The organism is Streptomyces sp. NPDC034085, from assembly GCF_055575555.1.
Genome location: NZ_JBVISL010000001.1, coordinates 903,884 through 1,013,512, shown reverse-complemented (window position 1 = coordinate 1,013,512; position 109,629 = coordinate 903,884). Strand labels below are relative to the sequence as shown.

110 protein-coding genes, 5 tRNA genes, 1 pseudogene and 1 riboswitch (2 of these 117 only partly in view) are annotated in these 109,629 nt (G+C 72.9%); of the genes and pseudogenes, 66 read left to right on the top strand and 50 right to left on the bottom strand.

The genetic code is table 11. The features are described from left to right. Nucleotides 1-150: the 3' portion of an FAD-binding oxidoreductase gene (locus ACZ501_RS04755; RefSeq protein WP_468792513.1), read on the top strand. The gene continues 1,221 nt to the left of window position 1, outside the view; only the last 150 of its 1,371 coding nucleotides appear in the window; the start codon falls outside the window, past its left edge; the stop codon is at nt 148-150. 73 nt (nt 151-223) lie between these two features. Here ACZ501_RS04755 and ACZ501_RS04750 read toward each other — a convergent pair whose 3' ends face one another. Beyond that, a complete protein-coding gene (locus ACZ501_RS04750; RefSeq protein WP_361603568.1) occupies nt 224-703 on the bottom strand; it encodes an SsgA family sporulation/cell division regulator in 480 nt (159 codons plus the stop codon). Between the two features lie 304 nt (nt 704-1,007). On the opposite strand from ACZ501_RS04750, the gene ACZ501_RS04745 reads away from it, so the two are divergent. Together ACZ501_RS04745 and ACZ501_RS04740 are read left to right on the top strand one after the other, a co-directional pair. Next, nucleotides 1,008-2,654, top strand: coding sequence for an RDD family protein (locus tag ACZ501_RS04745; RefSeq protein WP_468792510.1), 1,647 nt, complete (start codon nt 1,008-1,010; stop codon nt 2,652-2,654). A gap of 87 nt (nt 2,655-2,741) precedes the next feature. Continuing rightward, the gene (locus ACZ501_RS04740; RefSeq protein ID WP_468792508.1) at nt 2,742-3,479 is read left to right on the top strand and encodes an RDD family protein; all 738 of its coding nucleotides are present in this window, start codon (nt 2,742-2,744) and stop codon (nt 3,477-3,479) included. Between the two features lie 66 nt (nt 3,480-3,545). Here ACZ501_RS04740 and ACZ501_RS04735 read toward each other — a convergent pair whose 3' ends face one another. Then, entirely contained in the window at nt 3,546-3,860 is a 315-nt protein-coding gene (locus ACZ501_RS04735) for a hypothetical protein (protein WP_468792505.1), read from the bottom strand. 485 nt (nt 3,861-4,345) lie between these two features. Between ACZ501_RS04735 and ACZ501_RS04730 the strand changes: the two genes are divergently transcribed. After that, nucleotides 4,346-6,700 (top strand): immune inhibitor A domain-containing protein, encoded by a 2,355-nt coding sequence (locus ACZ501_RS04730; protein WP_361597690.1) that lies wholly within the window; start codon nt 4,346-4,348, stop codon nt 6,698-6,700. Between the two features lie 112 nt (nt 6,701-6,812). Continuing rightward, entirely contained in the window at nt 6,813-7,127 is a 315-nt protein-coding gene (locus ACZ501_RS04725) for a hypothetical protein (RefSeq protein ID WP_361597687.1), read from the top strand. Between the two features lie 4 nt (nt 7,128-7,131). Here the strand turns inward: ACZ501_RS04725 and ACZ501_RS04720 are convergent, their stop codons facing one another. Beyond that, a complete protein-coding gene (locus ACZ501_RS04720) occupies nt 7,132-7,716 on the bottom strand; it encodes an isochorismatase family protein (protein ID WP_361597666.1) in 585 nt (194 codons plus the stop codon). Between the two features lie 369 nt (nt 7,717-8,085). Further along, complete coding sequence (locus ACZ501_RS04715; protein WP_361597663.1) at nt 8,086-9,417, bottom strand: nicotinate phosphoribosyltransferase; 1,332 nt, start codon at nt 9,415-9,417, stop codon at nt 8,086-8,088. Nucleotides 9,418-9,498: 81 nt separating this feature from the next. Here ACZ501_RS04715 and clpS point away from each other — a divergent pair, with 81 nt between their 5' ends. The 8 genes from clpS to ACZ501_RS04675 all read left to right on the top strand — a co-directional run bounded on the left by clpS (nt 9,499) and on the right by ACZ501_RS04675 (nt 14,857). Continuing rightward, nucleotides 9,499-9,813, top strand: coding sequence for an ATP-dependent Clp protease adapter ClpS (gene clpS / locus ACZ501_RS04710; protein WP_361597660.1), 315 nt, complete (start codon nt 9,499-9,501; stop codon nt 9,811-9,813). Beyond that, on the top strand, nt 9,813-10,424 hold the full coding sequence (locus ACZ501_RS04705) for a DUF2017 domain-containing protein (protein WP_468792503.1): 612 nt from the start codon (nt 9,813-9,815) through the stop codon (nt 10,422-10,424). The genes clpS and ACZ501_RS04705 overlap by 1 nt, the downstream gene beginning before the upstream one ends. A gap of 341 nt (nt 10,425-10,765) precedes the next feature. Next, nucleotides 10,766-12,214: an amino acid permease gene (locus ACZ501_RS04700; RefSeq protein ID WP_361597654.1), complete on the top strand. Its 1,449-nt coding sequence runs from the start codon at nt 10,766-10,768 to the stop codon at nt 12,212-12,214. Between the two features lie 81 nt (nt 12,215-12,295). Continuing rightward, nucleotides 12,296-12,718 (top strand): M67 family metallopeptidase, encoded by a 423-nt coding sequence (locus tag ACZ501_RS04695; protein ID WP_361597651.1) that lies wholly within the window; start codon nt 12,296-12,298, stop codon nt 12,716-12,718. Between the two features lie 77 nt (nt 12,719-12,795). Beyond that, nucleotides 12,796-12,903, top strand: a complete 108-nt coding sequence (locus ACZ501_RS04690; protein ID WP_311736929.1) for a putative leader peptide — start codon at nt 12,796-12,798, stop codon at nt 12,901-12,903. Between the two features lie 84 nt (nt 12,904-12,987). Then, nucleotides 12,988-13,266, top strand: coding sequence for a MoaD/ThiS family protein (locus ACZ501_RS04685; RefSeq protein WP_361597648.1), 279 nt, complete (start codon nt 12,988-12,990; stop codon nt 13,264-13,266). Beyond that, nucleotides 13,266-14,216, top strand: coding sequence for a PLP-dependent cysteine synthase family protein (locus ACZ501_RS04680; protein WP_468792500.1), 951 nt, complete (start codon nt 13,266-13,268; stop codon nt 14,214-14,216). The genes ACZ501_RS04685 and ACZ501_RS04680 overlap by 1 nt, the downstream gene beginning before the upstream one ends. Nucleotides 14,217-14,416: 200 nt before the next feature. Next, complete coding sequence (locus tag ACZ501_RS04675) at nt 14,417-14,857, top strand: DUF7144 family membrane protein (protein ID WP_361597642.1); 441 nt, start codon at nt 14,417-14,419, stop codon at nt 14,855-14,857. 70 nt (nt 14,858-14,927) lie between these two features. Here the strand turns inward: ACZ501_RS04675 and ACZ501_RS04670 are convergent, their stop codons facing one another. Further along, a complete protein-coding gene (locus ACZ501_RS04670; protein WP_468792497.1) occupies nt 14,928-15,293 on the bottom strand; it encodes a DUF488 domain-containing protein in 366 nt (121 codons plus the stop codon). Continuing rightward, complete coding sequence (locus ACZ501_RS04665) at nt 15,290-15,706, bottom strand: hypothetical protein (RefSeq protein ID WP_468792495.1); 417 nt, start codon at nt 15,704-15,706, stop codon at nt 15,290-15,292. Before ACZ501_RS04665 ends, ACZ501_RS04670 begins: the two co-directional genes overlap by 4 nt. A gap of 219 nt (nt 15,707-15,925) precedes the next feature. Here ACZ501_RS04665 and ACZ501_RS04660 point away from each other — a divergent pair, with 219 nt between their 5' ends. Then, on the top strand, nt 15,926-16,678 hold the full coding sequence (locus ACZ501_RS04660; protein ID WP_361597633.1) for an MBL fold metallo-hydrolase: 753 nt from the start codon (nt 15,926-15,928) through the stop codon (nt 16,676-16,678). A 99-nt stretch (nt 16,679-16,777) separates the two neighbouring features. Here the strand turns inward: ACZ501_RS04660 and ACZ501_RS04655 are convergent, their stop codons facing one another. Further along, nucleotides 16,778-18,034, bottom strand: coding sequence for a PTS transporter subunit EIIC (locus ACZ501_RS04655; protein WP_361597630.1), 1,257 nt, complete (start codon nt 18,032-18,034; stop codon nt 16,778-16,780). A 252-nt stretch (nt 18,035-18,286) separates the two neighbouring features. Continuing rightward, nucleotides 18,287-19,588 (bottom strand): PTS transporter subunit EIIC, encoded by a 1,302-nt coding sequence (locus ACZ501_RS04650; protein WP_362462089.1) that lies wholly within the window; start codon nt 19,586-19,588, stop codon nt 18,287-18,289. Between the two features lie 238 nt (nt 19,589-19,826). Between ACZ501_RS04650 and ACZ501_RS04645 the strand changes: the two are divergent. The 4 genes and pseudogenes from ACZ501_RS04645 to rdgB all read left to right on the top strand — a co-directional run. Further along, nucleotides 19,827-20,069 (top strand): annotated as a pseudogene (locus tag ACZ501_RS04645) (PTS sugar transporter subunit IIB); the annotation flags it as partial. Between the two features lie 113 nt (nt 20,070-20,182). After that, nucleotides 20,183-20,917, top strand: coding sequence for a ribonuclease PH (rph, locus tag ACZ501_RS04640; RefSeq protein ID WP_361597624.1), 735 nt, complete (start codon nt 20,183-20,185; stop codon nt 20,915-20,917). Nucleotides 20,918-21,029: 112 nt separating this feature from the next. Further along, nucleotides 21,030-21,443, top strand: a complete 414-nt coding sequence (locus ACZ501_RS04635; protein ID WP_468792492.1) for a hypothetical protein — start codon at nt 21,030-21,032, stop codon at nt 21,441-21,443. 7 nt (nt 21,444-21,450) lie between these two features. Next, complete coding sequence (gene rdgB, locus ACZ501_RS04630; RefSeq protein ID WP_468792490.1) at nt 21,451-22,053, top strand: RdgB/HAM1 family non-canonical purine NTP pyrophosphatase; 603 nt, start codon at nt 21,451-21,453, stop codon at nt 22,051-22,053. 56 nt (nt 22,054-22,109) lie between these two features. Here the strand turns inward: rdgB and ACZ501_RS04625 are convergent. Next, a tRNA-Leu gene (locus ACZ501_RS04625) sits at nt 22,110-22,193 on the bottom strand. Nucleotides 22,194-22,387: 194 nt separating this feature from the next. Further along, the gene (gene bcp / locus ACZ501_RS04620) at nt 22,388-22,855 is read right to left on the bottom strand and encodes a thioredoxin-dependent thiol peroxidase (RefSeq protein WP_361597615.1); all 468 of its coding nucleotides are present in this window, start codon (nt 22,853-22,855) and stop codon (nt 22,388-22,390) included. Between the two features lie 108 nt (nt 22,856-22,963). Here bcp and ACZ501_RS04615 point away from each other — a divergent pair, with 108 nt between their 5' ends. The 3 genes from ACZ501_RS04615 (at nt 22,964) to ACZ501_RS04605 (ending at nt 24,145) form a co-directional block, all read left to right on the top strand. Beyond that, nucleotides 22,964-23,281: a DUF3618 domain-containing protein gene (locus ACZ501_RS04615; RefSeq protein WP_361597612.1), complete on the top strand. Its 318-nt coding sequence runs from the start codon at nt 22,964-22,966 to the stop codon at nt 23,279-23,281. Between the two features lie 46 nt (nt 23,282-23,327). Beyond that, a complete protein-coding gene (locus ACZ501_RS04610; RefSeq protein ID WP_361597609.1) occupies nt 23,328-23,669 on the top strand; it encodes a GroES family chaperonin in 342 nt (113 codons plus the stop codon). 46 nt (nt 23,670-23,715) lie between these two features. Beyond that, nucleotides 23,716-23,794, top strand: a riboswitch (guanidine-III (ykkC-III) riboswitch). Between the two features lie 30 nt (nt 23,795-23,824). After that, nucleotides 23,825-24,145 carry a DMT family transporter gene (locus ACZ501_RS04605; RefSeq protein ID WP_361597606.1) on the top strand — a complete coding sequence of 107 codons (321 nt, stop codon included), beginning with the start codon at nt 23,825-23,827 and terminating at the stop codon, nt 24,143-24,145. A gap of 19 nt (nt 24,146-24,164) precedes the next feature. On the opposite strand, the gene ACZ501_RS04600 is transcribed toward ACZ501_RS04605, so the two are convergent. Then, nucleotides 24,165-26,606, bottom strand: coding sequence for a transglycosylase domain-containing protein (locus ACZ501_RS04600; RefSeq protein ID WP_468792487.1), 2,442 nt, complete (start codon nt 26,604-26,606; stop codon nt 24,165-24,167). A 306-nt stretch (nt 26,607-26,912) separates the two neighbouring features. Between ACZ501_RS04600 and ACZ501_RS04595 the strand changes: the two genes are divergently transcribed. From ACZ501_RS04595 to ACZ501_RS04575, 5 genes are all read left to right on the top strand, one after another. Further along, nucleotides 26,913-27,704: an ABC transporter permease gene (locus ACZ501_RS04595; protein WP_361597684.1), complete on the top strand. Its 792-nt coding sequence runs from the start codon at nt 26,913-26,915 to the stop codon at nt 27,702-27,704. Further along, nucleotides 27,697-28,611, top strand: a complete 915-nt coding sequence (locus tag ACZ501_RS04590) for an ABC transporter permease (protein ID WP_468792485.1) — start codon at nt 27,697-27,699, stop codon at nt 28,609-28,611. The genes ACZ501_RS04595 and ACZ501_RS04590 overlap by 8 nt, the downstream gene beginning before the upstream one ends. A gap of 2 nt (nt 28,612-28,613) precedes the next feature. Next, nucleotides 28,614-29,573, top strand: coding sequence for an ABC transporter ATP-binding protein (locus ACZ501_RS04585; protein WP_361597600.1), 960 nt, complete (start codon nt 28,614-28,616; stop codon nt 29,571-29,573). 73 nt (nt 29,574-29,646) lie between these two features. Further along, entirely contained in the window at nt 29,647-30,471 is an 825-nt protein-coding gene (locus ACZ501_RS04580; RefSeq protein ID WP_468792482.1) for a DUF1707 SHOCT-like domain-containing protein, read from the top strand. Between the two features lie 205 nt (nt 30,472-30,676). Beyond that, nucleotides 30,677-31,891, top strand: coding sequence for a DUF445 domain-containing protein (locus ACZ501_RS04575; protein WP_361597678.1), 1,215 nt, complete (start codon nt 30,677-30,679; stop codon nt 31,889-31,891). A gap of 1,300 nt (nt 31,892-33,191) precedes the next feature. On the opposite strand, the gene ACZ501_RS04570 is transcribed toward ACZ501_RS04575, so the two are convergent. After that, nucleotides 33,192-33,491, bottom strand: coding sequence for a hypothetical protein (locus ACZ501_RS04570; RefSeq protein ID WP_361597594.1), 300 nt, complete (start codon nt 33,489-33,491; stop codon nt 33,192-33,194). 50 nt (nt 33,492-33,541) lie between these two features. Then, nucleotides 33,542-33,724, bottom strand: coding sequence for a hypothetical protein (locus tag ACZ501_RS04565; protein WP_362462072.1), 183 nt, complete (start codon nt 33,722-33,724; stop codon nt 33,542-33,544). A 164-nt stretch (nt 33,725-33,888) separates the two neighbouring features. Between ACZ501_RS04565 and ACZ501_RS04560 the strand changes: the two genes are divergently transcribed. Together ACZ501_RS04560 and ACZ501_RS04555 are read left to right on the top strand one after the other, a co-directional pair. Then, complete coding sequence (locus ACZ501_RS04560; protein ID WP_468792479.1) at nt 33,889-34,431, top strand: GNAT family N-acetyltransferase; 543 nt, start codon at nt 33,889-33,891, stop codon at nt 34,429-34,431. Between the two features lie 29 nt (nt 34,432-34,460). Next, entirely contained in the window at nt 34,461-35,468 is a 1,008-nt protein-coding gene (locus tag ACZ501_RS04555) for a hypothetical protein (protein ID WP_468792477.1), read from the top strand. A 32-nt stretch (nt 35,469-35,500) separates the two neighbouring features. On the opposite strand, the gene ACZ501_RS04550 is transcribed toward ACZ501_RS04555, so the two are convergent. Further along, the gene (locus ACZ501_RS04550; RefSeq protein WP_468792474.1) at nt 35,501-37,222 is read right to left on the bottom strand and encodes a GmrSD restriction endonuclease domain-containing protein; all 1,722 of its coding nucleotides are present in this window, start codon (nt 37,220-37,222) and stop codon (nt 35,501-35,503) included. A gap of 48 nt (nt 37,223-37,270) precedes the next feature. Continuing rightward, nucleotides 37,271-38,272 carry a hypothetical protein gene (locus ACZ501_RS04545; RefSeq protein WP_468792472.1) on the bottom strand — a complete coding sequence of 334 codons (1,002 nt, stop codon included), beginning with the start codon at nt 38,270-38,272 and terminating at the stop codon, nt 37,271-37,273. Nucleotides 38,273-38,328: 56 nt separating this feature from the next. Here ACZ501_RS04545 and ACZ501_RS04540 point away from each other — a divergent pair, with 56 nt between their 5' ends. The 4 genes from ACZ501_RS04540 to ACZ501_RS04525 all read left to right on the top strand — a co-directional run bounded on the left by ACZ501_RS04540 (nt 38,329) and on the right by ACZ501_RS04525 (nt 41,401). Then, entirely contained in the window at nt 38,329-39,201 is an 873-nt protein-coding gene (locus ACZ501_RS04540; protein ID WP_468792469.1) for a class E sortase, read from the top strand. Between the two features lie 45 nt (nt 39,202-39,246). Next, nucleotides 39,247-39,597, top strand: a complete 351-nt coding sequence (locus ACZ501_RS04535) for a DUF6412 domain-containing protein (RefSeq protein ID WP_468792466.1) — start codon at nt 39,247-39,249, stop codon at nt 39,595-39,597. Nucleotides 39,598-39,711: 114 nt separating this feature from the next. Beyond that, a complete protein-coding gene (locus ACZ501_RS04530; protein ID WP_468792464.1) occupies nt 39,712-40,401 on the top strand; it encodes a YidC/Oxa1 family membrane protein insertase in 690 nt (229 codons plus the stop codon). A 142-nt stretch (nt 40,402-40,543) separates the two neighbouring features. Next, on the top strand, nt 40,544-41,401 hold the full coding sequence (locus tag ACZ501_RS04525; RefSeq protein ID WP_468792461.1) for a fumarylacetoacetate hydrolase family protein: 858 nt from the start codon (nt 40,544-40,546) through the stop codon (nt 41,399-41,401). Between the two features lie 70 nt (nt 41,402-41,471). Here ACZ501_RS04525 and ACZ501_RS04520 read toward each other — a convergent pair whose 3' ends face one another. Further along, complete coding sequence (locus ACZ501_RS04520) at nt 41,472-42,704, bottom strand: ALF repeat-containing protein (protein ID WP_468792459.1); 1,233 nt, start codon at nt 42,702-42,704, stop codon at nt 41,472-41,474. Between the two features lie 179 nt (nt 42,705-42,883). Beyond that, nucleotides 42,884-43,966: a Gfo/Idh/MocA family oxidoreductase gene (locus ACZ501_RS04515; protein ID WP_468792456.1), complete on the bottom strand. Its 1,083-nt coding sequence runs from the start codon at nt 43,964-43,966 to the stop codon at nt 42,884-42,886. 55 nt (nt 43,967-44,021) lie between these two features. On the opposite strand from ACZ501_RS04515, the gene ACZ501_RS04510 reads away from it, so the two are divergent. The 6 genes from ACZ501_RS04510 (at nt 44,022) to ACZ501_RS04485 (ending at nt 49,082) form a co-directional block, all read left to right on the top strand. Further along, nucleotides 44,022-45,143 carry an ROK family transcriptional regulator gene (locus ACZ501_RS04510; RefSeq protein ID WP_468792453.1) on the top strand — a complete coding sequence of 374 codons (1,122 nt, stop codon included), beginning with the start codon at nt 44,022-44,024 and terminating at the stop codon, nt 45,141-45,143. A 244-nt stretch (nt 45,144-45,387) separates the two neighbouring features. Next, nucleotides 45,388-46,122 carry a hypothetical protein gene (locus tag ACZ501_RS04505; RefSeq protein WP_361597531.1) on the top strand — a complete coding sequence of 245 codons (735 nt, stop codon included), beginning with the start codon at nt 45,388-45,390 and terminating at the stop codon, nt 46,120-46,122. A 31-nt stretch (nt 46,123-46,153) separates the two neighbouring features. Continuing rightward, nucleotides 46,154-46,849: an alkaline phosphatase family protein gene (locus ACZ501_RS04500; RefSeq protein ID WP_468792686.1), complete on the top strand. Its 696-nt coding sequence runs from the start codon at nt 46,154-46,156 to the stop codon at nt 46,847-46,849. A 61-nt stretch (nt 46,850-46,910) separates the two neighbouring features. Continuing rightward, nucleotides 46,911-47,690 (top strand): HAD-IIA family hydrolase, encoded by a 780-nt coding sequence (locus ACZ501_RS04495; protein ID WP_361597528.1) that lies wholly within the window; start codon nt 46,911-46,913, stop codon nt 47,688-47,690. Between the two features lie 124 nt (nt 47,691-47,814). Beyond that, complete coding sequence (locus tag ACZ501_RS04490; protein ID WP_362460987.1) at nt 47,815-48,420, top strand: hypothetical protein; 606 nt, start codon at nt 47,815-47,817, stop codon at nt 48,418-48,420. Further along, complete coding sequence (locus ACZ501_RS04485; protein WP_361597522.1) at nt 48,417-49,082, top strand: class F sortase; 666 nt, start codon at nt 48,417-48,419, stop codon at nt 49,080-49,082. The genes ACZ501_RS04490 and ACZ501_RS04485 overlap by 4 nt, the downstream gene beginning before the upstream one ends. A gap of 94 nt (nt 49,083-49,176) precedes the next feature. Here ACZ501_RS04485 and ACZ501_RS04480 read toward each other — a convergent pair. Next, nucleotides 49,177-49,250 (bottom strand) — tRNA-Lys (locus ACZ501_RS04480). Between the two features lie 230 nt (nt 49,251-49,480). Here ACZ501_RS04480 and ACZ501_RS04475 point away from each other — a divergent pair. From ACZ501_RS04475 to ACZ501_RS04455, 5 genes are all read left to right on the top strand, one after another. Continuing rightward, the gene (locus ACZ501_RS04475) at nt 49,481-50,992 is read left to right on the top strand and encodes a peptidoglycan-binding protein (RefSeq protein WP_468792684.1); all 1,512 of its coding nucleotides are present in this window, start codon (nt 49,481-49,483) and stop codon (nt 50,990-50,992) included. Nucleotides 50,993-51,003: 11 nt separating this feature from the next. After that, a complete protein-coding gene (locus tag ACZ501_RS04470; protein ID WP_468792450.1) occupies nt 51,004-53,136 on the top strand; it encodes an SPFH domain-containing protein in 2,133 nt (710 codons plus the stop codon). 222 nt (nt 53,137-53,358) lie between these two features. Beyond that, entirely contained in the window at nt 53,359-53,991 is a 633-nt protein-coding gene (locus ACZ501_RS04465; RefSeq protein WP_361602602.1) for a lytic polysaccharide monooxygenase auxiliary activity family 9 protein, read from the top strand. A 26-nt stretch (nt 53,992-54,017) separates the two neighbouring features. Next, nucleotides 54,018-55,751 carry an AMP-binding protein gene (locus ACZ501_RS04460; protein ID WP_468792447.1) on the top strand — a complete coding sequence of 578 codons (1,734 nt, stop codon included), beginning with the start codon at nt 54,018-54,020 and terminating at the stop codon, nt 55,749-55,751. A gap of 89 nt (nt 55,752-55,840) precedes the next feature. Continuing rightward, a tRNA-Lys gene (locus tag ACZ501_RS04455) sits at nt 55,841-55,914 on the top strand. 102 nt (nt 55,915-56,016) lie between these two features. Here ACZ501_RS04455 and ACZ501_RS04450 read toward each other — a convergent pair. Beyond that, complete coding sequence (locus ACZ501_RS04450; protein ID WP_361602590.1) at nt 56,017-56,775, bottom strand: IclR family transcriptional regulator; 759 nt, start codon at nt 56,773-56,775, stop codon at nt 56,017-56,019. 273 nt (nt 56,776-57,048) lie between these two features. Here ACZ501_RS04450 and ACZ501_RS04445 point away from each other — a divergent pair, with 273 nt between their 5' ends. Both ACZ501_RS04445 and ACZ501_RS04440 read left to right on the top strand, forming a co-directional pair. Further along, nucleotides 57,049-58,206: an LLM class flavin-dependent oxidoreductase gene (locus ACZ501_RS04445; RefSeq protein WP_468792444.1), complete on the top strand. Its 1,158-nt coding sequence runs from the start codon at nt 57,049-57,051 to the stop codon at nt 58,204-58,206. A 266-nt stretch (nt 58,207-58,472) separates the two neighbouring features. Further along, nucleotides 58,473-60,170 carry a glycosyl hydrolase family 18 protein gene (locus tag ACZ501_RS04440; protein ID WP_362460971.1) on the top strand — a complete coding sequence of 566 codons (1,698 nt, stop codon included), beginning with the start codon at nt 58,473-58,475 and terminating at the stop codon, nt 60,168-60,170. An 88-nt stretch (nt 60,171-60,258) separates the two neighbouring features. Here ACZ501_RS04440 and ACZ501_RS04435 read toward each other — a convergent pair whose 3' ends face one another. Then, nucleotides 60,259-62,091, bottom strand: a complete 1,833-nt coding sequence (locus ACZ501_RS04435; RefSeq protein ID WP_468792441.1) for a putative bifunctional diguanylate cyclase/phosphodiesterase — start codon at nt 62,089-62,091, stop codon at nt 60,259-60,261. 422 nt (nt 62,092-62,513) lie between these two features. Between ACZ501_RS04435 and ACZ501_RS04430 the strand changes: the two genes are divergently transcribed. Continuing rightward, nucleotides 62,514-63,710, top strand: coding sequence for a M6 family metalloprotease domain-containing protein (locus ACZ501_RS04430; RefSeq protein ID WP_468792437.1), 1,197 nt, complete (start codon nt 62,514-62,516; stop codon nt 63,708-63,710). 63 nt (nt 63,711-63,773) lie between these two features. Here ACZ501_RS04430 and ACZ501_RS04425 read toward each other — a convergent pair. From ACZ501_RS04425 to ACZ501_RS04415, 3 genes are all read right to left on the bottom strand, one after another. Continuing rightward, a tRNA-Lys gene (locus ACZ501_RS04425) sits at nt 63,774-63,847 on the bottom strand. Then, nucleotides 63,838-64,431, bottom strand: coding sequence for a bifunctional DNA primase/polymerase (locus ACZ501_RS04420; RefSeq protein ID WP_362460965.1), 594 nt, complete (start codon nt 64,429-64,431; stop codon nt 63,838-63,840). Before ACZ501_RS04420 ends, ACZ501_RS04425 begins: the two co-directional genes overlap by 10 nt. 157 nt (nt 64,432-64,588) lie before the next feature. After that, on the bottom strand, nt 64,589-64,936 hold the full coding sequence (locus ACZ501_RS04415; protein ID WP_361602572.1) for a hypothetical protein: 348 nt from the start codon (nt 64,934-64,936) through the stop codon (nt 64,589-64,591). A gap of 283 nt (nt 64,937-65,219) precedes the next feature. Here ACZ501_RS04415 and ACZ501_RS04410 point away from each other — a divergent pair, with 283 nt between their 5' ends. Next, nucleotides 65,220-65,825, top strand: a complete 606-nt coding sequence (locus ACZ501_RS04410) for an SMI1/KNR4 family protein (protein ID WP_468792434.1) — start codon at nt 65,220-65,222, stop codon at nt 65,823-65,825. Between the two features lie 76 nt (nt 65,826-65,901). Next, on the top strand, nt 65,902-66,318 hold the full coding sequence (locus ACZ501_RS04405; protein WP_468792431.1) for a GNAT family N-acetyltransferase: 417 nt from the start codon (nt 65,902-65,904) through the stop codon (nt 66,316-66,318). Between the two features lie 155 nt (nt 66,319-66,473). Here the strand turns inward: ACZ501_RS04405 and ACZ501_RS04400 are convergent, their stop codons facing one another. From ACZ501_RS04400 to ACZ501_RS04390, 3 genes are read right to left on the bottom strand one after another with little or no spacing between them, the layout of a single operon-like run. Next, the gene (locus ACZ501_RS04400) at nt 66,474-67,808 is read right to left on the bottom strand and encodes an AAA domain-containing protein (protein WP_468792428.1); all 1,335 of its coding nucleotides are present in this window, start codon (nt 67,806-67,808) and stop codon (nt 66,474-66,476) included. Beyond that, nucleotides 67,805-69,379, bottom strand: coding sequence for a hypothetical protein (locus tag ACZ501_RS04395; RefSeq protein ID WP_362460950.1), 1,575 nt, complete (start codon nt 69,377-69,379; stop codon nt 67,805-67,807). Before ACZ501_RS04395 ends, ACZ501_RS04400 begins: the two co-directional genes overlap by 4 nt. After that, nucleotides 69,367-70,545, bottom strand: a complete 1,179-nt coding sequence (locus tag ACZ501_RS04390) for a hypothetical protein (RefSeq protein ID WP_468792425.1) — start codon at nt 70,543-70,545, stop codon at nt 69,367-69,369. Before ACZ501_RS04390 ends, ACZ501_RS04395 begins: the two co-directional genes overlap by 13 nt. Nucleotides 70,546-70,756: 211 nt before the next feature. Between ACZ501_RS04390 and ACZ501_RS04385 the strand changes: the two genes are divergently transcribed. Next, on the top strand, nt 70,757-71,353 hold the full coding sequence (locus ACZ501_RS04385) for a histidine phosphatase family protein (RefSeq protein WP_468792422.1): 597 nt from the start codon (nt 70,757-70,759) through the stop codon (nt 71,351-71,353). A gap of 69 nt (nt 71,354-71,422) precedes the next feature. On the opposite strand, the gene ACZ501_RS04380 is transcribed toward ACZ501_RS04385, so the two are convergent. Further along, nucleotides 71,423-72,745: a tetratricopeptide repeat protein gene (locus tag ACZ501_RS04380; RefSeq protein ID WP_468792419.1), complete on the bottom strand. Its 1,323-nt coding sequence runs from the start codon at nt 72,743-72,745 to the stop codon at nt 71,423-71,425. A 273-nt stretch (nt 72,746-73,018) separates the two neighbouring features. Here ACZ501_RS04380 and ACZ501_RS04375 point away from each other — a divergent pair, with 273 nt between their 5' ends. Both ACZ501_RS04375 and ACZ501_RS04370 read left to right on the top strand, forming a co-directional pair. Then, complete coding sequence (locus ACZ501_RS04375) at nt 73,019-73,579, top strand: hypothetical protein (RefSeq protein WP_468792415.1); 561 nt, start codon at nt 73,019-73,021, stop codon at nt 73,577-73,579. 25 nt (nt 73,580-73,604) lie between these two features. Further along, entirely contained in the window at nt 73,605-74,477 is an 873-nt protein-coding gene (locus tag ACZ501_RS04370) for a spermidine synthase (RefSeq protein ID WP_361602545.1), read from the top strand. Nucleotides 74,478-74,516: 39 nt separating this feature from the next. Here the strand turns inward: ACZ501_RS04370 and ACZ501_RS04365 are convergent, their stop codons facing one another. Further along, entirely contained in the window at nt 74,517-75,086 is a 570-nt protein-coding gene (locus ACZ501_RS04365; protein WP_468792413.1) for a hypothetical protein, read from the bottom strand. A 78-nt stretch (nt 75,087-75,164) separates the two neighbouring features. Here ACZ501_RS04365 and ACZ501_RS04360 point away from each other — a divergent pair, with 78 nt between their 5' ends. The 5 genes from ACZ501_RS04360 to ACZ501_RS04340 all read left to right on the top strand — a co-directional run bounded on the left by ACZ501_RS04360 (nt 75,165) and on the right by ACZ501_RS04340 (nt 78,571). Then, the gene (locus ACZ501_RS04360) at nt 75,165-75,854 is read left to right on the top strand and encodes a response regulator transcription factor (protein WP_361602536.1); all 690 of its coding nucleotides are present in this window, start codon (nt 75,165-75,167) and stop codon (nt 75,852-75,854) included. Nucleotides 75,855-75,864: 10 nt separating this feature from the next. Beyond that, a complete protein-coding gene (locus tag ACZ501_RS04355; protein ID WP_468792410.1) occupies nt 75,865-77,241 on the top strand; it encodes a sensor histidine kinase in 1,377 nt (458 codons plus the stop codon). A gap of 78 nt (nt 77,242-77,319) precedes the next feature. Further along, nucleotides 77,320-77,484: a DUF5993 family protein gene (locus ACZ501_RS04350; RefSeq protein WP_361602530.1), complete on the top strand. Its 165-nt coding sequence runs from the start codon at nt 77,320-77,322 to the stop codon at nt 77,482-77,484. Between the two features lie 12 nt (nt 77,485-77,496). Next, complete coding sequence (locus tag ACZ501_RS04345) at nt 77,497-78,138, top strand: disulfide bond formation protein B (protein ID WP_468792681.1); 642 nt, start codon at nt 77,497-77,499, stop codon at nt 78,136-78,138. 136 nt (nt 78,139-78,274) lie between these two features. After that, the gene (locus ACZ501_RS04340) at nt 78,275-78,571 is read left to right on the top strand and encodes a hypothetical protein (RefSeq protein WP_361602527.1); all 297 of its coding nucleotides are present in this window, start codon (nt 78,275-78,277) and stop codon (nt 78,569-78,571) included. A 126-nt stretch (nt 78,572-78,697) separates the two neighbouring features. Here the strand turns inward: ACZ501_RS04340 and ACZ501_RS04335 are convergent. The 4 genes from ACZ501_RS04335 to ACZ501_RS04320 all read right to left on the bottom strand — a co-directional run bounded on the left by ACZ501_RS04335 (nt 78,698) and on the right by ACZ501_RS04320 (nt 81,554). After that, nucleotides 78,698-78,770: transfer RNA gene (locus ACZ501_RS04335), tRNA-His, on the bottom strand. A 94-nt stretch (nt 78,771-78,864) separates the two neighbouring features. Beyond that, nucleotides 78,865-79,467 carry an oligoribonuclease gene (gene orn, locus ACZ501_RS04330; RefSeq protein ID WP_361602524.1) on the bottom strand — a complete coding sequence of 201 codons (603 nt, stop codon included), beginning with the start codon at nt 79,465-79,467 and terminating at the stop codon, nt 78,865-78,867. A gap of 94 nt (nt 79,468-79,561) precedes the next feature. Continuing rightward, complete coding sequence (locus tag ACZ501_RS04325) at nt 79,562-80,734, bottom strand: helix-turn-helix domain-containing protein (RefSeq protein WP_361602521.1); 1,173 nt, start codon at nt 80,732-80,734, stop codon at nt 79,562-79,564. 376 nt (nt 80,735-81,110) lie between these two features. Continuing rightward, nucleotides 81,111-81,554, bottom strand: a complete 444-nt coding sequence (locus tag ACZ501_RS04320; RefSeq protein ID WP_468792406.1) for a hypothetical protein — start codon at nt 81,552-81,554, stop codon at nt 81,111-81,113. 368 nt (nt 81,555-81,922) lie between these two features. Between ACZ501_RS04320 and ACZ501_RS04315 the strand changes: the two genes are divergently transcribed. Continuing rightward, nucleotides 81,923-82,453: a universal stress protein gene (locus ACZ501_RS04315; protein ID WP_361602515.1), complete on the top strand. Its 531-nt coding sequence runs from the start codon at nt 81,923-81,925 to the stop codon at nt 82,451-82,453. A 99-nt stretch (nt 82,454-82,552) separates the two neighbouring features. Continuing rightward, the gene (locus ACZ501_RS04310) at nt 82,553-83,119 is read left to right on the top strand and encodes a GPR1/FUN34/YaaH family transporter (protein ID WP_361602512.1); all 567 of its coding nucleotides are present in this window, start codon (nt 82,553-82,555) and stop codon (nt 83,117-83,119) included. A gap of 114 nt (nt 83,120-83,233) precedes the next feature. On the opposite strand, the gene glmS is transcribed toward ACZ501_RS04310, so the two are convergent. The 3 genes from glmS to ACZ501_RS04295 form a co-directional block, all read right to left on the bottom strand. Beyond that, nucleotides 83,234-85,051 carry a glutamine--fructose-6-phosphate transaminase (isomerizing) gene (gene glmS, locus ACZ501_RS04305; RefSeq protein WP_361611266.1) on the bottom strand — a complete coding sequence of 606 codons (1,818 nt, stop codon included), beginning with the start codon at nt 85,049-85,051 and terminating at the stop codon, nt 83,234-83,236. A 70-nt stretch (nt 85,052-85,121) separates the two neighbouring features. Next, nucleotides 85,122-85,397, bottom strand: coding sequence for a hypothetical protein (locus tag ACZ501_RS04300; RefSeq protein WP_007264192.1), 276 nt, complete (start codon nt 85,395-85,397; stop codon nt 85,122-85,124). A 106-nt stretch (nt 85,398-85,503) separates the two neighbouring features. After that, nucleotides 85,504-86,388, bottom strand: coding sequence for a DUF4429 domain-containing protein (locus ACZ501_RS04295; protein ID WP_361611264.1), 885 nt, complete (start codon nt 86,386-86,388; stop codon nt 85,504-85,506). A 63-nt stretch (nt 86,389-86,451) separates the two neighbouring features. On the opposite strand from ACZ501_RS04295, the gene ACZ501_RS04290 reads away from it, so the two are divergent. The 6 genes from ACZ501_RS04290 (at nt 86,452) to ACZ501_RS04265 (ending at nt 91,106) form a co-directional block, all read left to right on the top strand. Beyond that, nucleotides 86,452-88,041: a beta-N-acetylhexosaminidase gene (locus ACZ501_RS04290; protein ID WP_468792403.1), complete on the top strand. Its 1,590-nt coding sequence runs from the start codon at nt 86,452-86,454 to the stop codon at nt 88,039-88,041. Between the two features lie 133 nt (nt 88,042-88,174). Beyond that, nucleotides 88,175-88,651, top strand: coding sequence for an SseB family protein (locus ACZ501_RS04285; protein WP_468792400.1), 477 nt, complete (start codon nt 88,175-88,177; stop codon nt 88,649-88,651). After that, entirely contained in the window at nt 88,648-89,001 is a 354-nt protein-coding gene (locus tag ACZ501_RS04280; RefSeq protein WP_468792397.1) for a hypothetical protein, read from the top strand. The genes ACZ501_RS04285 and ACZ501_RS04280 overlap by 4 nt, the downstream gene beginning before the upstream one ends. An 84-nt stretch (nt 89,002-89,085) precedes the next feature. Then, nucleotides 89,086-89,526, top strand: a complete 441-nt coding sequence (locus ACZ501_RS04275; protein WP_468792394.1) for a toxin glutamine deamidase domain-containing protein — start codon at nt 89,086-89,088, stop codon at nt 89,524-89,526. Continuing rightward, on the top strand, nt 89,523-89,834 hold the full coding sequence (locus ACZ501_RS04270) for a YrhB domain-containing protein (protein ID WP_468792391.1): 312 nt from the start codon (nt 89,523-89,525) through the stop codon (nt 89,832-89,834). The genes ACZ501_RS04275 and ACZ501_RS04270 overlap by 4 nt, the downstream gene beginning before the upstream one ends. Nucleotides 89,835-89,843: 9 nt before the next feature. Further along, entirely contained in the window at nt 89,844-91,106 is a 1,263-nt protein-coding gene (locus ACZ501_RS04265; RefSeq protein ID WP_468792388.1) for a YrhB domain-containing protein, read from the top strand. Here the strand turns inward: ACZ501_RS04265 and ACZ501_RS04260 are convergent. From ACZ501_RS04260 to ACZ501_RS04210, 11 genes are all read right to left on the bottom strand, one after another. Beyond that, a complete protein-coding gene (locus ACZ501_RS04260) occupies nt 91,097-91,507 on the bottom strand; it encodes a hypothetical protein (protein ID WP_468792386.1) in 411 nt (136 codons plus the stop codon). The genes ACZ501_RS04265 and ACZ501_RS04260 overlap by 10 nt on opposite strands. A gap of 53 nt (nt 91,508-91,560) precedes the next feature. Beyond that, a complete protein-coding gene (locus tag ACZ501_RS04255; RefSeq protein ID WP_468792383.1) occupies nt 91,561-93,342 on the bottom strand; it encodes an IucA/IucC family protein in 1,782 nt (593 codons plus the stop codon). Continuing rightward, nucleotides 93,339-93,929: a GNAT family N-acetyltransferase gene (locus ACZ501_RS04250; RefSeq protein ID WP_361599700.1), complete on the bottom strand. Its 591-nt coding sequence runs from the start codon at nt 93,927-93,929 to the stop codon at nt 93,339-93,341. Before ACZ501_RS04250 ends, ACZ501_RS04255 begins: the two co-directional genes overlap by 4 nt. After that, nucleotides 93,926-95,227 (bottom strand): lysine N(6)-hydroxylase/L-ornithine N(5)-oxygenase family protein, encoded by a 1,302-nt coding sequence (locus ACZ501_RS04245; protein ID WP_468792380.1) that lies wholly within the window; start codon nt 95,225-95,227, stop codon nt 93,926-93,928. Before ACZ501_RS04245 ends, ACZ501_RS04250 begins: the two co-directional genes overlap by 4 nt. After that, nucleotides 95,211-96,701, bottom strand: coding sequence for a pyridoxal phosphate-dependent decarboxylase family protein (locus ACZ501_RS04240; RefSeq protein ID WP_361599694.1), 1,491 nt, complete (start codon nt 96,699-96,701; stop codon nt 95,211-95,213). The genes ACZ501_RS04245 and ACZ501_RS04240 overlap by 17 nt, the downstream gene beginning before the upstream one ends. Before the next feature lie 141 nt (nt 96,702-96,842). Further along, the gene (locus ACZ501_RS04235; protein WP_468792377.1) at nt 96,843-97,751 is read right to left on the bottom strand and encodes a siderophore-interacting protein; all 909 of its coding nucleotides are present in this window, start codon (nt 97,749-97,751) and stop codon (nt 96,843-96,845) included. A 121-nt stretch (nt 97,752-97,872) separates the two neighbouring features. Then, nucleotides 97,873-98,916 (bottom strand): ABC transporter substrate-binding protein, encoded by a 1,044-nt coding sequence (locus tag ACZ501_RS04230; protein WP_468792374.1) that lies wholly within the window; start codon nt 98,914-98,916, stop codon nt 97,873-97,875. Between the two features lie 149 nt (nt 98,917-99,065). After that, complete coding sequence (locus tag ACZ501_RS04225; protein WP_362460885.1) at nt 99,066-100,226, bottom strand: acyl-CoA dehydrogenase family protein; 1,161 nt, start codon at nt 100,224-100,226, stop codon at nt 99,066-99,068. A 7-nt stretch (nt 100,227-100,233) separates the two neighbouring features. Beyond that, complete coding sequence (locus ACZ501_RS04220; protein ID WP_468792678.1) at nt 100,234-101,154, bottom strand: hydroxymethylglutaryl-CoA lyase; 921 nt, start codon at nt 101,152-101,154, stop codon at nt 100,234-100,236. Between the two features lie 11 nt (nt 101,155-101,165). Continuing rightward, a complete protein-coding gene (locus ACZ501_RS04215) occupies nt 101,166-103,280 on the bottom strand; it encodes an acetyl/propionyl/methylcrotonyl-CoA carboxylase subunit alpha (protein WP_468792371.1) in 2,115 nt (704 codons plus the stop codon). 23 nt (nt 103,281-103,303) lie between these two features. Beyond that, nucleotides 103,304-104,920, bottom strand: a complete 1,617-nt coding sequence (locus tag ACZ501_RS04210; RefSeq protein ID WP_361599679.1) for a carboxyl transferase domain-containing protein — start codon at nt 104,918-104,920, stop codon at nt 103,304-103,306. A 100-nt stretch (nt 104,921-105,020) separates the two neighbouring features. On the opposite strand from ACZ501_RS04210, the gene ACZ501_RS04205 reads away from it, so the two are divergent. Both ACZ501_RS04205 and ACZ501_RS04200 read left to right on the top strand, forming a co-directional pair. After that, a complete protein-coding gene (locus tag ACZ501_RS04205) occupies nt 105,021-105,599 on the top strand; it encodes an SACE_7040 family transcriptional regulator (protein ID WP_361599676.1) in 579 nt (192 codons plus the stop codon). Nucleotides 105,600-105,663: 64 nt separating this feature from the next. Continuing rightward, nucleotides 105,664-106,461, top strand: a complete 798-nt coding sequence (locus ACZ501_RS04200) for a phosphatase (RefSeq protein ID WP_361599673.1) — start codon at nt 105,664-105,666, stop codon at nt 106,459-106,461. Between the two features lie 34 nt (nt 106,462-106,495). On the opposite strand, the gene ACZ501_RS04195 is transcribed toward ACZ501_RS04200, so the two are convergent. The 4 genes in view from ACZ501_RS04195 to ACZ501_RS04180 are tightly spaced (at most 19 nt apart) and all read right to left on the bottom strand, a layout consistent with a single transcriptional unit that may run on beyond the window. Next, nucleotides 106,496-106,921 carry a helix-turn-helix transcriptional regulator gene (locus ACZ501_RS04195; RefSeq protein WP_361599670.1) on the bottom strand — a complete coding sequence of 142 codons (426 nt, stop codon included), beginning with the start codon at nt 106,919-106,921 and terminating at the stop codon, nt 106,496-106,498. Between the two features lie 4 nt (nt 106,922-106,925). Next, a complete protein-coding gene (locus tag ACZ501_RS04190) occupies nt 106,926-107,900 on the bottom strand; it encodes a cation diffusion facilitator family transporter (protein WP_468792368.1) in 975 nt (324 codons plus the stop codon). Nucleotides 107,901-107,919: 19 nt separating this feature from the next. Continuing rightward, nucleotides 107,920-108,795: an acyl-CoA thioesterase II gene (gene tesB, locus ACZ501_RS04185; RefSeq protein ID WP_361599664.1), complete on the bottom strand. Its 876-nt coding sequence runs from the start codon at nt 108,793-108,795 to the stop codon at nt 107,920-107,922. A gap of 5 nt (nt 108,796-108,800) precedes the next feature. Continuing rightward, on the bottom strand, nt 108,801-109,629 hold the 3' portion of the coding sequence (locus ACZ501_RS04180; RefSeq protein ID WP_361599661.1) for an acyl-CoA dehydrogenase family protein. 329 nt of this gene lie beyond the right edge of the window; only the last 829 of its 1,158 coding nucleotides appear in the window; its start codon lies off the right edge, out of view — the gene reads right to left on this strand; its stop codon occupies nt 108,801-108,803.

Genomic DNA, 109,629 nt, shown 5'->3' with positions numbered 1-109,629 from the left:
GGCGGGACGATCACCGGGGAACACGGGGTCGGGGTGCTGAAGAAGGAGTGGCTGGCCCGGGAACTCGGGCCGGTCGGGCTGGAGATGCAGCGCAGCGTCAAGCAGGCCTTCGACCCGCTCGGGCTGCTGAACCCCGGCAAGCTCTTCTGAGGCCCGGCCGGGCGGGGCCTCCCGCGCTCAGGCGGGGCCTCGCGCGGGCGGGTGCGCTCGCGCGGGGTGCGCGTCACAGATCGCCGTCCGCGGACTCGTCCGAGGGCCACGGGTCGCGCAGCCACAGCTCGTCGGCCGGGGTGGGGGTGAGCAGCGCGGCCAGGGCGTCGTCCAGGCCGAGCCGCTCCGCCTCCGTCCCGGGCGGGACCACGTGCAGGGTGTGCTCCAGCCAGGCCGACACCGCTCCGGCCGGGGCCTCCAGGAGGGCGTCGCCGTCGGGGGAGTTCAGCGCCATGCACAGGACGGACTCGTCGCCGATCTTCGTGGGCCAGATCCGGACGTCCCCGTGTCCGGACGGGCGGAACACCCCCTCGACGAGCAGTTCCCGGGCGAAGGTCCAGTGGACGGGGGCGCTGGAGCCGATGTGGAAGGTGACGTGCACGGCGTAGGGGTCGTCGGTGAGGTAGAGCAGCTTGGCGGGCACGGGGATGCTGCGCTCGGGGGACAGGACCAGCTTCAGTTCCAGTTCGCGCTCGATGAGGGGGTGGTGCACGGCGGCCTCGCTTCGGTGCGTTCGCTTGCGGACGCGGGGGCGGTGCGCGCCCCGCACGGGGAGAGAGCTCCCTCGTGCCCGGGTATGACGCGACTTTCGGCGCCGGAGGGCAGGTTGGCCGAAACCTGTCGGCTGACCGGAATCGGTTGGTGGGGGCCGGGGCGGGGCCCGGGTGGGGCCCGGGCGGGGCGAGGTTCGCCCGAAGGCTTGGAATCTCCCGTTACCGGACCTGCCGGACGGGTGTTCTTGGCTATGGTCCTCCTTTTGGGTCCTCCCCTGCACACGCCTCAAGCCACGATCGGAGTTGGGGACATTGACGGCCTCCCCCGGTGACGGAGAGCACGCGGCCCGCGAGGGCTACTACCCCGACCCGTCCATCCCCGGATACGTCAGGTATTGGAACGGCGCGTCCTGGGTTCCCGGTACGAGCCGTCCTGCCGCATCCGCTCCCGCACGGGTGGAGGAGACGGGGCCGGTGTTCCTGGACGAGACCTCGATGACGGAGGCCCTGCCGGACCCCGCCGCACCCGCCTGGCGGGCCGCGGAAGAGCCGGACCGCGCCGCGGCCGGGGGCTGGGGCCGGGAGGCCGGTGGCGGGGGCGGGGGCGACGATCCCGCGCGGGGGCACGACCGGGGTTGGCCGGGCGGCGGCTGGGCCGCCGAGCGGGGGGACGTCCGGGAAGCCGGTCCCGTACGGGGCCGCGAGCGGGCCGCAGAGCCGGGCTCCGGGGGCGCGGGCCGGCCGGGCGGCGAGGGGGCCGGGGCGGGCGCGGGCCCGGCCGGGCAGGCCGGCTGGCAGGTCGATCCGGTGCACCAGGCCGGCTTCGGCGGCCCCCGTGACGTACGGGTCTCCTGGGGCGACCCGGTCGAGTCCGAGCCCGCCCGGCCCGCCGGGATCTCCCTGGCCCGGCCCGCGGCCGCCGCCACCGCCCAGCGGCTCCCGGCACAAGCCGCCGCCGAGAGCGTGGGCATCCTCTCGGCCCGCGCCCCGGCCTGGCCCGACGCCCCCGGCGCCGGTTCCTCGGGCCTCACCTCCAGCTGGCCGGAGGCCGCGCCGCACCGGCAGGCGCCGGCCCCCGCCGCGGAACCCTCCCGCCCGTACGAGGCCCCCGCGCCCGCCCCCCGGGCCCCGGCGGCTCCCACGCCCGAGGCCGCCCGGGCGTACGAAGCAGAGGCCCCGGCCGCCCGGGCGTACGAAGCAGAGGCCCCGGCCCCCCGGGCGTACGAAGCAGAGGCCCCGGCCCCCCGGGCGTACGAAGCAGAGGCCCCCGCCGCCCGGGCCTACGAGGCCCCCGCCCCCGAGCGCCGCGCCCCCGCGGCCGCCCCCGTGCCGCCGGAGGCGCCCGCCCCGGCGCGCCCGCGCCCCGAGGCGGCCGCGCCCGTCCGTCCGGCCCGCACCGCCGCCCCCGTACCGCCCGCCGAGGAGGCCGGCCCCGCCGTCCGGGAGGACAGCCGGGCCGTCTTCGAGCGGATGGCGGAGCGGGCCGTGCGGCCCGCCGGGCTGGTGCGGCGGTGGCTGGCCCGGGTGCTGGATTCCGTCGCCTACGCCGCGGTCGCCGCGGCCGTCGCGCGGCCCCTCCTCCCGCGCATGACGGCCCATCTGGAGGCGAAGGTGGACGCGGCCCGGGCGAGCGGGCGCACCACCACCGTGTGGCTGCTCGACGCCACCACCGCCGGCCACCTGGGCCTCGTCCTCGGTGCCGTCCTGCTCTTCGGGGTGTTCTACGAGGTGCTGCCCACCGTCCGCTGGGGCCGCACCCCGGGCAAGAAGCTGCTGGGCGTCCGCGTCCTGGCCGCCGCCACGCTCCGCCCGCCCTCCTTCGGCGCGGCCCTGCGCCGCTGGCTGGTGTACGCCTTCGTCGGGCTGCCGGGCAGCCTCGGGTGCCTGGTGGACCGCCCGCGCCGGCGGGCCTGGCACGACCGGGCGGCCGGGACGTACGTGGCGCGCTGAGCGGCGCCGGGCGGCGGCCCGGGGGCCCGTGCCCCGGACGGACGCGGCCGCGTTGCGGGGCGGGCGGACCCGGGTTCGACTCGGGCCATGAGTACCGATCAGCCGCCGCCGGGCCCGCCGCCCGAGGACGACCCGTTCCTCAAGAAGCCCCAGGATCCGACGCCTCCGTCGGGCGGTTCGCCGTACGGATCACCGCCTCCCGGGGGCGGCGGCTACCCCCCGCCCCCGGGCGGAGGCACCGGGGGCCAGCCCCCGCCGCCGCCCCCGCCTCCGTACGGCGGCGGCGGCCCGGGGGACCCGTACGGCGGCGGAGGCGGCGGCTACGGCATGCCCGACCCGCTCGCCGGGATGCCCCCGCTCGCGGACTTCGGCAAGCGGCTCGCCGCCCGCGTCATCGACGTGCTGATCGTCGGCATCCCGCTGTTCCTCATCCAACTGCCGTTCGGCACCAAGCGGTACGTGGTGGACACGAGCAAGGGGGAGGACGTCACCGAGGTCATCACGAAGTCGTACGGCGGTACGGGCCTGCTGTGGACGCTGATCACGATCGTCGCGTACATCGGCTACGACTGGTGGTTCACGCACAAGAGCGGCCGGACGCCGGGCAAGAAGGCCATGGGCCTGCGCGTGGCGATGCTCAACGACGGCAGCGTGCCCCCCTCCGGCGCGGCCCTCGGCCGTGCCGTCGTGCTCTGGCTGCCCACGCTGGTGTGCTGCTTCTGCCTGTGGCCGCTCGCGCTGATCGTGTCGATGCTCGTCGACAAGCCGTACCGGCAGGCGCTCCACGACAAGGCCGCCAAGACGGTGGTGGTCAGCTCCGCCTGACGCCCGTACGAGGACCCGCGCGGGCGGCCGCCCCGGCCAGGGGCGGCCGCCCGCGCCCGTGTCCGGTCAGTGGTGGACGGGATGGTCCGCGGAGGCCGTGCGGTGCCCCGGTACGCGGGAGGCGTCCCCACCTGCCGCCGGCTCGCCCTGCGCGGCGCCCCGCACCGCGCCCCGCACCGCCCCGCGCGCCGCCGCGTGGCGCCCGCGGCGGCGCGGGATCGGCACGGTGAGGGCGACCAGCAGCCCGAGGGCGAGCGCGGCGGCGGCGATGACCGCGACCCCGATGCCCGTGCTCGTCTGCGAGAGCAGCAGCATGGCTATCGTCGACACGACGACGGTGGCGGAACCGTAGGCGAGCTGTGCGGCAGTCGGACGCGGCATGGCGGTTTCCGTCCTCGAGGCGTGGAGGGGGGAGTCGCCTCAACCCATCGCTCGCGTCAAGTGACTCCCGTAGGGCTTGCCCGGACGGAGCGACAGGTAAGCGTGACCTTACCCACGGTGCCGGTGCACGGAGGGGCGCACGGCGTCGCACGGCCGGTCGCAACGGCTGGGGGACGGGCCGACGAAGACCCCGAAATCGGGGCGCCGCCGGAGGGCTTCGCCCCGGATGAGCCCGTATGGCGAGGGAACGTCCGAATAGCGGAACTCGCTGACCGCATAGTGCAGTTGTAAGGAAGAAGTCAAGGTCTGTCTTTTCTTTAGACTCTCCGGTCAAATGTCGTCACTTGAGACGCGCGCCGCGCGGAACCCCCCGCTCCTATGGAGACGTTCCGACCTACGTTGCGGCCGCGGGAGGGGAACGACATCAAGTGACCGCACACTCCACCAGGCGTCGCGCGCTGCGCGCCGCCGCCGTCGGCGTGACCATGGCCGCGACCGCGGCCTCGGGCGCCTTCTTCACCACGGCCCAGGCCACCACCGCCTGGGGCAACGCCCCGGCCGCGGACAAGCAGGACCCCAGCTCCCCCGCGAAGGAGCAGGTCCAGCACAACCTCGAGACGCCGTTCAGCAAGCAGCAGGCGCAGGCCCGCGAGGCGGCCCTCGACCAGGTGCTGGCGGGCAAGAAGAACGTCGAGCAGCGCGGCGCCTCGAAGGTCGTCAAGCTCGACGACAAGAAGTACGTCGAGCTGGGCCGCGAGAAGACCGACAAGATCTTCACGATCCTCGTCGAGTTCGGCGACCAGGTCGACAGCTCGACCATGTTCGATCCGGACGGCCCCGACGGCCCGAAGCCCGCCGAGCCGAAGTACGGCGGCACCCCCGGTCCGCTGCACAACACGATCGAGCAGCCCGACCGCGCGGTGAACAACAGCACCGCCTGGCGCAAGGACTTCAGCCGCGACTACTTCCAGGACCTGTACTTCGGTACGGGCCAGGGCAAGGACTCGCTGAAGACCTACTACGAGAAGACCTCCTCGGGTCGCTACTCGGTCGACGGCGAGGTCGCCGACTGGGTCAAGGTTCCGTACAACGAGGCCCGTTACGGCTCGAACTACTGCGGCCAGACCAACTGCTCCAACGTGTGGGACACCGTCCGCGACGGCGTCACCGCGTGGACGGAGGCCCAGAAGAAGGCCGGCAAGACCGACGCCCAGATCAAGGCCCAGCTGGCGCAGTACGACCAGTGGGACCGCAACGACTTCGACGGCGACGGCAACTTCAACGAGCCCGACGGCTACATCGACCACTTCCAGATCGTCCACGCGGGCGAGGACGAGTCGGCCGGCGGCGGCGTGCAGGGCAAGACCGCCCTGTGGGCGCACCGTTGGTACGCCTACGGCACCGACGTCGGCAAGACCGGCCCGGCGAACAACAAGGCCGGCGGCACCCAGATCGGCGACACGGGCATCTGGGTCGGCGACTACACGATGCAGCCGGAGAACGGCGGCCTCGGCGTCTTCGCGCACGAGTACGGCCACGACCTCGGCCTGCCGGACCTCTACGACACCTCCGGTGGCGGCGAGAACTCGGTCGGCTTCTGGTCCCTGATGTCGGCGGGTTCCTGGCTCGGCCAGGGCAAGGACTCCATAGGCGACATGCCGGGCGACATGACCGCCTGGGACAAGCTCCAGCTGGGCTGGCTGAACTACGACCAGGCCAAGGCCGCGACGAAGTCCACCCACAAGCTGGGCGTGTCGGAGTACAACACCAAGGACAAGCAGGCGCTGGTCGTCGAGCTGCCGAAGAAGCAGGTCAAGACCGACATCGTCGCTCCCGCCGAGGGTTCCTCGCAGTGGTGGAGCCAGATGGGTGACGACCTCAAGAACACCCTGACCCGCTCCGTCGACCTGACGGGCAAGAAGTCCGCCGCCCTCTCGCTCAAGGGCTGGTGGGACATCGAGGCCGACTACGACTTCCTCTACACCGAGGTGTCCACGGACGGCGGCGCCACCTGGACCGCCCTGGCCGGCACCGCCGACGGTGCGGCGATCCCCGCCGACGCCTCCGGCAGCCCGTCGCTGACCGGTACCTCCGGCGCCTGGAAGTCCCTGAACTTCCCGCTGGACGCCTACGCGGGCAAGAAGGTCGACCTCCGCTTCCGCTACCAGACGGACGGCGGCGCGGGCGGCAAGGGCTTCACGGCCGACGCCGTCACCCTCACCGCAGACGGCGCCGCGCTGTTCACCGACGGCGCCGAGAACGGCGACAACGGCTGGACCGGCAAGGGCTTCGAGCGGATCGGCGCGGGCTTCACCAAGGAGTACGCGCAGTACTACATCGCGGAGAACCGCCGCTACGTCTCGTACGACTCCACCCTCAAGGTGGGTCCGTACAACTTCGGCTGGTCCACCACCAAGCCGGGCTGGGTGGAGCACTACCCGTACCAGGACGGCCTGCTGATCTGGCTGTGGGACAAGTCCCAGAAGGACAACAACACCAGCCAGCACCCCGGCCAGGGCCTGATCCTGCCGATCGACGCCAACGCCAAGCCGATGAAGTGGTCGGACGGCAGCCTGCTGCGGAACAAGATCCAGCCGTACGACGCCACCTTCAGCGCGTACTCGACGGACGCGTTCACCCTGCACAACAAGGGCGAGTCGCTCTTCGTCAAGCCGAAGCCCGCGAACCTGGTCTTCGACGACCACAAGGGCAAGTACTACTACGACGAGAACCCGACCGGTTCGGTGAAGGTCGCTGACACCAACACCAAGATCAAGATCGCGAAGGAGACCTACGACGGCCTCCAGATGACGATCGAGGTCGGCCCCGCCGTCAAGTAGTCCGGTAAAACCGCAGGTCAAAGCATGATCGGCCGTCGCCCTCTAGCGGGCGGCGGCCGATCGCGTTTAGATGCACGGGCGACTGTTCTTATTGACGGGGGAGCTGAAGATCATGCCAGGTGGAGGTTTCGTCAGACTGCCGGGCGGCAGCGTGGTGGTCGCGCTGACGCTGCCGCGGCCGCCGTCCGGCGAGGGCGGCACCGACGGAAACGTCCGCGTGCTGGTACACGCCGCGAACCGGGCCCGCGCCCTGACCAGGCTGCGGAACCTCGGCATGCGGGCCGTGTACCTGCGCGGCAACGCGCAGCCCCCCACCCCGGACGAGGTCACCGCCGTCCTCCACCACCCGGACGGCCTGCTGTGGCGCTGCGCCCCGGACCGCGCGGAGGAACTCTGGCACCCGATCCGCGCCCTCCTGGGGCGCTGAAGATCTAACCGCCGACGAGGGTGACGCCGGCCGTCCGGAGCTCCTCCAGCGCCTTCTCGGTGGTGTGGGGGGCCACGGCGGCCGTCAGGTCGAGCAGGACGCGGGTGGTGAAGCCGGCGTGGGCGGCGTCGAGGGCGGTGGCCCGCACGCAGTGGTCGGTGGCGATGCCGACCACGTCCACCTCGCTCACGTGCCGCTCGCGCAGCCACTCGGCCAGGCCCCGGCCGTTCTCGTCGGCGCCCTCGAAGCCGCTGTACGCGGCCTCGTAGGCGCCCTTGTCGAAGACGGCGGCGACGGCCCCGGAGGCGACGGCGGGGGCGAAGTTCGGGTGGAACCCGACGCCCTCGGTCCCGGCGACGCAGTGCACGGGCCAGGACGTCTCGTAGTCCGGCTCGGCCGGGGGCCGGGCGAAGTGGGGCCCGGGGTCGACGTGGTGGTCGCGGGTCGCCACGACGTGCCGGTAGCCGGCCGTGGTCTGCCCGATCAGCTCGGTGATCGCGGCGGCGACGTCGGCCCCGCCGGCGACCGCGAGGCTGCCGCCTTCGCAGAAGTCGTTCTGTACGTCGACGACGATCAGTGCGCGGTGCATGTCGCGTGTCCTTCGGCTTGGTGTGGATGGTCGTGCGCTTCGGCGGGCCCTGCGGGGGCTCTTCCCCCACCCCGCCCCTTCCCGAAACGGCTCCCCGCACCCCCACCCGCACGCGGCCGGCGCGGGCAGCGCGGGCAGCGCGGGTCCGGGCGGAGTCCGGGGAACGGTGGAAGGGCGGGGAGGGGACAGCCGCGCGCAACGGCACCCCACCCGCGGACGACCACCGGCCCCGGCCCCGGCCCGGCGGACGGAGTCCGGCGCAGCGGCGCGAAGCCCGGGAGGCCCCCGGGGCCGAGCGGTGTGAGCGGCGCGTCGGGAAGGCGGCCGCGCGTCAGGAAGGCTCCGGCGCGCCGGGAAGGCGGCCGCGCGTCAGGAAGGGGTCTCCGTCGGGATCACGGCCTCGCCCCGCGACAGCTGCGTCGCCGACAGGGGGAGCCCGGCGCGCGCCGAGCGGTGGCGGTCGCGGGCCGCCTCCAGCGGCTCGCGGGCCACCACCTCGCCCGCCTTCACCAGCTGCACCAGCAGCTGCGCGTCCGCCAGCGCCGCCGGCACCGGCCCGGTCCCGACGACCTCCGCCTCCGCGACGCCCTCGGCGTCCACCCGCCGCGCCGCCCACTTGCGCCCGCCGACGGACGTCTTGCCGCCCGAGGACTTCTTCGCCACCGGCACCAGGGGAGCCTTCGGGTCGTCCGACGCCGCCCGCGCGACCAGCTTGTAGACCATCGAGCACGTCGGGTGCCCGCTGCCGGTCACCAGCTGGGTGCCCACCCCGTACGCGTCCACCGGCGCCGCCGCCAGCGAGGCGATGGCGTACTCGTCCAGGTCGGAGGTGACCACGATCCGCGTGCCCGTCGCGCCCAGCTCGTCCAGCTGCTGCCGCACCCGGTGCGCCACCAGCAGCAGGTCACCGGAGTCGATGCGCACCGCGCCCAGCCCGGTCCCGGCGACCTCCACCGCCGTGCGCACCGCCTCCGCGACGTCGTACGTGTCCACCAGCAGGGTGGTCCCGCTGCCCAGCGAGGCCACCTGCGCGGTGAAGGCGTCCCGTTCGCTGTCGTGGACGAGGGTGAAGGCGTGGGCGCTCGTGCCGACGGTGGGGATCCCGTACCGGAAGCCGGCCGCGAGGTCCGAGGTGGAGGTGAAGCCGCCCACGTACGCGGCCCGCGCGGCCGCGACCGCCGCCAGCTCGTGCGTGCGGCGCGCCCCCATCTCGATCAGCGGCCGGTCGCCCGCGGCCGAGGCCATGCGGGAGGCGGCCGCGGCGATGGCGGAGTCGTGGTTGAGGATCGACAGGATCACCGTCTCCAGCAGCACGCACTCGGCGAAGCTGCCCTCGACCCGCAGGATCGGCGAGCCGGGGAAGTAGACCTCCCCCTCGGGGTATCCCCAGATGTCACCCGAGAAGCGGTACGACGCCAGCCAGTCCAGCGTCCGCATGTCGATGACGGCCCGCTCGCGCAGGAACTCCAGGACGGCGCCGTCGAACCGGAAGTTCTCCACGGCGTCCAGGACGCGGCCGGTGCCGGCGACCACGCCGTAGCGCCGTCCTTCGGGCAGCCGCCGGGTGAAGACCTCGAAGACCGAGCGGCGGTCGGCGGTGCCGTTCGCCAGGGCGGCCTGCAGCATCGTGAGCTCGTAGTGATCCGTGAAGAGCGCTGTCGACGGCACGTCCACCGGCAGGCCCAGGTCCGCAGGGTTCATGACACGGATGCTAGCGCACATTTCGTCAAAGTGACGAGATGTAGGGGCCCGTTTGTGCGACCGGCCCGTCACAGTGGCAGCATGGGACAAGTGAGTGTTGCTCCCATTGAGATCGAACGCACCGAATCCGCCGAGGAGACCTACGCGGTCCCCGAACCCGACGTCCCGTGGGTGACCCTGGTGCACAACGACCCGGTCAACCTCATGAGCTACGTGACGTACGTGTTCCAGGCGTACTTCGGCTACCCCAAGGACAAGGCGACCAGGCTGATGCTCGACGTCCACCACAAGGGCAGGGCGGTCGTCTCCAGCGGCACCCGCGAGGAGATGGAGCGCGACGTGCAGGCGATGCACGGCTACGGGCTGTGGGCGACCCTCTCCCAGGACCGCGGCTGATGGGCGGCGTGTTCGAGCCCGTGAAGGGCGGCGGGGCCGCCGTGGCCCTGGACGAAATCGAGATCTCGATCCTGCGCTCGCTGGCCGTGCAGCTGCTGGAGCTGATCGGCCCGGGCGAGCCGGAACCCGCCGCCGACGCCGACCCGCTGGCCGTGCTCTTCGCCCCTGACGGCCCCACCGAGCCGCCGTCCGACCCTGCGCTGGCCCGGCTCTTCCCCGACGCCTACGGCGACCCCGGCGCGGACCCCGCCCAGGGCTCGGGCAAGGACGTCGAGGAGCTGCGGGCGCGCTCGGCGGAGTTCCGCCGCTTCACCGAGAACGACTTGCGCACCCGCAAGCGGGAGGACGCGCTGGCCGTCGTGCGCAGCCTGGACTCCCTCACCCCGGCCGGGGACGGGGCGGCGGTGCTGGAGCTGACCGGGGAGCTGCCGCTGCGCTGGCTCGGCGCGCTCAACGACCTGCGGCTGACCATCGCGGCCCGGCTCGACATCACCGAGGACGACGAGAGCGCCGTGCTCTTCCGGCTTCCGGACGACGACCCGCGCAAGCCGATGGTGATGGCGTACCTGTGGCTGGGCGGTCTCCAGGAGACGCTCATCGAGACCCTCTGAACGGCCGCCGGCCGCCGGTGGCGAACGTCAAGCGAAGGTGTTGTTCGCTCAGCGGACGCTCAAATCCGGATAACGATCAGATCACCGCCATGCGGTGATCTGATCCATTTCTCTCGCCTATGTCCTGATATTGGCGCGCGGTGCGCCACATGTGCGCTCTTCTCCCACCCGTAAGCACGTGATAAATCTTCACGACCGCCGACGGGACGCCACCCATGTCCCCCGGCCTGCTTGAACCGGCTGACCGCCGGCGTGCAACTCCATCCGTATCCGGGGGGATCGAGGACCCGATCCGCAGCCGTTCCAGGCGCGGGTCGGCGTGGAGAAAGGCGCACCAAGACATGACCTCTGTGCAGGTCGATCAGCACGGCAGGACGCCCGGCGAGGGCACCCAGGGCGAGGGCGACGGGGAGGGCTACCACCGGGCGCTCGGCGCCCGCCAGATCCAGATGATCGCCATCGGCGGGGCCATCGGCACCGGCCTGTTCCTGGGCGCGGGCAAGGCCATCTCGAAGGCCGGACCGAGTCTTATCCTGGCCTACGCCATCGCCGGACTGGTCATCTTCTTCATCATGCGGGCCCTGGGCGAGCTGCTCATGTACCGCCCCGTCTCCGGTTCCTTCTCGGACTACGCCCGCGAGTTCCTGGGCCCGTTCTGGGGGTACGCGACCGGCTGGACGTACTGGCTGTTCTGGGTGGTCACCGGCATCACCGAGGTCACCGCCGCCGCGAAGTACATGTCGTACTGGACGAACGACAGCTTCCCGCAGTGGGCCTACGCGCTGATCTTCACCGTGATCCTCTACGCCGCCAACCTGATCTCCGTGAAGCTCTTCGGCGAGCTGGAGTTCTGGTTCTCCATGGTCAAGGTCACCGCCATCGTCGGCATGATCCTGATCTGCGCCGGCATCCTCACCATCGGCTTCTCCGACGCGGCCGCCACCGCCTCCGTCTCCAACCTGTGGAGCGACCGCGGCTTCTTCCCCAACGGCATCGGCGAGACGCTGATGACCCTGCAGATCGTGATGTTCGCCTTCCTCGCGGTCGAGCTGGTCGGCGTCACCGCCGGCGAGTCCAAGGACCCCGCGAAGACCCTGCCCAAGGCCATCAACACCGTGCCGTGGCGCATCGCCGTCTTCTACGTCGGCGCGCTCATCATGATCATGTCGGTCATCCCGTGGTCGAACTTCAAGGCCGGCGAGAGCCCCTTCGTGCTCGCCTTCGAGAAGATGGGCCTCGGCATCGGCGCCGCGATCGTCAACTTCGTCGTCCTGACCGCGGCCCTGTCCTCCTGCAACTCGGGCATGTACTCCACCGGCCGCATGCTGCGCGACCTCGCGCTCAACGGCCAGGGCCCCAGGTTCTTCACCAAGCTGACGAAGAACGGCACCCCGCTGGTCGGCACCACGTTCTCCGCCGCGCTGATGCTGGTGGGCGTCTGGATCAACTACGTCGCCCCGGGCAAGGCCTTCGACTACGTCGTCTCCTTCGCCACCATCTCCGGCATGTGGGCCTGGGTCATGATCCTGGTCTGCCAGATCCGCTACCGCGCCAAGGCCGACCGCGGCGAGCTGCCCCAGTCCTCCTTCCGCGCCCCCGGCGCCCCCTGGAGCAGCTGGTTCGCCCTGCTGTTCATCGGCATGGTCATCGTGATGATGGGCGTCGACAAGGACTCCCGCGTCTCGCTGTACTGCGCCCCGCTGTGGGGTCTGATCCTCGGCGTGTCCTACCTGGTCCTCAAGGCCCGCAACCCGAGCGGCGCCGCCTTCAACAAGGTCACCAGCGGCTGACACCCTGGGCCGTGTCCACCATTCGGGCCCTCCCGTACCACTCCTCGGTACGAGAGGGCCCGTCTGCTTATCCTGTCGCTCATGCTGACCCTCACCCAGGCCCTGTACGACCAGATCGTCGAGCACGCCCGCAAGGACCACCCGGACGAGGCGTGCGGCGTCGTGGCCGGCCCGGCGGGCACCGGCCGACCCGAGCGGTTCATCCCGATGCTCAACGCGGCCCGCTCGCCCACGTTCTACGAGTTCGACTCGAAGGATCTGCTCAAGCTCTACCGCGAGCTCGACGACCGGGACGAGGAGCCCGTGATCGTCTACCACTCGCACACCGCCACCGAGGCCTACCCCTCGCGCACGGACGTCACGTACGCGAACGAGCCCGGCGCGCACTACGTGCTGGTCTCCACGGCCGACGAGGACGGACTGGGCGAGTTCCAGTTCCGCTCGTACCGGATCGTCGACGGTGTGATCACGGAGGAAGAAGTGCAGGTCGTGGCAGCCTACTGACCACCATGTGAGCCGAGAGCGTCCACGATGCGGGATCACACTCCAAACGGGGGACCGGGAATCGTTAACATGACCGCATGGTTTCCCACGACGTGAGCATCGAGACGCCCGGCAGGCTGCTGCTCGTGGCGCGGCTGCACGTCGACCTGTGCCGCCTCGCCAGCGCCATCTGTCCTGCCGCCTGAGCACCACAGACCCCCCGGCGCGGGGGCGCCCGACCGCGCGCCCTCCCTCCTCTTCACCCCTTCACGACACTGGAGCCTGCTGCCATGGCCATCGAGGTCCGCATCCCGACCATCCTCCGCACCTACACCGACGGCGAGAAGGCCGTGAACGGCGAGGGGGCGACCCTCTCCGAGCTGTTCGCGGACCTGGAGACCCGCCACAAGGGCATTGAGGAGCGCATCGTCGACGGCGGCCAGCTGCGCCGCTTCGTGAACGTCTACCTCAACGACGAGGACGTCCGCTTCCTCGACGGCATCTCCACCGCCCTCAAGGACGGCGACAGCGTCACCATCCTCCCGGCCGTGGCCGGCGGCTCGAAGTAATGCGCTACGACTCCCCCCTCGCGGCGGTCGGCAACACCCCGCTGGTGCGCCTGCCGCGGCTGTCCCCCTCGGCGGACGTCCGGATCTGGGCCAAGCTGGAGGACCGCAACCCGACCGGCTCGATCAAGGACCGCCCCGCGCTCCACATGGTCGAGCAGGCGGAGAAGGACGGCCGCCTGTACCCCGGCTGCACCATCCTGGAACCGACTTCCGGCAACACGGGCATCTCGCTCGCCATGGCCGCGAAGCTCAAGGGCTACCGGATCGTGTGCGTGATGCCGGAGAACACCTCGCAGGAGCGCCGCGACCTTCTCGCGATGTGGGGAGCCGAGATCATCTCGTCGCCGGCCGCGGGCGGTTCGAACACCGCGGTGCGGGTGGCGAAGGAGCTGGCGGAGCAGAACCCCTCCTGGGTGATGCTCTACCAGTACGGCAACCCGGACAACGCGGGCGCCCACTACGCCACCACGGGCCCCGAGATCCTGGCCGACCTCCCCTCGATCACCCACTTCGTGGCGGGCCTCGGCACGACCGGCACCCTGATGGGCGTCGGCCGCTACCTGCGCGAGCACGTGCCCGGCGTGAAGATCGTGGCCGCGGAGCCCCGGTACGACGACCTCGTCTACGGCCTGCGCAACCTCGACGAGGGCTTCGTCCCGGAGCTGTACGACGCCTCCGTGCTCACCACCCGCTTCTCGGTGGGCTCCGCCGACGCGGTCACCCGCACCCGCGAACTCCTCCAGCAGGAGGGCATCTTCGCGGGCGTCTCCACCGGAGCCGCACTGCACGCGGCGATCGGCGTGGGCCGCAAGGCGGCCGCCGCGAGCGAGAGCGCCGACATCGTCTTCGTCGTCGCCGACGGCGGCTGGAAGTACCTGTCGACCGGCGTCTACACGGCCGCGACGACGGAAGAGGCCATCGAGGTCCTCCAGGGCCAGCTCTGGGCCTGAGGCCCGGCCCACGGCCCGAACGCACACCCGGAACGGCTCCACGGACGCCGCCGGCACCCGCGGCCACGCGGGGCCGGCGGCGTCCGCCGTACCGGCCGCTCAACGCCCCGGTCACCCGTTCGGCCCTTCGGGGTCGCCCGCCCCGCCCTGCGCGCGCAGGCTCGGAACCGACCGGTTCCCCGCAGCAGGAAGGTGGCGACATGACCACCACCCCGGGCAGTACCTCCCCCAGGCCGCCCGCCCACGGGCCTGGCCACTCCAGCGCATGGGCCACCGGAGGTGCGACCTTCGCCGGCGTGCTGATGGCCGTCAACGGCGTCTTCAGCGTCTTCGAGGGCATCGCCGCCCTCGCCAAGGACGACGTCTACCTGCCCGTCGGCGACTACACCTTCAGGTTCGACCTCACGGCATGGGGCTGGATCCACCTGATCCTCGGCGTCATCGTCTTCGTCGTCGGCGTCGGGATCCTCAAGGGCGCCCAGTGGGGCCGCGTCGCCGGCATCGCCCTGGCCGCCCTGTCGGTGCTCTTCCACTTCCTGTGGCTGCCCTACCAGCCCCTGTGGGCGCTCATCGCGATCGCCATCGGGGTGTTCGTCATCTGGGCGCTGTGCACCGAAAGGCCCCTCGACCACACCACCTGAGCCGCACCGAGCTGGTCCCCGGCTCCCCGCCGCCCTGGCCGCACCCCGCGGCCGGGGCGGCGCCGCCCGCTCACGGCCCGTCACCGGCCAGCAGCCCGGCCAGCACCGAGGCGTGGCTGCGCTCCGGGTCCTTCACCGCCGTCAGCAGCGTCAGCGGCCCCCGGGCCGCGAGGCCCCGCAGCCGCTCCAGCTCCGCCTGCGCCTGCTCCCCGCCGGCCGCCAGCTCCGCCTCGTACCGCTCCCGGAACTCCTCCCACGACCCGGCCCCGGAGTGGTACCACGAGCGCAGCTCCCCGGACGGGGTCACCGCCTTCGGCCACTCGTCCACGCGCGCCGCCTCCTTCGACAGCCCCCGCGGCCACAGCCGGTCCACGAGGACCCGCACGCCGTCCGCCCCCGGCTCGGGGGGATCGTAGACCCGCCGCAGCCTGATCACCGCGCACCGCCTCCCAGCCCCTTGGCCTCGTCCCACCACACCGGGTCCAGTGTCCCCAGCAGCGTGCGGAACTCCCACAGCGACACCTCCTCCGGCCGGTCCGCCTCCAGAAAGGCGCCCCGTCCGTGCGCGGCGACCACCCCCGGCGGCAGCGGGATCACCCCCGCCCGCCGGTCGTCGTACTTCCCGGTGATCCACGCGACCCGCGCCCGCTCCCGGTGCGCCCGTACCGCCAGCACCAGGCAGGTCCGGCCGTCCGCCAGGCACCACAGCTCGCCGGGCCGCACCCGCGGGGGCGGCCCCAGCCCGTGCGGCGGGGGCGCCGCGGCCACCGCCGTGCCCCGCCGGGGGAGCAGCACCACCACCGCCACGGCGACCGCCGCCAGCACGGCGGGCCACCACGACGTGTCCATGTATCCGACCGTAGCGGCGGCCGGGCCCCCCGGCGCGGCAGCGGCGCGGCCACGGCGGCGGCAACGCCTGTGCCCCTCGTCGCTCCCCTGGGTGACACCACAGGTGATTCCCCCCACAACGGCCTGCCGCGGAGGAGCGACCGGAGGTTTCGCGCCTTACGCTCGACCCACGCACGGCCCGCATTCCGTCCACGGACCGTCCCCGGAGGTTCACGCCCCATGAAGCTCACCGTCGTCGGCTGTTCGGGGTCCTTCCCGGCCGCGGATTCGGCATGTTCGAGCTATCTCGTCGAGGCCGACGGCTTCCGGCTGCTCCTCGACATGGGCAACGGCTCCCTCGGCGCGCTCCAGCGGCACTGCGGTCTCTACGACCTCGACGCGATCTTCCTGAGCCATCTGCACGCCGACCACTGCATCGACATGTGCGCGTACTTCGTGGCCCGCTACTACCGCCACGAGGGCGGCCGCTGCGGGACCATCCCCGTCTACGGCCCCGAGGGCACCGAGCAGCGTCTGACGACGGCGTACGAGGACGTCCCCGACGAGCGCTCGATGAGCGAGGTCTTCGACTTCCGCACCCTGAAGTCGGGCAGCTTCGAGATCGGCCCGTTCACCGTCCGCACGGAGAAGGTCTGCCACCCCGTCGAGTCGTACGGCATCCGCGTCGAGCACGGCGGTCGGGTGCTGGCGTACTCCGGGGACACCGGGGTCTGCCCCGAGCTGGGCCTCCTGGCGGAGGACGCCGACCTGTTCCTGTGCGAGGCCTCCTTCACGCACGGCAAGGAGGACATCCCGGGCCTGCACCTCAACGGCCGCGAGGCCGGCGAGTACGCGCGCGGCGGCCGGGTCGGGCGGCTCGTGCTGACGCACGTCCCGCCGTGGACGGACGCCGCGCAGAACCTGGCGGACGCCCGCGCGGTGTTCGACGGGCGGGTCGACCTCGCGTACGCGGGCGCGGTGTACGAGGTCTGACGCGGCGCGGCCACGCAGAAGCCCCCGCCCTCCCGGAACGCGCCGGGAGGGCGGGGGCTTTCGTACCGCAGCGGGCCGGTCAGGCCCGGTCGGCCGGGGCTACTTGGCCTCGGCCTTGGCCAGCTCGGCGAGCTCCTCGTCGGACTCGCGGCCCGGCGTCGGGAGGTTCCACTTGGTGATCGCGAAGCGGAAGATCACGTAGTAGAGCACCGCGAAGCAGAGGCCGACCAGCGCCAGGCCGGCCGGGTTGGTGGCCTTGCCGAGGTTCAGCAGGTAGTCGATGGCGCCGGCGGAGAAGCCGAAGCCGTCCTTCATGCCGAGCGCCCACGTCAGGGCCATCGAGACACCGGTCAGGACCGCGTGGACGGCGTAGAGCACCGGCGCGATGAACATGAAGGTGAACTCGATCGGCTCGGTCACACCGGTGACGAACGACGTGAGCGCGAGGGACAGCATCATGCCGCCGACGACCTTGCGGCGCTCGGGGCGGGCGCAGTGGACGATCGCGAGGCAAGCGGCCGGCAGGGCGAACATCATGATCGGGAAGAAGCCGGTCATGAACTGGCCGGCGCTCGGGTCGCCGGCGAGGAAGCGGGCGATGTCGCCGCTCTTGCCGTCGTACTCGCCCGCCTGGAACCAGGGGAAGGAGTTCAGCAGGTGGTGCATGCCGACGGCGATCAGACCGCGGTTGGCGACGCCGAAGATGCCCGCGCCGACGGCGCCGGAGCCGACCAGCCACTCACCGAGGTTGTGCAGACCGGTGCCGAGGACCGGCCAGATCAGACCGAAGACGATGCCGATCAGCAGGCCGGCGAAGGCCGAGAGGATCGGGACCAGGCGGCGGCCGCCGAAGAAGCCCGCCCACTCGGGCAGCTTGGTGCGGAAGAACTTCTGGTAGATCAGGGCGACCACGAGGCCCATCACGACACCGCCGAGCACCTTGGCGTCCACGGGCGCCTCGAGCATGGCGACCTTGCCGTCGACCACCTTGGCGACCTTCGGCAGGTTCGGGTCGGTGAACGTGGCGAGCACGTTCTTGAAGACCAGGTAGCCGGTGACCGCGGCCAGGGCCGTGGAGCCGTCCGACTTCTTCGCGTAGCCGATCGCGATGCCCACGGCGAACAGCAGCGCCATGTTGTCCAGGATCGCGCCGCCGCCCGCGGCCATGTAACCGGCGATCTTGTTGATGAACTCCGGCAGCGAGGCGGAGCCCAGCATGTCCTTGTCGCCGAGACGGACCAGCAGTGCGGCGGCCGGCAGCACGGCGACCGGGAGCATCAGGCTCCGGCCGATGCGCTGCATGACGGCCATCACGCCAGCGCCCTTCTTCTTCTCCGCAGCGGTCGCTGTGGACATGGGTTCCTCCAGAGGACAAGGCGCTGCCTGGGGACATGGAAAAATGGGGGTGGCGGCGTCTCGGAAAAGGGGGACCACGAGCTGCTCGGCAGGCGCATGGTCTACACCATTCGGTGGTGTAGACCAGTTGTAGCACGGTCGGGGTTAGATAAGGAACCTTCGTTTTCCTGTGGCCTGGACCACATGACGACGGGCCCCCGGATCGAAGGATCCGAAGGCCCGCCGACCCCGGGGCGCAAGGCCCCGGGCCCCCTACGCCTTGGTGTTCTCCGCCTGCATCGCAGCGATCTCCTCGTCCGATTCCCGCCCGGGCGTCGGGATGTCGAACGCCGTGATCGCGAACCGGAAGACCGCGTAGTAGACGACGGCGAAACACAGCCCGATCGGGATGATCAGCCACGGTTTGGTCGCCAGGCCCCAGTTGATGACGTAGTCGATCAGGCCCGCGGAGAAACTGAACCCGTCGTGGACCCCCAGCCCCCAGGTCACCGCCATCGACACCCCCGTCAGCACGGCGTGGACCGCGTACAGCGCCGGCGCCACGAACAGGAAGGAGTACTCCAACGGCTCGGTGATCCCCGTGACGAAGGACGTCAGGCCCACCGACAGCATCAGCCCGCCGACCTCCTTGCGCCGCAGCGGCTTCGCGCAGTGCGTGATCGCCAGCGCCGCCGCCGGCAGGGCGAACATCATGATCGGGAAGAACCCGCTCAGGAACAGCCCCGCCTCCGGGTCACCCGCCAGGAACATGTTGATGTCGCCGTGCTTGACCTCCCCCGCGGGCGTGGTGAACGTACCGAACTGGAACCACAGCGGCACGTTCAGGAACTGGTGCAGGCCGATCACCAGCAGCGCGCGGTTCGCCACGCCGAACACACCCGCACCCCACGCGCCCAGCCCCTTCAGCCAGTCGGAGAAGCTCTCCAGCGCGTCACCGACCGGCGGCCACACCCACAGGCACAGCGCGGCGAAGGCGATCGCCACGAACGACATGATGATCGGGACCAGCCGCCGGCCGTTGAAGAAGCCGAGCCAGTCCACCAGTCTCACCCGGTGGTAGCGCTGCCAGAACCAGGCCGTGAGCAGCCCCATGACGATCCCGCCGAAGACCCCCGGGTTCTGGTACGTGTACCCCGCGAAGGTGTCCGCCGGGGTCAGGCAACCGCCCCCGACGTCCTTCGTCCCCGGCGGACAGGCCTTCGGGAAGGCGTGCATCACCCCCCGGTAGACGAGGAACCCCGCCACCGCCGCCAGCGCGGTCGAACCGTCCGCCTTCTTCGCCATGCCGATCGCGACGCCCACGCAGAAGAGGAGCGGCAGACCGAGGTCGGGATCCAGCAGGGCCCTGCCCGCGCCGTCCATCACCCGGGCGACCACCGTCCAGTCCAGGCCGTCCTTGCCGAACACGTCCGGCTGCCCGAGCCGGTTCAGGATCCCCGCGGCCGGCAGTACGGCGATCGGGAGCTGGAGGCTGCGCCCCATCTTCTGCAGCGCCTGGAACAGGCCGTTCCACCCCTGCTTGCGCGGTGCTGCCGCAGCACTGCTCGCGCTCATGCGCGTCCTCCCTCGGCCGGCCCGTTTTTGGCAGTCGCAGTACGTGCGGCACACTGGTGTAGACCAGTCGTGGGCAGGGTGCTGCTGATCGTCATCCTTCGGCAGGAGCCCGGCGTGCGCTCGCACAGATAGGCCAACCGTGCGCTACGCCAAGCTCCGTGAGCTACCGTGACAAAGCGGACGCAGTCCGCAGCCGGCCGCACACGGCCGCCGAGACCCCTTCTTCGAAACACTCAGGGAGAAACACATGGCCACCAAGGCTGAGAAGATCGTCGCCGGGCTCGGCGGCATCGACAACATCGAAGAGGTCGAAGGCTGCATCACCCGCCTGCGCACCGAGGTCGCCGACCCCGAGCTCGTCGACGAAGCCGCCCTCAAGGCCGCCGGCGCCCACGGCGTCGTCAAGATGGGCACCGCCATCCAGGTCGTCATCGGCACCGACGCCGACCCCATCGCCGGCGAGATCGAAGACATGATGTGAGCTGAGCCCACCGGCCCACCCCACCACGCCCCCCGCCGGGGCAGTACGCGGCCCCGTCCCGGGCACACCGGACGGGGCCCACGCGTACCCGCACACCGACTAGGCTCACAGCCATGTCTCGCATCGACGGCCGCACGCCCGAACAGCTCCGCCCGGTCACCATCGAACGCGGATGGAGCAAGCACGCCGAGGGCTCCGTCCTCATCTCCTTCGGAGACACCAAGGTCTTCTGCACCGCCTCCTTCACCGAAGGCGTCCCGCGCTGGCGCAAGGGCAGCGGCGAAGGCTGGGTCACCTCCGAGTACTCGATGCTGCCCCGCTCCACCAACACCCGCGGCGACCGCGAATCCGTCCGCGGCAAGATCGGCGGCCGCACCCACGAGATCTCCCGCCTCATCGGCCGCTCGCTGCGCGCCGTCATCGACTACAAGGCCCTCGGCGAGAACACCATCGTCCTGGACTGCGACGTCCTCCAGGCCGACGGAGGCACCCGCACCGCCGCCATCACCGGCGCCTACGTCGCCCTCGCCGACGCCGTCGCCTGGGGCCAGAAGAAGAAGCTGATCAAGGCCGGCCGCAAGCCGCTCACCGGCACCGTCGCCGCCGTCAGCGTCGGCATCGTCGACGGCGTCCCGCTCCTCGACCTCTGCTACGAGGAGGACGTGCGCGCCGAGACCGACATGAACGTCGTCTGCACCGGCGACGGCCGCTTCGTCGAAGTCCAGGGCACCGCCGAGGGCGAACCCTTCGACCGCAAGGAACTCAACGCCCTCCTCGACCTCGCGGCCGGCGGCTGCGCCGACCTGGAAGCCCTCCAGCTCGGCGCCCTGGACCTCCAGGTCCCGTAGGTCGTGCCGTAGCCGCGGCAACCGCAGGACGCGGGCCCGCGTCCCACCAGGTACGGGCGCACGGTGTCACCACCGCGCGCCCGTCCACGCATCCGAGCCCTCGGGGGGACCCATGAAGCCGAACACGCCGAACACGCCGCGGAAGCCGAAACTGCGCATCGCCGCCGTCGCCCTGGCCGCAGCCCTCGCCGTCCCGGCCCTCACCTCCTGCGACACGATCGCCACCGCCATGGACTGCGCCAACACGGCCGTCGCGATAGCGGACAGCGTGGGCGACCTCCAGCAGGCCGTCTCCAACGCCGGCAACAGCATCCAGGACACCCAGAACGCGCTCGACCAGATCGACGCCAACATGAAGAAGATCAAGGACACGACGGGCAACGCCGACCTCGGCAAGGCCGTCGACTCCCTGAGCACGGCGGTCAAGAACGTCCGCACCGCTGTCGACAACGGCGACGCCACCCCCGACGTCAAGCCCGTCGCGGACGCCGCCGCCGAGATCTCCAAGGTCTGCACCCCGGGATAATGGACGCATGACCCGCCTGATCCTCGCGACCCGCAACGCGGGCAAAGTCACCGAGCTCCGCGCCATCCTGTCCGACGCCGGCCTGCCCCACGAGCTGGTCGGTGCGGACGCGTACCCCGAGATCCCCGACGTCCGGGAAACCGGCGTCACCTTCGCCGAGAACGCCCTCCTCAAGGCCCACGCCCTGGCCCGGGCCACCGGCCTGCCGGCGGTCGCGGACGACTCGGGCCTCTGCGTCGACGTCCTGAACGGCGCCCCCGGCATCTTCTCCGCCCGCTGGGCCGGCGCCCACGGCGACGACAAGGCCAACCTCGACCTCCTGCTGGCCCAGCTGGGCGACATCCCCTCCGAACACCGCGGCGCCCACTTCTTCTGCGCGGCCGCCCTGGCCCTGCCGGACGGCACCGAACGCGTCGTCGAGGGCCGCCTCCCCGGCAGCCTGCGCCACGCCCCGGCGGGCGGCGGCGGCTTCGGCTACGACCCGATCCTCCAGCCCCTCGGCGAAACCCGCACCTGCGCGGAACTGACGGCGGACGAGAAGAACGCGATCTCCCACCGCGGCCAGGCCTTCCGCGCCCTGGTCCCGGTAATCCGCGACCTGCTGGGCTGAGACCCGGATACGCCGAAGGCCCCGTACGCGATGCGCGTACGGGGCCTTCGTACCAGTGCGGTTGGGGGGACTCGAACCCCCACGGGTTTTACCCCACTGGGACCTAAACCCAGCGTGACTGCCAATTCCACCACAACCGCGACAGTTCGACCAATTCGGACGTTGGGTCCTGGTGGCCTCGCTCAGTCTACGACCGGGGAGGCCCCGAGGGCCACGAAGCCGTGTCGCCGCCTGCCGCATTAGGTGTCGGTGAGGGCGTGGCAATTGGGGCGCAGGTAACCGAGGTTGTCGAGCCAGTCAGCGTTCACCCGGCGACGGTTGACCTCGGGCCGGGTCAGATACCCAGGTCCTTGATGATCTTGGCGACGTGGCCGGTGGCCTTGACGTTGTAGAAGGCGTGTTCGACCTTGCCCTCCTCGTCCACGACCACCGTGGAGCGGATGACCCCGGTGACCGTCTTGCCGTACAGCTTCTTCTCGCCGAACGCGCCGTACGCCGTCAGGGTCTCCTTCTCCGGGTCCCCGACCAGGGTGACCTTCAGGTGCTCCTGCTCGCGGAACTTCGCGAGCTTCTCCGGCTTGTCCGGGGACACGCCGATGACGTCGTAGCCGGCCGTGGCCAGCGCGTCCAGGTTGTCCGTGAAGTCGCAGGCCTGCTTGGTGCAGCCCGGCGTCAGGGCCGCCGGGTAGAAGTACACGATCACCTTGCGCCCCTTGTGGTCGGCCAGCGAGACCTCGTTGCCGTCCGCGTCGGGCAGGGTGAAGGCGGGGGCGATGTCGCCCGGCTGGAGTCGCTCGCTCATGTCAGTGCTCTCCTCGGGAGGGGATCCGTACGGCATGAGCCTAAGCTGACTGAGCTGACAGACTGTCCATGACGGATCAAGCCCACACACGACGACGGAGGCAGCGCGGTGCCGGAAGCCAGGACCCCCGCACAGATCGAGGCGGACATCGTCCGCCGCCGTGAGCAGCTCGCCGAGACGCTCGACGAGATCGGCGTGCGCATGCACCCCAAGACGATCGTCGGGGACGCGAAGGCCAAGGTCGCCTCGACGGTGGACCACACGGCCGGACGGGCCGTCGTCGCGGTGAACCGGCTCGTCACCGACGTGAAGGACGGCCTGCGCCACGAGGACGGGGCGCCGCGCTTCGAGCGGATCGTGCCGGTCGCGCTGCTCGCGGCCGGGCTGGTCGGGCTGCTCGTGGTCTCCGCCCGCCGCAAGCGGTGAGCACCCTCCGGCTCACGGGGCGGGCCGGGGCAGGTAGGTTCGGGGCGTGAGCGAGAACACCACCCACGACAAGCTGCCCATCCGCATGCTCCACGACCGCGTGCTCGTGAAGTCCGACACGCCCGAGGGCGAGCGGCGCTCGGGCGGCGGCATCCTGATCCCGGCGACGGCCGCGGTGGGCAAGCGGCTCGCCTGGGCCGAGGTCGTCGCGGTCGGGCAGAACGTACGGAGCGTGGAGCCGGGCGACCGCGTGCTGTACGACCCCGAGGACCGTGCGGAGGTCGAGGTGGGCGGGGCGATGTACGTGCTGATGCGCGAGCGGGACCTGCACGCCGTGGCCGCGGAGCGGCTGGAGGGGTCGAAGGACTCCACCGGGCTGTACCTCTGAGACGTCCTGCGGAGACGGGCCGGTGACCGGGGTCACCGGCCCTTTTGCATGCCCCTTGCTACGGTGGAGGGGAACCCCCGACGAGACGCGCCGTACCGGGTAGCAGGACGCAAAGACGACGCACCCCGTTCCGCTCTCGTCCCGGAGGTGCCGTCATGGCCTGGGTTCTGCTCGTCTTCGCCGGTCTGCTGGAGGTCGGCTGGTCCGTCGGCATGAAGTTCACCGAGGGCTTCACCCGGCTGTGGCCGTCCCTGTTCACCGGCGCCGGAATCGTCGCCAGCATGGTGCTGCTGTCGTACGCGGCCAAGTCGCTGCCCATCGGTACGGCGTACGGCGTCTGGGTGGGCATCGGCGCCGCCGGGGCGGCCGTGCTCGGGATGGCGGTGCTGGGGGAGCCCGTCACCGCCGCCCGGATCTTCTTCATCTGCCTGCTGCTGGTCGCGGTGGTGGGGCTGAAGGCCACGTCCGGGCACTGACCCCGCTGCTTGACCCCGCTCATTCGAGGAAGCGGGCGGGCGGGCGGCGCCCCTGGGTGGTGCCGCCCTGGGTCTGGTCGCCGGTGGTCTGGCCGCCCGTGGGCCGGCCGCCGGTGGTTTCGCCGCCGGTGGTCTGGCCCCCGTTCGTCTGACCCCCGGTGGTCTGGCCGCCCTGGGTCTGGCCCCCGTCGGTCTGGCCTGCGTTCGTGTCGCCGCCGTTGGTCCGGCCGCCGTTGTCCTGGCCGCCCTGCGTCTGGCCGCCGTTGTCCTGCCCGCCCTGGGTCTGGCCGCCGTTCGGCGGGGCCGGCGGGGTGGGCGGGCCCGGCGGGGTCGGCCGGTCGGGGCGCTGCCAGGGCGGGCGGCTGCCCTCGGGCTGCTCGGGGGTGCTGGGCTGGACGGGCGGTGGCGGTGGCGGCGGGGGCTGGGCCGCGCCCGGCTGGAGTTCCAGGTCGAAGTCCTCGGGGTCGGTGGCCTCCAGGGCGGTCTTCGTGTAGGCGGCCCAGATCCGGGCCGGGTAGCCGCCGCCGCCGATGCGGGCCTCGCCCAGCGCTCCGTACAGGGACTGGAGCGTGCCGGTGTCGGGGTCCTGGCCCATGACCGAGACGACCGTGACCAGGTCCGGGGTGTACGCCGCGAACCAGGCCGCGCGGTCCAGCTCGGCGGTGCCCGTCTTGCCGGCCGCGGGGTGGCCGGCCGCGAGGGCCTGCGTGCCGGTGCCGTTGTCCACGACGCTGACCAGCATGGACGTGGTGGTGTCGGCGGCCTCCCGGCTGATGGCCTGGCGCGGGTCGCGGTTCGGGAGGGGGATGGTTTCGTCGTCCTTGGAGATCTTCTCCAGGAAGGTGTAGGGGGTGTACCGGCCGTGGTCGGCCAGTGTGGCGTAGGCCTGGGTCATGTCGAGGACGCTGGCCTGCAGGGTGCCGAGGGCCATGGCGGGGCCGACGACGAAGTTCGGGGTGTTCTCGGGGATGCCGAGGTCGATGGCGGTCCGCTTGACCTTCTCGGTGCCGACGTCGACGACCATCTGGGCGAAGACGGCGTTGACGGAGAGGTCGGTGGCGGTGGTGACGGTGATGTCCCCGTACGACTGCTGCCCCTCGTTCTCGGGGGCGTAGGGGATCCGGGTGCCGGTGACGCGGCGCCTGTTGTCGCCGTTGTAGACCGTGTTCGGGGTGATCCGGCGGCCGTCCTGGGTGCGGGAGTCGTTCTGGACGGCCGAGGCGAAGACGAACGGCTTGAAGGTGGAGGCGACCTGGTAGTCGTGCCGGGTCGCGTTGTTGACGTACTGCTTGGTGTAATCGATGCCGCCGTAGAGGGCGACGACCTTGCCGGTGGCCGGGTCGATGGAGGCGCCGCCGGCGCGCACCAGGCGGTCCGCGGGGCGTGCGGCCGGGTCGAGTTCGTCGACCAGCTGCTTCTGGACGGCGTCGGTGAAGGCGTTCTGGCGGCGCTTGTCGATGGTGGTGGTGATCCGGTAGCCGCCTTCGGCGAGGGTCTTGTCGTCGAGGATCTTGTATTCGCCGATGTAGTCCTTGACGGCTTCGACGAGGTAGCCGCGCTGCCCGGAGAGGCCGGCGGCCGGGCGGACCTTGCCCGGTTCGGGGAAGCGCACGGCGGTGCGTTCGCCGGCCGTCATCCACTTCTTCTTGACCATGCCGTCGAGCACGTAGTTCCAGCGGGCGAGGGCGCGGTCGCGGCTGCGGGGGTGGGAGACGACGTCGAAGGCGCTGGGGGAGTTGAGGAGGGTGGCGAGGTAGGCGCCTTCGGCGGTGGTGAGGTTGCTGACGTCCTTGCCGTAGTAGGCCTGGGCGGCGGCCTGGATGCCGTAGGCGTTGCGGCCGAAGTAGCTGGTGTTCAGGTATCCCTCGAGGATGTAGTCCTTCGACTTCTCGCGGCCGAGTTTGATCGCGATGAAGAACTCCTTGACCTTCCGGTTGATCGTCTGTTCCTGGCCCAGGTAGTAGTTCTTGACGTACTGCTGGGTGATGGTCGACCCGGACTGGGTGCCCTTGCCGGTCGCCGTGTTCCAGGCGGCGCGGACCATCGCCTTGGGGTCGACCGCCCGTTCGGAGTAGAAGTCCCGGTCCTCCGCGGCCAGTACGGCTTCCTGGACGCTCCGGGGGATCTGCGACAGGGGGACGTTGACGCGGTTGACCTCGCCGTCGCGGGCGAGCGGGGAGCCGTCGGCGTAGAGGTAGACGTTGGACTGGGCGGTGGCGGCCGCGTTGGCCGGGGGGATGTCGACCAGCAGGTAGCCGGCGACGAGCGCGCCGCCGACCAGCAGTGCGAGCAGCAGCAGGGTGCCCAGGACCGTGCGCCAGGGGGGCAGGAAGCGGCGCCATCCGGTGCGGCGGGGCCTGGCGGGCGATCCGGGGCGGGGCGCGTGCGCGCCCGGGGGGTGGTGGCGCGGGGTGTCCGGGTCGCGAGGGGGCCAGCCCGGTGGTGGTGACTGGTCGCTCATCGCCGGGGCTCCTCGTGGGCGTGCGAAATATCCACATCCGTACCTCATGGTGTCTACCCGACGGCCGGTGATTCCGCTCCGGACGGGCATAAAACGGTCGCGTGGCTCGCCCCTCCGCACTAAGCTCGCGCGCTTTGGCCGACGTAGGAACGACGTGGGGTTCGGAGGGATACGGTGCGTCAGAGAGGTGACCCGGGGGCGGTATCGGGGGAGGGGCCGGGCGGGGTCCCGGGGGAGGCGTCGCGCGGGGGGCCGGCGTCCGGCAGGTGCCCGCACCGGCACGGCGGCGGCGGACCGCGGCTCTACCTGGCGGTCGCGGCCGGCGGGTTCCGCCGCTACGCCACCTACGGGACGGCGACCGCGGCCGGGGTGTTCACCAACACCGTCTTCGGCTTCATCGTCGCGTACACCTACATCGCGCTGTGGGACGAGCGGCCGGGCCTCGGTGGCTACGACCAGGCCCAGGCGGTCACCTTCGTGTGGGTCAGCCAGTCCCTCCTCGCGGCCGGCGCCCTCCTCGGCGGCGGCTTCCAGGACGAGCTCCAGGAACGCGTCCGTACGGGTGACATCGCGGTCGACCTGTACCGCCCGGCGGACCTCCAGCTGTGGTGGCTCGCGGCCGACCTGGGCCGGTCGGGATTCCAGCTCCTCGGGCGCGGAGTGGTGCCGCTGGCCGCCGGGGCGCTGGCGTTCCGGCTGGCGCTGCCGGCGGATCCGCTGCGCTGGCTGCTGTTCCTGGCGTCGGTGGTGCTCGGGCTGGTGGTCAGCTTCGCGATGCGCTACCTGCTGGGGCTCGCGGCCTTCTGGCTGATGGACGGGGCCGGGATCAACATGGTGGCCCACGTCGTCACCATCTTCTTCTCGGGGATGCTGCTGCCGCTGACGGTGTTCCCCGGCGGCTTCGGCGACGCGGTGCGGGTGCTGCCGTGGGCGGCGATGCTCCAGGTGCCGATGGACGTCCTGCTCGGCACGCACGCGGGGGCCGGGAACGCCGCCCGGGCGCTGGGGTTCCAGATCTGCTGGGCGCTGGTCCTGCTGGGGGCCGGGCGGCTGGTGCAGTCGGCGGCGACGCGGAAGGTGGTGGTCCAGGGTGGCTGAGGCGGCTGTCACGCGGCCGGAGGCGGGGAACCCGGGGGCGGGGAGTGCCGCTGCCCGGCGGGCGGACGCGGCGGACGCGGCGGACGCGGCGGAGGTGCGGCGGGGCGGCCGGGTCCGGGAGGGGCTGCGCGGGTACGGGCTGATCGTGATGATGTGGGTCCGGTCGACGATGACCTACCGGACCTCGTTCCTGCTGGCCACCGTCGCGAACGCAGCCATCGCGCTGCTCGACTTCGTCGCCGTCGCCATCATGTTCTCGCACGTGGACGCCCTGGGCGGGTTCACCCTGCCCGAGATCGCCCTGCTGTACGGATCCTGCTCGGCGTCCCTGGCCCTGGCCGACCTGTTCCTCGGCAACACCGACCGGATCGGCGCGCGGATCCGCGACGGCTCGCTCGACACCATGCTGGTGCGCCCCGTCCCGGTGCTCGCCCAGGTCGCGGCGGACCGGTTCGCGCTGCGCCGGCTGGGCCGGATCGTGCAGGCGCTGGGGGTGCTGTGCTGGGCGCTCTCGGTGCTGGACGTGGACTGGACGGCCGGGAAGGTGCTGCTGGTGCCGGTGATGGTCCTGGCTGGGGCGGGGATCTTCGGGGCGGTGCTGGTGGCCGGCGCGGCCTTCCAGTTCGTGGCCGGGGACGCGGCGGAGGTGCAGAACTCCTTCACGTACGGGGGCTGCGCCATGCTCCAGTACCCGCCGACGGTGTTCGCGCGGGACCTGCTGCGCGGGGTGACCTTCGTCGTCCCGCTGGCCTTCGTCAACTGGCTGCCCGCGCTGTACGTGCTGGGGCGGCCCGATCCGCTGGGGCTGCCGGGGTGGGCCGCGTTCCTGGTGGCCTTCGCTGTGTTCCTGCCCGCGTCGCTGGCGTGGCGCGCGGGAGTCCGTTCGTACCGAAGCACGGGGAGCTAGTCGTGGCCGATGCACTCATCTCTTTGGACGGGGTCGAGAAGGTCTTCGCCGTACGCCGCCGGGTGGGGCTGATGCGCAGGGAGAAACGCGAGGTCAGGGCGGTGGACGGGATCAGCTTCGAGGTCGCACGGGGTGAGGTGGTCGGCTACATCGGGCCCAACGGGGCGGGCAAGTCCACCACCATCAAGATGCTGACCGGGATCCTCACCCCGAGCGGCGGCCGGCTGCGCGTCGCGGGCATCGACCCGTCGCGGGAGCGGATGCGGCTCGCGCACCGGATCGGCGTGGTGTTCGGGCAGCGCACGACGCTGTGGTGGGACCTGCCGCTGAAGGACTCGTACGGGCTGATGCGCCGGATGTACCGGATCCCGGCGGCGCGCTTCGCGGAGAACCTGGAGCGCTGCGTGGACCGCCTCGACCTGGCCGAGCTGCTCGACGTACCGGTACGGCAGTTGTCGTTGGGGCAGCGGATGCGCGGGGACATCGCGGCGGCGCTGCTGCACGATCCGGAGGTGCTGTACCTGGACGAGCCGACGATCGGGCTGGACGTGGTCAGCAAGGCGAAGGTACGGGGTTTCCTGCGGCAGTTGAACGAGGAGCTCGGCACCACGGTGCTGCTGACCACCCACGACCTCCAGGACATCGAGCAGTTGTGCGAGCGGGTGATGGTGATCGACCACGGGCGGCTGGTGTACGACGGGGCGCTGGGCGGGCTGCACTCCCTGGGCGAGGGGGAGCGGACGCTGGTGGTGGACTTGGAACGCGAGCTCGCGCCGCTCGAGGTGGAGGGGGCGCGGGTGGTGAAGGTGGAGGGGCCGCGGCAGTGGCTGGCGTTCCCGGCGGGGGAGTCGGCGGCGCCGCTGGTGGCGGCGGTGGCGGCCCGGTACCCGCTGCTGGACCTGTCGGTGCGGGATCCGGACATCGAGGACGTGATCGCCCGGATGTACGCGGGGCGGGGGTGAGGGCCGGGAGGGTAGGGGGAAATCAGGGTCGGGGCCGGGGTGGCGGATGCCGTCTCTGCATAGGGTGGTCCGCATGAGTGACGAGCGGCCGGAGATGCCGTTGCCGGGGAAGTCGTTGCCGGAGGATTCGTTGCCGGAGGAGAAGGCGCTGTCGGGGGAGGTGGCGTCGCAGGAGGTGGCGTCGCAGGAGCCCCCGCGGGCGCCCGCGTTGAGGGCGTCGGACGCCGACCGCGAGGCGGTGGTGGACCGGTTGCGGGACGCCGTGGCCGAGGGCCGGCTCGACATGGAGGAGTTCGAGGAGCGGCTGGAGGCGGTGTACGCGTCCCGTACGTACGCGGAGCTGGAACCGCTGACCCGCGACCTGCCGGCGCCGCCCCCTTCCGCCGCCCCGGTTCCTTCTTCGTCCGCTTCTTCCGGTCCTTCGGCTGCGGCCGCCGCCTCGGCCTGGCGCGGCAGGATCGGCGGTACGGGGACCTCGGCGACGGGCGTCGCCGTCATGTCGCGCTTCCAGCGCAAGGGCCGTTGGACGGTGCCCGCCCGCTTCAACGCGGTGGCCGTCTGGGGAGGGGGTGAGCTGGACCTGCGGGAGGCGGACTTCGCGGAGGGTGAGGTCGTCATCACCTGCGTGGCCGTCATGGGCGGCATCGAGATCACGGTCCCGCCGGGCGTGGAGGTCGACGTACGGGGCATCGGCGTCATGGGCGCCTTCGACCCGGGCGACTCCCCGGGGAGCCGGCCGGAGCCGGGGGCCCCGCGGGTCGTCGTGAACGGCCTCGCGCTGTGGGGCGGGGTCGCGGTGAAGGTGAAGCCGCCGAAGGGGTCGAAGGAGCTGAAGGGGCTGAAGGCCCCGGAGGGGCCGGAGCGGCTGGACGGAGGGACGGCCCGCAAGGAGCTGTAAGAGAGCTGTGGCGGGACCGGCGGCGCGCCGGGAACTCCTCGGACCTCCCGGGAGTCGGATGCTATGCAGACAAAACCGGCCATCGGGGGAAGGGCAGGAGCAGCACGTGAACAGCCAAGACGGGGTGCGGGTCGCCCCACCACCCGCCCGGGGCGCGTTCGTCTTCAGCGCGGCGGACGAGGAGCGCCGCCGCGGGGTCCGCCGGATGAAGACCACTGCGACGGGGTTGCTGATCCTGGTCGCGCTGGTCTACGTACTGGCCACGATCGCGCAGAAGGCATGGGGGGCCGGTGCATGGGCCGGCTACGTCGCCGCCGCGGCCGAGGCCGGCATGGTCGGCGCGCTCGCGGACTGGTTCGCCGTCACCGCCCTCTTCAAGCGGCCGCTGGGCCTGCCCATTCCGCACACGGCGATCATCCCGACCAAGAAGGACCAGCTCGGCGTCTCCCTCGGGGAGTTCGTCGGGGAGAACTTCCTCTCCGCGGACGTGGTGCGCGCCCGGCTGCACGCGCTCGGCATCGGCGGGCGGCTCGGCGCCTGGCTGGCCGAGCCCGCACACGCCGACCGGGTCACGGCGGAGCTGGCCACGGCGCTGCGCGGGGCCCTGACCGTGCTGCGCGACGCCGATGTGCAGGCCGTGGTGGGCGAGGCGATCACGCGGCGGGCGGAGGCGGTGGAGATCGCCCCGGGCATCGGCAAGACCCTGGAACGGGTCGTCGCCGACGGGGGCCACCACCGTGCCGTCGACCTCGTCTGTGCGAAGGCCCACGACTGGCTGGTCACCCACGGGGACTCGGTGATGGACGCGGTCCAGGGCGGCGCGCCCGGCTGGACGCCGCGCTTCGTGGACCGCAAGGTCGGCGAGCGGGTGTACAAGGAGCTGCTGCGCTTCGTCACGGAGATGCGGGACATGCCCGGTCACCCGGCGCGCTCGGCGGTGGACCGCTTCCTGCGCGACTTCGCGGCCGACCTCCAGTCGGACACGGAGACGCGGGCGCGGGTGGAGCGGCTGAAGTCGGAGATACTGGCGCGCGACGAGATCCAGGACGTGATCGCCTCGGCGTGGTCCGCGATCCGTACGATGATCATCGCGACGGCGGAGGACGAGCAGAGCGAGCTGCGGCTGCGCGTACGCGCTTCTCTGATCTCCCTGGGCTCGCGGCTGGCGACGGACGGCCGGCTCCAGGCGAAGGTGGAGGGCTGGATCGAGGGGGCGGTGGTGTACGTGGTCACCACCTACCGGACGGAGATCACCTCGCTGATCACGGACACGGTGGCGGCCTGGGACGCGGAGCACACCTCGCGCAAGATCGAGGCCCACATCGGCCGCGACCTCCAGTTCATCCGCATCAACGGCACGGTGGTGGGCGCGCTGGCGGGCCTGCTGATCTACTCGGTCTCGCGGGTGCTGGGGGGGTAGGGGGCGCCATGCGCTCCACTGCGCGGGGGCGCTGCCTCCCCGCGAGGTGCGGGGCCGGGGCGGTGGTTGACCGGCTGCCTTGCCTGGTGTGGGTGGGTGGGTGGGGGCTGGGTGCGTGGCGTGGTGGTTGCCGGCCCGCGCCTGGGCCCGGATGGTGCCCGGGGCAACGGGAGGCCCTGGGAGCTGCCCGCGCTGTGGGGCGGGATGCCGGGTGGGCGGAGTACCGGCGGGCCTGCCTCACAGCTGGTTTGGGGGTTTCCCGGCAGTCCCATCGTCATTCCGTGTCGGGCCGGCCCGTCAAGGGCGCTCCCTTCGGTCGCGTCGCTTCGCGATGGCCTTCGGCCACCCTTGACCGGCCGTCCCGCCCCGGAAAGCCGAAAGACTGCCGGGAAGCCCCCGAAAGAACGGTCACGGGGGAGGAGAGGCAGGAGCGGGTGTCTCAGGGACGAGGCGAGGGGCCAGGGGTCATGACCCCCTCCCGGTTCCCGGGGCGATGTCCGGCGCCCAGGACCGGGGGCCGGGCCCAACCCGCACCGAACAGCGACCACAGCAGCCCAGCAAGCACCCAAGCGCGACAGATCGCCACGCGCTCCTCGCATCTCAGCGACTGACGGCCGCCTGGGGCCGCGACCTGCACCAAATGACGACATGGAGCCCGTCCGGCAGCAACGGACGCGGCAGATCGCTACGCGCTTCTCCCCGAGGGCGTCCGGCGGCAGGCTGGGGCTGGTACCTGCACCAAACGGTGATCAGGGGCCCATCCGGGATCGACAGGCGCATGAGATCGCTACCCGCTCCTCATGTCGCGGCGTGCGACGCCAGTCTGGGGCCGGTCTGGGGGTTCAGGCCGCTGGCGAAGACGCATTCCGGGCTGCGCCCGAGGGACCTCCGGCCCCGCGGCCTGCCGCGCGGTTCCGGCTGAGGGCCGGGTCTGCGCGCAGCCGGCTTCAGCGGAACCGGCGTCTGACGGGGGGATCCGGGGGCGGGCCTCCGGGTACGGCCCGCAGGCGCACGACCGCGCCGCCACTTCCAGCCTCGCCGGCGTTTGAGGCGTGGGGTCTGGGGCGGAGCCCCAGGGCTCTTCAGCCCCGCTGGCGTTTGAGGCGCGGGTCCGGGGCGTCGGGTCGTGTTTTGAGCCTCGCCGGCGTTTGAGGCGCGGGTCCGGGCAGCGCCCGGGGAACGGTGGAAGGGCGGGTAGGGGACCGCTCCGCGCAGCGGCACATCCGCAACCCCCGAACCGCACCCGGCAGCGGTCGGCGCACCCGCAGCGGCCGGTGCGCCACCCCCCCCGGAGGACCGGTCAGGTCCGGTCCGACACCGCCCATGCCGCGGCCGCCACGACCCCCGCGGCCCCGACCACGGCCGGCCAGGCGCCGACCTTCTTCGCCAGCGGGTGCGCCCCCGCGAAGCCGGCGAGGTACAGCGCGCCCAGCCCGGCCGCCGCGGGCACACCGCCCCGCTTGTGCCACTCCCGCCCGGCCACCAGCCCGGCGGCGCCGAGCACGACACCGCCCAGCGGCCGCTTCTTGGTCCAGCGGGCGACGGCGTAACCGCCGACCAGCCCTGCCGCCGCCACCGCGGAACTCGGTACCCGAGCCATCTCGAACTCCCTCGTACGTCGTGTTTTCCGATGATCCGACCCCCACAAACCTAACGCGGGCCCCTCGACGCCCGCCGGACCCCCACCGCCCCGAGCACGAGCACCGCGCCGCCGACCACGGCGTCCGGCACCGCCTCCCGCACCGCCCGCGGCAACAGGGCGACGACCCCGAGGACGAGGAGGAAGGCGAGCACGCACCGTCCCGTGGCCCGCAGCAATATGTCCGTGTTCACGGGTTGCTCAACGCCCCACTCCGGCCCACGACACGGACGATGCGGAGGCGATTTGTCGCACACTCTCCGTTTCTGTGCACCGCCGCTCCGTGGAACCCCTTGGGCGTAGATTCGGTCTTCCAGGGGGAAACCCGCCCAACTCACCGCCACCGGGAGCCGACGCCGTGATCTCCTACGGACGAACCGTCCTGGACCTTGCGCACGAACTGGTCGACGCCTACGCCGACGTCTTCTCCGCCCCGCCGTGGAGCGAAGGTGAAGAAACCATTCGCCAGTTCTCGACGCGGCTGCAGACGGACGTCCGGCGCCCGGGGTTCCGTATGGCCTTCGCCCAGTCCGCGACCGGCGTCGACGGCTTCGCCACCGCCTGGCTGACCCCGTCCCCCTTCCCGCAGCACCGCGCGTACCCCCAGGTCGCCGCCCAGCTCGGCTCCGACCGGGTACGGGAGCTGCTCGTCGGGGCGCTGGAGATCGACGAGCTCGCCGTACGGGCCTACGCGCGCGGCCGCGGCACCGGCCGGGCCCTGCTCGCGGAGATCACCGAGGACGCTCCACAGGGGCGGGCCTGGCTGCTGACCTCGCGGCTGGCCCGGGACACGGTGGCCACGTACCGGCGCCTGGGCTGGCACGAGGTACCGGCGCTCCCCGGCACCCAGACGGGCGTGGTCGTCTTCCTGTCCCCGGACCACCCGGGCCGCCCCAACTAGACGGGACGCGGAACGGGCATACCCGGGCCATGATCACGCCCGGAACCGCCAAAGTGGCCCGCCGCCAGCTCGGCCTCGCCACCCGCCACCAGCTCATCACCGCCGCCGGTGTCCCCGACGCCACCGTCACCTCCCGCACCCGCCCCGGCGGGCCGTGGCAGCGCCTGCTGCCCCGGGTCTACCTCCTGCAGACCGGCCCGCCGGACCAGCGCCAGCGGGCCCTTGCCGCCGTCCTCTACGCCGCCGAACCCTCCGCCGACCCGCTCTCCGGCGAGACCGCCGCCCTCACCGGCGCCGCCGCCCTCTCCCTCCTCGGCATCCGCGACACCCCGCCCACCCCGGCCGACGTGCTGGTCCGCGCCCCGCGCCGGCTCACCGGCACCCCGGAGGTGCGGCCCCTGACGACCTCCCGCTGGCCGCGCACCATCACCGTCGCGGGCGTCCCCAGCGCCCGCCCGGTCCGGGCCGCCGCCGACTTCGCCGCCCGCCCGGGGGCCGACGCGCACCCCGACCGGATCCGCTCCGTGCTGGCCCAGGTGGTGCAGGCCGGCTGGTGCCACCCGCACGACCTCCACGCCGAACTCCGCGCCTCCCGCCTGCTGGCCCGCCCCGCCGTCCGCGCCGCGGCGGCGGAACTCCTTGCCGGGGTCCGCTCGGTGGCCGAGGCCCGGGCCCGCGACGCCCTCACCGGCACCGGCCTCCCGACCCCGCTGTGGAACGCCCGCCTCTACACCCCGGACGGCACCTTCCTGGCCAGCCCGGACGCCTACTGGCCCGACGAGGGCGTGGCCCTGGAGATCGACTCGGCGGAGTACCACTACACCCGGGACGCCTGGCACGCCACCCTCCGCCGCCGGCTCCGCCTGGAGGCCCACGGCATCCTGGTGGTCAGCGCGACCCCGTCGATGATCCGCGACACCCCGACCGAAGTCATCGCAGCCCTCCGCACCCTCCTGACCCTCACCACCCCCCGCCCCACCCCACCCACAGCCCAAGCCCGCGGCCACCAACAGCTCGTGCTACCTATGGAGTTGTAACGGGGAATGCCGCCAGAACCCACCCCGGAGTGCTAACGGATCGCCTCACGTTGAATGGTTTTCCCAGTCGCCTCTTCCACGAGCTGGATGACGATCTCAAGACGCTCGTCGAGGAACAGCGTGTAGTTGTCCGTCAGGAGACCGCCTGCTGCACGACTCGCGATGGCATGGGACGCCAGGACATCGGCTAGCCGCTGTTCGCCGTAAGCTGTTTTCATCTTCTCGATGTAGGCGCTTGGGGCGTGGCTCGCGATTATGCGATTCGTCTCTGCGTCGATGAGTGAGCGATTGAGCATCAACTCGGAGCTCTCCGCTGCTGCTTGCCTGGCCAGGTAGGCTTTCGGGAAGATGTGGTGAGACTCTGCCTCGAGTGCACGCGTCGCTGTCATGCTCTGCCCGGTATGGAAATCGGCGGCCCTATTCTTGACGAGCAGGCAGATGAGCCCCGAGTACAACGCCTTCCGGCGCACGGTCGCCGTGCGCAAGGTTGCTGCGGTGATGGGTAGATCATTGATGACTTCAGGCGCCTCTGCATCGGCTGCTGTGATCCATCTGGAGAGACGGGAATAGTCAGCCCCCATCTGGCTGTTGGCGCCTTGATCGTAGTTGGTGGTGAAAATGCTTGCCCAGAAGAACTGCTGAAGTCGGCGCAGTGCCTGGGACCGCTCCAGTGGCTTCAGTTCCTTCTGTTTGTCCCACACGGCCGCCATGGGGGTAAGGAGCATTCCATACGGAAGCCATTTGTGGGACACGACGCCACAGTCCGATTGGATCATGTCGATCACGCCCGCGAAGCCGGCAGTCGCGCTTTCCCAGTGCGTTTTGATGTCTTCGCCGGTCAGCTTCTTGAGTACATCCGACCGCTGCGCACTCCCTCGAACACGTAGGCAGATTGCCTGGAGTACGTTGTATGGGTCGATCCGGAACTCTTTCAGTGCCCTGTGATTTGCCTCGGCCTCGTCCCAAAGGTCTCGGAGATTGACCCCCTGGGGGAAGAAACGCGCGGTCAACAGCTCGAAGGGGCCGAGCGGCTTTCCCGTTCGGTTCAGCGTCTCGAAGATGGTGCAGACGGCGTCCATCGAGGTCGAACTGGGAAGCGTGAGAACAGGAAGGCCGTAAGTCTTCAGCGGACTGATGTACTTGTCGCGCATTTCCCTGTAGAGGCTCTTGGCCTCCCTTGCGGTGAGAGGGAGGCTCGGATCATCGCCTATGGCGTCCGCGTAGTCGTCCAGCCAGTCATCGAACTGGTGAACTTCGGCGATGGGAAGGTGAGAGCGGGTCAGTGTCTGACTGCGGCGGCCTGCCTTTACGATGGCAGGCATGGAGAAGATCGCCTTCTCGAAATCGATATCCGGTACCTCGCGCACAGTACGCGACGGAATGTCTACGAACTCGTCGACCTTGACGTAGTAGCGCTCGTCGCCTGACCCCGTCAGCGCCTGATAGAGGGAGGTGAGCCGCTGCTGCCCGTCAAGAACGAGCGTGGACGGAGGGTTGTTGGATGAGGACGGGGCGCCGTCGAAACTGCGGCTGGCGAAGGCCTGCCCTTCACCCTGCTCCCAAAAAAGAAGCGTACCTACCGGATAGCGGGACATGATGGACCCCAGAAGCTCCGCCGTGCGTGTGGAATCCCATACGAAGTCGCGCTGAAAATCAGGGAGGGCGATCTCCCGGCTTTGGATTCGGGTCACAATATTCAGAACCTGAAGTGGGTTGGTCTGAAAAATCGGGTCCGACTCGTATGTGCTGGTCATGGTTCCTTCACGACAGGGACGATGTGCTGGCTGGGCCGGAGGCCAGTGCTACTCGCTGTTTCCGTGGCATTCCGTGTACGGCTTGTCCGAGGTGCACCAGCAGGGGGAGGTGGGGGTGGGGGGCCAGGGGGTGGCTTTGCCTCGGGCCGCCAGGGTGGTGGCGTATTCCGGGAGGAGGGCCGGGGAGGCCGGGGAGGTCTTCTCCGAGGCCGCGAAGGCCTCGTACGAGGGGACGCTGCCCGTGACGATGCCGAGGTTGGTGGTGCCCGAGGCGGCCAGGGCGCGGAGGGAGGATTCCACGCGGGCGAGATGGGCCTCGTGGGAGGGGTACTCCGCCGCGAGGGTGGGGTAGCTCGTCAGGAGCTCGGCCAGTTCGCGCTGGGGCCAGTGGAGGATCGCCACCGGGAAGGGGCGGGAGAGCGCGGCTCGGCGGTCGCCCAGTTCGGCGCGCAGGCGGGCGATCTCGGCGCGGAGTTCGGCCGGGTCGTCGGAGCCCAGGGCCCAGATGCGCTTGGGGTCGTGGAGCTCGTCCAGCGGGATCGGGCCGATGTGGCGGGTGTCGGCGACCATGTCCCAGTCGTCGTGGGGGAGGGCGAGGAGCCGGCGTACCCGGTGGCGGCCCGTCAGGAGGGCGGTGGTGGCCCGGGTGAGGGGGGCGGACTCCGGGATCAGGAGGGTGGCCGCCTCCGTGAAGCACTCGTGCGCGGCCTCCAGCTCGTCGTGCGCCTCCAGGGCCTCGGCGATGACCTCCCAGGGCGCCGGGTCCTCGGGAGCGGCCGCGCGGATGCCGGAGATCAGGGCGCGGGCCTCGGCCTCGTGGCCGTACTCCCACAGGTTCGCGGCCTGGAGGGCCTTGATCAGGTGGGGGTTGGCGGGGGCGGAGGCCAGGAGCCGGTCGTACAGGGCGCTCGCGCGGTCCCGGGCGTCGGCCAGTTCGAGGTGGGCCGCGGCCTGGAGGAGCAGGGGCTCCTGGTCCTCGGGGTAGCGGGACGCCGTGCGGATGAGGCGCTCGGCTTCGGCGATGTGCTCGGCAGGCGTGTCGGGGCGCATGGTTCACACCGTACTGCTGCTGGTCAGTTGAGGGGGGAGGTCTTAGGGTGCGGCCCGTGCGGGAGCGCGTGCGGGTGGTGGTGCAGGGGGGCGGCCGGCGGGGGCGTCGGGCCGGTCTCGCGGGGCTGCTGTGGGTGGGTGCCGAGGCGATCACCACGCTGGGGGTGGTGGTGGCGTTGCTGGTGGTGCACCAGGTGTGGTGGACGAACCGGCAGGCCGTGGCAGCCGCGCAGGAGCGGGTCCGGGCGCTGGAGGAGGGGTGGGGCGGGCCGGCGGGTGGGGCTCCGGTCGTCGTCGAGGGGGATTCGAGCGGGGGTGGCCCCTCCGGTGATCCGGTGCCGGGGGAATCGCGGGCCGCTCCGCCGGGCGGGCCTTCCGCGGGCCCCTCGGGCGGGCCTTCCGCCCTGCCTCCTGCCGGGGCCCCGGCGAGGTCCGCGCCGCCGAGGTCCCCGGCACGGGCGGCTCCGGCGCGCGACGAGGCGTACGCGGTGCTGCGCATTCCGCGGCTCGGGCTCGCCGTGCCGGTCGCGGAGGGGGTCGACAAGCGGGCGGTGCTGGACAAGGGGTACGCCGGCCACTACCCCGGCACCGGGCAGCCCGGCACGCAGGGGAACTTCGCGCTGGCCGGGCACCGCAACACCCACGGGGAGCCGTTCCGGTACCTGAACCGGCTGCGGGAGGGGGACGAGCTGTACGTCGACGTGCGGGGACGGCGGTACGTGTACGCGGTGGGGAAGGTGCTGGGGGAGACGAGCGCGGGGGACGTGGGGGTCATCGCGCCGGTGCCGCGCAGTGCGGTCAAACCCGGGTACGGGTACGGCGCGGCCGGCTCGTACATCACGCTGACGACGTGCACGCCCGAGTACACCTCCCGGTACCGGCTGGTGGTGTGGGGGACCCTCAAGACCGTTGTCGGTGGCGCCCGTTAGTATCGGTCGTGAGTTCCCGTACGGGTGAGGAAGGGGGTGGGGCGGATGTCGGCTCGGCGCGTCGGTGCCGGTGTGCGGTCCTCCTCCGTGCTGTCCTTCCTCGGTTCCTCGCGGGCCGCCCGGCTGCTCGTCGCGCTGCTGCTGCTCGGCGGGTTCCTCGGGATGGTGTCGGGGGAGGCGGGGCTGGCCGCCGGTGTGGTCGTCCTGGCCGCCGCCGTCGCCATGGGGGCCGCCGCGCTGGCCGCGTGCCTCGTACGGCCCGTGCCGCCCCACCGAATACGCACCGCGATCCGTGATCGCGAGCAGCGCACGGCGTTCCTGCCGCAGCGCGATCCCGACGCCTCGGGCCGGTCGCGGCCCAGGGCGCCCGGCCGTCTCGTCCTGACGGCCGCGTAGGGGCGCGCAGTACCTGCTGCCTTCTGCTGAACGATCACTGTTGTCGCCCCTCGCGGGTCGTCACGCCGAAACGCACCTTTTTCGACGTGTGACGAGACCCCTCGGAGGGCCCGCGTGTCCGTTTTCACTGATCTTGTCGTCGAGCTGGGCCGGCTCCTGGAGCCGGTGCTGGCCGAGTCCGCGACCGCTGCCGCGATCGTGCTGTTCACCGTCCTCGTACGGCTCGCCCTGTACCCGCTGGGCCGGGCCGCGTTCCGGGCGGCGACGCCGACGGCCGGCTGCCTGCCCATGCTGTTGCAACTGCCGGTGTTCTTCCTGATGTACCGGTCCTTCTCCTCGGGCGGCGAGCTGATGGAGCACCGGCTCCTCGCCGCGCCGCTCGGTGCCCACTGGACGGGGGCGCTGGAGGAGGGCGGCCCGTTCGGGGCGCAGGGCCTGGTGTTCCTCGGCCTGTTCGCGGCGATCGCGGCGGTGGCCGCCTGGAGCGCGGTACGGGGGCGGCGCGCCGCCGCGGCCGCACCGGCCGTGCCCGTCGGCCTGCCCGCGAGCGCGCAGCGCGGGCGCGCCGCCGCGGCCGCGCCGAGCCCCGAGCAGCTGGCGGCGATGCGCAAGCTGGGCGGCGTACTGCCCCTGCTGTCGTTCGGGACGCTGATCACGGCGGCCGTGGTCCCGCTGGCCGCGGGGCTGTACCTGCTGACCACCACCGCCTGGTCGGTCGCGGAGCGCGCCTGGCTCCAGCACCGCAGGGACAGGGGCGCAGCCGGGAGCGGAGTGGGGGACGGAGCCGGGCGTTCCAGTCTGTGAACAGGGTCTTGCGGATTGGTCGGACTTCTTGGAGGATCAGCCAATCCTCCGATGGCCGCAACCCATCGGCCGGCTCGTGCCGCCATGCCCGCCCCTTCGGCATGCCCACGGGCCGACCACCCACGACCACGGGAGAATGCCCATGAAGCTGCTGCGTGTCGGACCCGTCGGGTCGGAGCGCCCCGCGCTCCTCGGCCAGGACGGGACCCTGCGGGACCTGTCCGGCGTGATCACGGATGTGGACGGCGCCCTGCTGTCCGACGAGTCCGTGCTGTCCCGGGTGCGGGAGGCCGCGGCGGGCGGCGAGCTGCCGGTCCTGGACGCGGAAGGGCTGCGGATCGGGCCCCCGGTCGGCCGCATCGGCAAGGTCGTGGGCATCGGGCTGAACTACTTCGGGCACGCGGCCGAGATCGGCGCGGAGCCGCCGGCCGAACCGATCCTCTTCCTGAAGGCCGCGGACACCGTGGTCGGCCCCGACGACACCGTGCTCATCCCGCGCGGCAGCGTGAAGACCGACTGGGAGGCCGAGCTCGGCGTCGTCATCGGCAGCACCGCCCGCTACCTGTCCTCCGCCGAGGAGGGCCTCGCGCACGTCGCCGGCTACACGCTGGTCAACGACGTCTCGGAGCGCGAGTTCCAGATCGAGCGCGGCGGCACCTGGGACAAGGGCAAGAACTGCGAGACCTTCACCCCGCTCGGCCCCTGGCTGGTCACGACCGACGAGGTCCCGGACCCGCAGGTCCTGGACGTGAAACTGTGGGTCAACGGCGAGCTGAAGCAGGACGGCAACACCTCGGACCAGATCTTCCCGGTGGGTGAGGTCGTCCGGTACCTGAGCCAGTTCATGACCCTGTATCCGGGCGATGTCATCGTCACCGGCACCCCGGCGGGCGTGGCCATGGGCCAGCCGGAGCCGAAGCCGTACCTGCGGGCGGGCGACGTCGTGGAGCTGGAGATCGAGAAGCTCGGGCGGCAGCGCCAGGAGTTCAAGAGCGCGTAGTCGTAGAGCGAGAGGAGGGGCGGGCCGCCCGTGCGGCCCGCCCCTCCTCCTGTGCGCGGTGCGGTGCCGGTCAGCCCTCGGCCGAGGCGCGGCGACGGCGGTTGGCGGCCACCAGGCCGGCGCCCGCGGCGAGCGCGGCCGCTCCCGTGCCGGCGATCCACGCGTTCTCGGGGCCGGCGCCGGTGCTGGCGAGCGGGGCGGAGCCGGAGCCGCCGGCCGGGGTCACGTTCCCGTTCCCGGTGGTGCCCTTGGCGCCGGCCGGCTGAACGGTGCCGGTGCTGCCCGAACCGCCGGTGCCCGTGCCGGTGGTGCTGCCGGTGGTGCCGGTGCCCGTGCCGCCCGATCCTTCCTTCCACCCCGCGGCCACGTCCTTGGCCCGTGCCACGTGCTGTCCGCTCTTCAAGAACGCGGCCCGGTCCTCCCGCGAGCCCTTGAGCGCGGCGAGGGCGGCCTTCTTCAGCTCCGGGCCGGCCTTGGACACCATCGACGAGATCAGGACCGCGTTGTCGTCGTCGCGCAGCACGTGCTGCTCGTTCTTCACGAACTCGCGCAGCTGCTGCGGGGTGGGGTTGCCCTCGAGGAGCTTGATGATCCCCTCCTTCAGGCCCGGCCCCGCGTCCTTGAGCATCCCGAGCAGGGCGACCCGGTCGTCCTCGGCGCGGACCTTGTGCTGGCCGGTGGCGACGAACGCGCGGATCTGCTCGCGCGTGCCGTGGTCCATCAGCTCGTTGACGGCCTTGGTGATGCCCTTGCCGGCGCCGTTGAGCATGCGCATCATCTCGACGCGGTCGTCCTCGAGGCGGGCGGCGTGCTGCCCTTCGTTCAGGAAAGCGGTGAAGGCAGCCTGGGTGTTCTTGAGCAGGGCCTCCTTGGCGGCCGCCTTCACGGCCTTGCCGCCCGCGTAGTGGATCTGCGAGATCCGGACGTAGTCGTCGTCGAGCTGCTCCAAGGCCCATTCGACCGCCAGGAACTTCTGCATGTCGGCGGCCGTGCCCTTGAGGGCCTTCTCCGCGGCGGCCCGCACGCCGGGACCCGACGCCGGGTCCTTCAGGATCTTCTCGATCCGGGCCCGGTCCTTGGCCGCCTGGTCCTCGGCGGGGGTCTTCGCGGGGGTCTGGGCCGGCTTCGCGACGCCGCCCTGCGGGTCCTGGTCGGGCGCCGTCGGCGACGACGGGGTGGCCGGCGCCGCCCCCGACGAGGCGTCAGCGGCGAAGGCGGGCGAGGCGAGCAGGACGGCCGGCGCCATCGCGGCGGTGGCCACGACGGACGCGATCCGGGGCAGCTTCACAGGCGGGGTTTCCATTCTTCACATGTGTGATGATCGGCAGCCTGTGAAGGATAGGTGCCCTTCCCGCTCCCTAAGCGTCGATTTTGCGACAAATGCGGATCGCGGTGGCCGGGGGTCGGTGAGGCGCCGGAAGGGCTCGCGGCTCGCCGCTCAGGGCTCTGGGCTCGCGCCTCAGGTCTCAGGGCTCGGGGTTCTCACAGCTCTACGGCGACCCCCTCGCGGGACGACCGGCGGGCCGCCTCCAGGACCTCAAGGCAGCGCGCCGCCTCGCCGGCCGTGACCGGAGCCGGGCCGCCCGTGCGCAGGGCCGCCGCGACCGCCGCGTAGTACGCGGGGTAGTCGCCCGCCGCCGTCGGCACCGGCAGGCCGCCGCCCGTGAGCGGGGACTCGCCGGAGCCCAGCCGGCCCCACAGGTGCTCCGGCTCCTCGCCCCACGGCTGCCCCTCGGCGCCCGGCCGCAGGCCCTCGCGCAGGGCGGCCTCCTGGGGGTCCAGGCCGTACTTGACGTAGCCGGCGCGCGAGCCGAGGACGCGGAACCGCGGGCCGAGCTGGGCGGCGGTCGCGCTGACGTAGAGGTGCGAGCGGACTCCGTTCGCGTGCGTGAGCGCGATGAAGGTGTCGTCGTCGGCCTCGGCGCCCGGGCGGCGCACGTCGGTCTCCGCGTAGACGCGTACCGCCGGGCCGAACAGCACCAGCGCCTGGTCCACGACGTGGCTGCCGAGGTCGTACAGCAGGCCGCCGATCTCCTCGGGGGCTCCGGACTCGCGCCAGCCGCCCTTGAGCTGGGGGCGCCAGCGCTCGTAGCGGGACTCGAAGCGCAGGACGTCGCCGAGTTCGCCCTGAGCGAGGAGCCGGCGCAGGGTGAGGAAGTCGTTGTCCCAGCGGCGGTTCTGGAAGACGGACAGGAAGGTGCCGGTGCGCTCCGCCAGGGCGGCCAGCTCGCGGGCCTCGGCGGCGGTGGCGGCGAGCGGCTTGTCCACGACCACCGGGATGCCGGCGGTGAGGGCGGCCGTGGCGAGCGGGACGTGGGTCTTGTTGGGGGAGGCGACGACGACCAGGTCCGGAGTGTCGGGGCCGTCCCACAGCTCGTCGGCGGAAGCACGGACGCGGACGTCCGGGTGGGCCTCGCGGGCCTGGGCCTGCCGGCCGGGGTCGGAGGTGACGACCGTGTCGAGGAGGAGGCCCTCGGTCGCGGACACGAGCGGCGCGTGGAAGACGGATCCGGCGAGTCCGTAGCCGATGAGCGCGACGCGCAGGGGGGTGGGGGAGGTGGTCATGGCACCACTTTGGCAACACTGTTGCGTAAGTGCAAGGAGGGTGGACAATGGGCGGGTGAACAGGGGCAAGGGGGACGAGGTCGGCGAGGCCGGAGAGCGCATCGGGGGCGGGGGCCGCGGCGGGGCGAACCTGCCGGCGCTGCGCGGGCACAACGAGGCGCTGCTGCTGGACCTGCTGCGCGCCGCCGGAGCGCCGGGGCTGGGCCGTGCCGAGCTCGCCGGCCGGACGGGACTCACCCCGCAGGCCGTCAGCAAGATCACCGCCCGGCTGGCCGCGGAGGGCCTGGTGGCCGAGGCCGGGCGCGGCGCCTCCACGGGCGGCAAGCCGCGCACCCTGCTGCGGCTGGTGCCCGGGGCCCGGCACGCGGTCGGGGTGCACCTGGACCGCGACGAGCTGAGTGCCGTCCGGGTCGACCTGGCGGGCGGCGTCGTCGCGCGGTGGAGCGGACCGCTCGACTTCGGGGCCGGTCCCGAACTGGTGGTGGACGCGGTTGTACGCGCGCTCGCGCGGGTTTCCGCGGAGCCGGGAGCGGGGCCGCCGCTGCTCGGGGTGGGCGCCGCAGCGCCGGGCCCGCTGGACTGGCGCAGCGGGGTGCTCGGGAGGGTGACGGGACACCCGGACTGGGCGGGGTACCCGTTGCGGGAGGTACTGGCGGGGCGCCTGGGGTTGCCCGTGGTGCTGGACAAGGACACCAACGCCGGGGTCGTGGCGGGGGCCCCGGGCGGGCCCGGGTCGGGCACCTCCGTGTACCTGCACGTCGGGACCGGGCTCGGGGCGGGGCTGCGGCTGGACGGGGCGGTCCACCGGGGCGGGCGCTCGGCGGCGGGGGAGTTCGGCCACCAGGTGCTGCGGCTGGACGGACCGGCGTGCCGGTGCGGGGGGCGGGGCTGCCTGGAGGTGCTGTGCCTGGGGGCGGTGGCCCGGGGCGACCTGGCGGAGGCGGCGCGGATCCTGGGGGAGGGGGCGGCGAACCTGGCCGCCCTGCTCGACGTGGACCGGGTGCTGCTGGGGGGCCGGGTGGTGGACGCGGCCCCGGAGGTCTTCGTGGCCGGGGTCCGCGGGGCGCTGGAGGCCCGCGTCCTGCTGGAGCGCCCCCCGACGGTCGCGCGGGCCCCGGCGGGGGTGGCGGAGGGCGCGGCGGCGCTGGTCCGGGGGCGGGTGTTCGGCTGGACGTGACGCCCGCCTGGCCGGCGGAAGCGGGGGGCTCCACAACGGAGCCCGCTGGCTGCGCACGGGTGGGCGGGGCCGGCCCCGGGCCCACCCCGGGCCGCCGTTCGGGGGTAAAGGGGTGGGGGTTGGGCGTGGGGGGTGGGGACGGGGTTCGGGGGCGTGGGAGGTTGGGGGAGGGCCGGGGTGATTGTCGCCTCGTCCGATCATCATTGAAGTTCCCGTTCCGTCCGGCGAGCAGCGAAGGTCTTCCATGCGACTGCGCAACGCCCTTGCCCTCACCGCCCTCCTTCTCGCCCTCACCGCACCCACCGCCTCCGCCGACATCGGCACCGGCGGCGGCGCCCGCCCCGCCCCCGCGCTGCCCTCCCGCGCGCACGCCACTTGCGGCGACGGCAAGGCCGGCGCGTTCCCCATCGGGGCCAGGATCCGGGGAGGGCCGGCGGTCTACCGGGCGGGCGGGGGCCCGCAGACCTGGCTGCTGGACCTGACGAACACCACGAGCGGCCCCTGCACCGCCATCCACCCCGTCGTCGTCTTCACCGACGCCGCCCGGGCCCTGCGCCCCGCCCACCTGCGCATGGACTTCGAGGCCCCCGGCGGCCCCTACCCCGTCACCCTCGAGCGCTCCGACCGCGACGAGATCATCGCCGTGTTCGACGGCGGGAACCAGTTCTCCGGCTTCGCCGTGCCGGCCGGCGGTTCCGCCACCGTCAAGGTGCAGCTGGCCTTCGCCCCCGACGCCCCCCTCGGCGAGGTCGTCGCCGACGCGGCACTGGTGCAGCGCCAGCCGGACGACGGCGAGTGGGTCGGCGAGGCCGGCGCGTACCGCTTCTCCGTGGAGGGGCCGCAGGAGCCGGCCGAGGCGGGCTCGCTCGCGCACACCGGCCCCCGCGAGTGGGCCTACGGCGCCGGAGCCGTCGCCGCCCTCACCGCCGGCGGCGGGCTGCTGATCGGCGCCCGCCGGCTGAGGGACCGCTCCGCGTGACAGCCGCCCCCGGCGGAGCCCCCCCGACTTCCTGACTGACCCGCATCGAGAACGCTCGGCCGGCCCTCCACACGTACGCGGCCGCCGACTGGGAACCCCTCACCTCCACCGACGCGGGCGGCCCCGGTCTTCTCCGCGAAGGTCGACCAGCGCCTCTCCCTCAAGGGCGACCGCGCGGCTACGGCAACGAGAATCCGAGTACCCGAGGACCGCCGCCGCGGCCGCCGCCGAACTGCGCGACCGGAACCCGGACGCCGCCTTCGTCCACCTCGGCCAGGCCGACTCCGCCGGGCACTCCCACGGCGCCGCCGGCCGGCAGTACCCCGACGCCATCGGCCGCGTCGACGCGCTGGTCGGCCAGGTCCTCACCGCCGTCGAGAACCGGCCCGCGTACGCGTCACCACCGCCCACGGCCACACCGACGCCGGCGGCCCCGGCGGCTCCGCCTTCCAGCTCGCCCAGGCCGGCGTCCCCACCACCGCGCTGGACGGCGTACCGCTCGACGCACTCGGCAGCGACCCCTTCGACACCCTGCGCCCGGCCCTCCGGTCCCGCGGCGACGAGAACGGGTCCCGGCCGGTGCCACCGACGTCCAGGTCCGCTTCCGCCTCCGCCACAGCGGCAGCAACGACCGGTACTGCGCCGTGGACGACGTCACCGTCCGCCGATCCGTCCCCCGCGGTCCGGGCTGTGGACGCCCAACCCGTCCGCGGCCCGGCCCCGATAGGGTGGTACAGACCAGCGTCACGGGTCAGAGGTGACGGCCACCGAGAGCGGAGAACAGTCCAGTGGCAGAGCGCAAGCCGATCGAATCCTGGCTCACCGACATGGACGGGGTCCTCATCCACGAGGGCACCCCGATCCCCGGTGCGGATGCCTTCATCAAGCGGCTGCGCGATTCCGGCAAGCCCTTCCTGGTGCTGACCAACAACTCCATCTACACCCCGCGCGACCTCCAGGCCCGGCTCAGCCGGATGGGCCTGGACGTGCCCGTCGAGAACATCTGGACCTCGGCGCTCGCCACCGCGAAGTTCCTCGACGACCAGCGCCCGGGCGGCACCGCCTACGTCATCGGCGAGGCGGGCCTGACCACCGCCCTGCACGACATCGGGTACGTCCTGACCGACCACGAGCCCGACTACGTGGTCCTGGGCGAGACCCGCACCTACAGCTTCGAGGCCATGACCAAGGCCGTCCGGCTGATCAACGCCGGCGCCCGCTTCATCTGCACCAACCCCGACGAGACCGGCCCCTCCACCGAGGGCCCGCTGCCGGCGACGGGCGCGGTCGCCGCGCTGATCACCAAGGCCACCGGCAAGCAGCCGTACTTCGCCGGCAAGCCCAACCCGCTGATGATGCGTACGGGCCTCAACGCCATCGGCGCGCACTCCGAGACCAGCGCGATGATCGGCGACCGCATGGACACCGACGTGCTGGCCGGGCTGGAGGCGGGCATGCAGACCTTCCTCGTGCTGACCGGCCTGACCACGGCCCAGGACACCGAGAGGTTCCCGTACCGCCCGACGAAGACGGTGGACTCCATCGCCGATCTGGTCGACCTGGTGTAGCGGCTGGGGCCGCGCGGGTGCGCGTACGGCTGAACGTACCGCTGACACGTACGGGCCAAGAGAGCGCCGCTGCGGATGCGGAGCGGCGCGCCGCGGGTGAATCTCCTTGATGAGGAGGTTCACCATGCGCAGTTCTCTGATCGCTCTCCGTGTCGCGGGGGCCGCCGTCGCCCTGACGGCCCTCACCGCCGTGACCGCCCCCGCCGCCCTCGCGAACGAGTGGGACCGCGGCGGCGTCTCGGCGGAACCGAACCCGGCCGAACCGGGAGCGCGCGTCAAGATCCGCGTCCGGGGCTGCCACGGCGACCACGGGGTGGCCCATTCCCCCGTGTTCGAGTCGGAGGCGCGCCTGTCCGCGGGCCACGGCGACGGCCGCACCCTCTGGGGCGAGGCCACGGTCCGCCCGCACACCGAGCCCGGCTGGCACGAGATCCACGTCAAGTGCGAGGGCGCCCAGGGGCTGCGCGGCTCGATCGAGGTCCGCCACCGCGACCACCACCACCGCCCCGCCCCCCACCACTCGCCGGTCTGGCCGGTCCACGCGGGCGGCGGAGCGATGTCCGCCGAGGTCGCCGAGACCACCCGGCTGGCGGCGGCCGCGAAGAAGAGCCACGGCGGTGACGGCCCCGGGCTGCCGCAGACCGTGATCGGCGCCGTCCTCGCGGCCGCGGCCACCCTGGCGGTCGCCGGCCGGGCCCTCACCCTGCGCCGCCGCCGCAACGGCGGATGAACGAGGCCAAGGCCTCCGCCGGCGGCCGGCTGCTGACCTTCGCCGCCTGGACGGTGCTGGTGCTCGGCCTGTGGCTGTGGGGCAAGGAGATCACCGGGGTCCCGCCCGGTCCGCCCGCCGCGCAGGGCGGCGGCCGGCCGGGGACGTCCCTCCCGGCCGCGCGGCCGCCGCTGTCCGGGGCGATGCCGGCGCGGGTCCACGTACCGGCGCTGGGCGTCCGGGCGCCGGTGATCGCGCGCGGCCTGGACGCGCAGGGGGCGATCGAGCCGCCGCCGTACGAGCTCCCCGGCACGGTGGGCTGGTGGGGCGCGGGCCCGGCGCCGGGCGCGGCGGGGGCGGCGCTGCTGGTGGGGCACGTGGACACGAAGTCCAAGCCGGCCGTGTTCTACGGGCTCAGCTCGCTCAAGCCGGGGCAGAAGATCCGCGTGGTGCGGGCGGACGGGACGGTCGCCGAGTTCACCGTCGAGGACGTACGCGTCTACGAGCGCGCGGGCTTCGACCCCCACCGGGCGTACGGGCCCCGGGTCGCGGGCCGCGCCGAACTGCGGCTGGTCACCTGCGGTGGGACGTACGACAAGGCGGCCGGCCAGTACTCGGCGAACGTGGTGGTCTCCGCGTACCTGACGGGCGCCGGTGCCGAGTCCGGCGCGGCGGCGGCGTAGGCCGTCCGGGGGAGGCGGGTGGTCCTCCCGATGGACAAGGAAGAAAAGAAGAAGGCCCCCGCAGCTTTCGCTGCGGGGGCCTTCCTCGTGTCTGTGCGCCGCCAGGGACTCGAACCCCGGACCCGCTGATTAAGAGTCAGCTGCTCTAACCAACTGAGCTAGCGGCGCTTGCTGACAGGGAAAACTCTACCCCACCTGGGGAGGTGCTCGTGACAAGCCGCGCCCACGTTGTCCGATTAACCCATGTTTAGGAGGTTTGTCGTGCACGATATGTCTGGTCGAGCCGAAACTGACGCCCCGACAGATGCGTGCCCGGCGGCCGACCAGTGGACGAGCAGGGGAGTGGACGGAACCGCATGACGATGCAGCCTCCGGTGCATGTGCAGATGCCGGCGCCGATGACGATGCCGGTCTTCCAGGAGTACGAGCCCGCCGGCGACTGCGTGTGCCCCGGGTGCGCGCAGCGGCGCCGCGCCCTCGCGCGCGGGCGGGCCATGGCGCTGCGCGACGGGGGCCACCCGGCCGCGCGCGGGGCCCGCCGGGCGCTGGTGCTGGCGACCGCCGCAGGGGTGGTCCTGGGCGGCGGCGGATCGGCAGCGGCGCTGGCTGCGGCCGATCCGGGGCCGGGAGCGGGGTCGGTGGCCCTGGACGGGAGGGACGGCCCGGCCGGACCGCCCCGGCCGGACGGCGCGCCGGGCCCGGACGATCCGGGCACCCCGCAGGGCGGCCGGGCCCCGCTGCACGGACGCCCCGCGCCGGGCCCGCGTCCGACGTCCCCGTCGACGGGCCGGCCGGGCGCGCCGCCCGCCATGCGGGCCATCGACCGGGCCACGATCATCAACCGGGCGAAGCTCTGGCTGGACGCCAAGGTGCCGTACAGCATGACCGAGTACTGGTCGGACGGCTACCGGCAGGACTGCTCGGGGTACGTCTCCATGGTCTGGAACCTCGGTTCGAACGAGTGGACCGGCAGCCTCGACACCTTCGCCACGAAGATCACCAAGGAGGAGCTGCTGCCGGGGGACATCCTGCTGTTCCACAACCCGGCGGACCCCAGCAACGGCTCGCACGTCGTCGTCTTCGGCGGCTGGGTCGACGAGACGCGCACGCATTACATCGCGTACGAGCAGACCCGCCCGTATACGCGGAGGCAGGCCACGCCGTACGGCTACTGGAAGAACTCGGACAAGTACCTCCCGTACCGGTACAACGGCGTCACCAGCGGCGTCCTGCCGCAGGCCCCGGTGCCCGGCGCCCCGGCGGCGGGCACGGCCGCCTTCCCCGGCGCGGCGAAGTTCGGGCCGGGCGCCGACAACGCGTACGTCACCGAGCTCGCCAAGATGCTGATCGGGCGCGGGGGCCTGCGGTTCTACCCGAAGGGGCCGCACTCGAAGTGGAGCGAGGCCGACCGGCAGGCCACGCAGGCCTTCCAGCTGGCGCAGGGCTGGACGGGTGCGGACGCCGACGGCATCCCCGGCGAGCACACCTGGCGGCTGCTGGTCCAGCGCCAGGGCAAGGACATCCCCCCGACGGGCCGCACCACCCCCGCGAAGCCGCCGGGCGCGGTGAGGCCGCCGGGTCCGCCGACCGGTGCGGCGCCGGGCTCGGCGAAGCCGCCGGGCAGGGCGCCGGGTACGGCGCAACCGCCGGGCCGGGCGGGGGCCGGCGGGGTACCCGCCTACCCGGGGCTGCGGGTCTTCCGCCCGGGGCAGTCCCATCCGGCCGTCACCGCCCTCGCCCGCCGACTGGCGGAGAAGGGCTTCGGCACGTACTACACGTCCGGCCCGGGCCCCTGGTGGAGCGAGGAGGACCGCCGCAACGTCGAGGCCTTCCAGCGCGCCCAGGGCTGGCGCGGCGCCTCGGCCGACGGCTACCCGGGCCCGGAAACCTGGCGCCGGCTGTTCGCATGACGGAGGCAACGATGTACCCCACGCGCACCACGACCACGACGGGCACCTTCCGGATCCCCGCCCTGCGCCCGGCCCCCGCCCATCCGGCCGGAGCCACCGCCTACGCCTCGGGCCCCGCCTCCCCGCCGGTGCGGGCCGCCCACCGGGCCGGCCCCGAGCCGGTCGCGGCGTCCCGGGTGCCCGCGCCGGAGTCCCTCGCCCCGGCCCCGGCCCGGCCGGAGACCCCCGAGGTGCACCCGGCCGAGCCGCGCGTGGCCCCGGCCCGGCCGGCCGGAGCCACGCGGTCCGGCTCCGGGGCCGTCGCCGCCCACCCCGCCGGCCCGCAGCCGGGCGGGGCTCTTGCGGAGGCGGGCCACACCCCCGCTCCGCGCGCCGCCGAACCCCCCGGGCCGCCGTCCCACCGGGCGCACCCGGCCGCGCCCGCATCCGGGCCCGCGCACCCGACCACTCCGTCCCCGGCCGCGCCCGCATCCGGGCCCGCGCACCCGGCGGCTCCGCAGCCGGCGCCGGTTGCGGTGTCCGCGTACGCGGGCCGGTCCGCGGCCTTCGACCCGGCTCCGTACCGGTCCGGGCACCCGGCTCTCCCCGAACCGGCTTCCGGCCCTGCCCCCGCCCACCCCGCCCAGACCGGGACCCCGCAGCCGCCCCCGGTGTCCACCCACCCGGCCGACGCGGGCGCGGCCCGGGCGGCCGTGCCCCACCCGGCCCCGTCCCGTTCCGCACCCCCGGCCACCCCGGAGCCGGCCGGGGCGGCCGTACCCCCGCACCCCGCCGACGCCGACGCCGATGCCGTCGCCGCCCCCGCCCGGGCCGACGTGCACGACCCCGCCCCCGCTCCCGCCGCGCACCCGCCCGCCCCGGAGCCGGTCCGGGCCGGACACCCCGCTCCCTCCGACCCCGCCCGGCCAGGGCCCCCGCACCCCGCCGCCCCCGTCCCGCCGGGGCGCCCCCGGGGGGACGTGCCCGCGGCTCGGGGAGGGGCGGCCGGCGGGATCCCGCACCCCACCCCCGAGCCGGCGCACGGCGTGCCCGGGCCCGGCCCGGCCGAGATCGCCGCGCAGGCCGTCGCGCGCGGGATGCGCGCCGAGGCACCCCCGGCCACCCCGCGGCCGCCGCGCGGCACGGCCGTCACGGAGCTCCCGCTCCACCTGCCGTTCCGCCCCCGGCCGCAGCCCCCCGCGTCCCCGGCCGCCCCTCCCGCCGCCCGCCCGGCGCCGAAGCCCCCGGCCGGCCGCCGCGTCCCCCGCGGCGACGACCGGCTCCGCGAGCACCGGGGCCCCGTGCTGCCCGGCTGGATCGCGGTGGCCGTCGGGGGCCTCGCCCTCGCCGGCTGCGCGGCCGTGCTGTGGCGGGCCGGGGTCGTCCCCGCCACCGTGGCGGCCGCCTTCGGGGCCTCCCCCCGCGCCTACCGGGGGCTGCGCGCCACGCACTGGCCCCCGCTCGCCTTCCTCGGCGTCGTCACCCTCCTCGCGCTCGGCGGCCTCGGCCGGGCCAAGGCGGGCCACGCCTGGGTGCTCACCCTCTTCGGGCGCTACCGCGGCACGGTCCGCCGTACCGGGCTGACCTGGATCAGTCCGCTCCTGCTGCGCCGGCGGGTCGACGTACGGCTGCGGCACTGGCGCAGCGAGCCGATGCCGGCCGTGGACTCGGGCGGTCTCGCCCTCCAGGTGGTGGTGCAGGTCGTCTGGCAGGTCAAGGACACCGCCCGGGCCACCCTCGCCGTCGAGGACCACACCGGCTACCTCGCCGAGCAGGTCGAGTCGGCCATGGCGCGGGTGTTGTCCCAGCTGCCCGCCGACGCCTTCCACGAGGACGCCCCGACCCTGCGCGACGCCGAGGCCGTCGGCGACGCGCTGACGCGGATGCTGGCGGCCGAAACGGAGGCGGTGGGGATCGAGGTGTTCTCCGCCCAGCCGATCCGGATCGAGTACGCCCCGGAGGTCGCGGAGGCCATGCGCCGCCGCCGGGTCGCCGCGATCGACGCCAAGCACCGGGATGCGGTGCTGACCTCGGTGGTCGACGCCGTGGACGACACCGTCCACCGGCTGACCTCGCGGGGGATCGTGGAGCTCGACGACTACGAGCGCAAGGCCCTGGTGAAGGACCTCACCGTCGCCTTCTACACCGGGAGGTCCGACCAGTAGCAGCCGTCACGGGGATTCCACGGGCGAACGGGTGGCCGGTATGGACCGGACCACCCGTTTTCTCGTTGGTATGGACACGGCCAACTCCCGTCAATACTGTGGGACTTGGTCTAGACCTACATCGGCAGCCTCGGTTCCGCCGGTCCGCCAGGACCGATCCCCGCGTGCGCACGTCTCCGCCAGATCCCCCCACGTCCAAGGAGCACCATGCGTTCCTTCCGCATGCCCTCACGGCCCTCGCAGGTCCCCCGGCCCTCCCGCCCCGCCCGGGCCGGCGCCGCCGTGACGCTCGGTCTCGGCCTCCTCGCCGGTGCCACCCTGCTCGGCGCCCCCACCGCCAGCGGCCACGGCTACACCGACACCCCCATCAGCCGCCAGAAGCTCTGCGCCAACAGGACGGTCTCCGACTGCGGCCCCGTCCAGTGGGAGCCGCAGAGCGTCGAGGGCTACAAGGGCTTCCCGGCCGCCGGCCCCGCCGACGGGAAGATATGCGCCGGCGGGCACAGCGAGTTCGCCCAGCTCGACGACCCGCGCGGCGGCACCTGGCCCGCGACCCGGGTGACCTCCGGCCAGGCCTTCGACTTCCGCTGGCAGTTCACCGCCAACCACTCCACCACCGACTTCAGGTACTACGTCACCAGGAACGGCTGGGACCCGTCCAAGCCCCTCACCCGGGCCTCCCTCGACCCCCAGCCCTTCCTCGTCGTCCCCTACAACGGCGGCCGCCCGGACATGACCACCATCCACCGCGGCTCCATGCCGGCGGGGAAGACCGGGCGGCACGTGATCCTGGCCGTCTGGACCGTCAACGACACCCCGATGGCCTTCTACGCCTGCTCCGACGTTCAGTTCTGACGTAACGTCAGCTAACCTCCGGCGGCATGCGGACCCCGACAGCACCCCGCGCCCGCGGCGCCGGCGGTACCGGCCCCGCCGGCGAGACCGTCGCGGAACTCATCGCGTGCCAGTGGGGCGACCACCGGCCCGGGCTGATGTACGGGGCCGGCGCGCCCGACGGCGCCCGGCCCACCGTCCTCAGCCGCCACCGGACCGCCCAGGAGGCCGCCGTCCGCGCCGCGCTCCTCGCCGACCTGCTCCCGCCGGGGGCGGAGCCGCACCTGGGGGTGCTGCTCGACAACACCCCCGAGTTCCCCTTCTGGCTCGGCGCGGCGGCCCTCGCGGGGGCCGCCGTCGCCGGCATCAACCCCACCCGGCGCGGGCCCGAGCTGGCCCGCGACATCCTGCACACCGACTGCCGGATCCTGGTCACCGAGCCCGCCCACCTCCCGCTGCTGCGCGGCCTCGACCTGCCCGGCGTACGGCTGCTGGTGACCGGGAGCGAGGAGTACGAGGCGCTGCTCGCCCCGTACGCCGCCGCCGTGCCCGGTGAGGCGGTGGTGCGCGCGGGGGCACCCGGCCCCGGCACCCGGCTCCTGCTGTACTTCACCTCCGGCTCCACCGGCGCTCCCAAGGCGGCCGTCTGCAGCCAGGGCCGCCTCGCCGCCGCCGGCGCCTCCCTCGCCCGGCACTTCTCCGTCACCCCGGAGGACGTGCACTACGTCTGCATGCCGCTCTTCCACGGCAACGCCGTGATCGCCGACTGGCTGCCCGCCCTCGCCGCGGGCGCCCCGGTGGCGCTGCGCCGCCGCTTCTCCGCCTCCGCGTTCCTGGATGACGTACGGGCCTACGGCGCGACGTACTTCACCTACGTCGGCCGGGCCGTCCAGTACCTGCTGGCCACCGAGCCCCGCCCCGACGACCGCGAGCACCCCCTGCGCCTCGGTTTCGGCACCGAGGCGGGGGCGGTCGACGCGGCCCGCTTCGCCGACCGGTTCGGGGTCCGGCTGGTCGAGGGGTACGGGGCCACGGAGGGCGGCGCCTCGGTGCAGCGCGGCCCCGGCACCCCGCCGGGCGCCCTCGGCCGGGCGGCCCCGGGCGACGACCTGGCCGTCGTCGACCCGGAGACGGGCCGGGAGTGCCCGCCGGCGGTCCTGGACGGGCGGGGCCGGCTGCTGAACGGGGACGAGGCCATCGGCGAGCTCGTCAACCGGGGCCGCAGCCTCTTCGAGGGCTACTGGCGCAACCCCGCTGCCGAGGCGGCCCGCACCCGCGACGGCTGGTACTGGACCGGGGACCTCTTCTTCCGGGACCCGCAGGGCTTCCTCTACTTCGCGGGCCGCACCGACGACCGGCTCAGGGTCGACAGCGAGAACCTGGCCGCCGCGGTGATCGAGAACGTCCTGGCCCGCTGGGAGGCGGCGGCCGCGGTCGCCGTGTACGCGGTCCCGGACGAGGTGGCGGGGGACCAGGTGATGGCCGCCCTGGCCCTGCGCGGGGGCGCCGCCTTCGACCCGGAGGCCTTCGCCGCCTTCCTGGCCGCGCAGCCGGACCTCGGCACGAAGATGGCCCCGCGCTACGTCCGGGTCCTCGACGCCCTGCCCGTCACCGCCACGAACAAGATCCACCGGGTCGCCCTGCGCCGGGCCGGCTTCCTCGGGCCGGGCCCGGTCTGGCACCGGTCCGGCGGCTCCTACCGGCCGCTCGACGGCAAGGACCTGGCCGCGCTGCTGTCGGCGTACGAGGCCCAGGGCCGCCGGGAGCTCCTGGACCGCTGAGCCGGACCCCCGGGGCGCACCCCCGTGCGGGCCCCGCCCACTGGTTTGGAGCACCCCCGGGGACCAGGTAGTATTTTCTCTGTCAGCAGGCGCCGCTAGCTCAGTTGGTTAGAGCAGCTGACTCTTAATCAGCGGGTCCGGGGTTCGAGTCCCTGGCGGCGCACCTGATCTTCGGGCGGTTCCCGGTTCAACGGGAACCGCCCGAAGTGTTTTCCGGGCCGGTCCGCGCGTTCCGGCACGCCGCGTCCGCGTATCCCGCCCGCTCTCAGAGCGTGAGCGACAGCAGCAGCGGCGCGGCCTTGCGGTTCAGGGTGTCGGCCGCGGCGCGCAGCCGGTGGGCGTGCTCGACCGGCATGGACAGGGCCAGGCAGCCCACCGCGGCGCCGGCCGTGATGGGGACCGCCGCGCAGACCGTGCCCACCGCGTACTCCTGGAGGTCCAGGACGGGGACGGTGGCGGGCTGGGAGTCCAGCTTGGAGAACAGGATCCGCTCGTTGACGATCGTCTTCGAGGTGAGCCGGGCGATCTTGTGCCGGGACAGGTGGTCGCGGCGCCCGTTCTGGTCGAGCTGCGTCAGCAGGCACTTGCCGACCGCGCTGGCGTGTGCCGCCGAGCGGAAGTCGACCCACTCGTGGACCTTGGGGGTGCGCGGACTGTCCGCGAACTGGGTGATCCGGACCTCGCCGTCGACGTAGCGGCTGATGTACACGGCCGCGCCGACGGAGTCGCGCAGCTTGTCGAGGGTGTCCTGGAGCTTCTCCTGGAGGGCCTGCTGCCGGTCGGTGCCGGATCCGAGCAGGACGAGGGAGTCCCCTATGGCGTAGGCGCCGTCGGAGACCTGGAGGACGTATCCCTCGCGCCGCAGCATGAGGAGCATGGGGGCGAGGTGGACCGCGGGCAGGCCGGTCTCACGCGCGATCTGCACGTCGGTCACACCGCCGGTGTGCCGCGAGATCGTTTCGAGTACGCGCAGGGCGTACTGCACCGAGTGGAACGGCGCGGTCGGCTCGGGCTTCAGCGCCACGGTTTCCCCCTACCAGGTTGTTACCGCTTGCTCTACCACGATAGCCACCAAGAGGCCCACGTGGAGGGTGTGTTGATGAGATTGATGGCTTAATCAAGTCGCCCCGCCTGGGCCTACTCGCCGGGCATATGCCAACGGCATGGGCATGCCCCGGTCTGCCGGGAATGCCCGGCGAGCACTTCCCGTTCGAGTTCTTCGTACGAACGCCGTACGAGACGTACGTGGTGTACGGGGCGCCGCGGGGCGCACGAGCGGGACGGGACGGGAGCGACGATGAGCAACACCGGGGACGCGGGCCGGCGCACGGACGGGCGGACGGAGGGCACCCCCGCGGAGGGGGGCCGCGAGGCGGCCGCGGATCCGGTGCGCGGGGTGGTCCGGGGCGCGGCGCCGGTGCCGCTGTCGGTGCTCGACCTGGTCACGGTCGGCAGCGGCTCCACCGCCCGCGAGTCCCTGCGCACCAGCGTGCGGATCGCCCGGCAGGCCGAGTCCCGCGGCTACCACCGCCACTGGGTCGCCGAGCACCACTCCATGCCCGGGGTCGCCAGCTCCTCCCCGGCCGTGATCCTGGCCCACCTCGCGGCGCACACCTCCCGGATCCGCCTCGGCTCGGGCGGGGTCATGCTGCCCAACCACGCCCCGCTGGCCGTGGCCGAGCAGTTCGGCACCTTGGAGGCGCTTGCCCCCGGCCGGGTCGACCTCGGGCTCGGCCGGGCCCCGGGCACCGACCCGCGGACGGCGGCCGCGCTGCGCGGGCCCGGGCGGCTGGACGAGGCGGCGGACGAGTTCCCCCGGCGGCTCGCGGAGCTGATCCGGTTCCTCGACGACGACTTCCCCGACGGACACCCGTACGCCCGGGTGCACGCGGTGCCCGGTCCGGTGCAGGGGCCCGCCGGGCGCCCGCCGGTCTGGCTGCTGGGCTCCTCCGGCTTCAGCGCCCGGCTCGCGGGGGAGCTGGGCCTGCCCTTCGCGTACGCCCACCACTTCTCCGCGGCGGGCACCCTGCCCGCCCTGGAGCTGTACCGCGAGAGCTTCCGCCCCTCGGCGGTGCTGGACGCCCCGTACGCCCTGATCGGCGTCTCGGCGCTCGCCGCCGACACGGCGGCGCAGGCCCGCGCGCAGGTGCTCACCGGCGCGCTGTCGATGCTGCGGCTGCGCAGCGGCCGGCCCGGGTTGGTCCCGACGCCCGAGGAGGCGGCCGCGTACGACTTCTCGCCCCTGGAGCGGGAGTTCGTGGACGGCTGGCTCTCCCACGTGGTCCACGGCACCCCCGACGAGGTGCGGGCCGGGCTCGACGCACTGGTGGCGCGGACGGGTGCGGACGAGCTGATGCTGACCGCCAACGCGCATGGCGGAGCCGCCCGGTTGCGCTCGTACGGGCTCGTCGCAGATGCGTACGGGATGCCCGTCGAGCCCTTGACGGCGGGCTGAGCGCGGCCGGACCGGGGGAGAACGGGGTTCGGCTGGTTTGTTGCCGAAACCTTGCCGGAGCATGGCGTAAGGCAGCCTTAAACCGCTCGTCACCCGGGGTGGCGGGCGGTTTTCCTTGTGCGCTCAGGTCTCTGACGAGGGAGTTTTACCGTTCAGTGGTCTAGTCCTTCTTTGGTCCAAACCATTGACTGGGATGTCGGCGGATCGCTATCACTTCTCTCACCTACCGCTGATGTTCTTCCCTCCCACCCCCACGGAGGCAGTACATGCACATCCGTAAACCCCTCGTCGCGGCCGCCGCCACGGCCGCGCTGGCCGCCGGCGCACTGGCAGCCTTCGCGGGACTCGGCACCGCCCAGGCCGCCGACGCCTCCACCACGGCCGCGGCCGGCGGCGTGAGGATCGCCTATTACGACCAGTGGAGCGTCTACGGCAACGCCTTCTACCCCAAGCACCTCGACACCCGGGGCATAGCGGGCAAGCTGGACGTCATCAACTACTCGTTCGGCAACATCCACCCCACCAACCTCACGTGCTTCGAGGCCAACAAGGCGGCGGGCGACGACAACAACCCCAACGCCGGTGACGGCGCGGGCGACTCGTACGCGGACTACCAGAAGTCCTTCGGCGCGGCCGACAGCGTCAGCGGCACCGCCGACAAGTGGGACCAGCCGATCGTGGGCGTCTTCAACCAGTTCAAGCAGCTGAAGGCCAAGTACCCCCACCTGAAGATCAACATTTCGATCGGCGGCTGGACGTACTCGAAGTACTTCAGCGACGCGGCGAAGACCGACGCCTCCCGCAAGAAGCTGGTCTCCTCCTGCATCGACCAGTACATCAAGGGCAACCTGCCGGTCGAGGGCGGCTTCGGCGGACCCGGCTCCGCGGCCGGGATCTTCGACGGCATCGACATCGACTGGGAGTACCCGGGCTCGTCCGGCGGCCACCTCGGCAACCACTACGCCCCCGAGGACAAGCAGAACTTCACGCTCCTGCTCAAGGAGTTCCGCACCCAGCTCGACGCCTACGGCCAGGCCAACGGCGGCAGGAAGTACCTGCTGACCGCGGCCCTCCCGGCCGGCCAGGACAAGATCAAGTACATCGAGACGGACAAGATCGGCGCGTACCTCGACTACGCGAACATCATGACGTACGACATGCACGGCGCCTGGGACGGCGACGGGCCGACGTACCACCAGTCCCCGCTGTACTCCGGAGCGAACGACCCGACCGACCCGATCGCCCCGGGCACCCAGAAGTACAGCGTCGACAACGCCATCGACTCCTGGATCGACGGCAACCCGGCCTACGGCATCACCGGCGGGTTCCCCGCCAACAAGCTGACCCTGGGCTACGAGTTCTACTACCGCGGCTGGAAGGGCGTCCCCGCCGGGACGGCGGGCGGCCTCGCACAGCCCGCCACCGGCGCCTCCGGCGCCCGGCCCACCAGCCAGCAGGCCGGCATCGCCAACTACAAGGAGCTCGGCGGGATCGTCGACAACCCGGCGGCCACCTACTGGGACGACCAGGCCAAGGCCTCCTACTTCTACAAGGACGGCGAGTTCTTCACCGGCCTGAACCAGAAGTCGATCCAGGCCCGGGTCGACTACGGCAAGCAGCGCGGCCTGGCCGGCGCGATGATGTACTCCCTGCTCGGCCTGGACGACAGGACCACGCTGCTGAACCAGATCTCGGACGCCCTCGGCGGTGCCACGGTCCCGCCGACCACCCCGCCGACGACGCCTCCCACCACCCCGCCCACCACGCCGCCGACGACACCGCCGACGACGCCCCCGACCACCGGCTGCGGCAGCGTCCCGGCCTACGTCCCGGGCACCGTCTACACCGCCGGCAACGAGGTGTCGCACAACGGCCGCAGGTACCGGGCCCAGTGGTGGACGCAGAACGAGGTGCCCGGCACCACCGGTGAATGGGGTGTCTGGAAGGACCTCGGCGCCTGCTGATCTCCCCCCACCCCGCGCCGAGTGCCGGCCCGCCCCGCCCCTCCTCCCGGGGCGGGGCGGGGCGGTTCCGGTTCCCCGGGCCGTGCCGTCAGGCGTCCGGCGTCCCGGAGGCGAACCGGGCGCCCGGCGCCGGCGCGATCATCTCCGCGATCCGCTCCGGCGCCACCGCGCGGGAGTACAGCCAGCCCTGCCCGGTGTCGCAGCCGACGCGGCGCAGCCGGGCCGCCTGCCCGGCGGTCTCCACGCACTCGGCGGTGACGGTCAGGCCGAGCCGGTGCGCGAGCTGGACCAGGGCCTCCACGATGGTCTCGTCGGCCGGGTTCGGGTGGGTGCCCTCCTCGTAGCGGAAGCCGCGGACGAAGGAGCCGTCCAGCTTCAGCACAGAGACCGGCAGCCGGCTCAGGTAGGCGAGGTTCGAGTAGCCCGTCCCGAAGTCGTCGATGGCGATCCGCACGCCCATGTCGCTGAGCGCCTGGAGGGCCTGCAGGGGCCGGCCGGCCGACCCCATCACCGCGGACTCCGTCAGCTCCAGCTGGAGCAGCTGCGGGGCCAGTCCGGTCTCGGCGAGGATCTCCGCGACGTCGCCCACCAGGTCCGAGTCCCACACCTGGCGCACCGCCACGTTCACGGAGACGAACACCGGTGAGTCGCTGGGCTGTTCGATCTGCCAGCGCCGCGCCTGCCGGCACGCCGTACGCAGCACCCACTGGCCCAGCTGCACGATCGAGCCGTCCTCCTCGGCGATGCCGATGAACCGATTCGGCGTCAGGACGCCGAACTGCGGGTGCCTCCAGCGGACCAGCGCCTCCACCCCGCGCACCACCCCGCTCTCCAGGTCGACCAGCGGCTGGTACTCCAGCTCGAACTCGCCCCGCTCCACCGCCGGGCGCAGGCTGGAGGACAGTGCCTGGCGGGTCATCCGGTGCGCGTTGCGCTCGGGGTCGAAGAGGGTCCAGCGGGCCTTGCCGTCCGCCTTGGCCCAGTACAGGGTGGTGTCCGCCGCCTGCATCAGCCCCGTCGCCGAGGTGCCGGCGGCGTCCCGCTCCACCACGCCGATCGACGCGGACACCGACAGCCGCTGCCCCGCCAGGTCGAAGGGCTCCTGTACGGCGGCCAGCACGCTGCGGGCGAGGTCGGCGAGCTGCTCGGTGCCGGTGGAGTCCTCGACCAGCAGCGCGAACTCGTCGCCGCCGAGCCGGGCGACGAGGTGCCCGCCCGAGCGGCCGTAGCCGGACTGGTCGGCGCACTGGGTCAGCCGGGCGGCGACCGCGGTCAGCAGCCGGTCCCCGACGCGGTGGCCCAGGGTGTCGTTGACGGCCTTGAACCCGTCGAGGTCCAGGTAGCACAGGCCGATCCGGCCGGTGCCGCCCGTTCCGTACGCGGAGGCCTCCAGGGCGGCCGAGAGCCGCTCGAAGAACAGCGCCCGGTTGGGCAGCCGGGTGACCGGGTCGTGCATCTGGAGGTGGCGCAGCCGCGCCTGGAGGTCGCGCCGGTCGCTGATGTCGGCGACGGACAGCAGGACGTCCCGGGTGCCGGGTACGGGCCCCAGGGTGACCTCGGTCCACAGCGAGTGCCCGTCGGGGTGCTTGAGGCGCCGCGTGCACCGCAGCCGGGCCTGCCGTCCGCGCAGCACCTCCTGGTAGGCCTGCCAGGTACGGGCCTCCGCCGCGAGGTCCACCAGGTCGGCGGCGCTCCGCCCGGCGAGGCTCCCGGGCTCGGCGCCCAGGAGGGCGGCCAGGGCCCGGTTGGCGGCGATCACCTCGCCGCCCCGGCCGACGACGGCCATGGCGAGGTGGGCCGCGTCGAAGGCGGCGCGGTAGTCGCGCGGCTCGGGCACCGCCGGCACTGCCGGGTGACGCTCCGTAAGGGCCGGTCGGATGCTGTCGGCCGCCGAACCGGTTTCCTCTGAGGTTCCGCTCACCGTTGGCTCCCGCAGTGTTCGTGAGTGTCCGCGCAGGAAAGTGTGCCGATCATAGAGGCTGCCGGAGGCCCTATCCAGCGGCGTCGCCGTGCGGGGCCGGGGCCTTCGCCGTGCTGACGCCTTCCGGGAGGGCTGCTGACGGCGTGTCGGACGACGGTCGGAGGACGGTCGGACGACCGTTCGCGCGCGCTTGTGAGCACCTGGTGACGTCGGCCGATCTCATGTGACCGATCATGACGGTGAGTAGTCATGAGCATGGCATCAGGGGTCACCGGCTTGCCGCACCGCTCACTCATGTGGGGCAGCGGAACAGGACATTAGTAAGACAATCGCCTCAAGGTGGATGGGACGGGACGAATCCACCAGCGGCGGAGGTCGACGTGCGGCTCGAGCAGACACCCGGGGGAGTGGACCGCTCCCGCATGCGAAGTACGGCCGCCGCCCTCACCTCCCTGACGGCACTCGCCGCCATGTCGCTCGTCGCGGGGCCGGCGGTGGCCGACACCGCCACCGCGGGGCCCTGCGCGCTGACCCGTACGGCCGCCCACCACTCCCTCGGCGTGGACACCTGGAACGGCGCCTACCCCAAGCCGGAGCGCACCCTCCACGCGGTCATGGTCTTCCTCTCCTTCCCCGGCCACCGCGCCGCCGTGACGCCCGAGGAGCTCACCGCCGACTACTTCCCGGCGACCTCCGAGTTCTTCGAGCGGGCCTCCTACGGGCGGTTCCGGCTCGTCCCGCACCCGCAGAAGCAGTGGATCCGGATGCCCCGGCCCGCGACCGCGTACGGGATACAGCGCGACTGGGCCCCCGAGGACCGGGCGGCCTACCTGCGCGACGCGGTCGCCGCCGCCGATCCGCAGGTGGACTTCGGCGCGTACGACGTCGTGTACTTCGTCGCCGACCCGGGTGCGCCGGGCGTCGACTCCGACGCCACCAAGGTCGTCAACTTCGACCGCCCGATCGTGGCGGACGGGGTGGAGCTGCGGCGGATCGTCACCGTCTTCGAACGGCATCCGCCCGACCGCAACGTCCTGGCCCACGAGACCGGGCACGTCTTCGACCTGCCCGACCTCTACCACCGGCCGACGGACGGCAAGGGCGACTGGGACACGTACGTCGGCGACTGGGACGTCATGGGCAGCCAGTTCGGAATGGCTCCCGACCTGTTCGCCTGGCACAAGTGGAAGCTGGGCTGGCTGGACCCCGCGCAGGTGGACTGCGTACGGTCCGGCACCTCGCTGCACACGCTCCAGCCGCTGTCGGAGGTCCCTCCCACGGGCGGTACGGGCGGCACCCGCCTCGCGGTGGTGCGCACCGGCCCCGGCAGCGCGATCGCGGTCGAGGCGCGGGGCTCCGCCGGGAACGACGGGGACACCTGCACGGAAGGGGTGCTGGTCTACCGGGTCCGCAACGAGGCCGCCTCGGGCGGCGGGCCGATCGAGGTGGTGGACGGGCATCCGCGGACGGAGGCGTGCTGGGACCGCTCGGTGTACCCGCCGCTGGCGGACGCGCCGCTGGAGGTCGGGGAGACCTTCACCGTGCCGGGGGAGCGGATCACCATCGAGGTGGCGGACCGGACCCAGTCGGGCGCGTACACGGTCAAGATCACGACCTGACGGGGGCGGTTTCGGACACGAAGAAGGCCCCCGCTCCGAAGAGCGGGGGCCTTCTCCCGTCTGTGCGCCGCCAGGGACTCGAACCCCGGACCCGCTGATTAAGAGTCAGCTGCTCTAACCAACTGAGCTAGCGGCGCCTGCTGACGTCGTAGACATTAGCAGGCGTACCGGCCGAACCGAAAATCGATACCGGACCCCGGGCGGCGTGCAGGAACGCCCAGAGCAGGGGGTCCGGCCCGGGGAGCCAGGGCCGCCGGGTGTCCGGGGCCACCAGCCACCGCGACGGCCCCGGACCGGCGGCCAGCGGGGGCACGGTGACGGCGTCGCCGTGGCCGTGGCAGAGCGGAGCCGGGGCGGCCGGGCCCCACTCCTCCCACGCGAGCAGGGCCGGAAGCCGATGGGCCGTACCGGGGGTGGCGAAGAGCAGCATCCGGCCGCGGTGGACGGCGGCCGGACCCGAGCCGGGCCCCTGCTCCCACAGCAGGTCGAGCATCCGGCGGCCCAGCACGAGCGGAACGTTGACGACGTCGAACGCGGTCCCGCAGGGCAGTACGGCGGTCGCCCCGGGGCGCGCCTGCCAGACGGCGAGCGTGTCGTGCGGCCGGGCACAGGCCGAGGCCAGCCAGAGGGCGCCCTGCGGGGTGACCTGGGTCGCGGGCGCGGTGCGTGCGTCGGGGCCGTCGAGGGCGGGGCAGCCGGCGGCCGTCGTCAGGGTCGTCATATGCCAGGTGTACCGGGCGTAGCGCTCCCGTTCCGCGGAGTTACCGAAAACCGGGACGGGGCGGGTGGTCCTGGGGTATGTTGCGCCGCGCATATGCCACTGCGCGCCGCGCGTCGCCCAGGGGCCCCCGCCCCGCGCCGCGCGGGCCGGAGGCGGGTCAGGCCGGGTCGGGGCTGGTGCCGCGCTGGAGGTCCTCGCCGAACTCGATCATCTTGCGGGCGTAGTCCTCGGTCCATTCCGCGATCGCCGCGATGGCCTGCGGCGGGAGCCGGTCGAAGCGCCGGGGGTCCGCCAGCTGGGCCGCCGCCAGGGCCTGGAACTCCACCGCCCGGTCCTGCGCCGCCCGGAAGGCCAGCGTCAGTTCGGTGGCCCGGGTCAGCAGCTCGCGCGGGTCCTCGATCGACTCCAGGTCGAAGAAGTGCTCCGGGTCCGTGGCGGCCGCCGAGGGCTCGAACAGCAGGGGCGCAGGCCGCTGCCTGCGCCGGGTCCGCTCGGGCTCTGCCATGCCTGTCCTCCTGCTGCGCTGCGAATCCTGGGCCACCCTCCATTCTCCAGCGTCGCGCAAGGGTGCCGCGTCAGGCCGCGGCGGGCTCCTTCGCCAGGGCCGCGACGTCGTCCAGCCCGCCCGCGAGCCCGTCGTCCAGGCCCTCGCGCCGGAGGCGTACTCCGGCTCGTCCAGGAAGGGCAGGGCGACCTCGGCGAGGCCGGCGAGACCCTCCGCCGGCACTTCGACATCAGCCGCAAGGACCACACCGGGTTGCGCCCGCGGCCGCCCGTAGGATCAGCCCGTGCCCCCGCGCCCCGCCCCCCTGCGACCGCCGCTGACCGAGGCCGAGGTGGCCGACGCCGAACGCGAACTCGGCGTCCGCTTCCCCGCCGAGTACCGCGCGTACCTGCGCGACACCGAAAACGACGCAGGCGGGTACCGCGTGGTGCGCACCGACGCCGGCTGGCGGTGGCCGGGGGACGACCGGCTGCGGCGCGACCTGCTGACCGAGCCGTTCCCGCACCCCGACTCGTACGCGCGGGCCGACGCGGAGCTGTGCGCGCGCGAGCCCGACGAGGCGGACTTCCCCGACCTGGCCTCCTACCTCGCCGCCTGGGCCGCCTGGGACGCCGAGTGCGAGGAGTTCGAGGACCGCCGGACGGCGGGTGCGCTGTGCCTCCAGGAGCACGGCTGCGGCTTCTCCACCCTGCTGGCGGTGTCCGGACCGCTCGCCGGCACGATGTGGTGGGACGGCCGCGCCAGTTGCGACCTCATCGTCCCCCTCTCCCTCGACCACGCGGGCGCCGGCCGGCCGGCCACCTTCGGCGAGTGGCTCGGCCGCGACTCCTGGGACCTGCTGCCCGACCGGGCCCGCCCCCGCACCGCGGGCCGCCCTCCGGCGCCCTGACCGGGCGGCGACCGGCCCGCCCCGCCCCGTCGATATCCGCTGGCCGGGCCCCGGCAGCCGCTGCTTGGATGGCCCGATGGACGGCTACGAGATCTCCACCGACCCCGACCGGCTCGACGCCGCGCTGGTCCACCGCTGGCTGTCGCAGGACGCCTACTGGGCCCTCGGACGCAGCCGCGAGAAGCAGGACGCGGCCATTTCGGCCTCGCTGAACTTCGGCGCCTACGACAGCGCTTCGGGCGCCCAGCTCGGCTACGCGCGGGTCGTCACCGACCGGGCGACCTTCGCCTGGCTCTGCGACGTGTACGTGGACCCCGGCGCGCGCGGCAAGGGCCTGGGCAGCGCCCTCGTGGACGCCGTCAAGGCCCGGCTTGCCCCCTACGGGCTCCGCCGCATCCTGCTGGCCACCGCCGACGCGCACGAGGTCTACGCCCGCGCGGGCTTCGAATCGCTGGCCACCCCCGCCAAGTGGATGGCGTACGGAGAGCAGTAGCGCGCCGGCCGGTCCTCGACCCGGCCGGGCCCCCACGAGGTCGCGGTACCCCGCGAAGCGGGGTCCGGGCACCGCCTCGTCCACCGGCCGGCCGGCCGGTTCCCACCCCCCTCACAGCGCACGGCCGCACCCCGCCCGGCGGGCGGGATCCCCGGCTACGGCCTCCAGGGGACGCGGTGTTCGGCGAGGTGGGCCAGGACCGAGTGGTTCGCCTCCCAGCCGTCCGGGAACTTGACCGTCACGCCCAGCTGGACCGGTTCCGTCGACGGGTGGTCGTCCAGCAGCTCCGCTATCCCCGCCCGGGCCACCACCACGCAGGCGTGCCGGTGCCGGGAGGCCAGCACGCACAGGCGGCCCGTCTCCAGGTGGAACGCCGTCGCGTCGGGGCGGCCCGACAGGGGGTGCAGGACCACGGTGAGGTCGTACTCGCGGCCCTGGAGCCGGTTCGCGGTGTCCACGGTGACCCCGCCCACGCCCAGCGCGGCCAGCGCCGAACGGACGGCGGCCGCCTGGTCGCGGTGGGCGGTGCCGACGGCGATCCGGTCCGGTGTCAGCGGCGAGGGCCCCCCGGACCGCTCGTCGGAGGTCACCGCACCCCGGTCCAGCGCCCGGCGCACCACCAGCGCCACCGCCCGCACCGCCTCCGGGTCCGTGCGCGGGGTGTGCCGCGCCGGCAGCTCCAGCAGCCCCCAGCCCGACTCGGCGGCCTCGTCCAGGACCCGGTCCGGGCCCGAGCCGTCCGACGGGACCCCGTACGCGAGACGCCGCTCGCCGGGGCCGGTGCCGCTGCGGAACTGCGAGTACGGGTAGAAGGCGCGCGAGACCAGCGGTGCGGCCGTCGCCGGGAGCCGCCACGACACCGGCAGCCGGTGCTGCGGCAGCTGCGGGTTGTGCGCCAGCAGGGTGGAGACCGCCGAGGCGGAGGGGTCGTACGACAGGCCCGCCCACTGCTCCGCGCCGACCATGCTGAACGGGTCCAGCTGCCCCGGGTCGCCCACGAACAGCGCCCGCTCGAACAGCCCGGCCACCGCCAGCAGCGCGTCCGAGCGCATCTGGTACGCCTCGTCCACGATGGCGTGCTCCCACGGCTCCGCGTCCCTGACGTACGCCCACTTCGCGGCGGTGGAGATGGTCACCGGCAGCTCCGCCAGGTCCGCCGGCTTCGCCGACAGGGTGACGGACGCCAGCTCGCGCAGCGCCGGGTCGTAGGCGTCCCCGTCGCTGCTGTGCAGCCGGCCCACCTTCAGCCCCGGATCCGCGTCGGCGAGGCGCAGCACCAGGTCGTCCACCTGCGCGTTGGTCTGCGCGACCACCATCAGCCGGCGCCCGGCGGCGGCCAGCTCCCGGGCCGCGCGCACCACGAGCGTGGACTTGCCGGCCCCCGGCGGGGAGTCCACCACGACGCCCCGCTCGGTGCCGTGCAGGGTGTCGTGGAGGATGGCGGCGGTGGCCCGGCCGGCGGCCGCGCCGGGGTCGAAGGCGGGGGTCACAGGAGGTCCTCGTCGGTCACGGCGTCCAGGGCGGGGGCGGTCGCGGAGCCCGGAGGGCCGCCGTGCGTCCACGGGGTGTTCTCCGGGTCGGGCAGCTTCGGGCCGCCGCGCGCGTCGTGCTCGAAGAGGGTCCAGCAGTCCCGGTCGCCCTTCTCCGGCACCGAGCCGGCCACCGGCTCCCGGCCCGCGCCCATCTTGTCGAGGACGCGCAGCACCAGCTGCCCGTCCTCCTCGTACCGTACGAACGCGAAGGCCTGCGGGCGCCCGTCCAGCGAGCGGTACACCTTCCCGCCGCCCTCCTCCGCCAGCTGCGGCCGGTCCTCGGTGGCCACCGTCACCAGCGGGCGCGGGCGGGGGCGCTTGCCGTCCGTCCACTCCATCACCACCTCGGTGACCTCCCCGGCGAACGCCTCGCCCGCGAACCGCCGGCCCGCCATGACCAGCGGGTCGTCCAGGGCCTCCTGCGCGTCGAGGCGCACCTGCTCGGTCTCCCGCGTGGCCAGCTTCTGCGCGGCCGTCACCGCGTCGTCGCGGCGCGGCTGCGGCGGCTCGCCCGCGCGGACCCGGTCGCGGTGGCCGGTGAAGGACCAGCGGTCGCGGGTCCAGCGCTCCTCGGTGCGCTCGCCGGGGGGCAGGGCGCGCAGCAGGGCGATCGCCTCCCAGGTCTGCCGCCAGGTGTTCCGCATCTGCCCCTCGACCAGCTGCCGCACGGCCTCCTCGGCGCGCCGCACGGGCTCCGCGTCGCGGGATCCGCCCGCCGCCGTGCGGGCCGCGTCGAACCGCGTGATCGCCGGGGCCAGCAGCTTGTTGTCGAAGGCCGGGTCGGTGGCCGGGCCGGCCGGCGGGAACAGCAGCAGGCCCTCCCCGTCCCGGGCGAGTTCCACGTGCAGCGCCCGCTCGGCCCCGGACGTGCCCTCGGGTGGGTCGATCCAGCCGAGCAGGGCCCCCAGGTGCTGGTCCTCCAGGCTGCTCTGGCCGGTCGCCCAGTGCCGGCCGAGCAGTTCGGTGGCGGCCATCAGCATCGAGGAGCCGGGGACGCGGGAGCGTTCGGCGAGGTGCGTGAACCAGCGGCCCAGCAGCGGCACCTGGGTGGGGGCCGGGTACGGGTTCTCCGGGTCCTCCTCGGCGGTGCGGCGGAAGCGCATGGAGCGGCCCAGCAGGCGCACGTACTCGATGCCGGCCCGGCTCGGCACGATGATCTGCGGCGCGTCCACGCACAGCTCGGCCTCCACCTTGACCTTCTTGCCGGTCTCCGGGTCGGTCTCGGTGCGCTCGGCCGGCTCCACGACGTCCGCGTACGCGTCGACGTACGCCATCACCTGCGCGGCCAGGGCGGCCAGGAACTCCCAGCGCAGGTCCCGGTCGCGCGGCTGCGGTATGACGAAGACGGACGGGTCGTCCGGGTCGGTGCCCAGCATCGCGCCGAGCGGCGCCCCGGCCTCGCCGGCGGTGGTCAGCGGGACGAAGACCAGCGGCCGCTCGCCCAGGTGGCGGTGGCGCACGGTCGCGAGCGGCCGGGCGCGGCCCGCGCGGACCGCCTCCAGCCGGGCCAGGGTGCTCAGCAGGGGCATTCGGGGCTCTCCGGTGCGTACGGGGGTCGGGCGGCGGCCGCCTCCAGCGCCTCGGCGCGCAGCCGGGCCGCCCGGCGCAGCGCCGCCGCGGTGGGATCGTCGGCGGGGGCGTCGCCGGAGCGGGCCCCGGCGGCCGCCGCGAGGGCCGCCTCGACGGTGGTCAGGCCGCCCAGCTCGCCCCGTACGGAACGGCCGAGCGCGGCCGGCTCCCCGGCGGCGCGGGACCGCTCGCGGCAGTGGAAGGCCAGCTCGCAGGCGGCGAGGCACTCGGGGGCGTAGGCGGCGGAGACCGCGGAGACGGCGGCGGTCAGCTCGGCGGCGGGCCGCGCGGGGTCGAAGCAGAGTCCCTCCGGCAGCCCGTCGGCCAGCTCCTCGACCCGGGTCAGCCGCTCCAGCTGGCGGCGGGTCACCGACCGCTCGCGGCGCACGTCCACGAGCGCGGCGGTGGGCACGTTGGAGAAGTCCTTCGGGCAGACGAGCAGCACCCGGTGGCTCACCTCGGCTCCCGCGAGCTTCCGGGCGGTCTGCTCCAGGGCGAGCACGTACACGGCGGCCTGCCGCGCGGCGGCCCCCACCTTCGCGGCGTCGGCGGCCCCGTCGATCAGCGGGAACGACTTGATCTCCACGACGGTCCAGCGGCCGTCGGGGTGCACCACGACGGCGTCCGGCTCCAGGTAGGCGGGGGTGCCCGCGACCTCCAGGGCCAGCATGGGGTGGTCCAGCAGCGTCCACGCCCCGGCGGCGGTGGCCTCCCGCAGGGCCAGCGCCGTCCGCGCGGCACGCCCCTCGGGCCCGGCGGCGGTCAGGTCGGGCACCCGCGCGTCCCGCCCGGGCGGCTCGGCCGCGCCGCCCAGGCGGGCGTGCGTCAGCCGCAGCAGCTCGGCGCCGCCGTCGCCCTTGACCTTGGCCTCGAAGGAGTTGCCGCGGACGATCGCGAACTGCGACTGCCCGAAGGCGGCGGGGGAGCCCAGGGCGGCCGCGAGCGCGGTCTTGTCCACTCCGGCGCCGTCGAGCAGGGCCCGTCTGCCGCAGCCGGGGTTGGCGGCGAGAGCGGCGAGCGCCCGGGCGTCGAGCGGGCGGGGCGGCACGGCGGGGCCGCGCAGGTCGGCGAGCCGCTGCCGCAGTGTCGTCGTCTGGGGCGGGCCGCTGGGCGGGTAGGAGCTCACGGGCGGAAGTGTCCCATCCGCCACTGACAATCGTGGTCATACGGCGGAAACGGTCCAGCCCGCCTTGCCCCCAGGGGGGCGGGCCCGCGGGCGGCCGGAACGCCGGCCGCCCGCGTCGGCGATGATGGACGGACGCCCTGACCGCATCCCCCGTCCCGGTCGCGCCCGCCGTGCGTCCCGGGGTGAGCACCTCTGACCAGGAGAAACACAGATGGCCCCGCGCATCCTGCTGGCCCGGCACGGCCAGACGGCATGGTCCCGGCTCGGCAAGCACACCGGCCGCACGGACGTGCCGCTGCTGGAGGAGGGCCGGCTGGGCGCGAAGCGGCTGGGCGAGCGCCTGGCCCGCGAGCCCTGGGCGGACCTGCGCGGCCTGGAGGTGCGCACCAGCCCGCTGGTCCGCGCCAGCGAGAGCTGCGACCTGGCGGGCTTCGGCGCGCAGGCCGACGCCTGGGACACCCTCATGGAGTGGGACTACGGCGACTACGAGGGCATGACCCCGGCCGAGATCCAGGCGGTCCGGCCGGGCTGGCTGATCTGGCGCGACGGGGTCCCCGGCGGCGAGTCCGTCGCCGACATCGCGGCGCGCGCCGACGAGGTCGTGTCCTGGGCCCGCTCGGCGGAGCGCGACGTCCTCGTCTTCGCCCACGGCCACATCCTGCGCACCCTCGCCGCCCGCTGGCTCGGCTTCGAGGCCTCCTTCGGCGCCCGCATCCGGCTCGACCCCACCTCCCTGTCCGTCCTCGGCTGGGCCTACGGGGCCCCCGCGCTGGAGCGCTGGAACGACACCGGCCACCTCGAAGGCTGACCCCGGCTCCGGTGTGCGGCATCCGGGCCGGGTGACGCGCGGTCGCCTCCGGGGTGCCGAGGCGGCGGTTCAGGCCTCGGCGTGCCGGGTGAGGAAGGCGCCCACGCGCGGGGAGCGCTGGTGCGGGACCAGGGTGCGGGCCGTGCCCGCGAGCATGGACCGGATCCGGGTCGAGCGGATGTCGGCCAGCAGGTCCAGCACCCGGCCGCCCGCCCAGGCCGCCTCGTCGGGCGCCCCGGCGCGGGCCAGGTTCTCGGCGAGCTCCGCCGTGTAGAGGGCGACGTTCCGCGAGAAGTGCGGGTCCTGGAGGTCCGCCGCGCGCCGGGCGTGCCGGGCCGCGCGGACGTGCTCCCCGAGCGCGGCCCAGCAGCGGGACTCCAGGGATTCCAGCTCCGCCTCGCCGAAGAACGACATCCACTCCGGGTCGGTGCCGCACTCGCCCCGCGCGAACTCCGCGTGCGCCCGGGCCAGGGACTCCTCGCAGGCCCTGCGGTCCCCGAGCCCCGCCCAGCCGCCGGCCTCCCGCAGCGCCAGCAGCGCCAGCAGCCGGGGCGAGCCGAGCGGGCGGGCCGCGCGCAGGCCCGCCTGGGCCGCCCGTACCGACTCGCGGTGGCGTCCGCGGTCCCGGGCCAGGAAGGCCATGTTGCTGAAGGCGTGCGCCTCCAGGGCCGCGTTCCCCGAGACCCGGGCGGTGGCCAGGGCCTCCGCGTAGTGCGAGCGGGCGTCCTCGAAGCGGCCCGAGTCGTGCGCCAGCCAGCCCACCGAGACGGCCAGTTCCCCGGCCCCCGCGTGCAGCCGGTCCTCGGTGGACTGCCGGGCGGCCCCCGCGTCGAGCAGCGCGTAGGCGGTCTGCAGGGGCTGCGCCGCCCGCCGGTAGAGGGCGTCGGCGCCGTGCCGGTCGTCCAGCAGCCGGATCTGGCGTACCGCGTCCTCGACCGCGGCGGCCTCGGCCTCCCCGGCGCGGGCGGGGATCCGGCGGCTGTCGCCGAGCAGGGTGAGGCTGAGGGTCGCGGCCGCCACGGTCGCGGAGCCGCCCGTCATGAACGCGCGACGCAGCACGTCGCTCTCCTTGGAACGCTGGATGAGGTGGGGGAAGACCGGGGGAGCGGGCCGGGCGCGCTGCGCGGACCGGCCGCGGACCGTCTCGCGGGGGGAGAACCCGAAGTCGGCGAGGGTACGGCCCGGGAACATGTGGAGGAAGACCCGCTCGTAGGCGTAGTTGGGGCAGCGGATCTCGCCCGACTCGACGCGGCCGATGTAGCGGGCGTCGCAGGAAACCGTTTCGCCGATCTCGCGGGCCGCGCGGCGGACCATGGCCGCGAACTCGGCCGGGGAGTGCTGACCGCGCAGCCGGCGGAAGGAGGAGTTGGGTGAGTGGGGGGACGCCGCCATGGACGTGTGCCTCTCTGGACAATCCCAGGTGTCCCGCAGGACCCTGTCGATCCCGGTCGATCTCGCCCCGGAGTCAGGGCTCCGGCGCGCATGAACGTACCGCCGGCGAGGGGTGCTTCATGCGGTGTTTGGCTACAAAACGGATATCTCACCCGTCATCCGCCATGAACTGCCATCCTTTGCGGCGTCTTGCCGCCGCACCCGTTGACGCTTCCGCGCGTTGAACCCATGCGGATACGGATCGAGGAGGGGTTCCCCTTGGTGGAGGCCGGCATGGACAGCATCGGAACGAACACCGCGCCCGGGCCCGGCGCGACCTCCCCGGCCGCGAGCCCGGCCGCGACCCCGGGCGCGGCCCCCTCGGCGGTCCTGTCACCGGCCCCTGCGCCCCTCCCGTCACCGGCTGCGACGACCGCCGTCGAGCCCGTCCCGTCACCGGCCGCCGTGTCCGCCCCTTCGTACGTCGTTCCTTACGCGGCGCCGGACCTGGTGACCGTGCCCGCCCGCCAGGGCCTGGAGGCGGTGGACATCATCCGCCGCGGCGCCGGGCAGGCCGCCCCCGGCGTCGGCCCGGTGCTGCACGACGGCTCCGGCGGGACCCTCGGGTTCCTCGTCCCGCCCGGCACCGCGGACGCCTGGGACCTGCCGGGGAGCGCCTGTACGCAGACCAACGGGCGCGGCATGCGCTTCGGCGACGCCGCCTCGCCCACCGCGGGCGGCACGGGCTGGCTGCTGCCGCCCGAGGCGGTGGGCCCGGTCACCGACCCCGAGGTGCTGCGTGCCGCGCTCGGCGAGGCGGCCCGGCTGATCGAGGCGGCCGACAACTGCCGCTGAGGCGCTGACCAGCCATAATGGGGGCGTGGCAGGCAAGAGCAAGGGCAGCAGGGGTAACCGGGGCGGCGCGGAACCGGTCGTCGGGCAGGTGGGCGGCGGCCTCGCCGAGCTGGTCCCGGACCGCGAACGCCCCCGCGCCTGGACCCTGCTCATCGACGGGGCCCCGCAGTCGCACGTGGACCTGGCGGACCCCGAGCACCTGGACTTCGCGTACCAGCGCCGGATCGGGCACCTCATCGACCTGATCGCCCCGGCCCGCCGGCCCCTGAACGTGGTGCACCTGGGCGGCGGCGCCTTCACCCTGGCCCGCTACACGGCCGCCGTGCGCCCCCGCTCCACACAGCAGGTGGTGGAGATCGACGGGGCCCTGGTGGCCTTCGTGCGGGAGCACCTGCCGCTGGACCCCCAGGCGCGGATCCGCGTACGGGCCGTGGACGCCCGGGCGGGGCTCGCGAAGGTGCCGGACGGCTGGGCGGACCTGGTCGTCGCGGACGTGTTCAGCGGGGCGCGCACCCCGGCCCACCTGACCAGCGCGGAGTTCCTGGACGACGTACGCCGGGCCCTGGCGCCCGCCGGATGGTACGTGGCCAACCTGGCGGACGGCCCGCCGCTGGCGCACCTGCGGGGCCAGATCGCCACGGCCGCCTCCCGGTTCGCGGAGCTGGCGCTGGCGGCGGATCCGGTCGTCTGGCGGGGGAAACGTTTCGGCAACGCGGTGCTCGTGGCCTCCGACCGGGAGCTGCCCGTCGCGGAGTTCACGCGCCGCGTGGCGAGCGACCCGCACCCCGGCCGGGTCGAACACGGCCGCGCGCTCGCGGACTTCACCGGCGGCGCCGCCCCGGTCGCGGACGCCTCGGCGGTGGCCTCCCCCCAGCCGCCGCCCTCGGTCTTCCGCTGACACGGCCCACGGGCGGCGCGGCCCGCGGGTCGACACCGCCTACGGGTCGACGATCTCCACCGCCGGCGGGTGGTCGTGCCAGGTGCAGAACACCGACACCTCGCGGCCGCCCTGGGTGAAGGTGACCCGGATCCAGAAGTCCTGCTTCCATACCTGCATCCGCCAGCCCGCCTCCGGTGTGGCCGAGACCAGCCCCGCCGAGGTGGTCCCGAGGTCGAAGACGACCCGCCCGCCCGACACCGCGTAGCTCCTCACCGTGCCGGATCCGCCGCCCTGCCCGTCCTCCGGGTACGGGCTCCGGCCGGGCGGCGGCGCCGCCTGCCTCGGCTTCGCGGACAGGGAGGCCGAAGGGCCGCTCGCAGCGGGCGCCGACGCGGACGCGGAGGCGGACGCCGCCGGGGACGGGGACGGGGAGCCCGGCGACGGCTCCGGGCCCAGCGTGGCGGAGGACGGCGGCGGGACGGACGGTGCCCGCGCCGTCAACGGCACCGCGAGCGGAGGATCGTAGGCCGTTCCGGACATGACCGTGTGCACGCCCCACCACGTCAGGGTCACGGCGGCCGCGGTCGCCAGCACCCAGGCCACGCCATGTACAGGTCCTCGTCGCATCGGGGCCCATCCTGCCCCACCCGTCACAGACCCGGCCCGGCACCTCCCCGGGTCCCCCGGATGGACTACCGTGCGCCCATGGCTAGTGTGCTCGTGGTCGAGGACGACCAGTTCGTACGTTCCGCCCTCATCCGGCACCTGACCGAGGCCTCCCACACCGTGCGGAGCGTCGGCACGGCCCTGGAGGCCCTGCGCGAAGTCGCCCACCACCGTTTCGACGTGGTCATCCTCGACCTCGGGCTGCCCGACCTCGACGGCTCCGAGGCCCTGAAGATGCTGCGCGGCATCACCGACGTACCGGTCATCATCGCCACCGCCCGCGACGACGAGGCCGAGATCGTCCGGCTGCTCAACGACGGCGCCGACGACTACCTGACGAAGCCCTTCTCCGTCGAGCACCTCTCCGCCCGGATGGCCGCCGTGCTGCGCCGCGCCCGCGCCGCCGCGGGGGCCGAACCCCCCTCCCGCGTGCTGCACGTCGGCGGGCTCGCCATCGACCCGCTGCGCCGCCAGGCCGAGCTCGACGGCTGCGTGCTCGACCTCACCCGGCGCGAGTTCGACCTGCTGGCCTTCCTCGCCGGACGGCCCGGGGTGGTCGTGGCCCGGCGCGAGCTGCTCGCCGAGGTGTGGCAGCAGTCGTACGGGGACGACCAGACCATCGACGTGCACCTGTCCTGGCTGCGCCGCAAGCTCGGCGAGACCGCCGCCCGCCCCCGCTACCTCCACACCCTGCGCGGCGTGGGCGTCAAACTGGAGCCACCGCAGTGAGGCGGACGCCGTGAGATGGGCGCTGGTCAAGGTGTGCCTCGCGGTCACGGCCATGGTGGTCCTGGCCTTCGCGGTGCCCCTGGCGATGGTGGTGCGGGAGATGGCCAGCGACCGCGCCTTCTCCAACGCCGAGCGGCAGGCCGCCACCATGGGGCCGACCCTGTCCATCACCACCGACCCGGCGCAGCTGCGCCGGGCCGTGGAGTCCACCGAGATGGGCGCCGCCGGGCGGATGGCCGTCCACGTGCCCGCGGTCGGCGGCGCCGCCGCGGTGGACCTCGGCGACGGCCGGGCCGCGGCGCAGGCGGTGGCCGAGACCCGCTCCCTCGGGCGGGCGACGACCACCGGCGTCCCCGGCGGGGGGTCCGCGCTGCTCCAGCCCGTCGCCCTCGGCTCCGGGGACATCGCCGTGATCGAGATCTACGTGCCGGAGAGCGAGGTCAGCAACGGCGTCACCACGGCCTGGCTCGTCCTCGGCGGGGTCGGCCTCGCGCTCGTCATCGGCTCGGTGGCGGTCGCGGACCGGCTCGGCGCCCGCCTGGTGCGCCCCGCCGAACGGCTCGCGGACGCCGCACACCAGCTGGGGGAGGGCAGGCTCGGGGCGCGCGTGCCGGAGGACGGCCCCAAGGAGCTCCGCTCGGCGGCCGTCGCGTTCAACTCGATGGCGGACCAGGTCGTGGAACTCCTCGCCAACGAGCGGGAGCTCGCCGCCGACCTCTCGCACCGGCTGCGCACGCCCTTGACCGTGCTGCGGCTCAACGCCGCCTCCCTCGGCGACGGCCCGGCCGCCGAGCACACCCGGGCGGCGGTGGAGCAGCTGGAACGGGAGGTCGACACGATCATCCGTACCGCCCGCGAGCAGCGCCCGCCCACCGCGGCCGCCACGGCCGGCTGCGACGCCTCCGAGGTGATCCGCGACCGGATGGCCTTCTGGTCGGCGCTGGCGGAGGACGAGGGCCGCGAGGTCCGGCTCGCGGGCGTCGACCGGACCGTGCGCATCCCGGTGGCCCGCCCGGAGCTGGCGGCCGCCCTGGACGCGATGCTCGGCAACGTCTTCCGGCACACCCCGGAGGCCACCCCCTTCGCGGTGGACGTGCACGACGCGGGGGACGCCGTCATCGTCCTGGTCTCGGACGCCGGCCCCGGCATCGCCGACCCGGACGCCGCCCTGCGCCGCGGCAACGACGGCGCGCGGGACGGTTCCACGGGGCTCGGCCTGGACATCGTCCGGCGGGTCGCGGAGTCCACGGGCGGCGACGTACGGCTGGGGCGCTCGGTGCTCGGGGGGACCGAGGTACGGGTGTGGATCGCGCTCGACGACCGGGCCCGGGGCGGCGACCGCGGGGCGCGCGGGCGGCGGGCCCGCCGCAGGCGCCGGGGCGACTGACCCCGGCCGGGGCAACCGGCGTACCCCCGGGGGCGCGCCTCGCGGGGCGGAAGTCCGCAGGTCGGTACGGTCCGCCTCATGGACACCCTCATCTTCGGCGGGCTCCTCGCCACCCTCGTCGCGATGCACCGGGACACGTCCCGGACCGTGATGCTCGGCGCCTGGTGGGTCATGCTCGTCGCCGTGCTCCTGCTGATGGCCCACCACATCACCAGCGGCCTCGCCCTCCACCTGAGCTACTGACCCGTGGCCACGATGAACAGCCTCCTGTCGGAGGCGCCGCCGGAGAGCGGCCTGCTGGGGCGGGTCCAGTACTGGTTCGCCTGCTTCTTCGCCGCCGGCTGGACGGCGGTCGTCTGCGGCGGCCTCTTCTACCAGTTCGGGCTGGGGGAGTACCCCTGCCCCCTGTGCGTCGTGCAGCGGATGTTCATGCTGCTGGCCGCGGCCGGCGCCGGGTACATCGTCCGCACCGCGCTGACGGCCGGCGTGGTGACGGGCCGGGACTACATGACGGGCTGGGGCATGGCCCTGGTCGCGGTGATGTGCGGCTCCTTCGCCGCGTGGCGGCAGACGATGCTGCACGTCCTCCCCGGCGACAAGGGATACGGCAGCGAGGCGTTCGGCCTGCACCTGTACGTGTGGGCGTGGATCCTCTTCTCCGCCTCGGCCGTCGCGATCGGCGTCGTCCTCGCCCTCGCCCACGCCACGGCCGCCCGGACCGTCCCGACGGCCGCCCCCGGCCCGTACCGGACGGCGGGGATGCTCGTCCTGGGCTTCCTGGGGCTGGTCATCGCCGTCAACCTGGTGGCGGTCTTCCTGGAGGAGGGCTTCCACTGGTTCCTGCCGGACGACCCCTCGCGCTACCGGTTCTTCCGCGACGTCGGAATCCTGGACTGAGGGGTTCCGCCGCGCGGGGAACACCGTACGGCTCCCGCCGCCCGGCGCCGGTACGGACGGCCCGCCCGGACGGGGGCGCAAATGTTGCCGCGGCCCCGTGCCGCGCGGAGGGTGGCCCTGACGGAAGGAGCCGCGCATGAGAGTCATGCTCAGGGCCCACATGGACACGGCCGCCACCAACGAGGGCATCTCGACCGGCGGCCTGCCCCAGGCGATGAAGAAGCTGATGGACAGGGTGAAGCCGGAGGCTGCCTACTTCGGCCTCCACGAGGGAGTGCGCTCCTGCTGGATGGTCTTCGACCTCCAGGACAGCGCGGACATGCCCTCGCTGACCTGGGACCTCTTCCACGAGTTCAACGCCGAGATCGAGGTCGCCCCCGTCATGACCGCGGCAGAACTGGCGAAGTCGCTGGGGGCGCTGCACTCGGCCTGAGCCCCGGCGACCGCAGCCGTACGCCGGCCCCCGGGCCCGCGGCTGCGCCGGCCCGGGCGCGCCCGGCGGGTGTACGGACATGCAGAAGGCCCCGGTCCGCTCTCGCGAACCGGGGCCTTCCCGCAGGGTGAGTGACGGGACTTGAACCCGCGGCCACCTGGACCACAACCAGGTGCTCTACCAACTGAGCTACACCCACCATGTCCGGTCGCAGAACGACCGGCCGAAGAAAAGGGTACAGGGTCCGTGAGGGTGCTCGCTCCACCCTTCCCCCGCGCCCCCCTCCGGGGGTGCTACTCGCCCGCCACCACGTGCTTGGCGGCGATCGACCGGGCGGTGTCCGAGTCGGGTCCGGGCTGCGGCACGAAGACCGCCTCGCGGTAGTAGCGCAGCTCGGCGATGGACTCCCTGATGTCCGCCAGCGCCCGGTGGTTGCCGCTCTTCGGCGGGCTGTTGAAGTACGCCCGCGGGTACCAGCGGCGCGCCAGCTCCTTGACCGAGGACACGTCCACGATCCGGTAGTGCAGGTGGCTCTCCAGCGCGGGCATGTCACGGAAGAGGAACCCGCGGTCGGTGCCGACCGAGTTCCCGCACAGCGGGGCCTTGCGGGGCTCCTTCACGTGCTCCCGCACGTACGCCAGGACCTGCGCCTCGGCGTCGGCCAGGGTCGTGCCGCCGGCCAGCTCGTCGAGCAGCCCGGAGGCGGTGTGCATCTCGCGCACCACGTCCGGCATGGTCTCCAGGGCCGCGTCCGGCGGGCGGATCACGATGTCCACGCCTTCGCCGAGCACGTTGAGTTCCGAGTCGGTGACCAGCGCGGCCACCTCGATAAGTGCGTCGTCCGTCAACGAGAGCCCGGTCATCTCGCAGTCGATCCACACCATGCGATCGTTCATGCGCCCCACCTTATGCCGAAGGTCCCCTTATGCCGAAGGTCCCCCGCACCGGTGCCCGACCGGTGCGGGGGACCTCCTCGCTTCGACGCGACCGCTACGCGTGCTCGCGCAGCACCCGGCTCGGGGCGTACAGCTCCGTCACGCTCGGACCGGAGGCGGCCAGGGCCGCCGCCGCCCGCTGGGGCTGCGGGGTGCGCTGGTGCGGCACCGGGGCGCCCTGCATCTCCGACACCGGGGACACGTCGGCCTGCGGCCGGCGCGCGCGGTAGGCGGAGCGGTAGGCGGCCGGGGAGGACCCGAGCTGCCGGCGGAAGTGGCCGCGCAGGGCGACCGGCGAGCGGAAGCCGCAGCGGCCGGCCACCTCGTCGACCGAGTAGTCCGAGGTCTCCAGCAGCCGCTGCGCCTGGAGCACCCGCTGGGTGATCAGCCACTGGAGCGGCGCGCTGCCGGTGAGCGAGCGGAACCGCCGGTCGAAGGTGCGCCTGCTCATGTAGGCGCGGGCGGCCAGCGTCTCCACGTCGAACTGCTCGTGGAGGTGTTCCAGCGCCCAGGCGACGACCTCGGCGAGCGGGTCGGCGCCGATCTCCTCGGGCAGCGACCGGTCGAGGTAGCGCTCCTGGCCGCCCGTGCGGCGCGGCGGGACGACGAGCCGTCGGGCCAGGGCCCCGGCCGCCTCGCTGCCGTGGTCGGTGCGCACGATGTGCAGGCACAGGTCGATCCCGGCCGCGGTGCCCGCAGACGTCAGCACGTCGCCGTCGTCCACGAAGAGCTCGCGGGGGTCGACGTGGACGGACGGGTAGCGCTTGGCCAGCGTCGGCGCGTACATCCAGTGCGTCGTCGCGGGCCGGCCGTCCAGCAGCCCGGCGGCGGCGAGCACGAAGGCTCCCGTGCACAGGCCGACGATCCGGGCCCCCTCCTCGTGCGCCAGGCGCAGCGCGTCGAGCGCCTCCGGCGGCGGCGGAGAAGTGATGGAGCGCCAGGCCGGCACGACGACGGTGCCCGCCCGGGCGATCGCCTCCAGCCCGTACGGCGCGGTCAGTTCGAGTCCGCCGGTGGTCCGCAGCGGACCGTCCTCACCGGCGCACACGAGCAGTCGGTAGCGTGGAACTCCCGCGTCCTGCCGGTCGATGCCGAACACGGACAGCGGAATGGAACTCTCGAAGATCGGTCCGCCGCTGAACAGCAGCACCGCGACGATCTCCCTGCGGCGACGCCCCGCGAGCTTCCGGCCCGCGTCCGCGACGACGGCGGTGGAATCCTGGCTCATGGCGCTAAGCCCCCCTTGGGTGTCGCGACTCCTTGGTCTGGTCGCACCTGCACGTTTCCCCTCGGCCTTGCACGTGGATCCCCCGCCGTAAATACATGATCGAATCTACTGCGTCCCGTGGTGTCGGCGTGACAAGTTCAGCACGCAGCGCTATGTCGACTTGGCAACTTGGCGAAAAGCATTCGATCAGGAAGCGTTCCACTCCGCTACCCGGCGAGGAAGCCCGCGATCCGGCCGTGGCCAGTACCCATGGGGTGGATACGTCCCCCGGAGTCCGTAGTCGCTGGTGGTGGGGGGATCGGGGGGACATTCCGGCAAGGGAAGCACTGGGTCCGGAAGTTGGCTGAAAACAACCGGGTGTGTACGTGCGAACCGGTCAGTCCTGCGGGGACGGGCCACCGGAGCCGTGGCAGCCGCGGTGCGAACCGGCCCCGGTGCGCGAGTGCCGGCCGCGGTGGCCGGACGGAAGCGGATCCTCCGTCAGCACCCGCGCCGCGGCCCGCTGCGTCTTCTCCGAGTACCGCAGCAGCACCCGGCAGGCGGCCGTCACGGCGGCCAGCCCCAGGGTCGCCACGGCGGCCCCGCCGTACGAGGTCCCGTAGACCACCAGGACCACCGGGACGAGCAGGCAGCTGAAGGCGGCCCAGCGCACCACGTCACCCGCCGGGTCGTCATGGGGCCGTCCGGCGGACTGCCCGGACGGGTGAAGCGGGGCGCGCCCCGAGGACGGCACGGAGCGGGCGGACCTGGCGGACCGGGCGGACCGCGTCATCGGAGCGGGCTGGACGGGCTGGACGGGGTGAACCGGATGACCGGGCACGGCGTACTCCCTGCGGGCTCTTCCTGGACGGTCGGACCCTTGTCCAACGTCGCGCGGCGCGCCTCGGTCACTGCGCGCACGGGTGGCGCGGGCACCGCCCGTCACTGGCTGTAGGGGACAGCTGCCATTGCAAAGGCGCCCGCGCTCCGGCATGCTCCCTGGGACGCTCTCCAAGGGCGGCACGCCCTGTGCAGGACAGGAGTGTCGCCGTACCCTGGTGGGTAAGGGCTGGGAAGATGCTTCCCGGACAGAGTTCCGTCACGCAGCGTCGTCAAAAGCGCTCGTGGGCCCAGTCCGCGTCGTCAGAAAGTCCGAGTCGCCGAAACCGCCCCTGTCGCTTCCCCCGAGGACTCTTCGCCGAGACACCCATGGCCGGTCACGAATTCTCCGAACCCGCGGACCGCAAGCGCAAACACCTCGCCGATTCCGTATCGAGCGACCTGCGCGCGGTGGAACAGACACGTCACCCCTGTGACCCGGCCTTCCGTCACGGCGTGGTGGTGGGCTTCGACGGCTCCACGTCCAGTGAGCGCGCCCTGGCCTACGCGATCGGCATGGCCCGGCGTTCCGGATCCGGCCTGATCATCGTGCACGTGGCCAACCGGCTGCCCACGACGGTGTGGGCCGGCTGTGAGCCGCCGGTCTTCGTGGACGTGCCCGACCACCGCACCGAGGTCCTCGGCCTGGAGCTGGCCTGCGCGGACTATCTGGCCGAGGTCCCGTGGATCCTGGTCGAGCGCGGCGGTGACATCTGTCACGAGCTGGAGGAGGTCGGCCGGGAGTACTCGGCGGACGCCATCGTGGTGGGTTCCACCCACGGACTCGTGGGCCGGATCTTCGGCTCCGTGGCGGGCCGGCTGGCGAAGCGGGCGCAGCGACCGGTTGTTGTCATTCCGTAACCCGCTGTATCTCGGTTGTGCGGTTGTGAACCCCCTTGTAAAGGGTAGATAAATGCTGCTGGGACGCAGCAAACAACTGCAGATCGAAGGGAGCCCGCCGTGGACAATGGTGTCTCTGCGGGAAGCACGGCCTCGACTTCGACCCTGGGGACCATCGCCCTGGGTCTCACCCTTCTCGCGTTCGGTATCGGCCACACGGGCGTCCTCGCCGGTGTGACCGCCGCCAACTCCGTTTCGCTCGCGATGTACGTCGGCGGAGCGGCGCTCTTCCTCCTCGGCCTCCTCGAGTACCGCGGCGGCGACGGCTTCAACGGCACGGCCTTCGCGGGCCTCGGCGTCTTCTGGTTCACCTGGGCCAAGGGCGCGGGCGCCGCGGTCTCGGACGAGGCGGCCGGAGCGTTCCTCGTCCTCTTCGCGATGCTCGCGCTGAGCCTGACGCTCGCCGCGGCGAGCGGAGTGTTCGGCCAGGGCGTCTACGGGCTGCTGACCCTCTCCCTCCTCCTGCTGGCCGTCGCCTCCTTCGCGGACAGCTCCGCACTGGCCAAGGCGGGCGGCTGGGTCGCGGCCGTGGCGGGGCTGCTGGCCTGGTACGGGGCCACCGCCGCGCTGGCGCACTGGCCGATGGCGCTCGGCAGGGCCCGGGGCAGGGCGGTCGCCGCGGGCTGAGCGGACCTGACGCCAGGTCACGGCACGGCGGCGCCGCCGCAGTTGCGACGGCTCCGGAACGCGGACGGCCCCCGGGGGAGATCCCCCGGGGGCCGTCCGCGTTCGCGGCGGTGACTACTCGACCGTGACCGACTTCGCCAGGTTGCGCGGCTTGTCGATGTCCCGGCCCAGGGCCAGGGCGGTGTGGTACGCCAGCAGCTGGAGCGGGATGCCCATCAGGATCGGGTCCAGCTCGTCCTCGTTCTTGGGCACGAGGATGGTGTGGTCGGCCTTCTCCTGCTCGCGGTGGGCGACGGCCAGGATCCGGCCGCTGCGGGCCTTGATCTCCTCCAGCGCCGCGCGGTTCTTCTCCAGCAGGTCGTCGTCCGGGACGATCGCGACCGTCGGCATGGCCGGCTCGATGAGCGCGAGCGGGCCGTGCTTCAGCTCGGAGGCCGGGTAGGCCTCGGCGTGGATGTAGGAGATCTCCTTCAGCTTCAGCGAGGCCTCCAGGGCCACCGGGTAGCCGCGGACCCGGCCGATGAACATCATCGACTTGGCGTCGGCGTACTCGGCCGCCAGCCGCTTGATGTCCTCCTCGCCCTTGAGGATCTCCTCGATCTGCGCGGGCAGCTTGCGCAGGCCCTCGATGATCCGCTTGCCGTCGGTGACCGACAGGTCCCGGATCCGGCCCAGGTGCACGGCGAGCAGCGCGAAGGCCACCACCGTGTTGGTGAAGCACTTGGTGGAGACGACGCACACCTCGGGGCCGGCGTGCACGTACACGCCGCCGTCGGCCTCGCGGGCGATCGCCGAGCCGACCACGTTGACCACGCCGAGGACGCGGGCGCCCTTGCGCTTGAGCTCCTGGACGGCCGCGAGCACGTCGTACGTCTCACCGGACTGGGAGACGGCGATGTAGAGGGTGTCCGGGTCCACGACCGGGTTGCGGTAGCGGAACTCGGAGGCCGGCTCGGCGTCGGCGGGGATGCGGGCCATGCTCTCGATCAGCCCGGCGCCGATGAGGCCCGCGTGGTAGGACGTGCCGCAGCCCAGGATCTTGACGCGGCGGATGCCGCGGGCCTCGCGCGGGTCCAGGTTCAGGCCGCCCAGGTGGACGGTGTTGAAGCGGTCGTCGATCCGGCCGCGCAGCACGCGGTCGACCGCGTCGGGCTGCTCGGAGATCTCCTTGTGCATGTAGGTGTCGTGGCCGCCCATGTCGTAGGAGGCGGCCTCCCACTCCACGGTCTCCGGGGTGGCGGTGGTCGTCGTACCGCTCGTGGTGTAGGTGCGGAAGTCATCGGCCTTGAGGGTGGCCATCTCGCCGTCGTTGAGGGTCACGACCTGGCGGGTGTGGGCGATCAGCGCGGCGACGTCGGAGGCGACGAGCATCTCCTTCTCGCCGATGCCGAGGATGACGGGCGAGCCGTTGCGGGCGACGACGATGCGGTCGGCGAAGTCGGCGTGCATCACGGCGATGCCGTAGGTGCCCTCGATGACCTTCAGCGCCTCGCGGACCTTCTCCTCCAGGCTGTCGGCCCGGGAGCGGGCGATCAGGTGGGTGATCACCTCGGTGTCGGTCTCGGAGGCGAAGACGACGCCCTCGGCCTCGAGCTTGGCGCGCAGCTCGGCGGCGTTGTCGACGATGCCGTTGTGGACGACGGCGACCTTGTTCTCGGGGTCCAGGTGCGGGTGCGAGTTGGTGTCGCTCGGGGCGCCGTGGGTGGCCCAGCGGGTGTGGGCGATGCCCGTGGTGCCGGCGAAGCGCTTGGGGACGCGGGCCTCCAGGTCGCGGACGCGGCCCTTCGCCTTGACCATCTTCAGCGCGGCGGCCTTCGGGCTGTTGACGACGATGCCCGCGGAGTCGTAGCCGCGGTACTCCAGTCGTGCCAGGCCCTCCAGCAGCAGCGGTGCCACGTCACGCTTGCCGATGTAACCGACGATTCCGCACATACGGTGTTGCCCCTCCTGAAGTTCGGTGTCCTGCTCGTCCGCGCGCGGCCACGGGGCCGCCCCGGCCCCGTCAGCCGTAGACGATGCGGCGCAGCTGCCGGAGCGAGAGCTCCGGGGGCGCCACGGCGCGGTGCGGCAGCTCGGCCGCGATCCGCTCGAAGATCTCCGCGTTGACCGCGCCGCCCGACTGCAGCTCGCGGTGGCGTCGGCGGACGAACTCCTCGGTCGTCTCGTTGAAGTACGCGAGCACGTCGAGCACCACCCGGGCGGCCTCGCCGCGCTGCAGCGCGGTGCTGCGCACCAGGTGGTCGACGAGGTCGTCATGGGACGGGCGGCGGTCGAGCACCAGTAGATATTGACTGTCCACGGGATGAAACGCAAAGATCCTGCCCGGAATCGGGCAGGATCCCGCTGGTCTGGACCAGGGAAGGGGAGATTCCGGTCCTGGGTGGTCAGAAACGACCCAAAATCGCCGCCTTCGCCGCCGCGAACTCGTCGGCGGTGAGGACGCCCGCCTGGTGCAGGTCGCCCGCCTCGCGCAGCCGCCGCAGCAGGGTGTCGTGGTCCACGGGCTCGCCCGCCAGGGCCGCCGACGACTCCGTGAGCGGGAGCGCCCCGGCCGGCCCGGGCGCGGCGGCCGCGGGATGGGGCATCCGTACGGCCACGGCCGCCGCGACCAGCGCCATCAGCGGGTCCTTCTTGAAGCCGAACAGCTCGACCGTGCACGGGTCGTACTTGGGTGCGGGGGTGCCCGTGGCGCCCGCCAGGGTGAACCGGAGCCAGCCGTTGTCCAGCCCCTTGGACGGGGACCACTCCACCGCCCGCACGTCCGCGAGCCGGAACTCGCGCGGCCCGCCCGAGCGCTTGGCCTCCTCGGTGGTCCAGTTCCAGTCCAGGACCACCCGGTCACCGTCGAAGGAGGCCGTCCCGTCACCCGCGCCGAAGGCGATCGGCACCGGCGGCCCCGGCAGCAGGTACGCGTCACACGGTCCGGGATCCACCTGGTCCAGCAGCAGGGCGTTGCGCACCTCGTCCACGAAGTACTCCGCCACCCCGCCGCGGTCCGGCTCCACGGACAGCCGGTACGGGTCCGAAGCCTCCGGCAGCCGCCCGCCCGTCACCTGGAGCAGCGGGTCCGCCCCGTCGCGCAGCCGCAGCCGCAGGCGGCCCGCCTTGCGCCCCGGCTCATGGCTGATCCCCGCGATCGCCCGCAGCGGCACCAGCACCTCGCCGAGATGCTGCCGCAGCAGCCCCACCCCCTTGTCGCGGCCCGGCACGATGCGCACCGCGTCCCCGTCGAAGGTCCACGTACCGTCCTTCTGGATGATTTCCGCCATCCGGTGATTGTCCCACCGGCCCACCCCTCCACGCCGGAGCCCCTGTTGGCCTATACCTGGCCCATGAGAGTCCTGCGACGCGCGCTCGGCACCCTCCTCGTCCTCGGCGGCCTCGGCTCCGCCGTCTCCTGTACCGCGGCCCACGGCGACGACGCCAGACCCGGCGCCGGGCGGCGCGCCGCCCTCGCCCCCTACGAACGGCTCCTGCCGGCGCCCGTCTCCGCGCGGGCCGGAGGCGCCGGGTACGCCTTCGACTCCGGCACGGTGATCCGTACCGGGCCGGACGCGCCGCGGGAGGTCCGGCAGGTCGGCGAACTCCTCGCGGAGCAGCTGCGCGGGCCGAGCGGGCTGCCGCTGCCGGTGGCACAGGGGCAGGAGGGGGACGGGATCCGGCTGCGGCTGGACGACGCGGCCCGGGAGCTGGGCGCGGAGGGCTACCGGCTGCGGACCACCGCCTCCGGGGTCACCCTGACCGCGCGCACCCCGGCGGGCCTCTTCCACGCCGGGCAGACGCTGCGGCAGCTGCTGCCGGTGCGGGGCGCGGGCGTGGTGCCGGGCGGCGAGGTCACGGACACGCCGCGCTTCGCGTACCGGGGGGCGATGGTGGACGTCGCCCGCCACCACTTCCCGGTGGAGCAGGTCAAGCGGTACGTCGACCAGCTCGCCCAGTACAAGATCAACACGCTGCACCTGCACCTCACCGACGACCAGGGCTGGCGCATCGCCATCGACTCCTGGCCGCGCCTCGCGACGTACGGCGGCGCGAGCGAGGTCGGCGGCGGCCCGGGCGGCTACTGGACCAAGGCCGCGTACCGGGACCTGGTCGCCTACGCGGCGCAGCGCTACGTCGACGTCGTCCCGGAGATCGACATGCCGGGCCACGTCAACGCCGCCCTGGCCTCCTACGCGGAGCTGAACTGCGACGGCAGGGCCCCCGAGCGCTACACCGGGACCAAGGTCGGCTTCAGCTCGCTGTGCGTGGGCAAGGAGCGCACGTACGAGTTCGTCGACGAGGTGCTCGGCGAGATCGCCGCCCTCACCCCCGGCCGCTACCTCCACATCGGCGGCGACGAGGCGCACTCCACCCCGGCGGCGGACTACGCGGCCTTCATGGACCGCGCCCAGGCGGTGGTGGCGGAGCACGGCAAGACGGTGGTGGCCTGGCACCAGCTGGCCGGCGCCCGCCCGGCGCGGGGGGCGGTGCTCCAGTACTGGGGCCACGACAAGACGCCCGCGGCGGACCGGTCGGCGGTCGCCGCGGCGGCCAGGGCGGGCCACCCCCTGATCCTCTCCCCGGCGGACCGCGCCTACCTGGACATGAAGTACGACAAGGCGACGAAGCCGGGCCTGTCCTGGGCCGGCTACGTCCCGGTCCAGCGCTCCTACTCCTGGAACCCGGGCTCCTACCTCCCGGACGTCCCCGAATCCTCGGTCCTCGGGGTCGAGGCCGCCCTCTGGACGGAGAACATCGCGACCCGGTCCGAGTGGGAACTGATGGCCTTCCCCCGCCTCCAGGGCCTCGCGGAACTCGGCTGGTCCCCGGCGGCCGCCCTGGACTGGCCCGCGTACCGCCTCCGCCTGGCCGCCCAGGCCCCCCGCCTGGAGGCCCAGGGCATCACCTACCACCGCGCCCCGGAGGTCCCGTGGGAGTAGCCCCGGCCCGGCGTCGCCGGGTGGCGTGAAGGGGACCGTCAGCTGTGGGCGCCCTCCTGCGCCGTCGCAGGTCCGTGCAACGATCTGTCGAACCGGGGGAGGCGGCAGGCTTGCGCCAAGGGGGCTAGAGGGAATGGGTTTTGACGAGGAGTGGGCTCAGCTGCGGGCGGCTGCCGCCGAGCGGCCGGCTTCGAGGAGCGGCGTAACACCGGTCCCGGCGACGGCGGTCTCCGCGGTCGCGGCAGAGCCGGTCGACGAGGCTCGGGAGGCGGCCGGGACACGGCTGGAGGAGTTCCGGCGGCAGGTGGTTCTGGTGCCGCTGGACGCCGGGGGCGGGTTGTGGACCGCCCCTCTCGGGGGCCTGGACTGGATCTGCGCGTTCTCGGGGGAGGAGGCCTTGGCCCGGTTCGCCGAGGCGCGCGGTGAGGCCGGACTGGAGTGGACGTTCCGGAAGGTGGCCGGTGCGCGGCTGCTGGACGAGGTCATCCCGGAGCTGGGCTTCCCGTGCGGCGTGGCCCTGGACGCCGCCGGCCCCGGCGGAGCGGTGTTCCCGCCGGTGCGGGGGATCGTGCCGGATGCGGCGGCGCTGGACGGGGAGGTGGCGGCGTGAACGGGGACGGGGCCGATCTGGACGTGTCGAAGCAGGCACTGGGCCAGATCGCGGACGGGATCACCAAGACGCTGGCCGAGCTGAGGGAGCTCGGCATGGCGGGTACGGCCGGCATGGGCCGGGGCTTCTCGGACCTGTCGCTGTCGGGGATGGAGACGGGCCACGACGGGCTGACGTCTTCCTTCAACGCGTTCTGCGAGCGCTGGGAGTGGGGTGTGCGCTCCCTGGTCCGGCAGGGCAACGACTTCGCCTTCAAGGTCGGCCTGTCGGCCGGCCTGGTGCACGAGCAGGACCAGTACATCCAGGGCGGCTTCAAGGTGCTGGCCAACTCGGCCATGGGGAATCCGTGATCTCACCCTGTCGAGCCCATCGACTGGTCGCATCTGGCGAAGCCCACGGAAAAGGTCACCGAGAAGGCGATTCATGCGGACTCGGTGTCGGCTGCCGATGCGGAGAAATATATCGATGACCGCTTCCCGTGGCTCAGGGACATAAACAACACGGACAATGCGGGCTACACCCTGAACTGTTCTCACAATGTGGTGTCAGTCGAGCATCGGTTGCAGGGGGTCGAGGTTTCTGCGGCACCCCGGGCGCAAGGTGAACATGTTCCCCCTGAGGCGCTAGGGGTGACGGACAGGGCGGCTGGTGAATATGACTTCGTCCACGGTTATGACGACATTATCCGTGACATCGAGGCTCGCGGACCTGAAGCTCGCAGCGTCGTATATATTCATCGCAGCGATGGTACTGCGCACGTCTTCAATGCCGTGAACACGGAGCACGGGGTAGTGTTCCTTGACGGTCAGAGTGGGACTTTGGCTGTTCTGGAAGACGTGCCCAATATTGGTCACATTCCTTACGGAGGGACATGATGCCGCTATCCGGCGCGGAAGCCCATGAGAGTGCCAGAAAGTTTCTACGTGAAGCGTTCTCCGAAAGTGGGAACGAATTCACGATCGTGATGCAGCCTGAGCTGTCCTTCGAGCACGACTTCGCATGGTGTGTTCGATTTGATTCACAGGAGCATCTCGAAACCGGAAATGTGGCCCTGGCCCCGTTCATCCGGGTGGTGGTCGTACCCAAGAACGGCGATGCACCCCATTTCCCGCCCACCCGCCTCCCTGTTGCCGCGTACCTCGACCAGCTCGCAGCGGGTAACTGGCCCCCCACCCAGGATTGAATGCGACTGATGACCGAACCGCAGCACATCGCGGCGCAGTGGCTTCTCGCCACGTACCGAGGGCTGGTGGAGCTGGCTGAGCCCAACCCCGTAGCCGAGGACTCCGGGACGTGGTTGTTCGCGTGCCGGACCACCGAGCAGCCGGGATATCCACGGACACCGATGCTGACCGCCTCCGTGGTGGTGCCCAAAGACGGTGGAGCCCCCTTCCATCCGGCTGCCGACGACCCCTGGGGAGACGCTGCCGAGTACAGCCGTACGCATGAAGAGCGAGAACCGGCGGCGCAGGCGCGGCGGTTGAATGCCCGGGGCTGCGTCGTGACGGTGGCCGCAGCCATCGCCGGGGCGCCGTCGACCCCCCTGCCCTGGCAGCCGGCGCATGAGGCGCCCGGATGGTGGGAACTGCTGATACGCCGCTACTTTCCCGGCGCGGAGCAGCTGCGGTGCGGAAGCTGGGACGAGGTGATCCGGCGAGCCGAGGAGACCGGGCCGGATACCCAGGGCGTGGTCTGGGTGCGCCGGGTGATCGGCGCCGTGGACGCGAGCGGGCACCTGCTGTACGTGCACAACCACAGCGGCGGAGTCGTTTTCCTCGACGGGATGACGGGCGGCCTGGCCCGGCTGGACACCGCGGGCGTGCTGGAGCTGGTGTTCGCGCGGTTCCGTCCCGGCGCGCCGCAGGGCGCCGAGGACTTCGGGACGGCCCGGATCAAGGCCGAGGAGTGGCTGCGGCGGACGTACGAGGAGCCCGTCGAGCTGGTGGCACCGGACCCGGCGGACGAGACGGCCCGCGGTTGGCTGTTCTCGTGCCAGACCACGGCCGCGCTGCGGACGGGGGACTGGCGGCACTCGATGCTGGACGCCGCCCTGGTGGTGCCGAAGGGACCCGGGACACCGTTCCTCCTGCCCAACTCCGATCCGTGGGGGTTCTTCGCCCGCTGGGACCGGGGTGAGTCGGCGGGCCCCACGCCGGAGCCGGGGAAGGCCGACTGGTTCGCGTCGACGATGGGACAGTTGGGGCCCGTCATGCAGGTGTCCGAGTTCCCGACCGTCGCGGCCTCTGTCCAGGCGGTCAAAGCCCTGCCGGCCGGCGGCCGGGCCCTGCTGTGGGTACGCCGCCTGGACGGGCGAGGCCGGGAGTCCACCGGGCTGCTGCTCACCGGTGTGCACTCCGAGGCCGGCTTCGTGGGACTCGTGGACGGCTCTGCGGAGGAGTTCAAGAGCCTGGACGGACTGGGGGAGTGCGGGGTCCGGGTCATCCGCTACCGGTGACGGCTCGGGTGAAGCGTTCGTACTCCGAGTCGCCCGGGGGGGAGGAGGCCGGCGCGGGTCATGGCGGTGCCCAGTTCCCGCTCGCGCTGCGGGTCCTCGCATTCCAGGCCGCACTGGATAATCTGCGCGACCATCTCCGTGGTGCCGGCCCGGAAGATCGAGCCGCTGTCCGACTGGTAGAACCACGCCTCGTACAGGGGCGTTCCGTCGGCCGCCACCACGTCCCAGAGTTCGCACGCGTACAGCACGGCCTCGTCGTCGGGGGTGTCCTGGTTCAGGCGGCGCTCCGCCGGGAGGTCCTCGTCGTCGTACGCGGTTCCGCACAGCCTGACCTGTTCGAGCTGCACGGAACCGAGCTGCGTGACCGAGGTGATGTGCCGCCTGTGGGTGAATTCCGCCATGGGCGCGGACGCTATCAGGCGGGCGGCGGGCGGGGGCCCGCCCGCCGGGGGCGTCAGCGTTGGGCGAAGGGGGCGAGGGGGTTTTTGAGGGTGCCGATCAGTTGGAGGGCCGCCGACGGGTCGGCCAGGTCGACCATCTGCCGGTTGTCGCGCAGTTGCAGGCGGTTCAGGCAGGACAGCTGGAACTCCGGTGTGAAGAGGTCGTAGCGCGCGAAGCGGTCCGCCAGGGCGGGGAGGGAGTCCTGGTAGTCGTGGGCGCAGTCCGCCACCGCCCGCCAGAACACTTCCTCCGTGCAGATGCCCTCCTCCACCAGGATCGCGTTCAGGAAGCGGAAGAAGCAGTCGAAGACGTCCGTGAAGACGGACAGGAGCCTCATGTCCTCCGGGACGTCGGCCTTGATCCGCTCCACCGCCGGCGGGAGGACCGCGTCCGGGTCCATGACCACGATCTCCTCGGCGATGTCCTTGAAGACCGCCCGCTGAACGACCCCGTCCTTGATGACCAGGATGGTGTTCTCGCCGTGCGGCATGTACGCGAGGTCGTACCGGTAGAAGCAGTGCAGGAGGGGGAGGAGGTACGCGCGGAGGTACGGCTTGAGCCACTGCGCCGGGGTGAGGCCCGATTCCGCGATGAGGGCGCCGACGAAGGACCTGCCGTCCGCGTCCACGTGCAGCAGCGAGGCCATGGTCGCGAGGCGTTCGCCCTCCTGGAGGGAGTTCACCGGGGACTCGCGCCACAGGGCCGCCAGCATCTTGCGGTACGGCGAGTAGCGGTCCGTCGCGCGCTCGTACTGGCGGTGGTGGTAGCCGATCGCCGCGCGCTCGCGGATGATCGAGAAGTCGACGGACCGGAGGACCTCGTCCGACTCGATCAGCTGGTGGAGCCAGTCATTGATGGCCGGGGTGGCCTCCATGTAGGCGGCGGAGAGGCCGCGCATGAAGCCCATGTTGAGGACCGAGATGGCCGTCTTGACGTAGTGCTTCGTCGGGGTGGTGGTGTTGAAGAAGGTGCGGATCGACTGCTGGGGGAGGTAGGCGTCCTCGCCCTCGCCCAGCAGGACCAGGCGGCGGTTGGCGATCTCGGCGGCGAAGGTGACCGTGGTCTTGTTCCACCACTGCCAGGGGTGGACGGGGAGGAAGTGGTAGTCCGCCGGGTCGAGGCCCAGGGCGGTCAGCCTCGCGCGGAAGCCCGCCGTCGCGGCCTCGCCCAGCTCCTCGCGCAGGAACGTGTCGTGGTCCAGGCCCGCGCCCGCCGTGAAGGTGGAGACGTCCTTGTGGGCCGCCACCCACACCAGGTGGACCGGGCTCGCCGCCTCCGGGGCGTACGCGAGGTACTCGTGCACGCCGAAACCAAGGCGGCCGTTGTTGGCGACGAAGCAGGGGTGGCCCTCCGTCATGCCCGTCTCGATGTCCTGGAACGACGACTTGGCCAGCACCGGGGAGGGGGTCTGCGGCTTGGTGTACTTGAAGGCCGTGCCGGCCAGGGTGGAGGAGATCTCCTCCAGGTAGACGGGCAGGACCTCCGCGCTCAGGCCCAGGGTCTGCCGGAACTCCGTGTGGAAGTCCAGGGCGTCCGGCTCCAGCTGCTCCCCGTCCCGGTGGCGGGTGATCGACTGCTCGTCCACCGCCCAGTGGTCCAGGGCGTGCAGGGCCGCACGGAAGCGGTACTCGACCGTCCCGTCGTCGCTGAGGACGCGGTAGAGGCCGGACTCCAGCTCCTTCGGGGTCAGCAGGCGCTCGTGGGAGAACTCCGCGAGGGCCTTGCGCACCAGGGCGCGGTTCGCGCGGGCCCACGGCTCGGGGGAGAGGTGGGAGACGGCGTCTGCCAGGCTCATGCCGTGACTCCCGTCGTGCGGGCGGTGGCCGCCTCGAACTGCTCGCGGGTGCAGAAGCTGAGCAGGGCGACCTTCTCGGGCTTGCGGACCTCGCGCTCGGGGACGAAGCCGACGGCCTCGTTGAGGGCGTGGACCGCCGTGTTGCGGACGTCCGGTTCGACCACGACGCGCCGGTTGGCGGGGTCGGCGAAGAGGGCGGCCATCACGGTCGTGATCACGGCGCGGGTGAAGCCGGCGAGGGGGGTGTCCGTCGGGGCCACCAGGAAGTGCATGCCGACGTCGCCGGGGCTCGCCTCGTACAGGCCGACGAGCTCCAGGCGGGAGGGGTCGTAGCTCTCCATCAGGAAGGCAGGGCGGCCCTCGTGGAGGCCGAGGAAGGCGTGGTGGTGGTCGTGCGCGGTGATGCGGACGTACTCGCGCTCGACCTCGGTGAGGGAGGCGTCCTGCATCATCCAGAACGACGCCTTGGGGTGCGTGACCCAGCCGTGCAGGAGTTCCGCGTCCGAGAAGGGGTCCAGGGGCCGGACGGAGAAGGTGCCCAGGGCCGGGTCGGTGCGGGAGAACAGGGGGGCGGGGGTGGTGCTCATGCGGGGACGCCTTCCGGGGCCGCGAACTGCTGGAACGCGATGGACTTCTCGACCTTGTAGTGCTCGCGGCCGAGCAGCTCGCCGACGAGGTACGCGTTGCGGTACGCGCCCATGCCCAGGTCGGGCGAGGTGAGGGAGTGGTTGTGGGTGGTGCCGTTCTGCAGGTACACCCCGCGGCCGGTCACGTCGATGCTGTAGTTGCGGGCCGCGTCGAGGCGGCCGCGGCCGTCGAAGTTCAGCCGGTCGCGGACCGGGTCCAGGAACTCCGGTATCCGGTACCGGTAGCCGGTGGCCAGGACCAGGCCCTGCGTGGTGAGGGTGAAGTCCCGCTCCTGCTCCTCCTGGCGCAGGCCCAGGGTGTACGTGCCCGTGGTGGTGTCGTACGCCGTGCTGTTGAGGGAGGTGTTGGTGAGGAGGGTGGTGGGGACCGCGCCCGGCATGGTGACCTTCTTCTGGTAGAGCAGGTCGAAGATGGCGTTCACCAGGTCGCCGTCGATGCCCTTGAAGAGGTTCTTCTGCTGGGTCTCCAGCCGGTAGCGGGTCTCCTCGGGGAGGGCGTGGAAGTAGTCCACGTACTCCGGTGAGGTCATCTCCAGGGTGAGCTTGGTGTATTCGAGCGGGAAGAAGCGCGGGGAGCGGGTCACCCAGTTGAGCTGGTAGCCGTGTACGTCGATCTCGGCGAGGAGGTCGTAGTAGATCTCGGCCGCGCTCTGGCCGGAGCCGACCAGGGTGATCGACTCCTTCGCCTGGAGGGCCTCCTTGTGCCGCATGTACGAGGAGTTGTGCAGGAAGTCGCCGCCCAGGCCCTCGCAGGACGGGGGGACGTACGGCGGGGTGCCGGTGCCCAGGACCAGACGGCGGGCGCGGAACGTCTCCCCGCCGTCCGTGTGGACCTCGTACAGCCCGGTGGCCTCGTCGTGGGTGACCTCGGTGACGGTGGTGGAGTAGAGGACGTTGTCGAGCCGGTCGGCGGCCCAGCGGCAGTAGTCGTCGTACTCGGCGCGCAGCGGGTAGAAGTTCTCCCGGATGTAGAAGGAGTACAGCCGGTCCTTGTCCTTCAGGTAGTTCAGGAAGGAGAAGGGCGAGGTCGGGTCGGCGAGGGTGACCAGGTCCGACATGAACGGCGTCTGGAGGTGCGCGCCGTCCAGGAACATTCCGGCGTGCCATTCGAAGTGCGGCTTCGACTCGATGAAGAGCCCGTCGAGCTCGTCGAGCGGTGCGGTCAGGCAGGCGAGTCCCAGGTTGAAGGGGCCCAGGCCGATGCCGATGAAGTCGTGGGGCTTAGCGGTGGACGGCAAGGGATTCTCCCAGGAACTGCTCGGCGTGGGCGGCGAGGAGGTCGAGGACGGCCGTGATGTCGGACGTCGTGGTCTGCGGGTTGAGGAGGGTGAACTTCAGGTACTGCCTCCCGTCGACCTTGGTTCCGGCGACGACGGCCTCACCGGAGGCGAACAGGGCCTTGCGGGCGTGCAGCTGGGCCTCGTCCACGAGGTCGGGGCGCAGGTCGCCGCCGGGGAGGTAGCGGAAGACGAGGGTGGAGAGCTGCGGCTCCACGACGACCTCGAAGCGCGGGTCGGCCGCGATGAGGCCGTGGCCGGCGGCGGCCAGGTCGACGACCTGGTCGAAGAGGGAGCCGACCCCGTCGGCGCCCATCACGCGCAGGGTCATCCACAGCTTGAGCGCGTCGAAGCGGCGCGTGGTCTGGATCGACTTGTCGACCTGGTTCGGGATCCGCTCCTCGGCCATGCGGCGCGGGTTGAGGTAGTCGGCGTGGTACGTGGCGTGCCCCAGCGTGGCGCGGTCGCGCACCAGCATTGCGCTGGAACTCACGGGCTGGAAGAACGACTTGTGGTAGTCGACGGTGACCGAGTCGGCCTTCTCGATGCCGTCGAGGAGGTGCCGGCGGGTGGGGGAGACCAGCAGGCCGCAGCCGTAGGCGGCGTCCACGTGCATCCACGCGGAGTGTTCCGCGGCCAGCCGGGCGATCTCGGGGAGCGGGTCGATGGACCCGAAGTCGGTGGTGCCGGCGGTGGCGACGACGGCCATGGGGACGAGGCCTTCGCCGGCGCAGCTCTCCAGCTCCAGGGCCAGCACCGCGGTGTCCATGCGGCGGTGGCGGTCGACGGGCACGCGGATGACGGCCTCGTAGCCCAGGCCCAGCATGGCGGCCGACTTCTGCACGCTGAAGTGGCTCGCCTCCGAGGCGAAGATGCGGAGTTTCGGGAGCAGTTCGGCCTTGGTGCGCTCGGCGCCCTCGTCACGGGCGCGGCGCATGGCGGTCCGGCAGGCCTCGTCGCGGGCGAGGAGCAGCGCATGGAAGTTGGACTGGCTGCCGCCGGAGGTGAAGACGCCGTCGGCGTCCTCGCCGAGGCCGATGCGGCGGGCGGTCCAGTCGATCAGCCGGCGCTCGATGAGGGTGCCGCCGATGGACTGGTCCCAGGTGTCGAGGGAGGAGTTGACGGCCGACAGGACCGCCTCGCCGACGACGGCCGGGATGACCACCGGGCAGTTGAGGTGCCCCAGGTAGCGCGGGTGGTGGAAGTACACGGCGTCGCGGAGGTAGACGTCCTCGAGCTCGTCGAGGGCGGCGGCGGTGTCGGCCAGCGGCTCGTCGAGGTCGATGCGGTCGATGACCGGCGCGAGTTCGCCGACGGATATGCCGGTGTGGGGCCGCTGCGTGGCGGCGAGCCGGGCGGCGACGCGGTCGACGCCGGCGGTGACGGAGCGCCGGTAGAGGTCCGCGGTCGTCTCGTTCAGCAGATGCGAGCGCATCAACTTTCCTCCGGGCGGGGGGAGCGGGGGGTGGGGTGTGTCAGTTAGGTTAGCCTAACCTAACTTCGATCACAAACAGAGGAGGGCCCCGGCAGCCGCCGGGGCCCTCCTCGTGAACTTCCCTGCCTGGCGCAGGCGGTGCTACAGCTCGGACGCGGGGTCCTCGCTCGGGGCCCGCCCCGCGTACGCCTCGGCGAGCAGCTGCTCCTCGCTCGCGCCGAGCCGCCAGTAGCCCGTGAAACGCACCGCGCGGCGGTCGAGGGAACGTTCCCCCACCAGGTGGCGGCGTACGGCGCGGACCGTGCCGGCCTCGCCCGCGAGCCAGGCGTAGGGGGCCTGCGCGGCGGGCAGTTCCGCCGCCCGCACCGCCTCCACCACGCGGCTGGTGCGCTCGGGGCGGGCCGCGCCCTTCTCGCGCACGATCCAGGTGACGTCCGCGTCGGCGGGGGTGCGCAGGGCGAGCCGGTCGTCCGCGTGCGGGACCTCGAACCAGGCCTTCACCCTGGTCCCGGGCGGGAGCCCTTCGAGGATGGCGGCCGCGGCGGGCAGGGCCGTCTCGTCCGCGTACATCAGGACGGCGTCGGTGGCGGCCGGGGGCTGGAAGCGGACGGACTTGTTCTGCGCGACGGCCGGACCGATGGCCATGATCCGCCGGCCGGTGACGGCCTTGCCCGCCCAGCGCGACGCCGGGGAGGCGTCCCCGTGCAGGACGAAGTCGATGTCGACCTCGTCCACGCCCCCGTCCGTACGCCGCTGCTCGCGCACCGTGTAGGAGCGCATCACCGGGCGGTCCTCGTCCGGCATCGCGCGCCACGCCTCGAACCAGGTGTCCTCGTCGGTGGAGGGGAGTTCGGTGTGCTCGGCGTGCGCCGGCGGCAGGAAGAGCGAGAGGCTCTGGTCGCGGCCCCCGGAGCGGAACTCCGCGAGGGACTCCCCGCCGAAGGTGACGCGCAGGAAGGAGCGGCCGAGGCGGCGCGTGCGCAGGACCTCCATCGTGAAGAAGCGGAAGTGCGCCGCGGCCTGTTCGGCCCCGGAATCGATGGCGGTCATGCGCGAGTCCCCCAGGGAGAAGACGGGCGGCACCGGCGGGTGCGGTACCGGACGGGCAGTGCCGGAAGCCGGGCCCCCGGCGGTGGCCGGGGGCCCGGCGGTCAGGCCCGGCGGGCGAGGGTCAGGAGACCTTCTTGGCGTTCTGGATGGTCTTGGCGAGGTCCTCAAGGATCTGGGCGCACTTCTCGTACGAGTAGATCGGCTCGGTCACGCGCGGAGCGACCTGGCCGGCCTTGACGGCGGGCAGCTCGTTCCAGGTCGGCTTGGTCTTCAGCGCCTCGGCCTGGAGGGCCTGCGTGCGGTTGTCGAGGAGGACGACGTCGGCCTTGTACTTGCCGGCGTTCTCCCAGCTGAGGCTCTCGTAGAAGCCCTGCGGGTCCAGCTTGTCCTGCTCCGGGGCGACGAACTCGACCCCGAGGGACTCGAAGTACTTCAGGTCGGCCGAGGTCTTCGGGGTGGAGACGTAGAAGAGCTGGTCCGCGCCGGAGGCGACGAGCACCTTGATGCCCGGGTTCGCCTTGACGGCCTCGCGGACCTTGGCGGAGGCGGCGTCGAAGCGGGCCTTGGCGTCGGCGGCCTTCTTGGAGCCGAGGTCGGCGCCGAGGGACTTGGCGAGGTCCGCCGTCCGCTCCAGCGCCTTGTCCATGGAGGCCTTGTCGCCCACGCCGATCGCGGCGGCCGGGGCCAGCTTCAGGATCTTGTCCTTGGAGGCCTCCGGGACGTACCAGTACGTGCCGTCCCAGGTGTTGGTGGCGAGGAGCTCCGGCTTCAGGGCGGCGTACTTCTCGACGTTGAACTCGTCGTAGACGTTGCCGAGGACCTCGACCTTGGAGATGTCCATCGACCCGGCCATCGGGTCGGGCTTGCCGTCCGCCAGCCTGGTCGGGCCGAACACGCCCTTGACCTGCACGCCGTAGTCGTACAGGGCGGCCGCGGTGCCCGTGTAGGCGACGATGTTCTTCGGAGTGGACGGGGCGGTGGCCTTCTTGCCGAGGTCGTCCTGGAAGCTCCAGGCGCCCGCGGCCGCCGCGCCCCCCTTCTCGCCCCCCGCGTCCTTCGCCCCGTCGGTGCCGCCGCACGCGGTGAGTGCCGCGACGAGGCCGAGGGCGCCGCCGGCCGCGACGAGACCGCGGCGGGAGAGGAAGGTCGTACGGGGCTGGGGCATGGCGAAGTCCGCTTTCGTGCGTGCAGGGAGGCGGCCGGGGAACCCGGAGCCGTTCGCAGGGAAGGTTAGCCTAACCTTGGCTGAAAACGGTAAGGGGATCCTCATCCCAGGGTCCCCTCGTCGCTTGCCGCGCGCCGCGCGGGCGTTCGTCAGCCGGTGAAGCCCAGCTCACGGGCGATCAGCATGCGCTGCACCTCGCTCGTGCCCTCGCCGATCTCCAGGATCTTGGAGTCCCGCCACATGCGGGCCACGGGGTACTCGTTCATGAACCCGTAGCCGCCGTGGATCTGCGTCGCGTCCCGGGCGTTGTCGACCGCGACCGTCGAGGAGTACAGCTTCGCGATCGCCGCCTCCTTCTTGAACGGCTCCCCGTGCACCAGCCGGGAGGCCGCGTCCCGCCAGCCGATGCGGGCCATGTGGGCGCGCGTCTCCATGTCGGCCAGCTTGAACTGGATGGCCTGGTTGTCGCCGATCGGCTTGCCGAAGGCCTGCCGCTCCTTGGCGTACTTCACCGACTCGTCCACGCAGCCCTGCGCGAGGCCCGTCGCCAGGGCCGCGATGGCGATGCGGCCCTCGTCGAGGATCCGCAGGAACTGGGCGTAGCCGCGGCCCTCCTCGCCCACCAGGTTGGCGAGCGGCACCCGGACCCCGTCGAAGGACAGCTCGCGGGTGTCCGAGGAGTTCCAGCCGACCTTGGAGTACGGCGCGGCCACCGTGAAGCCGGGGGTGCCGGACGGGACGATGATCGAGGAGATCTCCGGACGGCCGTCCGCCTTGCGGCCGGTGACGGCGGTGACGGTGACCAGACCGGTGATGTCCGTACCGGAGTTGGTGATGAAGCACTTGGAGCCGTTGATCACCCACTCGTCGCCCTCGCGCACGGCGGTGGTGCGGGTGCCGCCCGCGTCACTGCCCGCGCCGGGCTCGGTCAGGCCGAAGGCGCCGAGCACCTCGCCCGAGCACAGCTTCGGCAGCCACTCCCGCTTCTGCTCCTCCGAGCCGAACAGGTACAGGGGCATGGCGCCCAGGGAGACGCCCGCCTCCAGGGTGATCGCGACCGAGGAGTCGACACGGGCCAGCTCCTCCAGGGCGATGCCGAGCGCGAGGTAGTCGCCGCCCATGCCGCCGTACTCCTCCGGGAAGGGCAGGCCGAACAGGCCCATGCGGCCCATCTCGCGGACGATCTCGTACGGGAACTCGTGGCGCTCGTACAGGTCGCCGATCTTCGGCGCGACCACGTCGTGCGCGAACGCCTCGACGGTGCGGCGGAGTTCCTCGTGCTCGGGGGTGAGCCGGTGGTCGAGGGACATGGTGTGACTACTCCTTGTGGGAGAGGGCGCGGACGGTACGGGAGGGGCTGGGACGGCCCAGCCGTTCGGCCATCCACACGCTCGTGGCGGTGAGGGCGGCCAGGTCGACCCCGGTTTCGATGCCGAGGCCGTCGAGCATCCACACCAGGTCCTCGGTGGCCAGGTTGCCGGTGGCGCTCTTCGCGTACGGACAGCCGCCGAGGCCGCCGGCGGAGGAGTCGACGGTGGTGACGCCGTGCTGGAGCGCGGCGAGGGTGTTGGCGAGGGCCTGGCCGTAGGTGTCGTGGAAGTGCACGCCGATCCGGTCGGTCCCCACACCCGCCCCGTTCAGCTCCGCGAGCAGGGCCTGGACGTGGCCGGGCGTGGCGACGCCGATGGTGTCGCCCAGGCTCAGCTCGTCACAGCCCAGGTCCAGCAGGGCCTTCGCGACGCGGACCACCTGGTGGACCGGGACCGGCCCCTCCCACGGATCCCCGAAGCACATCGACAGGTACCCGCGCACGTGCGCCCCGCCCGCCTTCGCGCGGGCCACGACGGGCTCGAACATGGCGAGGGACTCGGCGATGGTGCGGTTCAGGTTGCGGGCGGCGAAGGTCTCGGTGGCCGAGCCGAACACCGCGATGCGGGTGGCCCCCAGGGCGAGGGCGCGGTCCAGGCCGCGCTCGTTGGGTACCAGGACCGGGAGCTGCGCCCCGACGTCCGCGAGCAGGGGGAACAGCTGCTCGGCGTCCGCCAGTTGGGGCACCCACTTGGGGTGGACGAAGCTGGTGGCCTCGATTGTGGTGAGGCCGGCGGCGGCGAGCCGGTGGATGAACTCGGCCTTGACCTCCGTGGAGACGGCCGACTTCTCGTTCTGCAGCCCGTCGCGCGCGCCGACCTCGTGGATGCGCACGCGCGCCGGGAGCCCGGCGGCGGCCGGGACGGTCATGGGCAGCCCGTTCACGCGGCCACCTCCTCCTCGTCGGGGGTCACCACGGCCAGGACCTGGTCCATGGCCACGGTGGTGCCCGGGGTGACGTCGAGTTCGGTGACGGTGCCGGCGTGCGGGGCGGAGATGACGTGTTCCATCTTCATCGCCTCGACGACGAGCAGGCTCTGGCCGGCCGTCACCGTGTCGCCGACGGCCACCTTGACGACGGTGACGGTGCCGGGCATGGGGGCGGCGAGGGTGTCCGCACCGCCTCCGGCCGCGCCCTTGGCGGTGACGGGGTCGTGGTGCTGGACGTGCCAGGAGTCGCCGTCGCGGCCGAGCCAGGTCCCCTCCGGGGAGGCGGCGTGGCCGAAGCGGTGGGTGACGCCGTCGAGCTCGACGGTGACGGTGTCGGGGGTGCGGGTCACGATGCGGGCCCGCGCCGTTGCGCCGGAGCTCCGCCCCAGATCCCGCGCCCCGGGCGCCGGCTGGGCGGGATGTGCTGTCGCGCCGTCTTCGGCCGCGAGCCGGTTGCCGGACTCCGCGTCCAGCAGGATCTCCGTGGCGGAGCCGGCTCCTGCGGGGCCCGGAGCCGGGCGGGTGCGGACCTCGACCGGGTCCTGACCGGGCAGGCGGAAGTGGTGGACGGTCCAGGCGGGGGTGCCGCCCAGGCGCCAGCCGCTGGGCACCCCGAAGGGGTCGACCCACGCGCCGGAGGCGCTGCCCGCCGCGTCCCCGGGCAGGGACAGCAGTGCCGCCGCCGCGTACACCTCGGCCGGGACGCCCTCCGGGAGGAGGGACGGCAGGTCCCGCTCCACCAGGCCCGTGTCCATCTCGCCGGAGACGACGTCGGGGTGCGCGAGCAGGCGCCGCAGGAAGCCCGCGTTCGTCTGGACGCCCAGGATCACCGTGTCCGCGAGGGCCCCGCGCAGCACCCGCAGGGCGGTCGCCCGGTCGGGCCCGTACGCGATGACCTTCGACAGCATCGGGTCGTACGTGGAGCCGACGGGCACGCCCGCCGTCAGGCCGGAGTCGGTGCGCACCGGCCCGCCCTCCGGCTCCGAGAGCGCCAGGACCGTACCGCCTGACGGCAGGAACCCGCGTGCCGGGTCCTCCGCGCAGACGCGGGCCTCGATCGCGTGGCCGGTCAGCCGGACGTCGTCCTGGGTGAAGGGCAGGGCCTCGCCGGAGGCGACCCGCAGCTGCTGCTCGACCAGGTCCAGCCCGGTGATCAGCTCGGTGACGGGGTGCTCGACCTGGAGCCGGGTGTTCATCTCCATGAAGTAGTACGAGGACGGGTCCCCGCCCGGGACGATGAACTCCACTGTGCCCGCGCCGACGTACCCGCAGGAGCGGGCCGCCTCCACGGCCGCCGCGCCCATCGCGGCGCGGGTCTTCTCGTCCAGCAGGACCGAGGGGGCCTCCTCGATCACCTTCTGGTGGCGGCGCTGGAGGGAGCACTCGCGCTCGCCCAGGTGCACCACGTTGCCGTGGGCGTCCGCCAGCACCTGGATCTCGATGTGCCGGGGCCGGTCGATCCACCGCTCCACGAGCAGGGTGTCGTCACCGAACGAGGACTTCGCCTCGCGGCGCGCCGCCGCGATCTCCTCGCCCAGCACGGCCGCGTCCCGCACCAGCCGCATGCCCTTGCCGCCGCCGCCCGCCGAGGGTTTGAGCAGCACCGGCATGCCGATCTCGGAGGCGGCCGCGGCCAGTTCGGCGTCGGTCAGGCCGCTGCCGGAGGAGCCCGGCACCACCGGCACGCCGGCCGCCCGGACCGTCTCCTTGGCCGTGATCTTGTCGCCCATCAGGGAGATGGCGGAGGCGGGCGGCCCGATGAAGGCCAGTCCGGCGTCCGCGCAGGCCTGGGCGAAGGCCGCGTTCTCGGCGAGGAAGCCGTAGCCCGGGTGGACGGCCTCCGCGCCCGTGCGCTTCGCGGCGTCCAGGAGCCGGTCCACCGACAGGTAGCTCTCGGCGGCGGCCGCCGGGCCGATCCGGACGGCCGTGTCGGCCTCCCGCACGTGACGCGCGTCGGCGTCGGCGTCGCTGAAGACGGCCACGGACCGGATCCCGAGCTCCCGCAGCGTACGGATGACCCGGACCGCGATCTCGCCCCGGTTGGCGACCAGAACAGTGCTGAACATCGAAGAGGTCCTCACGTCACACGTCACATACGGAAGATGCCGAAAGCGGAGTCGCCCAGGGGGGCGTTCGCGCACGCGGTCAGGGCCAGTCCCAGCACCTGCCGGGTCTCCATCGGGTCGATGACCCCGTCGTCCCACAGCCGCGCGGTGGCGTAGTAGGCGTTGCCCTGCTCCTCGTACTGCGCGCGGACCGGGGCCTTGAAGGCCTCCTCGTCCTCGGCCGGCCACTCCTGGCCCGCACCCTCGATCTGGTCCCGCTTGACGGTCGCCAGCACGGAGGCGGCCTGCTCGCCGCCCATCACCGAGATCTTGGCGTTGGGCCACATCCACAGGAAGCGCGGCGAGTACGCCCGCCCGCACATCGAGTAGTTGCCCGCGCCGTACGAGCCGCCGACGACCACCGTCAGCTTCGGGACGCGGGCGCAGGCCACGGCCGTGACCATCTTCGCGCCGTGCTTGGCGATGCCACCCGCCTCGTAGTCGCGCCCGACCATGAAGCCGGAGATGTTCTGGAGGAAGAGCAGCGGGATGCCGCGCTGGTCGCACAGCTCGATGAAGTGGGCGCCCTTCTGCGCGGACTCGGAGAAGAGGATGCCGTTGTTCGCGATGATCCCGACCGGGTGGCCGTGGATCCGGGCGAAGCCGGTGACCAGGGTCTGCCCGAACTCCGCCTTGAACTCCTGGAAGCGGGACCCGTCCACGACCCGGGCGATGATCTCGCGGGCGTCGTAGGGGGTGCGGGAGTCGACGGGGACCGCGCCGTACAGGCCGTACGGGTCGACCTTGGGCTCCTCGGGAGCCTCGACCGACCACGGCAGGGCCCCGCGCCCGGGCAGGGTCGCCACGATGTTCCGTACGATCCGCAGCGCGTGCGCGTCGTCCTCCGCGAGGTGGTCGGTGACCCCGGAGGTGCGGGAGTGGACCTCGCCGCCGCCCAGCTCCTCGGCCGTGACCACCTCGCCGGTGGCGGCCTTCACCAGCGGCGGACCGCCGAGGAAGATCGTGCCCTGGCCGCGCACGATGACGGCCTCGTCGCTCATCGCCGGCACGTACGCGCCGCCCGCCGTGCAGGAGCCGAGGACGGCGGCGATCTGCGGGATGCCGGCCCCCGACATGCGGGCCTGGTTGTAGAAGATCCGGCCGAAGTGCTCCCGGTCGGGGAAGACCTCGTCCTGCATGGGCAGGAAGGCGCCGCCGGAGTCCACCAGGTAGAGGCAGGGGAGACGGTTCTCCAGGGCCACTTCCTGGGCGCGGAGGTGCTTCTTGACGGTCATCGGGTAGTACGTGCCGCCCTTGACGGTGGCGTCGTTCGCGACGATCACGCACTCGCGGCCGCTGACCCGGCCGATGCCCGCGATCACCCCGGCGGCGGGGGCGGCGCCCCCGTACATCCCCTCGGCGGCCAGCGGGGCCAGCTCCAGGAAGGGCGAGCCGGGGTCGAGGAGGGCGTCCACGCGGTCGCGGGGGAGCAGCTTCCCGCGGGCGGTGTGGCGGGCGCGGGCCTTCTCGCCGCCTCCGAGGCGGGCCGCTTCCAGCCGGGCGCGCAGGCCTTCGGCGAGTTCGCGGTGGGCGGCCTCATTGGTCCGCCAGGCCTCGGACGCCGGGTCCGCGGCGCTCGTCAGCACTGGTGCCTGCTGCATCGGTCGAGCTCCCTTGCTCGTGCACGCTTTGTTAATGACCGTTAACGCGTTCGGGTCTCAGGTTAACGACCGCTAACCGCCCTGTCTAGAATGGATTTCCATGAGCACCAGAGCGGCCACCCCGACCCGTCGCGAGCAGATCCTCAGTGAGGCCGCTCGTCTTTTCGCGGAGCGCGGCTTCCACGGCGTCGGCGTGGACGAGATAGGGGCGGCGGTCGGCATCAGCGGCCCCGGCCTGTACCGGCACTTCGCCGGCAAGGACGCCATGCTCGCCGAGCTGCTGGTCGGCATCAGCGAGCGGCTGCTGACGGGCGGCCGGCGGCGTGTCGAGGAGGCGGCCGGGGACCCGGAGGCGATCCTCGCCTCCCTCGTCGAGGGGCACATCGACTTCGCCCTGGACGACCGGGCGCTGATCACCCTGCACGACCGGGAGCTGGACCGGCTGCGGGAGGCCGACCGCAAGCTGGTGCGCCAGCTCCAGCGGCAGTACGTGGAGCTGTGGGTGGAGGTCGTACGGGAGCTGCACCCCGAGGTGGGGGAGGCGGAGGTACGGGTGGCCGTGCACGCCGTCTTCGGGCTGCTGAACTCCACCCCGCACCTGGGCGCGCCGGGCCGCGAGGCGACCGAGTCGCTGCTGCGCAGGCTGGCGAACGGGGCCTTCGGCTCGCTGTCGGGGTGAGGGCCGGCTCGAGCCGCACTCGGCGGAACGGACACCTCCGCGCGGGCGGCGGCAGAATGACCGTATGCCGAAGCCGATAGAGACGCCCGTACCCAGCCGCGCCGAGCTCGTCGACCACCTGGTGCGCACGCGCATCGCGGGGCAGGTGGCCACCCCGCGCGAGAACAACCTCTCCCACTACCGCAAGCTCGCCAACGGCGACCGGCACTACTGGCTCGGCCTCGAACTCGGCGACCGCTGGGCCGACGAGCAGGACGTACTGGCCGTGATGGCCGAGCGGGCGGGCGTCATCGACGACCCGGCGCACCGGGCCGGCCAGGACACCATCGACCCGGAGCTGACCGTCGCCGGCCTCGACCGGATGGCGGCCCGCCTCCACAAGGCCGCCCTGGACCGGCAGAGCGTGCTGCTGGCCACCGGCCACCCGGGCGGCCTGCTGGACGTCCACCGCGCCACCGCCGACGCGCTGCGCGCGGCGGGCTGCGAGATCGTCCGGATCCCGGCCGGCCTGATCGCCGACGAGGGCTCGGTGTGGCAGCTCGCCGACGTGGCCGTACTGGAGCGGGGCGCGACCCTGTGGCACACCCACTCCCCGGCGCCGATGGCCGCGATCCTGGACGGCCTCGCGGCGGAGGGCCGCCCGCAGCCGGACCTGGTCGTCGCCGACCACGGCTGGGCGGGCTGCGCGGCCCAGCGCGGGCTGGACGCCGTGGGGTACGCGGACTGCAACGACCCGGCGCTGTTCCTCGGCGAGGCGGAGGGCACCCTCCAGGTGGCGGTCCCCCTGGACGACCACGTCCGCGACCCGCGCTTCTACGACCCGCTGGTGGCGTACCTGCTCTCGGCGGCGGGCCTGCTCTAGGCGGCCCTGCCCCGGCGGGCCTGCTGTCGGAGCGCTAGAGGGCCGGGCGCGGGCCCGGGCCGGCCCCCGCGTTCCTGACCGGCCGGGAGTGGATCTTCGCGACGCAGGCGGGCAGGGCCGCGTCCTCCTCGTGGGCGCGGGCCCGGTACGCGCTCGGGGTCTCGCCCACCAGCTCGGTGAACCGCGAGCTGAACGACCCCAGCGAGGTACAGCCGACCGCGAAGCAGACCTCCGTCACCGACTGGTCGCCCCGCCGCAGCAGCGCCTTGGCCCGCTCGATCCGGCGCGTCATCAGGTAGCCGTACGGGGTCTCCCCGTAGGCGGCGCGGAAGCTGCGCGAGAAGTGCCCCTCCGACATGAGCGCGACCCGCGCCAGCGCGGCGACGTCGAGCGGCTCCGCGTACGCGCGGTCCATCAGGTCGCGGGCCCGGCGCAGCCGGGCGAGGTCCTCCAGGTTCACCCGTTCAGCCTTGCACAGCCCCGGGCGGTACCGAAGCTTCCGCGGGCGGCGGGGAGGGCGTGGGGTCCAGGTAGACGCGGCGGACCGCGGGCCACCGCTGCCGCAGCTGGTCCTCCGCGTCCTCGCAGGCCGCCTCCACCTGCCGGGCCGACGCCAGGTCGTGGAAGTCGACCTTCGCCGCGATCAGCACCTCGTCCGGCCCCTGAACGAGGGTGGTCAGCTCCAGCACCCCCTCGATGTGCGGCACCGACAGCAGCTCCTCGCGGACCTCCGCCCGCAGGGGCGCGGGCAGCGGCCGCCCGATCAGGTACTGCGCGTTGGAACGCCCGAGTTCCCAGGCCACCGCCACCAGCAGCAGCCCGATCAGCAGCGACGCGACCCCGTCGCAGACGGCCGAGCCCGTCAGCTGCGCCCCCAGCAGACCGCCCGCCGCCAGCACCAGGCCGACCAGCGCGGCGGCGTTCTCCAGGAGCACCGCCTTCACGGCCGTGTCCGGGGTGTGCTTGACGTACAGCCCCAGCGGCGCCCGCAGGCGCGCCGCCTCGCCCGTCACCTGCCGCCAGGCCACCAGCAGCGAGTACCCCTCCAGCAGGAAGGCGACCGTGAGGATGGCGTACGACAGCGCCGGGTCGCCCGGTTCCTCGCCGTGGACCAGGGTGTGGATCCCGTCGTAGACGGCGAAGACCGCGCCGCCCGCGAACGTGGCAATCGAGGCGAGCAGCGCCCAGACGTAGCGCTCGGGCCCGTACCCCAGCGGATGCGCCTCGTCGGCGGGCCGGGCGCTGCGCTTGAGGGAGGCCAGCAGCAGCACCTCGGTCACGGTGTCGGCCACCGAGTGCGCGGCCTCGGACAGCATCGCGCTCGACCCGCTGACGATCCCGCCGACGGCCTTCGCGGCGGCGAGGACCAGGTTGGTGGCCACGGCGACGACCACCGTGGCGAGGCTTTCGGATTCCGCGCCTTCGGCTTCGAGCGGCATGGGGCGACGGTATGTCCGCTCAGCCGCGCGGAACGCGTACGACACCCTCCTGGATGACGGTGACCGCCAGGCGGCCGTCCTGGGTCCAGATGCGGGCCTGTCCCAGCCCCCGGCCGGCGGACGCGGAGGGGGACTCCTGGTCGTACAGGAGCCATTCGTCGGCGCGGAAGGGCCGGTGGAACCACATGGCGTGGTCCAGGGAGGCGCCGACCACGTCGCCGACCGCCCAGCCGCCGCGGCCGTGGGCCAGCAGCACCGAGTCCAGCAGGGTCATGTCGGACACGTAGGTGGCCAGGCAGATGTGGAGCAGCGGGTCGTCCGCGAGCTTGCCCTGGGTCCGGAACCAGACCTGGGAGCGCGGCTCCAGCGGCTCGCCGACCGTGCCCCACGGCGGGGTGGTCGCGTACCGCAGGTCCACCGCGCCGCGCGCCTCCAGCAGCCGCTCCACCGTGCCCGGGTCGCGGAAGATCTCCCGGTACGCGGGCAGCGCCTCGGCGGCGGTCGGCAGGGTCGCGGGGTCCGGCGCGGCCGGCATCGGGGCCTGGTGCTCCAGGCCGTCCTCGTACGTCTGGAAGGACGCGGAGAGGTGGAAGATCGGCTGTCCGTGCTGGACGGCGACCACGCGCCGGGTGGTGAAGGACCGCCCGTCGCGGATCCGGTCCACGGAGTACACGATCGGCGCGCCGGAGTCACCGGTCCGCAGGAAGTACGAGTGGAGCGAGTGCGGCAGCCGGTCCGCGGGCACCGTGCGGCCGGCCGCGACCAGGGCCTGGGCCGCGACCTGGCCGCCGAACACGCGCGGCACCAGGGAGGTGCGGCTCGTGCCGCGGAAGATGTCCTCCTCGATCTGCTCCAGGTCGAGCAGATCGAGGAGGTCCGCCAGTGCGTCGTTCAAGTGGGTTACAGGCCCATCGACTTGGCGATGATCGACTTCATGATCTCGCTGGTGCCGCCGTAGATGCGGTTGACGCGGTTGTCGGCGTACAGGCGGGCGATCGGGTACTCGTTCATGTAGCCGTAGCCGCCGTGCAGCTGGAGGCAGCGGTCGATGACGCGGTGTGCGACCTCGGTGCAGAACAGCTTCGCGGAGGCGGCCTCGGCCGGGGTCAGCTCGCCCTCGTCCAGGGCCTCCAGGGCGCGGTCGGCGACGGCCTGGGCGGCGTCCACCTCGGCCTGGCAGGCGGCCAGCTCGAACTTGGTGTTCTGGAAGTGCGCGACCGGCTTGCCGAAGACGGTGCGGTCCGTGACGTACTGCTGGGCGAACCGGACGGCGGCGGCGGCCTGGGCGTACGCGCCGAAGGCGATGCCCCAGCGCTCGGACGCCAGGTTGTGGCCGAGGTAGTAGAAGCCCTTGCCCTCCTCGCCGAGCAGGTCCTCGACCGGGACCTTGACGTCGACGAACGCCAGCTCGGCGGTGTCGGACGTCTTCAGGCCCAGCTTGTCGAGCTTGCGGCCGATCGAGTAGCCCTCGGACTTGGTGTCCACGGCGAAGAGGGAGATGCCGAAGCGGCGGTCCTGCTCGCTGGGGGCGGAGGTGCGGGCGCAGACGATCACGCGGTCGGCGTGGACGCCGCCGGTGATGAAGGTCTTGGAGCCGTTGAGGACGTAGTGCGTGCCGTCCTCGGAGAGCTTGGCGGTGGTCTTCATGCCCGCGACGTCGGAGCCGGTGCCCGGCTCGGTCATCGCCAGCGCCCACATCTCCTCGCCGGAGACGAACTTCGGCAGGAAG

Excerpts from the sequence above, each read along its gene's own strand:
- ACZ501_RS04740 (WP_468792508.1), top strand. The coding sequence starts at position 2,742 with ATGAGTACCGATCAGCCGCCGCCGGGCCCGCCGCCCGAGGACGACCCG.
- ACZ501_RS04735 (WP_468792505.1), bottom strand. The coding sequence starts at position 3,860 with ATGCCGCGTCCGACTGCCGCACAGCTCGCCTACGGTTCCGCCACCGTC.
- ACZ501_RS04730 (WP_361597690.1), top strand. The coding sequence starts at position 4,346 with ATGGCCGCGACCGCGGCCTCGGGCGCCTTCTTCACCACGGCCCAGGCC.
- ACZ501_RS04725 (WP_361597687.1), top strand. The coding sequence starts at position 6,813 with ATGCCAGGTGGAGGTTTCGTCAGACTGCCGGGCGGCAGCGTGGTGGTC.
- ACZ501_RS04720 (WP_361597666.1), bottom strand. The coding sequence starts at position 7,716 with ATGCACCGCGCACTGATCGTCGTCGACGTACAGAACGACTTCTGCGAA.
- ACZ501_RS04715 (WP_361597663.1), bottom strand. The coding sequence starts at position 9,417 with ATGAACCCTGCGGACCTGGGCCTGCCGGTGGACGTGCCGTCGACAGCG.
- clpS (WP_361597660.1), top strand. The coding sequence starts at position 9,499 with ATGGGACAAGTGAGTGTTGCTCCCATTGAGATCGAACGCACCGAATCC.
- ACZ501_RS04705 (WP_468792503.1), top strand. The coding sequence starts at position 9,813 with ATGGGCGGCGTGTTCGAGCCCGTGAAGGGCGGCGGGGCCGCCGTGGCC.
- ACZ501_RS04700 (WP_361597654.1), top strand. The coding sequence starts at position 10,766 with ATGACCTCTGTGCAGGTCGATCAGCACGGCAGGACGCCCGGCGAGGGC.
- ACZ501_RS04695 (WP_361597651.1), top strand. The coding sequence starts at position 12,296 with ATGCTGACCCTCACCCAGGCCCTGTACGACCAGATCGTCGAGCACGCC.
- ACZ501_RS04690 (WP_311736929.1), top strand. The coding sequence starts at position 12,796 with ATGGTTTCCCACGACGTGAGCATCGAGACGCCCGGCAGGCTGCTGCTC.
- ACZ501_RS04685 (WP_361597648.1), top strand. The coding sequence starts at position 12,988 with ATGGCCATCGAGGTCCGCATCCCGACCATCCTCCGCACCTACACCGAC.
- ACZ501_RS04680 (WP_468792500.1), top strand. The coding sequence starts at position 13,266 with ATGCGCTACGACTCCCCCCTCGCGGCGGTCGGCAACACCCCGCTGGTG.
- ACZ501_RS04675 (WP_361597642.1), top strand. The coding sequence starts at position 14,417 with ATGACCACCACCCCGGGCAGTACCTCCCCCAGGCCGCCCGCCCACGGG.
- ACZ501_RS04665 (WP_468792495.1), bottom strand. The coding sequence starts at position 15,706 with ATGGACACGTCGTGGTGGCCCGCCGTGCTGGCGGCGGTCGCCGTGGCG.
- ACZ501_RS04660 (WP_361597633.1), top strand. The coding sequence starts at position 15,926 with ATGAAGCTCACCGTCGTCGGCTGTTCGGGGTCCTTCCCGGCCGCGGAT.
- ACZ501_RS04655 (WP_361597630.1), bottom strand. The coding sequence starts at position 18,034 with ATGTCCACAGCGACCGCTGCGGAGAAGAAGAAGGGCGCTGGCGTGATG.
- ACZ501_RS04650 (WP_362462089.1), bottom strand. The coding sequence starts at position 19,588 with ATGAGCGCGAGCAGTGCTGCGGCAGCACCGCGCAAGCAGGGGTGGAAC.
- rph (WP_361597624.1), top strand. The coding sequence starts at position 20,183 with ATGTCTCGCATCGACGGCCGCACGCCCGAACAGCTCCGCCCGGTCACC.
- ACZ501_RS04635 (WP_468792492.1), top strand. The coding sequence starts at position 21,030 with ATGAAGCCGAACACGCCGAACACGCCGCGGAAGCCGAAACTGCGCATC.
- rdgB (WP_468792490.1), top strand. The coding sequence starts at position 21,451 with ATGACCCGCCTGATCCTCGCGACCCGCAACGCGGGCAAAGTCACCGAG.
- bcp (WP_361597615.1), bottom strand. The coding sequence starts at position 22,855 with ATGAGCGAGCGACTCCAGCCGGGCGACATCGCCCCCGCCTTCACCCTG.
- ACZ501_RS04605 (WP_361597606.1), top strand. The coding sequence starts at position 23,825 with ATGGCCTGGGTTCTGCTCGTCTTCGCCGGTCTGCTGGAGGTCGGCTGG.
- ACZ501_RS04600 (WP_468792487.1), bottom strand. The coding sequence starts at position 26,606 with ATGAGCGACCAGTCACCACCACCGGGCTGGCCCCCTCGCGACCCGGAC.
- ACZ501_RS04580 (WP_468792482.1), top strand. The coding sequence starts at position 29,647 with ATGAGTGACGAGCGGCCGGAGATGCCGTTGCCGGGGAAGTCGTTGCCG.
- ACZ501_RS04575 (WP_361597678.1), top strand. The coding sequence starts at position 30,677 with ATGAAGACCACTGCGACGGGGTTGCTGATCCTGGTCGCGCTGGTCTAC.
- ACZ501_RS04570 (WP_361597594.1), bottom strand. The coding sequence starts at position 33,491 with ATGGCTCGGGTACCGAGTTCCGCGGTGGCGGCGGCAGGGCTGGTCGGC.
- ACZ501_RS04555 (WP_468792477.1), top strand. The coding sequence starts at position 34,461 with ATGATCACGCCCGGAACCGCCAAAGTGGCCCGCCGCCAGCTCGGCCTC.
- ACZ501_RS04550 (WP_468792474.1), bottom strand. The coding sequence starts at position 37,222 with ATGACCAGCACATACGAGTCGGACCCGATTTTTCAGACCAACCCACTT.
- ACZ501_RS04545 (WP_468792472.1), bottom strand. The coding sequence starts at position 38,272 with ATGCGCCCCGACACGCCTGCCGAGCACATCGCCGAAGCCGAGCGCCTC.
- ACZ501_RS04535 (WP_468792466.1), top strand. The coding sequence starts at position 39,247 with ATGTCGGCTCGGCGCGTCGGTGCCGGTGTGCGGTCCTCCTCCGTGCTG.
- ACZ501_RS04525 (WP_468792461.1), top strand. The coding sequence starts at position 40,544 with ATGAAGCTGCTGCGTGTCGGACCCGTCGGGTCGGAGCGCCCCGCGCTC.
- ACZ501_RS04520 (WP_468792459.1), bottom strand. The coding sequence starts at position 42,704 with ATGGAAACCCCGCCTGTGAAGCTGCCCCGGATCGCGTCCGTCGTGGCC.
- ACZ501_RS04515 (WP_468792456.1), bottom strand. The coding sequence starts at position 43,966 with ATGACCACCTCCCCCACCCCCCTGCGCGTCGCGCTCATCGGCTACGGA.
- ACZ501_RS04505 (WP_361597531.1), top strand. The coding sequence starts at position 45,388 with ATGCGACTGCGCAACGCCCTTGCCCTCACCGCCCTCCTTCTCGCCCTC.
- ACZ501_RS04490 (WP_362460987.1), top strand. The coding sequence starts at position 47,815 with ATGCGCAGTTCTCTGATCGCTCTCCGTGTCGCGGGGGCCGCCGTCGCC.
- ACZ501_RS04485 (WP_361597522.1), top strand. The coding sequence starts at position 48,417 with ATGAACGAGGCCAAGGCCTCCGCCGGCGGCCGGCTGCTGACCTTCGCC.
- ACZ501_RS04475 (WP_468792684.1), top strand. The coding sequence starts at position 49,481 with ATGACGATGCCGGTCTTCCAGGAGTACGAGCCCGCCGGCGACTGCGTG.
- ACZ501_RS04470 (WP_468792450.1), top strand. The coding sequence starts at position 51,004 with ATGTACCCCACGCGCACCACGACCACGACGGGCACCTTCCGGATCCCC.
- ACZ501_RS04465 (WP_361602602.1), top strand. The coding sequence starts at position 53,359 with ATGCCCTCACGGCCCTCGCAGGTCCCCCGGCCCTCCCGCCCCGCCCGG.
- ACZ501_RS04460 (WP_468792447.1), top strand. The coding sequence starts at position 54,018 with ATGCGGACCCCGACAGCACCCCGCGCCCGCGGCGCCGGCGGTACCGGC.
- ACZ501_RS04445 (WP_468792444.1), top strand. The coding sequence starts at position 57,049 with ATGAGCAACACCGGGGACGCGGGCCGGCGCACGGACGGGCGGACGGAG.
- ACZ501_RS04440 (WP_362460971.1), top strand. The coding sequence starts at position 58,473 with ATGCACATCCGTAAACCCCTCGTCGCGGCCGCCGCCACGGCCGCGCTG.
- ACZ501_RS04430 (WP_468792437.1), top strand. The coding sequence starts at position 62,514 with ATGCGAAGTACGGCCGCCGCCCTCACCTCCCTGACGGCACTCGCCGCC.
- ACZ501_RS04420 (WP_362460965.1), bottom strand. The coding sequence starts at position 64,431 with ATGACGACCCTGACGACGGCCGCCGGCTGCCCCGCCCTCGACGGCCCC.
- ACZ501_RS04415 (WP_361602572.1), bottom strand. The coding sequence starts at position 64,936 with ATGGCAGAGCCCGAGCGGACCCGGCGCAGGCAGCGGCCTGCGCCCCTG.
- ACZ501_RS04405 (WP_468792431.1), top strand. The coding sequence starts at position 65,902 with ATGGACGGCTACGAGATCTCCACCGACCCCGACCGGCTCGACGCCGCG.
- ACZ501_RS04395 (WP_362460950.1), bottom strand. The coding sequence starts at position 69,379 with ATGCCCCTGCTGAGCACCCTGGCCCGGCTGGAGGCGGTCCGCGCGGGC.
- ACZ501_RS04385 (WP_468792422.1), top strand. The coding sequence starts at position 70,757 with ATGGCCCCGCGCATCCTGCTGGCCCGGCACGGCCAGACGGCATGGTCC.
- ACZ501_RS04380 (WP_468792419.1), bottom strand. The coding sequence starts at position 72,745 with ATGGCGGCGTCCCCCCACTCACCCAACTCCTCCTTCCGCCGGCTGCGC.
- ACZ501_RS04375 (WP_468792415.1), top strand. The coding sequence starts at position 73,019 with ATGGACAGCATCGGAACGAACACCGCGCCCGGGCCCGGCGCGACCTCC.
- ACZ501_RS04365 (WP_468792413.1), bottom strand. The coding sequence starts at position 75,086 with ATGCGACGAGGACCTGTACATGGCGTGGCCTGGGTGCTGGCGACCGCG.
- ACZ501_RS04360 (WP_361602536.1), top strand. The coding sequence starts at position 75,165 with ATGGCTAGTGTGCTCGTGGTCGAGGACGACCAGTTCGTACGTTCCGCC.
- ACZ501_RS04350 (WP_361602530.1), top strand. The coding sequence starts at position 77,320 with ATGGACACCCTCATCTTCGGCGGGCTCCTCGCCACCCTCGTCGCGATG.
- ACZ501_RS04345 (WP_468792681.1), top strand. The coding sequence starts at position 77,497 with ATGAACAGCCTCCTGTCGGAGGCGCCGCCGGAGAGCGGCCTGCTGGGG.
- ACZ501_RS04340 (WP_361602527.1), top strand. The coding sequence starts at position 78,275 with ATGAGAGTCATGCTCAGGGCCCACATGGACACGGCCGCCACCAACGAG.
- orn (WP_361602524.1), bottom strand. The coding sequence starts at position 79,467 with ATGAACGATCGCATGGTGTGGATCGACTGCGAGATGACCGGGCTCTCG.
- ACZ501_RS04325 (WP_361602521.1), bottom strand. The coding sequence starts at position 80,734 with ATGAGCCAGGATTCCACCGCCGTCGTCGCGGACGCGGGCCGGAAGCTC.
- ACZ501_RS04315 (WP_361602515.1), top strand. The coding sequence starts at position 81,923 with ATGGCCGGTCACGAATTCTCCGAACCCGCGGACCGCAAGCGCAAACAC.
- glmS (WP_361611266.1), bottom strand. The coding sequence starts at position 85,051 with ATGTGCGGAATCGTCGGTTACATCGGCAAGCGTGACGTGGCACCGCTG.
- ACZ501_RS04295 (WP_361611264.1), bottom strand. The coding sequence starts at position 86,388 with ATGGCGGAAATCATCCAGAAGGACGGTACGTGGACCTTCGACGGGGAC.
- ACZ501_RS04290 (WP_468792403.1), top strand. The coding sequence starts at position 86,452 with ATGAGAGTCCTGCGACGCGCGCTCGGCACCCTCCTCGTCCTCGGCGGC.
- ACZ501_RS04285 (WP_468792400.1), top strand. The coding sequence starts at position 88,175 with ATGGGTTTTGACGAGGAGTGGGCTCAGCTGCGGGCGGCTGCCGCCGAG.
- ACZ501_RS04270 (WP_468792391.1), top strand. The coding sequence starts at position 89,523 with ATGATGCCGCTATCCGGCGCGGAAGCCCATGAGAGTGCCAGAAAGTTT.
- ACZ501_RS04265 (WP_468792388.1), top strand. The coding sequence starts at position 89,844 with ATGACCGAACCGCAGCACATCGCGGCGCAGTGGCTTCTCGCCACGTAC.
- ACZ501_RS04260 (WP_468792386.1), bottom strand. The coding sequence starts at position 91,507 with ATGGCGGAATTCACCCACAGGCGGCACATCACCTCGGTCACGCAGCTC.
- ACZ501_RS04255 (WP_468792383.1), bottom strand. The coding sequence starts at position 93,342 with ATGAGCCTGGCAGACGCCGTCTCCCACCTCTCCCCCGAGCCGTGGGCC.
- ACZ501_RS04250 (WP_361599700.1), bottom strand. The coding sequence starts at position 93,929 with ATGAGCACCACCCCCGCCCCCCTGTTCTCCCGCACCGACCCGGCCCTG.
- ACZ501_RS04240 (WP_361599694.1), bottom strand. The coding sequence starts at position 96,701 with ATGCGCTCGCATCTGCTGAACGAGACGACCGCGGACCTCTACCGGCGC.
- ACZ501_RS04235 (WP_468792377.1), bottom strand. The coding sequence starts at position 97,751 with ATGACCGCCATCGATTCCGGGGCCGAACAGGCCGCGGCGCACTTCCGC.
- ACZ501_RS04230 (WP_468792374.1), bottom strand. The coding sequence starts at position 98,916 with ATGCCCCAGCCCCGTACGACCTTCCTCTCCCGCCGCGGTCTCGTCGCG.
- ACZ501_RS04225 (WP_362460885.1), bottom strand. The coding sequence starts at position 100,226 with ATGTCCCTCGACCACCGGCTCACCCCCGAGCACGAGGAACTCCGCCGC.
- ACZ501_RS04220 (WP_468792678.1), bottom strand. The coding sequence starts at position 101,154 with ATGACCGTCCCGGCCGCCGCCGGGCTCCCGGCGCGCGTGCGCATCCAC.
- ACZ501_RS04215 (WP_468792371.1), bottom strand. The coding sequence starts at position 103,280 with ATGTTCAGCACTGTTCTGGTCGCCAACCGGGGCGAGATCGCGGTCCGG.
- ACZ501_RS04210 (WP_361599679.1), bottom strand. The coding sequence starts at position 104,920 with ATGCAGCAGGCACCAGTGCTGACGAGCGCCGCGGACCCGGCGTCCGAG.
- ACZ501_RS04205 (WP_361599676.1), top strand. The coding sequence starts at position 105,021 with ATGAGCACCAGAGCGGCCACCCCGACCCGTCGCGAGCAGATCCTCAGT.
- ACZ501_RS04200 (WP_361599673.1), top strand. The coding sequence starts at position 105,664 with ATGCCGAAGCCGATAGAGACGCCCGTACCCAGCCGCGCCGAGCTCGTC.
- ACZ501_RS04190 (WP_468792368.1), bottom strand. The coding sequence starts at position 107,900 with ATGCCGCTCGAAGCCGAAGGCGCGGAATCCGAAAGCCTCGCCACGGTG.